The organism is Mucilaginibacter sp. RCC_168 (assembly GCF_041355315.1).
GTDB lineage: Bacteria > Bacteroidota > Bacteroidia > Sphingobacteriales > Sphingobacteriaceae > Mucilaginibacter.
Window position 1 is genome coordinate 1 of sequence record NZ_JBFUPN010000004.1, and the last position, 115,343, is coordinate 115,343.

The window sequence follows — 115,343 nt, forward strand, 5'->3', positions numbered from 1 at the left end:
ATAGCCCAATGCATGACTATGCTCTGCATCAACTACTAAACTACTATGCAACATAAAGCCCAGAATATCATCCCTTGAAGTAGTTCCTAATCCACTTTTAGGTTTAATTCGTCCCCGCTTGGATGAAAAGTTAAACTCTGTGGTATCTTGTATACACAATAAATGGCGGCCCGAACTTAATGTCCGGCAACGATCAACTATACTTTTTTCTATAGCGCTTTCGCTGAAACTTTCGTTGTTAAACAAACGATAGAAGCTTTTTTGTTCTGCATCTGTTTCTGTGATCTGTCGTAAACTACTATTACGGCCCGTGGTTAGCTTCCTTAATGCATCAGTCGCACGCCTTTCTATCCGTTTATCGCCAAATGCTCCCTTAAAATCAGGGTTCGAATTTATAGGTTCATCCATTTCGCAAAAATCGAACTTTTATAGCATACTTGTGTCCACACAGTAGCCCGTGGGGAGGGAACTGAAAAAACAAGAATGGCTACTCAAACAGTCACTCGGCTCCAGCCCACCGGTGTTGGGAAGACAAAAAACAAAGACCCAAAACGGAGTTAGGCTAAAGCCAGTAACTGTTTGTTTGTAATCCGTTGGTTAAAACCCACGGCAATGAAAGATAAATCAACTGCTTTTTATTCATTGCCGTCCCATTTATGGGGCGGATAGTAGTAGTATTTCCTGGTTTTAGCCTAAATAACGATCTTCCCAACACCGGTGGGCTGAAGCCGAGTGATTGCATGAAGGGTGATGAGCTTCACTATACCTTAATCAGCTTACCCCGTGTAATGATCTTCCCTTTGAGCATGATCACATAAATGTATATCCCCGGATTGAGGTTGATTTGAAAAGTATTTTGCAATTGGGTAATGCTCCTTTCCAGGCTTATATGTCCAACGGCATCATATAGTTTAAAATCATACGTATTGTTGATATCACCGCTCAGAATATTGAGCTGCGAACTTACCGGGTTGGGATAAAGCGTAAACTGGCTGGCTTGTAAAAACGTGGCATTAGCGAGATCGGAATAGGTGACCTTGCCGTCGTTAGTATGCAGTTCTACCCGGTAATATTGAATCCCTTTTTTAGGATTAGCATCCGTAAACTGATACCCTAAAGCAGAGCTCACCGTAGTTGTGCCCAGGTTGGTATAAGCATTTGCACCGGTTTGTTTTTGCCAGGTGATGGATTTGAGATTAACCACACTACCTATTTGCAGGTTAAGCACAATAGTATTATCAACAACATTGGCCAGCAGGGTTTTCACATAACAGCCTACCCCCTGGTTCTTGGCATCAATGGTCAAACTTTTTAGGCCTTCAAAGCCATCGCCCTGCGCGCTTACCGCAAAGTAGGATGATGTTTGCTGCTGGGTGGGTATCAAAATGGTGGTATCGGTAGCAGCAGTTAACTTTTGCAGTAAATTATCTTTAATGGTATAAATAACATAGCCTTTGCTGCCTGGCTGCGCCTTCCAGTGCAAAAGAGTACCATCGGTACAGTTATAGCCCACTTCCAGGTTAAGGGGTTGGGAAAGTACAAATTCTTTACTGATGAACGACTGGCCGCTAATGTCCATTTTAAGCATGGCCGTGGTAAAAACATCGGGCGCTGTCCAGTCGTAATATCTGTTTTTGAGGGTAACGTTGCTGATGGCTTTCCAGGTAGTACCATGGTCATAACTTACGCTCAGCTGGCCGGTTGCGGCACTGAACGAACTTTGCCAGCGCAGGTAATTTTCGCCGGCCGCAAAAAGATGGTTATTCCCCGAGGGATAGGTCCACTCAAAACGATTGGCGGCCGTAGCTCCATGCGCTATATAAAAAGTTTGCGCGCCGGAACTTACTCTATTTCCTTTTACATGAATGATGTAATTACCGGCAACAGGATTTTGCAGGCTAACCTGTTCGGTATTATTCAGGGTATCCCTGCGGCGAACGGCCGGTTTGGTTAAGGAATCTGTGGAGGGATAAGTACTCAGGCTCCATGGCAGCAAGGTTTGACCATCGGGTGTGGTAACAGACAGGTCAAGGTCATTAATAAGGGCCTTGGGGGCATTCAGCGCCGCCGGTGGATCGTTCCATGCTAATGACACTTTAAACAGGCTGCTGCCCGCCGGAACGTTGATGGTATAATCTACCTGTTGCTGGTTACTTACGGCTCCTTTTTTAAAGCGGTTATCGGTAAGGGTTCGTAAAGCTTCCAGGGCGTTAAGCTGGCCGTAACCTGTTTTATGATCTACATTGGGCAAACCGATATCATCTGCCGAATTGATGAGCACACTTTTGATAAGCGCGGCAGAGGGTAACTGGTTAAATTGCTTTTTGTAGGCTTGCTGCAACAGGGCCACCGTTCCCGAAACCAGGGCGGCGGCGCCTGATGTACCATCTTCGCCGTTGGATACCAGCTCGGGCTTTATCCGCCCGTCATAAGCCGGACCGGCCGAGCTCAGATCTGCCGGCACACCGGTTTGATCGGTACCGCCAATAACCAATACATTTTTGGCCTGTTTAAAAGTTCCCGAAAGGTTAGCTACATTCGGGATGCCGTTATATAAACCTGTAGTAGGTGTCGTAGTACCGATATTACCCGAAGAGAACACATGGATGATGGAATCATTCGCCATCACCTGCTGATCATAGGCAACCGCCTCAACGCCGTAATAATTTTCGACGCCGGTACCGTAGGAATGATTCTCAACACCTATATCAAAGGTTTTAAAAAGTGCGGTGCTATCGGGCAGCAAACGGGCAAAATCAGACGAAGTGAACCTTACTTTAGGCGCGGAGCCCAATCCCCTGATAAATGAATTGCCATTACCCCCTATCAAAGTGGCCATAATAGTAGCGTGCCCCGAGGTGATAGCTGCGGCCGGGAACGAGGTAAAGCTGCGGCCCAACAGATCGATGTCATCATCATAGCGCTCTTCTTTTATGGCTACATTGATGCCGCTGCCATCTATGCCTGAAAAATTATCAGCGATGGCCGAGATCTGATTGATGCCCAGGTCAATATCATTGATCACCAATTCGGCGTGGGCTTTCCGGGTAACATTGGCAAAGGTAACGTAAGGCTGCTGCAACAGATCGGTAAGGCGCTGCAATGAAATATTCAGGGTGATGGTGTTTTGAGTTTGAGCGGTTATTTCACCGTATTTTTTGATATCGCTGATCACCGAGTCGCTCTGAGAAGTGACTGACAGATCGATCGATTGTTTTGCAGATGGATGTTTTTGCAAAAGTTGTATTAAATTATCTGTGGCTTTCCATAAGGAATTTGCGGGTGTAGCCTCCTGTATATTGGCATCGGTTGCTATATCAGCTGTGGTAGCCACCACATAAAAATTATAAGATACCCGTTTTACCGGGCGAAGTTTTTTAATATCGGCCTTATCCGGTTCTTTATATTTAACCAGGTAATATTTAACCGTGTTATTTCCCAGCAAAGGCCGGGCAGCGGGCGCTGCCTTATAAAGCGCGGTCATGCTTTTATCGTTCGCTGGTTTTTGCGCCCAGGAGCATTTAAAACATAAAAATATCAGTATAAAACAGAGTAATTTTTTAACCATACTGTGTATTAAAAAAAATAAAGGGGAGTTTTGCTCCCCTTTATTTGTAAAACTACTTGATTGATCAATAAGAAGCAATACGATAAGGTTTTTTAGTACAAATAGTTCAACGCTATTTTATCATTAGCGTTAAAGGTACGGTCGGTCCCACTTGAGCAGGCTAACATCCATGAGCCGGCATCAAATGTTTTGGTTGGTGTACCCGGAATGTGGATTGCTCCAACACCTGAAGAACCTTCATTACCGCCACCGCCTGTTCCGCAGCTCAGGTTACGGTTAAAGTAGTCGGTATGACGCATACCTATACAGTGGCCCATTTCGTGCTGGATAACGGAAGTCAAATATCCCAGATCAGGATTGGTTCCGTAAGCGGCAGGATTGGTGTTCATCTGGATCTGGTTGTAAGGGTTACCTGATGATGTTGGGAAACCTGAAGAACCTAAGGTGATAAAACCACCGCTTGGACCTTCGTTAAAACCAATGATCTGGATAGCACCACCGCTGCTTACCACCTGGAATTTAAGGGTAAGGTTTAACGCGTTATAACGTGCCACGGCTTGAGCTGTAGCAGTAGCGTAAACGGTTGGCAAATTTGAAACCGATACGGTAATGGTTCTTGGTAAGTTTTTTACCAGGTTGGTTGTCCGGTATTGCTCAACTTCAGCAATTCTCAGGGTTGGACTGGTGCTGGTTTCAGAAAGGTTAGCCGGGGTTAACAGGATATCACCTTCTACCAGGTAATTATCACCTATCTTACGCATATTATCGGTACTGAAACCCAGGGCGGTGATCTTACTGCTAACATCAGCAGAAATTTGTGGAGTTTGATCGGCCTTTTTGTCGGCACCTTGATTGTTTTTAGTACAAGCAGTTAATAAGGCAGATGCACATACGATGCATAATCCCATTTTTAGCAAGAGTTGTTTTTTCATTTTGTCGGTACTCTAATTTTTTTAATAGTTTAGTTAAGACTCAAATAATATGCAGGAGAACTAAGCCTCCTGCCTATTATCAGTAACAATTACTTCATTGATCAATAAGGAGTAATACAATATAGTTTTAGTACAGGTAGTTCAATGCTATTTTATCATTCGCGTTAAAGGTACGGTCGGTACCGCTTGAGCAGGCCAGCATCCATGAGCCGGCATCAAATGTAGTGGTAGGTGTGCCCGGGATGTGGATAGCACCAGGATAATCCTGCGGGTCGCTGCTGCTGTAAGTGCTGCCTTCATTACCGCCGCCACCTGTACCGCAGCTCAGGTTCCGGTTAAAATAGTCGGTATGGCGCATGCCTATACAATGACCCATTTCATGCTGTATAACAGACGTAAGGTATCCTACATCAGGATTACTTCCGTATGCATCAGCATTGGTGTTCATCCCGATGGCGTTATAAGGGTTACCAGCCGCGGTTGGAAAACCCGAGTATCCTAAAGTAATAAAACCATCAGAATCAACGCCTTCATTAAAACCGGTAATAACCATATTACCACCGCTGCTTACTACCTGAAATTTAAGTGTAAGGTTTAACGCGTTGTAACGTGCTACCGCGTTAGCTGTAGCTGTGGCATAAACTGTGGGTAAATTTGAAACCGATACGGTAATGGTTCTGGGCAGGTTTTTTACCAGGTTATGTGTCTGGTACTGTTCTGTTTCGGCTATTCTAAGAACAGGACTGGCAGTGCTGGCTTCATTTAAATTGGCCGGGGTTAACATGATATCGCCTTCTACAATGTAATTGCCACCCATTTTACGTACATTATCTGCACTAAAACCCAGGTTTTTAATTTTTTGGGCTACATCGGCAGAGATGGCGGTTTTAGGATTGGCCTTGGTGTCGGCGCCCTGGTTGTTTTTGGTACAAGCAGTTAGTAAGGAAGATGCACATGCAAGGCATACCCCCATCTTAAACAAGAGTTGTTTTTTCATTTGTCGGTACTCTAATTTTGTTAATAGTTAAAAATACTTATAAACAATCATTGTGATAGCCGGCCAGCTGTTTGTTTACGATTATAAATATATTAAAATACAACGACATTTATTTTTTATTTGATAAATAAAAAGACCATTATTATCCTTAAAATTAAGAAATAGTAAAAATTACACCCCGTATAATAACTACCAAAAATTGACGTTATAGTTGATTTAAATTATTCCAAGACACTTTTCAGGGAAAAACAGGCCGGCCGCCGAACCCGTGTAAACACCTACTGCCTAACCGGGTAAAATACGGGTAAAATAAAAATGGACAAGCTCCGGAATTTATCTGGGTTTGTCCATTTTAAGTTTTCCTACAAGGGCTCGAACCTCAATCTTCAGAGCCAGAATCTGACGTGTTACCATTACACCATAGGAAAATATTGATACAAATATATCAGCTACGATTTTATGGTGCAAAAAAATGTAAGATGACAAAGGATCGCTATTCGAAAATTTACAATTCGCAGGCTTTTCAGATATATCATCCAGAGACACATTCCCTGCACAACGCATAAAAAACACAATATCAACGATTTTTATTACTATCAATTAAATTAATGCCCATTAATTCAATTGGTTTTCATTTTATTTTATTAAATTTTATAAAAATGTTATAAAACATGATATTTATCATACCATAAACAAGCATAGTTTATGGAAATTATTAATTAGACTTGCAATAATGCAGTTTATATAAAAATAAAAGGTGTAAATGAAAAAAATTCAAAATATTTGCGATGTGGAGAGCTGTTTTTTATGTAAAAATAGCTTAACTGAGTGGCGACCGGCAATATCGGCACACAAAACAACCTACAAAGTAAAAAAAGGTGAAGTTATTTTTAAAGAGGGTGATCCGGTAACAGGTATTTATTTTGTTAACTCGGGAAGTGTAAAGGTTTATAAAAAATGGGACAAGGATAAAGAACTGATTGTTCGCTTTGCTCGTGAAGGTTCGCTTTTTGGCCACAGAGGTTTAGGCAAGGGTGGTTTTTATCCCATATCTGCGGCAGCGCTACAGCCAACGGTTGTTTGCTATGTGGATATAGCCTTTTTTGAAGCAACCATGAAAGTAAACCCCAGCTTTACTTATCAATTATTGATGTTTTTGACAGAGGAATTAAAGCAGTCTGAAAGAAAAATGCGCAACCTGGCGCACATGTCCGTTAAGGGCCGCGTGGCTGAAGCATTAATCTCTCTGCAAAACCAGTTTGGCACCACCGCTGAGGGTTTTATCAATAGCGACCTGAGCCGGCAGGACCTGGCCTCGTACGCGGGAGCCACCTACGAAACCGTGTTCCGGATGATGAACGAATTGGTAAATGAAAAGCTCATCAGCCTATCGGGCAAAAGCATCCGCCTTACTAATCATCAGGAGCTATTGAAACTGGCGCAGGATATTGTTTTTATTTAAGTTCCCGTTAACCATATAAAATTTCACATTATTATATGTCATCTATCAATTATGAATTAAAATAGATATAATTGATGAATTTCTACATCAGCGCATGTCACACAACACCCCAATTCCCGAGTTATTTGTACTGGGCGCCGGTCCCGGCGATCCGGAGCTGATCACCGTTAAGGGATATAAAATTTTACAACAGGCCAATGTGATATTATATGACAACCTGGCCAACAAAGCATTATTAGATATAGCCAAACCCGGTTGTGAAAAAATTTATGTAGGCAAACACCCTTATGGCAGCTACACCCCACAGGAAACCATCCTGGAGATGATCAAACACTATGCTTTTACCAAGGGAAGCGTTGTGAGATTAAAAGGCGGCGACCCATTTATATTTGGCCGTGGATTTGAAGAGATAGCGTATGCCCGGGAACAAGGCATCAAAACGCATTACATTCCGGGTATTACCAGCATACAGGCTTCCGGCTTTTTAGATATACCGTTAACCCACCGGGCCATGAGCGAAGGGGTATGGATCATTACCGGCACTAAAAAAGATGGCTCTTTATCTGCCGACCTGAAACTGGCTATGCAAAGTAACGCCACCGTGGCCATTTATATGGGCATGAAACAAATTGATGCTATTGCCCAAACCTATATATCCGAAGGCAGGGGTGATACACCCGCGGCCATTATACAGCATGCATCATTACCACAACAAAAAGTAGCCCGGGGCCTGGTTAAGGATCTGCGCCAAATGACAGACTCGCACCAGTTAACTCATCCGGCAATCATTATTATAGGCGAGGTTGCGGGCTTAAGTGCTTAAGACCGATAGTTTTAAAAACCTTACGAAACTGTCGGCGTTTGATGTTTTACCGGTGCAATGATCTTTTACGCAGATAATTCAAAAGCTCTTTGGGGCGGTCTGTTTGTATGATGGTTGCTCCATGAGCAATCAGCCAGTCCCAGCTGTGTTTGCGTAAACAATAGGGCAAGTAAGGCAATAAGGCTCCTTCCAGAACTTGTCATATATACTCTTTCGTTAACCAATTTTTCTTCCGGCATCTTCCGCAGGGGTTGGCAACCCAATAGGGGTTAAAGCTTTGTAGAAAAATTCAGCTCCCATTCAGTGCCATGGGTACTGTACTCAGGTTGCATATCTACGGCATGCTAAATGATGGTTGTTTGTTTTCTACAAAGCTTTTTACTCCTACGGAGTATCCTTAAATAATGACATTGATCGTAGGGTCTTTCCCAGAGGATCATCAGGTATAAAGTTAGGAATAAACAACCTCAGGGTCCCTTTCAGGAGTCCATGAGGGGACTGTGAAATTCATATTAAAAAAGACAGGTCGAATATTGATTAACTCTTCAGCTTAATACTGGTATCATAAAACTCTTTTTTTTATTATATTTATACAGTATGAATAATTACTGGCGATTCCTGAAAAGCCTTTAGAGTAAGGATTAACCCAAAACCTTTAAAAATGAGCAAAAGATCACTAATTCTCAGTACAGTTTTTATGCTTTTTGTAACAATCAGTTACGCCCAAAAAGCAACCGGTGGCGACCGCGACAAACATGGCTGCATTGGATCCGCCGGGTATACCTATTCCATTATAAAAAAAGATTGCATACAAACCTTCGCGCAAAAAATTAAGCTAAAGGAAGTCGATCCAAAGAGAAGCTTTTCCACTATTGCAGCCGTTATTTTTAGTGACGATAACAAAAAAGCAGAGATATTTCTGTCTGATTACAAAGAGAGCCAGATCCTAATCAGAACCGGTAAAAAAGGAAACTACGTTTGGAAGAAAGGCGATTTGAAGCTGACTGATAAAGATGGATATCAGCTTAAAAAAGGAAAAAAACTCATTTATAGCCTGTAACGAAATGTTGTAAGCGCTGTTCAATATTTTCTGGATATATGAACTTTTACAAAATAAGGGCTAACAATTAAATCGTTGGCCCTTATTTTGTTTAACCAGCTCTGGAGTCGAACCGGCAAATTACTTTTAAGTTTTCCCAAGTGGGCTCGAACCACGATCGTCCGAACCAGAATCAGAAGTGCTACCATTACACAACCGGAAAATATAATACCAATATATTACTTGCCATTTCATTAGTCAAAAAGCACTTCAGTTTATAAGTTTATCCATTCATCACTTCACCTCTATTATATAGATCGCTGACCGCAATAAATGAAGTGCTTTCCGATACCTGGACCGGGTTTCGGTTTTTAAGGTTGCCCTGCCTTCTTATAAGAGTAATAGCCCATGAAAAGACTGCGTTGAAACCCACAAGGTTAAAAATAAACCGCAGAGCCGACTCATCGGTCTACGCTACGCTGGACCACCCTCTCTACGGCTTTTGCCGCAAAGAGGGTAAAGAAAGCCCCCTCTATGCGCGAAGCGGAGAGCGGGGTGACGAGCGCAGCGATGTCGGGGTGAGTCGATAGGTGCCTAATTTTCGCCTTATGCCTTTTAATGGGCTATTACTCTTATAACTCCCCTTTCTTCAATATCAAATAAAACAAAACAATTTTTACTATTAGTTTATTTTATTTCTATACAAATCATATAAAATATTAAACCATGGAAACTACACCAGCAAACACAAAGGATACCCAAAAGGGTAAATTACCCAACGTACAAAAGGAACCCGATGAACCACGCGTAAAAACAGTAACCCCCGATAATGATAGTGGCAACCCGGGCGCACCTGTTCAAAAAGATAACCCCAATGCTCAAAAAGATAGCTCCAATGTAGATAAAGGCCCTAAAGGCGAAAACCTTTAAAAGATACACTATGAAAAAGAAAATTTCGGTTATGCTGTTGGCTTGCACTGTTGCTGCATTTTTTGCTTGCAACGGCGATCACTCCGACAGGACTGTTCGGGATACTGCTAAAAACACACATGACAGCGTTCCCTCTAACATCGATACCTCCAAAACCACCACAACTACGGGCGATGCCAGCAATTTGGATAACAGCGCATCGGGCGGCACCCGGATAGCAAAAGACAGCGCCCAATTGGCAAAGCCAGACAGTAGTAAGAAGTAAGTAACATCATTAATTGATCATGAAAACAAAAACAGCGAAACGAAGAAAATGGTCGGCCAGAGTAACCAATACCAGCAATTCGCTCGACCTGAAGAACGGCGTATTCAAATTAAAGGATCCCGAAAAAATAGCTGAGTCATTGAAAAAGTCGGCCGAAGAAAGTCACCGCCGCAAGGCCTCGCCATTTCAAAGCGCCATGTCGATGCTGAATTTTTATGAGAACCGGGCGGGTAAAAACTTAAGTAAAAAGCAAAAAGCACCTCTTGAAAAAGCCAAGAATAAGCTGCGCAAGTTATTTGGCAAGCCAGAACAATAGGCTATTTATTTGCGATAGCCAGTTGCACTAACCATTGCACCAGGTCGTTGGCGGCTTTGTCATTCTCAAAACCGGCCGAGAGCCGGCCATTAACGTATTCGTTATATAACCAGGGATCACCAACGGCAACCACTGTTCCCTTGCCATATTTGGCGCTGGCTATAATGGTAGCGCCGTTGCTGTTCTTCAAAACCGATTTTGCCGGGCCATTAAGACCAATGGAGCATACATCCTTCATGAATATTTTGTTGGCAGAAGGAAACACCGGATTACCCGTGGTTTTTACAGCGCCATCTTCAAAATGAGCGTCATCAATTACGTGATTTTGCAGATCATCGTTGAAATGCATTCCAAATTTGGCAGCCAGGGTATTAAAATGAGGCAACTCTACATTAGCGCTATCATTGGCCATCATTAAAAGTACACCACCTTTTTTTACCCATTTGGCAATTTCCTCCACATCCTTTGGCTGAATGTAATTGGGATTAGGGTTTTCCTTTTTGGTATCCGGATCAACAATAATATAGATAGCCGTATTTTTGAGATTATCTGCTGTAGGTGCCTGATCAAGAGAATCCAACCTGGCACCGGCGGTTGCAAAAGTGGCACCTAAAATTGAAAAGCCAGAATTCTGCTTTTCGCCCCACAGGTAATGAAAACGCTCCTGCTGTCCTGCTTTATTTTTATGCACTTCATGGTTAAAATAATAATCGAGCATAACAGTTTGCGCGCTGGCGGCTGCGCTGGCACCCATTAACAAGGTTATTATGGCTAATTTCAGTTTCATAAAAATGGGTTTGTTGTTAATAACAATTGTAACAGACAATTTGTGTTGCTCCATAGGAGCTATCTATTTGTAACACTGCAAATAATGGTACCTTTTGCCTAATAGAGCAATGTCATTAAGTTAAGAGATCCCGAATGCGCCGTAGGTGCACAATGTCGGTAGAAAATTTATTTTTTAACATTTTAGCGTGCCATCGGTACGCAACTCGCCAAGTTCCGTACCGATGGCACGGTATTTTTACATGCTATTTTCTACCGACATTTGACCCCTCTGGGGCCGATCCTTAAATAAGGACATTGCCTCATAGAGGCTACCCTTATTGAGGGCTGCACCTACGGAGCAAAATCTTATCACTTTATTTTATTTACTATTACAAATAGGTAGCTCCTAACGGAGCATTATATTATAACAGGCCTTTTAGTCTGACAAATATTTATACCCCGCCAAATATTGAGAACCCGCCATCAACGCAAATCATGGATCCGGTTACAAATGCCGAAGCATCACTCAGTAACCAGGTCAATGCGCCCTTCAGCTCATCGGCATGACCGAAACGTTTAAATGGCGTTTGTTTGATCACCAGCTCGCCGCGTTGGGTATAACCACCTTCGGGCCTGGTTAGCAGGTTACGGTTTTGTTCGGTGAGGAAAAATCCTGGTGCCAAAGCGTTCATCCTGATCTTATCGCCGTAACGGTTGGCCAGCTCTACCGCAAACCATTGGTTATAGCAATCAACCGCCGCCTTGCCAATATTATAACCCAATACCTTGGTGATAGCACGTTTGGAGTTCATGGATGATATATTCACGATACTGCCTTTACCCGCAGTGGTAGCAATGGCTTCGCCGAATATCTGTGTAGGGATGATAGTTCCCCAGGTATTCAGGTCCATTACCTTTTTCATGCCGGCAATGTTCATTTTAAAAATATCTTCTTCGGGGGCTAAAACACCTTCGGGCATGTTACCACCCGCGCCATTCACCAGGCCATCCACCCGACCAAAAGCGGCTACAATTTTATCTTTGGCGGCTATCAGCTCTTCTTCGTTCAACACATCGGCCACTAATGCTACGGCTTTACCGCCATTTTTATTGATGGTTTCGGCACGCTCTTCGGCCACTTCTTTTTTACGGCCCAGGATGCCTACCGCGCCTCCGGCTTCCACAATAGCATTTACAAAGGCGTCGCCTAATATTCCGGTACCGCCGGTTACTACAATAACTTTACCGGCTAATGAAAATGAATTTTCCAATGTCTTTTATATTTTGTTAATCAATTGATCTTTATCTGATATCAGGTATGGCTATAGCGTCCATATCGGTATAGTCGAGGTTTTCGCCGGCCATGCCCCATATAAAACTATAGCTGGCTGTACCACTGCCCGAGTGGATACTCCATGGCGGTGAAACTACGGCATCATAATTATCCATCAGGATATGACGGGTTTCCTGCCCCTCGCCCATATAATGGAATACTCTTTGTCCCGCGGGTACGTCAAAATAAAAGTAAGCCTCCATCCGGCGATCATGCACATGTGCGGGCATGGTGTTCCACACGCTGCCGCCATGCAGTATGGTAAGGCCCATCACCAGCTGGCAGCTTTTGATACCCTCCAGGTGAATGTATTTATTAATGGTACGTTTGTTAGCGGTTTCGATAGAGCCGGTGTGCACTTTGGCTGCATCCTCATTAGTCATTAACGTAGTTGGATATACCGCGTGTGCCGGTGCCGAAAGCAGATAGAATACTGCGGGTTGCGCACTGTTTTTACTGGCAAACTTTACACTTTTAACACCTTTGCCTATATAAAGGCAATCCAGTTTGTTGACCTTAAAAGTTTGGCCATCAGCGGTAACTTCACCATCGCCGGCCACGTTGATGATGCCTATTTCACGTCGCTCCAAAAAATAATCAGCCCGCAGATCAGGGTAGTTCTCCAGCTCTACCGGTTTAGTCACCGGGTGCGCCGCCCCTATTATCATACGGTCATAATGGGTATAAGTACAGTTCAGCTTATCGGCCTGTACCAATTGGTCAATTAAAAAACGTTCTCTTATTTGTGCGGTTTGATAACTTTTAAAATCTTCGGGGTGTACGCTATGTATTACTTTCAAGGCTTTATGTTTTGGTAAGGCAATTCTACAACGTATCTTTTTTAAATCAAAAGTATTCGCCGGTTTATTCTACTCAAACGTTTGCGCTGAGAGGCCTTATTAACGTAAACGCAACAAAAAAGCCACTGACATAAATATCAGCGGCTTTATAAAATGATACTTGACCGGTGTTCGTTAGTCTTCGTTCACAAACGAACGCAGCATCCAGGTATTTTTTTCGTTAAATTGCATAAAGCGGTTTACCATATCGTTGGAGCCATCATCACCAGCCTCGGCGGTAATGTCAAGAATCTCTCTTTCCTTGGCAATTAAAACAGCCAGGTCATCAATAACAGCCTTTACCATTTTGGTATCTTTTAAGCCAATGGTTTGGATCTCTTTAATAGCCGATTTTTCGATGTAATCATTAAATGTGCTGTATGGCGATTTGCCCAGGGTCAGTATCCTTTCGGCAAGTTCATCAATAGTGGTTAACGCGGCTGTATACAGTTCCTCGAACTTTAAGTGCAGGGTAAAAAAGTTTTGCCCTTTGATGTTCCAGTGGCAGCCACGTACTTTTTGGTAGTAGATATGATAGTTGGCCAAAAGGTCATTTAAGTGGTCAACAACGGGTTTTACTTTACCTTCTTCCAGACTAATTTCTTTAGCGTTCATATATAAATAGTGATTTTTATGTTTAACATTTGCTTGGCAGCAATGTTTGGTAAATATAAGCAGATTTGAATTTATTACCCATATTTACACACTTTATGACACAGATGCTACCTTTTATCAACGAGCAATTTAACTGGCCCATATGGCGCATGGAAATTGATGATATGAGCGCCACTTTGTTTGTTGAATTACGTAACAGCGAAGATAAGAAAGTAGCTTTTGGTGCGATAAGCCTGCTCAATGGCCAGGTTTATTTTAAGGATATAACCACGCCCGAACGATGGCTCACGGGCATTGAAGCGGCTTATGATGGTACGCTCCTCGTGCACAATTATCAATCAGAGAACGGGCCTGTACATAAAGGCCTGATAGCGATAGATGGCACAAGCGGACAAACCCTGTGGAGCAATTATACTTTGGCCTTTGATCATTTGTGTATAAACGGCCCCACAGTTTATAACGCCCAGGTGCAACCTCCGAAATTATTTTTGGCCGATATTAAAACAGGCGGCCTTTTACAGGCCTATCAACCGGTAATTGACACTCCTTTGAATAATCATATAGTTGTGCCACAGATGCTCCCTGCAGATCTTTTAAAAGAATTGACCTTACCTGCCGAACCTTATGCAAATACCCTGCATTATTTGGAACACAATAGCTACAGAATTGTATCTTTGCACACGTTTTTTCAGGAAAAATTAAAACAGCATTTATATATTATTAACAGCGAAGGTGTAATTGTTTACCATGATTTGTTAAACAGCAACATACAAAAATTGCAGCCCGAGGCGTTTGTAGTACATAAGAATAACCTGATCTATATAAAAGAACGGTCAGCATTAATAGTTTTAAACTTATAAGCTAAGTATTTTAATTCATTATGAAAGTAAAGATTTTATTAGTCATCGCTCCCCTGCTTACCCTGTCCATATCCATTTTTGCAAGCCCGGTTGTTGACTCTGTTGGAGTTGAAAACCAGAACGGAAAAAAAGTTGTACTGCACAAACTTGATCCTAAAGATAATTACTACTCCATCGGCCGCCGGTATAATGTAAGCCCAAAGGCTATTATGCAATTCAATAATAATGCCCCGCTTAAAATTGGTGGTATTGTTAAAGTACCTACCGAACAATCGTTTACACAAACTACAGCTGCAGCCCCCGCCCCTGTTCAGCAAACTAAGCCACAAGCGCAGCAGCCGGTTCAACAGCCAAAGCCACAAGCACAACAGCCTGCAGCACAACAACCAAAACCGCAAACACAGCAACCGGTAGTTCAGCAGCAAGCTCCGGCCGCAACAGTAGCTACAACAACGCCGCCCCCAGCCGATACCACACCCGCCAAACCGGTTAATATGGATAATGTGCAGCAGTACAAAGTATCCGCAGGCGAAACACTTTACTCTATAGCCAAACGGTTTGGTACTTCTGTTGAGGACATCACCAAGCTCAACGGCTTAACATCCGACACCCTTACTCCAAACCAGGTCATCAAAGTACGCTCAGGCATGCCCCCCGCCGAAAGGCCGGTTGCTAAACAGGATGCAGTGCTAACCCAAGATTCAACCGTTGCCGCTATTGACAGCGCAGGCAATAAACTAAAAGCTAACCGTTTTGGTCTGTACGAAAAAAATGAGACAGGTGTAGCTACCTGGATAGATGATACCAGCCTTGACCCTAAAAAGGAACTGGTATTGCACCGTACCGCTCCTATCGGTACCGTGATCAAGATCACCAATCCTATGAACAACCATACCACCTATGCTAAAGTTGTAGGCAGATTTACCGACAGCGAGGCTACTAAGGACGTACTTATTGTAATGACCAAGAACACTGCCGACGCATTAGGTGCTTTAGATAAACGCATTCACGTAAACATCAGCTACGGCAGTCCGAACCCGAATGAATAAACCTTATATTATTGGAATTGCCGGTGGTAGTGGATCAGGCAAAACCTTTTTCCTGAAAAGTTTCCTGGAGCATTTTACTGCAGACGAGGTATGCCTGGTATCGCAGGATGACTATTATTTTCGCGTGGCTCATAAGATGACGCCCGAAGAAAATAAGGTGTATAATTTTGATCTGCCGTCCACCATTGACCATGAGCATTTTCAGCAGGATATCAGCAGGCTTTTTAATAATGAAACCGTTATTAAGCCCGAATATACCTTTAACAACCCCAATGCGGTACCTAAGATGCTGGAAATAAAACCAGCGCCTATTTTAATTGTGGAGGGTTTGTTTATCCTGCATTTCAGGGATATTGCCAATATGCTCGACATGAAAATTTTTATTGAAGCCGATGAAGAAGTTGCCATGAACCGTCGCCTGAAGCGCGACCTGATAGAGCGCGGTTATTCGAACGATGATGCCATGTACAAATGGGTAAACCATGTGGTACCGGCTTATAAAGAGTTTTTATTGCCTTATAAAGACGAATGTGACCGGGTGATCACCAACAACAGTCATGTTGCCGATGATATAATCAAGGTAACCGAAGAAATATCGGCGGATCTAAGGAAGAAATTATTTTAATGGTTGATGGTTCATAGATCATAGTTGATAGTTCATGGTATTAATCGCTACGAATTATCAACTATAATCTATTGACCACTTATGATTCATGAACCATTAACTATGATCCATGAACTACGGATCAAATAACAATCTCCGGAATATCGCCTTCAACAATCAATTTACCGGCTGTAGCATTTTTAATATCCTCTACACTTACCCCCGGCGCACGTTCCAATAGTTTAAAGCCGCCTTCGGGTAATACATCAAATACACCCAGTTCGGTTACTATTTTTTTCACGCAGTGCACACCGGTGAGTGGCAGGGTACATTTGGGCAATAGTTTTGATTCGCCTGCTTTGTTTACGTGCTGCATGGCCACAATGATGTTTTCAGCAGATGCCACCAGGTCCATCGCGCCGCCCATGCCTTTTACCATTTTACCGGGGATCTTCCAGTTGGCTATATCGCCGTTTTCGGATACTTCCATAGCACCCAGTATGGTAAGGTTTACCTTTTTGGCGCGGATCATCCCAAAACTCATGGCTGAATCAAATATAGCCGAACCCGGCAGCATGGTAATGGTTTGCTTCCCCGCGTTGATCACATCCGGATCTTCCTCGCCCTCAAAAGGAAAAGGCCCCATCCCCAGCAATCCATTTTCTGACTGCAGCACCACATCCATCGTTTCGGGGATGTAATTGGCTACTAATGTAGGGATACCAATACCCAGGTTAACGTAGTAACCGTCTTTTATTTCTTTAGCTATTCGCTTTGCTATTCCTGTTTTATCAAGCATGTTTTCTTATTTATTTCCCCCACGCGTCATTGCGAGGAGGAACGACGTGGCAATCCCCGATAAGCAGAGCCCTCTGTACAGTTTGGGATTGCTTCGCTCCTCGCAATGACGCGCGGTTTTAGTTCAGGTTCTTATATTCTTATTCTTGCTCCTTCGTCCTTACTCCCTCTATCCTTGCTCCCTCTATCCTTGCTCCTTCTATCCTTATTCCTTCACCCTCACTGTCCTCTGCTCTATCCTTTTCTCATAATCTTTCCCTTGGAAAATACGGTGTACATATATTCCAGGAGTATGGATATGATCAGGATCAAGCTCGCCGGGTTGAACCAGTTCCTCTACCTCGGCTATGGTTATTTTACCGGCCATGGCCATTACCGGGTTAAAATTACGCGCGGTCGACCGGTACACGAGGTTGCCCATGGTATCGCCCTTCCAGGCTTTTACAATGGCAAAATCGGCATCAAAGGCCATTTCCATCAGGTAATCCTTACCATTAAAATTGCGTGTTTCTTTGCCTTCGGCTACTTCGGTACCCACACCAGCAGGGGTAAATATAGCGGGCATGCCATAGCCGGCGGCCATACAGCGGGTAGCCAATGTGCCCTGGGGCAGCAGCTCTACTTCCAACTCACCGCTGAGCAGCTGGCGTTCAAATTCGGCGTTTTCACCAACATACGAGGAGATCATTTTTTTTACCTGGCGTTGTTTCAGCATCAGGCCGATACCAAAATCGTCAACCCCGGCATTGTTGGAGATACAGGTTAATTGCTTACGCCCCTGCTTCACCAGCGCGGCTATACAGTTTTCGGGCAGCCCGCAAAGGCCAAAGCCACCCAGCATTAAAGTCATGCCATCCTGAATATCGCGGATGGCCTCATCGGCACCACTAACTACTTTATTCATGTTCAATAATTGGTTGCTCAAATTTAGATATAAGAATCAAGAGTCAAGAATCAAGACATAAGAAATAGCCATATAATAAAGCTTTTTCTTTCTTGATTCCTGACTCTAATTTCTTGACTCTACTGGTATTTTACCACTTCACCCGCTTATCAATAAAGCTGATCAGATCATCGGCCATGGCCTGCTGCTCTTTGGCGCTGGGATGCCCAGGGGTATTTTTGAAAGGGAAAAAGTGAGTATAAATGGTTTTATCGTTGAGGCTGGCTACAGCCTTTTCAATATAACCCGGCCATGGCGAACCTTCTTTGGTGGCATCCATACTGCCCAGCGCGCAAATGATCTGTGCTTTGGGGTATTTTTTGCGGATATTTTTTACAAACTCCCGGTAGGCTTTAATGATCTGGTCGGGCTCGGGAGCTTTGGCACCAAACCGCTCTTTAAACTGCTCATTATTCGGTTGCTGAACTATCCAGGAGTCGTTCTGAAACAGGTTGATGACCACCAACTCAGGCGTATACTTCGAAAAATCCCACAAACTGGTCGGATCCGTGGGATCAAGCCGGTTATACATTTCGGGCATAATGAGCGGAAACCAGCTTACCAGCACACCGATGCCGCTTTTGGATGTACATATATAATCGGCATCAAAATGGCGGGCGGTAATGGCGGCATAGCTGATATAGCCATTTTCATAAGGAGCGGTACCCCTATCCTGCCCTGTGGTATCCTCCACAGCGTATCCGCAGGTGATGGAATTACCAAAAAACTCTATGCGGTGTTTTTTAGCGGGTGGCGCGGGTAAAGCCGTGGCATCCCTGGCCAGTATAAACTGGTAAAAAATAGTTTTACCCTTATCCCATTCTGTACGCTTAAATAACTCCAGGCTGTGCACACCAGCGGGTAACCCTTCGGCAAGGGTATAAACTTTTCTGGTATTATCCAGGTGGATGGTGCCCGTCACCTTACCGTCAACAATTATAGTAAAATAGTTTTCGCCGCGCTCATCCTGCAACATGGCCGAGGCTCCGGTACCGTTAAAGTTAATTTTCGCTGACGAACCCGTCCAGTAAAGCTCTGCGGCTTCATCCGTCATGTTGATACGGCCGGTATAGCGAATATGCGAGTCTTTACTTTTAAGTACCGCGATTTGAGCATTGGAGCAGCCTAAGCCGGCAGCAAAAATGAGGAACAGAACTACAGAGCAGATTTTGCGCATTGTTAATAGTTGTGATTAAAAGATGGGTTTACACATTGATACGACGTTAGTCTAACGGCATACCAAACTGTAATATATAGGCATTATTATCAAAAACCGCGAACTCCCGCATGCCATAATTAAAATCTTCAATGGGATAGCAGATCACGGCTTTCTCTTTCATTTCATTCCAGATCTCATCCACATTATTGGTGCGGATATAAAACGAACCCGTGAACTTGGGCACCGTAAACGTTTCGTGCTCGTTGGGGAGCGCCAGCATAATTTCGATATCATCCCTGCTTACGGTTGCCCAGCCCCAGTCTTCATCAAAACCAATACAGGTGAAACCCAGATTACTAACATAAAAATCAACGCTTTCCTTAACACGAAGCGTATACAACATAGGAGTGATACTTTTTAATGCCATCTTTTCGGAACAAGGACTTTTGGAACAAGGAACAAGGACGGGGAAAGTAAAGATTTTGGGAACAAAGAACAAGGACATCTACTGTCATTTTTACTCTTTAGTCCAAAAATCCTTATTCCTTACTCCCTAAATCCTTGCTCCTACAAAAGGCTAATTTACTTTAAATATGCATATGTTATACCATCTCCACCGCGGTCCGCGTGTTCATCTTCCAAACGGTCAACCTGGTCGTACTTTTTAAGGTACTGCCTGATCATTTTTCGCAGGATGCCGTCGCCTTTGCCATGAATGATCTTGAGATTGTTAAAACCCATCATCAGGGCACGGTCGAACAGTTTTTCAATAGCATGCAGAGCGTCTTCGGTACGCATCCCACGCACATCTATCTCCGGACTAAAACTGGCCAGATCATTGGTATGCGAATTAAAATTCCTGCGGATATCCTTTGGTACCGATGATTTCGAAACCTTGACAACCCGTTTCCTTTTGGCCACGGTACGCAAATCGCCAATGGCAATTACTACGTTGTCCTTGATCAGCTCGATCACCTGTCCGGTAGTTTCCGAGTCAGTTAATTTCACCCAATCGCCTGGTTTTAATTCTTCATCAACCGCTGGGTTGGGTTTTACGGGTTCAACCTTAACGGTATTTTTTTTAAGCTCCGTATTCAGGTTCTCGCGCAGGGCACGGGTCACTTCCTTATCGGCATTGCTGCTTTTTATTTCAGATATGGTATTCTCTACCAGCTTATTCGCATTCAGGATAATGTTTTTCGCCTGATCCTTAGCCTCTTTGATCAGCACCTTTTTATTTTCATCCAGGTAGCTTTTCAGCTTTTCATTTTCGGTTTGCAGTTCGTTTACCCGGCGCTGCTGTTTATCCAGTTTTTGTTTGGTTTCAAATATCTCGCGTTTCTCGCGTTCCAGGTCAACCAGTAAAGTATCTACCTTTTTCTGGCCTTCGCTTATCTTGTTTTTAGCGAGATTAAGCACGTTGGCGGGCAAGCCTATTTTTTGAGCTATCTCAAACGCGTATGAACTGCCGGGCTTACCAATTTCCAACTGATAAAGCGGTTTCATCTCCACGTTATTGAACAACATGGAAGCATTTTCGATACCCTCAGTATTGCTGGCGAATATTTTGAGGTTGGAGTAGTGGGTAGTTACCATCCCCCTTACCTTTTTCTGGTTCAATGATTCCAGCACAGCCTCGGCAATAGGTCCGCCAAACTGCGGATCGGTACCGGTACCAAACTCATCTATCAGGATCAATGTTTTACCATTAGCGTCCTCCACAAAGGTTTTCATTTTGCTCAGGTGGGCGCTATAGGTACTCAGATCGCTCTCTATCGACTGATCATCACCAATATCAACAAACAGTTGCTTAAACACACCAACTACACTGGCTTCGGCAGCAGGAATCAGCAAACCGGCCTGTACCATCATTTGCAGCAGGCCAACGGTTTTCATACAAACCGACTTACCACCGGCGTTCGGTCCCGATACCACAATAATGCGGGTACCCTCGTCAATATGCACATTAAGCGGAACCACCGTTTTTTGTTCGGCCTTAAAATTCAGGAACAACAATGGGTGGCGCGCATTGTATAGTTTCAATCGGGCTTCGTTAACTACCTGCGGCATTTCTGCCTCTATATCAATAGCAAACAAAGCCTTGGCGCGCACAAAATCAAGCTTGGTTAACAGGCCATGGTAGGATAGTAAAAGCGGTGTATAAGGCCGTAGTTCATCTGTTAAAGCGGTTAGTATTTTAACTATCTCGCGGCGGCGCTCAAATTCCAGATCGCGCACACGGTTGTTGAGTGTAAATACTTCTTCGGGCTCCATATAAACCGTTTGGCCCGATGCGGATTCATCATGGATAAAACCTTTAAGCTTCCGCTTATTTTCGGCCAGCAGCGGGATACATAAACGACCATCGCGCACCGTAAGTGAACCATCGGCCGTCCAGCCACTGCCGGATGCTGCTTTAAATATCTGGTCAATCTTTTTGCGGGCCTCTTGTTCGGCTTTGGCAATGCCCAGGGTAATTTCATTCAGTTCGCGTGAAGCATTGGGCCGTATCTTACCTTTGGCATCAATTACGGCATCTATCTTTTTAAGGATGGCCTTTTCAATGGGCAAATGCTCAAATAAAGCTTCAAGGTTAGGGTACAGTCCTTCCCGTTCGCTAAAGTAAGCGATCACCGCGAATACGGTTTGCAGGGAGGTTTGCACCTGGTAAAATTCTTCCTCCGACAAAAATACGCCCTCAATACGGGCTTTATTGGCTAAGGTTTTTATATCGAAAAAGTGATGAATGGGTAAGGCAGCATCATTAACCAGGATATTCTTAAACTCGTTGGCCTGGTTCAGGAACTTATATATCAGATCGTAATTGCTCATTACCTGTATCTTGTCAACCATTTGTTGACCCATTTCGCTCAGGCAATGTGCTTTTATTAATTCTTTTACCTCGGTAAACCCCAGCTTATCAACACTATTTTTTGGGTAAAGCATCAGGATGTTTTTGTTTTAATTTTTTTAGAGAATCGGCCTTGCTCACAGCCTTCACGGGCTTTTGCGCGGCTTTTTTGATAGAATCGGCTTTGTGGGCCATTTTAATGGAATCGGCTTTTAAATCGGCCTGGCGTTTTTGGGCCGCTATCTTGTTAACCGAATCAGACAGGGCTTTGATCCGCTCATCAACCTTATCATATATCGCCATAAGTTTATCCGGATATGTGGCATAATAATTCAGGCTTTTTTTAAAAGTTCCCGAATCGGTATGGAACCGCTCAAAAGCAGCCAGGTAATTACCCATACCATATTTGTACAAGGTATCCGGGGTTTGCAAACCGGTATATAAACGCCCATCAATAAGGTGGATTTCGGTTAATAAGCCGGCCATGGCATCAGGTTTTATTAAGCCTTTTGGCGGACTATCGTTTTTACAGGCACTTAAAAATAGTGATACTGAAAAAAACAAGGTTAAATATTTATGCATTCTGTAATTTAGCGGCTAATTAATTTGATTTGAAAATTTGAAGATGCGTTAATTTGAAAATGCCTAAATGATCCGAACATTTTCAAATCTTCAAATTACCAAATTTTCAAATTAAAAAAAACAAATTTACGGATAAATGAGCATTGCAGATAATATCAAAAGCTTAAAAAAAGAAACGGGCCCGGGGGTAACTTTATTGGCGGTGTCGAAAACTAAACCTGCTGCCGACCTGCAGGAGGCCTATGATGCAGGCCAGCGCCTGTTTGGCGAAAACACCGTGCAGGAAATGGTGGAGAAATATGAACAACTGCCTAAAGACATTCAATGGCATCTGATAGGGCATTTACAAACCAACAAGGTTAAATATATCGCGCCTTTTGTGAGCATGATTCAATCTGTCGATAGCCTGAAACTGCTGCATGAGATCAACAAACATGCTGAAAAGGCGGGCCGCATTATAGATTGCCTGCTACAGATATATATTGCTGATGAAGAAACCAAATACGGCTTAGGTTTTGACGAAGCCATTGAACTGTTACGGTCTGATGAGTTTGTAACTTTCAATAACGTACACATCCGCGGACTGATGGGTATTGCCACCAATACCGATAACGAAAAGCAGATCAAAGAAGAATATTACGAGCTGAAGACATTTTTTGACGGCATTAAGCAAAGCTATTTTCGCAAGATAGATACTTTTGATACCCTGTCGATGGGTATGTCATCCGATTATAAACTGGCCATTGAGCAGGGCAGCAATATGGTACGCGTAGGCAGCACCATTTTTGGCAGCCGGGTTATTAAGCACTGGAAAAATAATTAATGTCTGAATCAGAATTCTCAGGATTAAAGAATTAACAGAATAAGGTTTATTGGTGTGCACCCAATGAACTAATGAACAACTGAACCAATGAACATAAATATAAGAATTGCTAAAAAAGAAGACTGCCCGCGTTTAATGGAACTGGTACACGAGCTTGCCCTTTTTGAAAAAGCGCCCGAGGAAGTAACCGTAAGCCTGCAGGAGTTTGAAGATGCAGGCTTTGGCCCCAAACCCGTATGGAAGGCATTTGTTGCCGAAGCGGAAGGGCAAATCATTGGCTTTGCGGTTTATTACATACGCTACTCCACCTGGAAAGGCTGCCGCCTGTACCTGGAAGATCTCATCATTACCGAACAATACCGCGGCAAAGGTGTTGGTAAATTGTTGTTCAACGTACTGATTGCCGAAGCCAAAGAATTAGGCTTTAGCGGCATGGTATGGCAGGTGCTCGATTGGAATGAGCCCGCCATTAATTTTTATAAAAAATACGAGGCTAATATTGAAGCCGGATGGCTTAATGCCTCCCTGTCAAAAGAACAGCTTTTAAACTATTAAGCTATGAAAACCAGCTACAAATCAGATTCTTCCAAGGTTGATCCCGTTGCTGTAACAGCATACCGCAGACGACTTACCCCGTCCACGCTTCGCGGGGCGACCTTCTCTTCCGCTTTGCGGCAAAGCGGGTGGAAAAGTTTCTTTTGTCTGGAAAACAAGAAATCCAAAAGTCCTTTGTCTTTTTATCTTTTATTCATCTTTATTAGTTTCGCTTTCGCGTCGTGCCAGTGGGGTGTTCCGTCAAAGCAAAAGGATACCAGTGTAGACACGCTTTCTTACACTTACAAAAACATACATGAGCGGGCGGCTGATTGCGGCGCCAAGCCAGACAGCGCGTGTACAGTGGTAAAAGTTAAATATCCGGTTTTCGCAGGGCAAAAAAAGCTGAACGATTCGGTGATCCGGAAGCTCACCAGTCTGTTTGCAATGGATGGTAAACCGGATAGCAGCATTACCCTGATGACCAAAAACTTTTTGAAAGCTTATGCCGATTTCAAAAAAACGGATCCGCGTACGGAGATGTTTTTTGAGTTGAACAGTTATGCCAAAGTATTGCTGCAAGATTCCAGCTTTACGGCCATTGAAGTTGGCGGTTATACTTACCAGGGCGGCGCTCATGGCGGTTCGGCCACCTTTTTCATCAACTGGGATACCAAAGCTAATAAGAACCTGGTACGGGATGATATTTTTAATGCCGGCTATCAGGACAAGCTGAAAAAAATAGGCGAAGCTATTTTCAGGAAAGACGAAAAGCTGAGCGATACCGCCTCACTGGCCAATAATTATTTTTTCAAGGATGATAAATTCGCCCTTAATGATAATTTTCTGATCACTCCTTTTGGTCTTAAATTCTTTTATAACCAGTACGAGATCAAGCCTTATGCGGCCGGCACTACTACCCTGGTTATCCCCTATTCACAAATAAAATCATTACTACGGCCAAATACGGTTGTGACCAAATACATCAAATAAATGCTTGTTTTTAAATTCGGAGGTGCATCTGTTAAAGATGCCGGTGGCATTATTAACCTGGCCAGCGTTGTTAAAAAATATACGGGGGATCAATTACTCATTGTGGTATCTGCCATGGGCAAAACCACCAACGCGCTGGAAAGCCTTACCCGGGCTTATGTAGATCAATCGGACAATATGCACCTCATATACGAGGGTATTAAACAATACCACTTTGATATCCTGCATGAACTATTTGAGCCTAAGCATCCCGTGTTTGATGAAATAGCCAACACTTTTGTGGAAATTGACTGGATGATCGAAGACGAACCACAGGACGACTATGATTTTATTTACGACCAGATCGTATCCATCGGTGAACTGGTATCGACCCGTATCATCAGCGCATATCTGAACAAGGAAGGCCTCAAAAACCAATGGCTGGATGTACGCGGCTATATCCATACCGATAACACTTACCGCGAAGGCATTGTGCAATGGGATAAAACCCGCGAAAGTATTACCAGGGATATCCCGGCTTTACTGAATAAGGGCATTGTAGTAACCCAGGGCTTTTTGGGCGGCACATCCGAGAATTTTACCACCACGCTGGGGCGTGAGGGATCCGACTATACGGCATCTATTTTCGCGGCCTGTCTCAATGCACAATCGGTAACTACCTGGAAAGATGTACCGGGCATCCTGAACGCCGACCCTAAATTTTTTAAGGATACCGTAAAATTTGATGAGCTTTCCTATTCAGAAGCTATCGAGATGACCTATTACGGAGCAAGCGTTATTCACCCAAAAACCATCAAACCGTTACAAAACGCCCATATCCCCCTGCTGGTTAAACCGTTTACCGATCCTGCAGCTTCGGGTACTGTCATTAAAGAAGATGGTATAAACACCTTTATAAAGCCGGTTATTATTCTGAAACAAAACCAGGTATTGCTTTCGATATCGTCCAAAGACTACTCTTTTATTACAGAAGATCACCTGAGTGATATTTTCGGTTTGTTTGCGCAGAACCAGGTAAAAGTAAATGTAATGCAAACATCAGCCCTGAGTTTTTCGGTTTGTTTTGACTTTTACGAAGAGCGTTTTGACAAGCTGCTCAACAGTTTGCAGCAGGATTTCAAGGTAAAATATAATACCGGCCTAACGCTCATTACTATCAGGCACCATGCCGAGGGTGCCCTCAAAGAGCTCACCGAAGGTAAAACCGTGTTGCTGGAGCAGATAAGCAGGAATACGGCGCAGGTGGTAGTGAAATAGTTAAAATCCACAAAAGCGTCATTGCGAGGCACGAAGCAATCTCTACAAAAGCAGGGCAACTATGCTTGTTTGCTCAGTATAGCATAGAGATTGCTTCGTGCCTCGCAATAACGCTTTTAGCTTTTTAATAGCAAACAAACAACACAAATATGCCTCCTTTTAGCCTCAAACGGCTATATTTGGGCATGGACGCTATGAAGACAGTAAAGGATGCAATAACTATAGGGCTTGGGATATTATCTGCCGGATTTGGGTTAAAGGGCTTTTTATTATCGAGCCATTTTATTGATGGAGGAGCTACCGGTATAGCCATGTTGATATCTGATATTACTCACGCGCCCATCTCTATCCTTATTTTTATTATCAATGTACCGTTCCTTTGGCTGGGTTATAAAAAACTGGGGTTACAATTTGCTATCAAAAGCACCCTGGCCATTGGTTTGCTTGCTATAGTCCTGGCTACTGTTCAATTCCCGGATGTTACGCATGATAAGTTACTTACCGCCGTATTTGGTGGTGTGTTTATAGGTACAGGCAGTGGTTTAGCTATGCGGGGCGGAGCGGTGCTTGATGGTACCGAGATTGCTGCCGTACTGGTGAGTAAAAAAACACAACTGCTTAAAGTAAGCGATTTCATTTTGCTGCTCAACGTACTCATATTTAGCCTGGCCGCATTTCTATTAGGTGTGGAACCCGCCATGTACTCCATACTCACCTACATGGCTGCCGCCAAAATGATCGACTTTATTTTGAATGGTATTGAGCAATACTCAGGTATTACCGTAATATCAACCCATAGCGAAGCCATCCGCAAAGCCATTACCGAAACGCTTGGTCGTGGTGTTACCATTTACCAGGGTAAAAGCGGTTATGGCAAGGATGGGCATATCAACGATCCCCGTGATATTGTTTTTACCGTGGCCACCCGCCTCGAGATCCCATCGCTTAAACAAACCATCCTGGGTATCGATCCCAAAGCCTTTATCGTACAGCAAAGTATTGATGATACTACCGGCGGTCTGCTTAAACGAAAAGGACTGCATTAAAATCTGGAAGCTTAAAGCTGTTTGGATTTGGTTTGAGGTTAAATTGGTGGCATAAATATTTTTTTGTGGATCGCTGTATACCATAAAAATGTGCTTATTTTGCCGGCTTAACCTTATACACAAACATGAAAAAAATCTTTACTACAATTATTATTATCCTTGCTGCTTTTACAACAACTACTTTTGCCCAACAGAAAAAAGGCGACGTTGAATTTGGCGTTCATATCGGCTACAGCGCTTCTGGCGTTAGTAACTCCGACCTGGTTAATTCCAGTATTAGCTCGGCATTTAACGCGGGCATAGCTACCGACTTTTATTTCTCCAGCCGCTGGAGCTTAAAAACCAAACTAATTTTTGACCAAAAAGGCTGGGGCAGTGGCTTTTTTTCTAATGTCGACAACAAAAAATTCATTACTGATTTTCGTTTAAACTACATTACCTTACCCATAATGGCCAACTGGCATTTTGGTAAAAAACGTAACTGGTATCTGAATTTCGGCCCCTACGCCGGGTATCTGGCCGGAGCCAAAGCAACAGATATAAGCGTAGATGTGAAAGACTTTTTTCATAACGTTGACTTTGGATTGGCAGCCGGTATCGGTACCAAAATCCCGTTATCAGATAATGTTAAACTATTATTCGAGTACGACAATCAGGCTGGTTTAACCGATATTTTTAAAGAAAACCCCGGTTCAGCCATCAGAAACAGTCGCGGAAGCCTGAACGTAGGGTTTAGTTTTATACTCAAGTAGGCTAAAATAAGAAGCCCCGGTATACCGGGGCTTCTTATTTTATAGAACGCGTCATTGCGAGGTACGAAGCAATGACGCCTCAGTGTTTAAAGAACGCTTATCTTATGCTTATGCTCGTCGATAGCTACAAAGGTAAATGTACCGGTTATGGCCTTTTCGCGTTCAAAAGAGTACATTTCTTCAATGTAGATCTCTACCTGTACCTTCAGACTGGTATTGCCGATATGTGAAACCGTGCCGATCAGCTCAATGATAGTACCGGCAGGTATGGGTCGGCTAAAATCTATCCGGTCTGATGATACGGTTACCATTCGTTTGCGGGTAAAACGAGTCGCGGTAATAAAAGCTACCTCATCCATCATGTGCATGGCAGTACCGCCAAAAAGCGTATCGTAATGATTGGTTGTATTTGGAAATACAGCTTTAAATATGCGTGTTTCGGATGCTTTGATCCTTTCGTCTGTTGTCATGATTTTTTGTTGTTGAAGTACTTTGCACACATAAAAACGCGTCATTGCAAAAGCCCCCTCTAAATCTCCCCCAAAGGGGGAGACTTCAAAAAAAGCATTTTAAAGCCCTCTCCTTTGGAGAGGGTGGGGTGAGGCTTATACTGCGTTCCTCGCAATGACATGTTTACGTTATTGCGCTTAGTAATTAAAAGGAGAAAATGTGCTTTACGCAGTTCTCAGCTTACCCCATTTCAGCAGGGTGGCGCCCCATGAAAAACCGGCCCCAAAGGCGGTTAGTATCATGTTGTCGTTATGTTTAAAATCGTCTTTAAAATCCCAAAGACAAAGTGGTATGGTGGCAGCGGTTGTATTTCCGTATCGTTCGATATTTACTTTTACACGCTCGGCAGGTAAACCTAAATGATCACCAACGGCATGTATTATCCGGTAATTGGCCTGGTGAGGTATCAGCCAGTTGATATCATCAATGGTCATATCGTTACGTTCCAGTACAGCTTTACAGGTATCTGTCATACCGTTAATGGCGGCTTTAAAAACAACCCGGCCATCCTGGTGTATAAAATGCTTGTTGGCAGCAACACTTTCGGCCGTTGCCGGAACTTTTGAGCCCCCGCCCGGAACCAGTAAATGCTCCCGGCCTTTGCCCTCGGTTTTAAAAACACTGTCAATTAAGCCGGTACCATCTGTAGCAGGTTCAATTAAAACCGCTCCTGCCCCATCACCAAAAAGTATACAGGTGTTCCTGTCCTTATAATTAATAATAGCGCTGTTCTGGTCGGCGCCCACTACGATCACTTTTTTATAACGACCACCTTCAACCAAACTGGATCCTAAGGTATAAGCGTACAGAAACCCACTACATGCCGCGTTAACATCCGTTGCCCAGGCGTTGGGCATGCCCACCTTATCACAAACAATGCTTGCGGTTGATAGCAGCAAATGATCGGGAGTTGATGTAGCGATGATCACACAATCAATTTCCTCTGGAGAAACTTTAGTACTATCAAGTAAATTTTTTATAGCCCAGGTGGCCATATCAGAAGTAGCGAGCGTTTTATCGGTTAAAATTCTGCGTTCCTTTATCCCGGTTCTTGATACTATCCATTCGCTGTTAGTATCAACCATTTTTTCTAAATCGCTATTACTCAGGATACTATCTGGAACATAACCACCAATACCCGTTATAACTGCGCTGCTCTTTAACTTCATAAATACTAAAATTCTTCAAAAAACAGGCAATTATACGGAAATTGCCTGTTTTTGACGTCAGGAAACTGTTGTTTCTACAACTAACTGACGAAGTTGTTTTGCAGCCTGTACCATATTCACCAGCGCGGTTTGTGTTTCGGGCCATTTACGGGTCTTTAAACCACAATCGGGGTTAACCCATAAATTGCCCGCTGGTAACAATGCCGAGGCTTTTTCGAGCAGCGCAGCCATCTCATCAACCGTGGGTACGCGTGGTGAATGAATATCATAAACACCGGGACCAATTTCATTGGGATATTTAAAATCGGCAAAGGCGTTAAGCAGTTCCATTTGCGAGCGTGAAGTCTCTATAGTGATCACATCGGCGTCCATATCGGCGATGTTTCCAATAATGTCATTAAACTCGCTATAACACATGTGGGTATGGATCTGTGTTTCGTCCCTTACGCCGCTGGCCGATATACGGAATGCCCGTACCGCCCAGTTCAGGTAGTTTTCCCAATCTTTTTTGCGCAGCGGCAAACCTTCGCGTATGGCGGGCTCATCTATCTGGATCACCTTAATGCCGGCTTGCTCCAGGGCTACCACTTCATCGCGGATAGCCAGGGCTATCTGGTAAGTGGTTTCGGAACGGGGTTGATCATCACGCACAAACGACCATTGCAGTATCGTAACCGGACCGGTAAGCATACCCTTCATCAGCCTTTCGGTATTGGCCTGTGCAAAGCTGCTCCAACGCACCGTCATATCTGCCGGGCGACTAACATCGCCATAAATAACCGGCGGCTTAACACAGCGGCTTCCATAGCTTTGTACCCAGCCGTTTTTGGTGAACAGGAACCCCTCTAAACGCTCGCCAAAGTATTCTACCATGTCGTTACGTTCAAATTCACCGTGAACCAATACATCAAGGTCAATCTCTTCCTGCCAGCGAATGGCTTCTATGGTGGCCTTTTCTATTTGCTCGTCGTACTCGGCTTCGGTTAGCTCGCCTTTTTTGAGGCGTGCACGCAGCGTGCGGATATCGTTAGTTTGCGGAAACGAGCCTATGGTAGTTGTAGGGTACAGGGGTAGTTTAAAACGCTGCTGTTGTATTTTTTGGCGAACACTGAACTCACTGTCCCGGCGCGCGTCGGCATCAGTGATAGCGGCTGTACGTTGTTTAACCTCCTGCTTATGGATCAGTTTTGACAGGTTACGACTGCTGATAGCCTGAATATTGGCCTGCAGCAAATCGTTATTACCTTCGATGATCTGAGCCAACTCGTTCACCTCGTTCAGCTTCTGTTTGGCAAAGGCCATCCAATTTTTGATCTCGGTGTTGATAGTGGTTTCCAGGTCGAGGTCAAACGGGGTATGCAGCAGGGAGCAGCTTGGCGCTACCATCACCCTGTCCTTACCCAATACCGCAATGGCTTTTTTGATGTGCGATATGGATTTGATGTAATCGTTTTTCCAGATATTGCGGCCATCAATCACACCTAATGACAGGCTCAGTTTTTCGGGAAGCAGGGTAAGTACCTCGTCCAGCTGCTGCGGCGCACGCACCAGGTCGATGTGCAACGCACTTACCGGCAGGTTTACCGCCAGCTGAGTATTATCCTTCAGGCTTTCAAAATAAGTGGTAAGCAATATTTTGATACCGGGAGTATTTTTGCTGATCTCGGCATAGGCATACGCAAAAGCTTCTTTTTCCTGCTGAGTCAAATCAAGGGCAAGGAAAGGCTCATCCAGCTGTACCCAAACCGCGCCGTATTCTTTCAGGCGTTTCAATACTTCGATATAAACTGGTACCAGTTTTTTGATCAGGTCGATCTTGTTAAAACCCGCCTGTTTCTCTTTACCCAATAACAGGTAACTTACCGGACCTATCAGCACCGGCTTGGGTGTGCTGCCAGTATGTTGTTTGGCAAGCGTAAATTCATCAAATACCTTTTCAGAAAACAGCCTGAACTGTTGATTTTGTACAAACTCGGGTACAATGTAGTGATAGTTGGTATCAAACCATTTGGTCATTTCCATGGCGGTTACATCCAGGCCATCTTTTTGATAACCGCGGGCCATGGCAAAATACAGGTCGATCTCGGTATTGGCCTTGTTCTGGGTTAAAACCGGGGTATAACGCTCTGGGATAATACCCAGCATGAGCGAAGTATCCAATACCTGGTCATAAAAGCTAAAATCGTTACAGGGAATAAGGTCGATACCGGCATCAACCTGGGTTTGCCAATGACTGATACGTAGTTTACGGGCAACGGCAAACAGCTCATCACGGGTGGATTGACCGGCCCAGTATACTTCACTGGCCTTTTTGAGTTCACGGAGGGCACCTACACGAGGATACCCGAGATTGTTTTTGAGCATACGCATAAAACTTTTTTGGTTAAACATTAAATGGAATTAATGCTCCTTACGGTTTTCGGTATGCTTTCGGGAAATGGTAATAAAAGGCAAAAGCACAGCCTACAGGCGATGATTGCCCACAGTGCTATTCTTTTTCTTTGACTACTGCTTCAAAACGCGAAAGCATTGTCTTTTATACAGTGGGGCAAGTATCCTGGCTTGTAACATTGCTGCCATCCTTCTCAACCGCCGGCTGGCGGTCAATGGACCTGATAAAGGGCATCAATTTTTTATGGTTACTTACAGTTGCGCGACAGCCCGTGATTTGCACACGGTTCCTTATTAATCCCTGCCCGGTAAAGGCAGGAAACCACACTGCTGAAAAAAAGTAAAGAACTTTATTACAACAAATATAGTTTTTAATGCAACATGATAGTAAAAGTGCACAGGAAATTGCCATAGGATAAGATCGTACGGACAAAGGAAACCTACTTTTCGCTATTCATCTCCTGACTTACTTCCTCCAGACGAAAGTTATCCAGTTTGATCTTATTTTTCACCTTGTCAAACATGGGGTTTGGATATCTTGTAAGTGCAATAATTAAATATTCGCCCAAAGTCTGATACCTGAATTTATCATCAGTTCGCGCTGTTCTTTCAAATAAGGCTAAAGTTTGAGGTGTTGGATATTTAGCCAGTGCCTGATATAGTATGCGCCAAAGTGGATAATCATATGCTTTCAACGCCCATTCCCGTTCAAATATTTGAACCAACCGGGGATAAAATTTAGCGTCTGGAAATTCCCGTACAGCATATACCGCATCGTGCTGCGTTTCTTTTTTCTCTAAATAATCGTTAATGATATTTAAATCATTCGGGTTTTTATACCTGGCTAACGCCACTACGGCAATTGAATTATTCTCGGTAACAGCAATCTCCCCGACACGATCATAGTTTTTTGCCTTAGGTTTTAGATTAGCCAGCAACTCGTTCTTTGCTTGTAAAACCACCTGTTTATCATACAGTAAAATACTATCTAACTTTTCTTTTTGAAGCGTATTCAACTTATACGTTTTTAGGTCGACCTCTGTAGTAGTGACCACATCAATAAAATAATCTCCCGCTTTTTCTGCCCAACCCAAATCAAATGATATACCTTCTACCAGAGCGGTATCCCGTAAATGCGATAATAGGATCGGGAAAACAGCTGTATCTTTTCTTAATGCTAAACCATGAAATGCGTAACATCTGACCACCACATTATTATACTGGGTGAGCGCCCTGAGTTCGACACTCTCAGCAATTTGGTTTAATTTTTCAAAGCGGCTCCATTGTTTTGATTTTTCACCGGCATAGCCGATAAGCTTATCCTCAAACCTTCCAACTTTCGAGATGTCATTAACTATTTTCATCACCACAGGCCGTACAGAGACGGTGTTGGTATAAGGCTGGCCTATAACCTGATCAGCACCAAGCAAAGCCACCAATAAAAAAACAATAGTTACTATTGATATTCGTTTGCTTGCTGATTTTTCAGGTTTCATCTATCGTGACAATTACCTACTAAAATAGTTAAAATACTTTTTATATTGACTGATCTTTATCTGTACAATGCCATCATCAAACGAAAACACTATCCAATTCAAAGTAGCCTACCAGGGTCACATTACCGAGGTACAGACCTACCCTAACCAGTACTATAGCTTGATGACGCTGATCTCTGACCAGCTGGCCATCCCTGGTTTTGGTTTGTGCTGTGGCATGGGGAGCTGTGGCACCTGCCTGGTACAGATCAGCAACGGCTATCATCAGGGCGTTAAAAACGTATTGGCCTGCGCCGTCAGCGTTAATGATGAACTGGCCAACGCGCTTGTTACCATAGCAGGTGTGTTTTAAAGAATTTATCTAAGCTATAAAGAAGTTTGTCGTCCTGAGTATAAGAAAACAAAAAAGCAAGCCATCCTGGCCTGCCTTTCTTTCTTCGTGTCTCATCGGGATAACTCTTACGCCGTCCGCTTAAAACTTTTGATGATTTCGTATAGATATAACGGCACGGCCCATCCCATCCAAAACAGGGAAGGAGAAATTTCTTCAAAACTGCCCAATTGTTTGATCATGGGTAGTTTCAATGTAAGACCTGAGATAACAAAGGCCAGGGTTACAATATAGCTTCTGACCATCCACTCTTGATGGAGCTTAAATTTCTTGATGATCGCGGCATAATAAGCGATCGTGGTTGCGCTGATCCACACGCTTACCCATACTTGTAAAGAAAAAGCATAGGCCCAGTTTATTTGATACGCCGTAGTAAAAGCCAAAATCACCGCACAAATGCTGCTTACCAAAACCGCCAATAAATATAATGTGCCAATTATCCGGTGCAATTGCCAGCTATATGTGCGCAAGTTGGGCCAGAACTGCAGAAAGCCCAGTATAAGCGATCCGCCGCCGGCTGTAATGTGAGCTATCAACACCCATTTTATTTTAAAATATTTACCCAGTGCCTCTGGTGTTAATTGCAAAAAATGATCTGCGCCGTGCATAAACAACCACGTTAGCAATATGATAGTTACCCATACAAGTAGCGGGATGATATCGCGCGGGCTTAGCCTGAAATTGGTAGTTTTTTTTATAATGGTTCTCATTGTTTGTTTACGATTCTTGCGCTTCCTGTTTTTCTACAAAATTCCGGTAAACGAAACAGGCAGACAATAACCGATAAAAGATTCGGTATCCATCAATTTTAATCCGCTTGCTGAATTAATTAACTTTATAAATTAAAAGCAGAAACGATGTACACTAAAAAAATAGAGGAGGATCTGGATTGCGGGCTCCGCATTGGTTTTAAAATATTTGGTGGAAAGTGGAAAATGTGTATTCTTGATGCCATTAACAACGGCTTTACCCGACCCGCGGAAATTTACAGAAGTATGCCCGACGCCACATTAAGGGTTATTGAAATGCAGCTGGCAGAATTGCTGTCCTTTGGTGTTGTTGATAAATATTCCGAAGATGTGTATCCAAAGAAAACCGAATACCGGCTTACCAATCTTGGTAAAAGTATACTCCCCATTTTATCCCAAATTGATAAATGGGGAACAGAACACTCAGCATTCGTAAAAGAAAAGCTTCAGGAATTAGATGAGGTGCAATAATGATTATACTAAGAAACCAGCATCCGCATAACCCGAACAGGCGAATTTATGGCCTGCCGTAATAATAAATTACCGGCAAACATGGTTAACGCGCTGAAACAAGTACATGCCCGTTTGTTATAATACCGGGAACGGTTCTCAAAAGGTTGGAAATTGGTTATTACCTTATGAACGATCATAGGTAAGTAGGTGTTTAGCAAGGCACTATCCTCATAGATTTTACCTATTGATTATAGAATTAATCGATTGTGATTGTTGACTTCAATATCCTAATTTTATCATCGTCAGGAATACCTCTTGAAATTAAATCCGATACCATAAACTTATAAAAATGGAAAACGAATCAAATGACATCAGTAAATGCCCCTTTCATAATGGCAGCATGAAGAATAATGTTGGTGGCGGCGGCACCAGGAACCATAATTGGTGGCCCAATCAGTTAAAACTGAATATCCTCCGTCAGCACTCTTCGTTATCAAACCCCATGGGTGAAGACTTTAATTATGCCGAAGCCTTTAAAAGCCTCGACCTGGAAGCAGTGAAAAAAGACCTTCATGCCCTGATGACCGACTCTCAGGATTGGTGGCCGGCAGATTTTGGTCATTACGGTGGTTTGTTTATCCGTATGGCATGGCACAGTGCCGGAACCTATCGCGTAGGCGACGGGCGCGGAGGCGCGGGCGCTGGTCTGCAGCGTTTTGCACCATTGAACAGCTGGCCCGATAATGTGAGCCTGGATAAAGCCCGCAGGTTGCTTTGGCCTATCAAACAAAAATATGGCCGCAAAATTTCATGGGCCGATCTGTTGATCCTGACTGGCAATATAGCGCTGGAATCAATGGGTTTTAAAACTTTTGGCTTTGCCGGTGGCCGTGAAGACGCCTGGGAGGCTGATGAATCAGTATACTGGGGTGCCGAAACTACCTGGCTGGGTGGCGATCTGCGCTATGCACATGGTTCTCCTGGCGTACAGGAAGGGCATGGCGTATTGGTGACAGACGAGGATGCCGATGGCAATGTCCACTCCCGCAACCTCGAAAAGCCGCTTGCAGCCGTACAGATGGGATTGATCTATGTAAATCCGGAAGGTCCCGATGGTAATCCCGACCCCGTTGCTGCCGCCAAAGACATCCGCGATACCTTTGGTCGCATGGCCATGAATGATGAGGAAACGGTTGCACTGATAGCCGGTGGCCACAGCTTTGGCAAAACCCATGGTGCCGCCTCTGCCGACAATGTAGGCAAAGAGCCGGAAGCCGCAGGCATCGAACAGCAGGGCTTTGGCTGGAGCAATAGCTATGGCTCTGGTAAAGGCGCCGACACCATTACCAGCGGACTGGAAGTAATATGGACCAAAACGCCAACCAAATGGAGCAATGACTTTTTTGAGAACCTGTTTGGCTTTGAATGGCAACTAACAAAAAGCCCAGCCGGCGCGCACCAATGGATAGCTAAAGACGCAGAAGATATTATTCCTGATGCTTATGATAGCACCAAAAAGCACAAACCCGCCATGTTGACTACCGATCTTGCCTTAAGGTTTGATCCCGCTTACGAAAAAATATCAAGGCGTTTTCTGGAAAATCCGGATCAATTTGCCGATGCTTTCGCGCGTGCATGGTACAAGTTAACACATCGTGATATGGGTCCCCGCGAACGTTACCTGGGTCCGGATGTACCACAGGAAGAACTGCTTTGGCAGGATCCTATCCCAGCGGTTGATCACCCATTGGTAACTGATAGTGATGTTACCGTCTTGAAAGCACAGATATTGGCATCGGGCTTAAATATCTCCGAACTGGTTTCTACCGCATGGGCTTCAGCCTCTACTTTCCGTGGTTCTGATAAGCGCGGTGGCGCCAACGGTGCCCGCATCCGCCTGGCTCCGCAAAAATACTGGCAGGTGAACAACCCGGCGCAATTGCAAAATGTATTAGGCGTGCTGGAAGGTATTCAAAAGGAATTTAACGCGGGCGGTAAAAAAGTTTCGCTGGCCGACTTAATCGTACTGGCCGGTAATGCGGGGATTGAAAAAGCAGCTAAAGATGGTGGTCATACCATCACCGTTCCTTTTAAACCGGGCCGTATGGATGCTTCGCAGGAACAAACCGATGTAGAATCGTTCGGTTACCTGGAGCCTGCTGCCGATGGTTTCCGCAATTATCGTAAAACCAAAGCCCCGGTATCAACCGAAGAATTACTGATAGATAAAGCGCACCTGCTTACGCTTACCGCACCCGAGTTAACCGTATTATTAGGTGGCTTGCGTGTATTGAATATTAACTTTGATGGCTCTAAACATGGCGTTTTTACCTCACGTGCAGGGCAGCTTACCAATGATTTCTTTGTAAACCTGCTGGATATGGGCACCGTATGGAAGGCTGCATCTGCAGATAAGGAAATTTATGAAGGCAGCAACCGCGCCACCGGCGAAGTAAAATGGACTGCCACCCGTGCCGACCTGGTATTTGGCTCCAACTCAGAACTGAGAGCCGTTGCCGAGTTATATGCCAGCTCCGACGCTCAGGATAAATTTATAAATGACTTTGTAGCCGCCTGGGATAAAGTAATGAATTTAGACAGGTTTTAACCTGATCACTTCTTAGAGATGGCTTTATGGGCATTGCTTACAACTGAATAAAGTTGTGGGCGGTGCCCTTTGTTGTAAATAGAGGTCTGTAGGTATAAGATACAGCAGAAAGAGCAACAGTAAGAATCAGAGAATAAACTTTTGTGCCCATGTACATGCTATTTACGCATATACATGGGCAGGTTTTAAATTAGCCCTTTTTAAAATATCTGCTTTTAATAAAGGACGTGAACAGGATACCTGCCACACTACAGGTAACCAGAAGATAAACGATCAGGATGTGTTTCGGCATTTGGGTTTATAATTTTCATAAATGTAACGGGTATAATACAATAGATGCAAGTGTTTTGAAAAATAATCTTTTAACCCGATGGGATAAAAAGTCAGCTAAATGTCATTTGCCAGTCTGTTTAATGTCATTATTGTCGATCATTACTACCGCTATTCGTTGTATTTATACATGTTTCATTTTATAATTGTAAAATTATAAGCTATCATGAAAAATTACATCGTATTGTTCAGGGAACCGGATGGCCGTGTTGATGAACATCCGGCCGAAGCCATTAAACAACACCAGGAAAACTGGGCTGCCTGGTTCAAACAATGGGGTGCGGCGGGCAAACTGGCCGGCGGCAGCGGGTTAACCCTGGAAGGCCGCATCATTAAAGAAAATGGCAGCATTGTAACAGATATTCACCGGGTGGGTACCGAAATAATAGGCGGCTACCTGCTGCTCAAAGCAGACAATATAGATGAGGCTACGCAGATAGCCGCCTCCTGCCCTATTTATGAGTTTGGCGGCTATGCCGAAGTACGGGAATTGCAAAATCAATCGTAACGTAAAGTCATGCCACAGAGCCGACTCACCGATCTGCGCTTCGCTGGACCACCCTCTCTGCGGCTTTGCCGCAAAGAGGGTAAAGAAAAAAAGAATTAAAACCCCCTCTATGCGCGAAGCGGAGAGAGGGGTGACGAGCGCAGCGATGTCGGGGTGAGTCGACATGGCCTTTCATGGGGCATTACCCGCTATTGAGCGTTGCCCCGTTTCTTTTCTTTGAAATGTTTAACTTTGGATATGCCAACGTCTGAGTTAACCCAAAACAATTTTTATAATCACGACACCATCACCAGCGAAGCTGTTCAGTTTAGGGTTGCAGAAATTTGCCAATCCAGCTGCGATCTGAGCGCCTATAACCGTCGCGATTTTTACAAGATTACCCTGTGGCTGGGCGGCAGCAGTCAATTGAACTATGCCAACAGAGCTATCGTCATCGATAAACCCGTCCTGGTGTTTACCAATCCGCTGGTACCTTATGCCTGGGACTGCGACCATGCACACAGTACCGGATATTTCTGTCTTTTTACGGATGAGTTTTTACAAACCGGCAATCGCACAGAAAGCCTGGAAGAATCAACCCTGTTTAAACCCGGTGGCGACCCGGTATATTTCCTTGATGAAACCCAGGTACAGTACCTCCAAAGTATCTTTCAACGCATGCTGCAGGAATTTGACAGTGAGTATACTTACCGGTATGAGCTGCTGCGCAATCACCTCAACCTCATTATTCACGAAGCGATTAAAATGCAGCCGGCCATAGCCTATTTTACACCACAAAACGCCGCGTCGCGCATAGCCAACCTGTTTTTGGGTTTGCTCGAAAAACAATTCCCGGTGGAGTCGCCCAGGTATATGCTGGCGTTAAAAAAAGCAGGGGACTATGCCGATAAGCTATCTGTACATGTAAACCATTTAAATGCAGCAGTACGGGAAATAACCGGCCGGTCGACCACCGCGCATATTAACGACAGGATTTTGAACGAGGCCAAATCATTATTAACGCATACCGACTGGAGCGTTGCCGACATCGCGCGCAGCCTGGGATTTGATTACGCATCTTATTTTAATAATTTTTTTAAAAAACATACCGGACTCACGCCTATGGCTTTGCGCAAAACTCTTTGAAAAGTATAATTATTACTTTGAAACCTTTAACAAGCGTTCAGGGCTTCCGTTTTAACTTTGTTTAACGAAAACATAAAAGCAACATATTATGATACAAGCAAAAGCGTATGCCGCTCAAACGCCGGAAACTGACCTGGCGCCATGGGATTTTGAACGCCGTGAAGTAGGGCCGCATGATGTACAGATAGAAATACAATATTGCGGTGTATGTCACTCCGATCTGCACCAGATCAAAAACGATTGGTTTCCGGGGATATTCCCGATGGTGCCGGGCCACGAAATTGTGGGCAAAGTGGTTAAAGTAGGCGATCACGTTAAAAAATTCAAAGTAGATGATCTTGCCGGTGTTGGCTGTATGGTTGACTCCTGCCAGGTTTGCGAAAATTGTAAAGACGGCTTGGAACAATATTGTTTAGAAGGCAATACCCAAACCTATAACAACAAAGACCGCAGCGGCATACCTACCTATGGCGGTTACTCCAACACCATTGTGGTTCGGGAAGAATTTGTACTGCACATTTCTGATAAATTACCGCTGGCAGCAACTGCGCCCCTGCTTTGCGCCGGTATTACTACTTACTCGCCATTACGCCACTGGAAAGTGGGCAAAGGTCATAAATTAGCCGTTTTAGGTTTAGGGGGCCTGGGCCACATGGGCGTTAAATTTGGCGCGGCTTTTGGTGCCGAAGTAACCGTACTGAGCACATCACCATCAAAAGAAGCAGAAGCTAAAGCGTTGGGCGCACACCATTTTGTGGTTACTTCTAATCCTGAGCAATTAAAAGCAGTAAAAGGATCTTTTGATTTTATCCTGGATACCGTTTCGGCAGAGCATGATATGAACCTGTACCTGTCGTTATTAAGAACAAACGGCACATTGATTGGCGTAGGTGTACCATCGCAACCTTACTCCATTCACCCATTCTCATTACTGGCTGGTCGTAAAAGCATGGCAGGTTCCGGTATCGGCGGTATCCCCGAAACTCAGGAAATGCTTGATTTCTGCGCCGAACATAATATCGTTTCTGACATTGAACTGATCGATATCAAAGACATCACCGCGTCATACGAGCGCATGCTGAAAGGCGACGTACGTTACCGCTTTGTGATTGATATGGCAACCTTGTAATTAGTGAATTATTGATTTAGTGAATTATTGAATTTCTTTCAACGTCGGCAGGTAAACATTTTAATTATTGATTCATTGATTAAAACATAGGGTAACACCGTAATTGATTAACTATTAACTAAACTAAAACAAAAAGCGCCTTTCTGGTTTTCCAGGGGCGCTTTTTTAATTAGTGAATTACTGATTTAGTGAATTAGTGATTAAACAATACGTTCTTCTTCTCCGTCAGCAGATAAGCTTCGGGTGAAAGCGGGCAGAACGATGATGGGTGGTGCGGCAGGGAAGGGCATAGCAAGTTTTGCAGAAGAGGCGGAATTGAGGGTGCGAAGCAGGGCAAATAATTGCAGCCCGTGGTTCTGTCCGGTTTGCAGGGTAAAGGCCTTGTGCGGCAACGAAGCATTTCTGGTGACAAGCCCTTTGGTTACTTTGTGGCTACAAAGTAACTGGCCCCCCGCGGCCAAGAGCGGGTATTCGCAAGGTAAAGCGACTCTGTGCTATCATCTCCCACAAAAAGAAAATTTTCGCATAAATATCTGATAAAGAATATATTTATATTTGCATATCACCTGCTTGAAACCATAATGAACTACCGTCAGTTATCACCGCCTGACTATCTAAAAAATCACATCCGCTTTTTCTGGACACTGGAAAGCGATGATTCCGCTGTGTTTACACGTTCCTTCAGAACCATGGCCGAAGGCTGTCCGGGCCTGATCTTTCAGTCGCCGGATAAAGGACCTATGTACCAGTTTGATAAAAAGCTGCCCCATATTTTCATCTACGGGCAATCAACCCGCCACGCCGACATTCAGTTTGGCACCGTTTTCAGTACCATTGGCGTTTGTTTTTTTCCCAACGCGCTCAAAGCCATATTCGGGTTTGATGCCAATGAACTCACCGACGATTGTACCTGCCTTGACCTGATAGCCCGCTCTGACGGCGTTTTACTATCGGAGCAGCTACTGGAGACTGATTCGCTGGCCGATCGTATAGAAGTATTGTGCGCCTATCTGTTTTTTAAGCTGCAAAGAAATACCCGGTATGAAGATGAGGCCATGCAATTTGCCATAACACGTATTGTACAATCAAAAGGAAATATCTCCCTCAAAGAGTTGCAGGATTATTTGCAGCTTTCGGAACGGAGTTTTGAACGCAGGTTTAAGCAATATGTAGGTATCTCACCTAAATTGTATTCCCGGATCTCCCGGTTCCAGGCTGTGCTCAACCAGATCCGCCTTGGCCAGCATAACCGCCTTACCGACCTGGCTTATGAGAACGACTATGCCGATCAATCGCACTTTATACGCTCATTTAAAGAATTTGCCGGCTGTTCGCCCCTGCAATACCAAAAGCAATCCATGCGGCAGGTGGAGAATTTTTATGAGAAAGTAGTGTAAAAATGCTGCTATTTTTTGCGCGCGTCTCATGCAAACCAATCTTTATTGAAACGAGATTTTACGGATCATGTTATTTCCGCTATCTGCCACATAAATATTCCCGTCTTTATCTGTAACAATTGCTGTTGGAATATTAAAATTTGCTATTGCGGCCGGACCGTCACTTGCACCGGGAGCTTCATTACCGGCAAAGTCAGTAACAACGCCAGTAGGGTCAATTTTCCTGATCATGTTGGCATCTATAACATATTTGCTATCATTTAAGTCAACCGCTATTTCGCGAGGTAATATAAAACTCGCTTTACTCCCCAATCCGTTCACATGCGAAGAAACTCCGTTTCCGGCAATGGTACTCACCACTGCTGATGGAGTGATCATCTTGATCTCGTAATCTGATTGGATGATGGTAACATATAAATTATAATTCTTATCAAAGTCCAGCGCGGTTACAAAATGAACATTTGGCGTGGTAGCTATTATTGAAAATGTACTTACAATACCACCTGGCGTTATTTTTCTCACCGCATAGTTAGCCAAATCAGCAACATATATATTCCCTTTGTCATCAACAGCAACATCACTTACCCCATCAAAGGTCGCCTTGGCAACCGGCCCATTAATAAATCCGTTAGTTCTAACAATACCAGCCAATGTAGTTACGTTATTTGCAGGGTCAATTTTACGGACGATGTTGTTCCCATAATCGCCAATATACAGGTTACCAGTATTATCAACCGCTACGCTGCCAGGATTAAAAAAACTGGCAACATTTCCTTTTCCATCAGCAGAGCCACTTATTCCGGTACCGGCAATAGTAGTTACTTTTCCATCCGGGGTAATTTTTCTAATAGCCTGATTAAACTCGTCGGCTACAAACAAAGTCCCGCTTGCATCCACAGCTATACCGGTTGGCGCATTAAAACTGGCGGCCGCGCCTATACCATCTTTAAACCCTTTTACAGTACTACCGGCAACGGTGCTAACAATCCACGAAGCCTGGTAGGTAAATACCGGACCTTTTATTTCAGTTCCGTTATTCACTTTTAAGCTCACACTTCCGGTACCGGCAGCCAATGGAACAGCAACCGTTAATTGTGTAGCCGTGGCCGAATTGATAACAGCCAATTTCCCATTAAAAAACACCTGATCGTTCGCCGCTGTAGTACTAAACCCGGTACCCATTATAATTACTGTAGTATTGTAAATACCTGTATTTACACTCAATGAAGTGATGGTTACCTTTGGGGTATCGGAAGGTGTTGGTTTGGAGTTGTTATCTTTTTTTGAACAAGCGACTATAACACAAAGCATTAAAGCCAAAGCTGCAACAACAGCCGAAAATCTTTTAGGAAAAGTTTTCATTAACGATAAGGTTTATCTGAAAATTGATTAACTAAAGTTATATAATATTTTCTGATTTTATACCTATTGATTTTCTGCAGAAAGCATGTGCGAGAAGTCTGGCAATAATCTGTTTTTTTGAACCTCTATATTACTTCGCCTGCCCATAATAAGCTTTTACCAGTGTAGCTTTACCATAGCTGTCCAAAACGGCTACATCGGCTACCATAGCTCCTGTTTCCCGTTTGTAAATAATGGTGATGCCATCCGTTCCGCTCAATACGTCAATAAGCTCAAAATACAGGTTTGGGGCCAGTTCCAGGCCTTTTAAAAAATGTGCTCTTAGATTTTCTTTCCCGCTAATCTTTCCATCAGCAATGCCCCAGCGTTTGGTAACGGTGAGTGAATAAAATACAATATCATTGGTGTAGTGCGTCATGATCCGGTCAATGTCCCGTTTATTCCAGGCATCTATCCAATCCAGCGCTATGGCTTGCGTATCCATTTGGTTTATTTATGATATATAAATATACGGTTTTAGTTATTCAAAGAATACTTTCCTCAACCTCCTTTGGCGACTGGTTGGTCTTAATCCTGCCGTCGTTTATTTTAAAGATCAAGCCGGCAAATAAAATACATACCCCTATGATACCCAATGCCACCGGCAGGGTAAGCAGTTGTGCTATAAAACCGATGAGTGCCGGGCCGGCCAGTATACCCGCATAAGCCATAGAAGTAACCACCGGCAATGCATAAGCCGGTGAAAGCCCAGGCATATTACCTGCCGTTGAAAATAGAATGGGGATGATGTTGGCACAACCCAGGCCTACCATCAGGAAACCCACCAGGGCCAAACTCACATACGGAAAACAAACAGCGATGATCAATCCCGCCGAAGCGATGATGCTGCCCCATATCACCACCTTCAATCGCCCTACGGCGGCGATAACACTGTCGCCTGTTAAACGCATAATGGCCATGGCTACCGAGAACATGGCATAACCTACGCCCGCAAATTCGATACTTAAATGCCGGTTTGCGGTCAAAAAAACGGCGCTCCAATCGAGCATAGCTCCTTCGGCCAGGGCCGATATAAAGCAGATAGCACCCAGGATCAGTAAAGCGGCCGATGGCAGCGTAAAACCTTTGCGGGCTTTCTCCGGTGTTTTTGCCGGATCATCACTCATTAAGCTGGAGAACTGTGAATAAGTAATGAGCACCAGCAAAATAGATATAAAGATGATGGTGGTCATGGCATCCAGGCCCGCTTTAAGCAGTAAGCCAAAACCCAGCGAGCCAACCAAACCACCTATACTATATAAACCATGAAATGACGACATGATATGTTTTCCGTATGATTGCTGCACTTTGATGGCTTGCGTGTTCATGGCCACGTTAATACCCCCGGTTGATGCCCCGAAGATGAGCAGGCATATACTCATTTGATAGGTATGATCCAGGATCAACAACAAAGGCAATATGGCCGCGATCAAAGTGCCCGAAACCACGATAACCCGTTTACTCCCGAAGAGGGTAACCAGTTTGCCAGTAAGCGGCATGGTGATCATGGCGCCTACGCCAAAAAACAAGAGTAAAAGCCCCAGGCTACCATTATCCAGCCCGAGTCTGGTTTTAGCTAATGGTACCAGCGGCGCCCAGCTGGCTACACCTAAACCGCAAACTAAAAACATTAACGAATTAGCTATTCTGGCTTTTCTAAGATTGCTCATCATTCAAATTTTTAAAGGTGATTGATTTAACACTGCAATATTATGCAATTAAAAGCAAATAATTGCATTTAATGTGCAATATTTTGCAATTATTTTAAAAAAGCAACTTAGTTACTACAAGCCCGTTCAAACCGGAGAATGACTAATCCGGCTTTCTCATTGTCCATTTGCCCTATTTAATGGTTAAATGGAGACCCTACTAAGCACACCTTTGTATCAATAAACAAAAACTCAAATCATGGAAACGAAAAAAGACATCTTTGCCGGTATCATTATTATAGTTGCACTGGCTTTATTAACTATCTCAACCTCCGCCTCGGCACAGCAGCAAGGCGTTAAGCGTAACGATTTGCAGCGTCATGATCTCAGCATTCCGGGACACGAGACCGTACAGGCACGCATCGACTTTGAACCGGGAGCCCTGGCCGTTAAACACAAACACCCCGGCGAAGAGATCATTTATGTACTGGAAGGTTTACTGGAATACCAGGTAGCTGATAAACCATCCGTAACCCTTAAAGCCGGCGATGTATTGTTTATCCCTGCCGGTACAGTCCATTCAGCCAAAAACGTGGGCACCGGTAACGCGAAAGAATTGGCTACCTACGTGGTTGAAAAAGGGAAACCGCTTGTGGAGCCGGTTAACTAAGAACATGCTTTTTTAATCTCTCCCGCTCCTGTAAGTTTCTAATTTACAGGAGCTGGAATTTCGTATTTATGAATGAGTTTAACGTGAGAATCTCTCAAACTTAAAACATAATATTGCCTAAATTGGTCTACATATAAATAAACGAATGATCATCTGTTTCTTCAATCTGTAAGCCCATGAAAAAAGCAGCGCACAACCCGATCTTTAAAACCGTAAAATTCAGCCTGATCAAATTATTTATGGTAAGCTTTTTATGCCTGCCTTTAGTTTTTGCTGCGACAGGATGTGCCGCGCAATCTACCCCGGCTCGTTCCCTGTTGGCACTTTCCAAAAGTGATCATATTCTGGCCATTATTGATCCGGTTAACCTCAAAGTGCTCGCACGCATCCCGGTGGGATCTGATCCGCATGAGGTTATCGCTTCGGCGGATGGAAAAACAGCTTATGTTTCCATCTACGGTGGCGGGAGCCTTCATGAGCTCAGTGTGATAGATCTGATGACGCAAAAGCCCCTGCCCTCCCTGGATACCAGGCCGCTCATGGGGCCGCATGGCTTAGCTTTTGCCAATGGTAAAGTATGGTTCTCGGCAGAGGGCTCTAAAGCGGTTGGAAGCTACGATCCGGTGAGCGCCAAATTCGATTGGGCCATGGGAACCGGTCAGGACAGAACGCATATGATCTATGTAAACCGCGATGGAAAAAAGGTTTATACCACCAACGTTAACGCGGCAACGGTGAGCATTTTGGAGGACAACGCTACAGCCCCGGCGTATCATGAATGGGTACAAACCGTTATCCCGGTGGCCAAAGGCTCTGAGGGTTTTGATGTATCGCCCGATGGTCGTGAATTGTGGACCGCTGGTGCCGCCGACGGAGCTATTTCCATCATCGACTTGACTACCAAAAAGTTAACCCGCACAATCGACGCGAAGGCTGTAGGGGCCAACCGGCTCCAGTTTACGCCCGATGGCAAGCGGGTGCTGGTAAGCAGTCTCAGAACCGGCGATGTGTTCGTTTATGATGCCGCATCGCATAAAGAGTTAAAGCGCATCAATACCGGTCATGGCGCCGCTGGCATCCTGATAGACGACGACGGATCACGGGCCTTTATTGGCTGCACCGGCGATAACTATGTGGCAGTAATTGATCTCAAAACGTTAACTGTAACCGGACATATTGATATACGCGGGGCCGATGGCCTGGCCTGGGCGGTTAGGCCATAAGTTCGTACTTGCGCCAATTACTCAACTATTTTTATCCAATTTTTCGAGCAAAGCAAGAATTTTGTCGAGCTTATCTGCTTCTATGGCATTCAGGCGCAGCTGTAATTCCTCAATTTCCTTTTTGGCTTCTACATTGGTACGGAAATCTTCATTGGCCTGGACGCGGTCGCGTTCATTCTGACGGTTTTGGGCCATCATAATGATCGGCGCGGCATAGGCTGCCTGGGTAGAAAATAACAGGTTTAATAAAATATAAGGATATGGATCCCAATGACCGACAAGAGCCACAACGTTTAGCAACATCCACACGGCCACAATAATGGTTTGAATGATGATAAATCGCCATGAACCCATGCCACTTGCCACAGAATCAGCCAGGCGTTGCCCGAAGGCAAGCGATTCTGTATGCCTTTGATACCAATTTTTTTTACCGTTTGCCATTTTTAAGGGGTTAAGCTTTGAATGATAAATATAAAAAATTAATTGGCTGGGGCTCCTTGCCTTATAGCTCACGCAAGTGCTTATATTTCTACTACTATTTTCCCCTTAGCCTGGTTACTTTCCATATAAGTATGTGCCGCTACGATCTCATCCAGTTTAAATACTTTATCAATGTTTAAATTGATATCGCCTTTGGCCACTGTATTGATAAAATCCTGCAGCAGATCCTGATTTAAATTGCCCGCATCGCCACCATAAATCGTTAACCTGCCCAAAGAAGGAATATCCGCCATTGGTGTAAACTCCTTCATCGTCCACTCGTTACCTAATATCCCGGTCATACAAACCGTACCTTTTTCCCGGATACATTTCAGTGAATCTTTGAGTGTTACGGTACCAATGAGCTCGAGCACCTTATCAACACCCTGCGGAAACAAGCTTTTTAGTTTGCCGTTAATCCCACCGTTGTCAATTAAAACATAGTCGGCGCCATTTGCTTTCAGATGCTGTTCTTTATCAGGGTTTCGGGTGGTGGCAATCACTGTTAATCCATAGTGTTTGGCTAACTGGCAGGCCAGCATCCCGATAGATGACGTTCCGCCACGAATTAATAGTGTTTCGCCTTTTTGAACTTCCAAAGCCTGGGTAAGCGATCCGGATACCGTCTGGAACATCTCAGGTATAGCCCCCAATACATTCCAGGGCAGATCGCTTTCAAAAGGAAAAGTAATTTCCAAAGGAACCGCGGCATATTCGGCATAGCCTCCGTCAAAATCACGACCCATACCGCCCATCAACGCGGCTACTTTCTGTCCTTTTTTATAGGTTCCGGAAGCATCTTCTTCCACTTCACCTACACATTCGATGCCCTGTATCCTGGGGAACTTTACATTTGGCGAATGTCCCTGTCTTGTAAATATCTCCGACCGGTTAATGCCAAACGCTTTTATCCTGATCAGGATCCAGCCTGGTTTCACTTCGGGTTTTGGTTTCTCCTGTATTTCAATTACGTCGGGGTTACCCGCTTTGGGGGTTACTGCTGCTTTCATGGTGCTGATTATTTTCAACTGCTTATTAGTTTAATAACAGTGCAAAAATGAGGCAATAAGAAAGAAGTCACCTACAAACAAGTTTAAGAAATACCCTTAATGTAGATTAAGGGTTGGTTACTTTTTGGCGATATTATTACGGATCTTACTTAAAAATTCGGGCGTTATACCCAGATAGGAGGCAATTTGTGTATTGGGGATCCGGTTTGCAAGCTGAGGGTATTGTTCTAAAAAGCTTTGATATCTTTCTTCTGCTGTGGAACTGATGTTTTGCAATATCCTGTTCTCCAGATCAATCACCTTATTCTCCATGATCACCCGGAAGTTACGGTCGAACTTGGGGAAGTTGCTGTACAGATGAAACAAATTCAATCTTTCTATCTGCAAAATCACCGAAGGCTCCATAGCCTCAATATAAAGCCGACTGGGTTTATTGGAATAAAAGCTGCCTATCTCCGCGATCCACTCATTTTCTGATGCAAACTGAATAATATGATCGGTTCCGTTTTTATCAACCCCATACATCTTAAAACAGCCGGAAATTACAAAGGTGAAATACTTGCAAACATCCCCTTCCTGCAAAATAAATTGCCGGCGCTTAATGTTTCGTTCCACTGCACGATGGCTCAATTCCTTTTTTTCTACCTCATCAAGCGGAAGATAATTTTCAAAATGAGTAAAAAGTTGATTTAATGACTGCATGCTTATTCTTCGATAGAACCCGTTAAGGTAAAAACGGAAGCTAAATCTATAAATAAACTTCAATAAAAAGACTGCGCCAACGCAAGTGTCCTGTGATTATAATGCAGGACACTTGTTGTAGCAGGGTAAACAACTACGGTTTGGATGGCGCTGCCAGAAACACCCTTTCTCCATTTTTAAACGACGAAACAGCATCAAAGTTTATGGGTCCCGAAACCAGGTCCTTATCATAAGCAACCCTGCCCTGCCCTTCGTTGATGAATACGCCAGTTCCGTTTTTGTTGTCGATATTGATGATGCCGTAAGTAACGTTTTTTAAATCTGTACCATCTTTTGTTCCGGACAGTAGTATCCCGAAATAAGCAAATTTACTTTTATCAGCAGAAACAGACTTTACCTTTCCATAAACGGTGAAATTATTGCCGCTACCGGAGATAGCTGTAGTGATACTGGTATCCGCAGCATTAAGGAAAAACTTTCCGACTAATTTTATCCCAAAGTCCTTGGTGCTTTGTTCAAAGAATTTTACGCTGGCATCATGAAAGCTTTTACCAGGATAATCGGTTTTGATATTACTGTTTTTCAATATTAATGGCGCGATACTAAAAGCGCCCTCCACATTGGGCGGCGTTGTACCCTGATTTACCGTCAGGCCCAATTTTGCCAGGGTATCAATGTATTGCTGAGGCAGGATGTCAGAGATTTTCTTATTTAAAATATCTTGTGGGCTTGGGTTTACTTTATCACTTTTTGAACAGGAAACTATCATCATAGCAGATAGTAAACACAACAGAACTAATAAATTTTTCATAGGTAAATGAGTTATGATATTAATGTACTTCCAGGGGAGTTCAAAAGTATATAGCTTCCAACTATGTATCTATACCTACATTTTGGTATTTATTTGTACCGGCTTTTAAGTGATGAGGATGGTAGAAAATGATGAATAACTTCTCTCTCCGCTGCCGCAAGCGTCCCGCTTGTGGTAGCGAAGGAAATTCATTGCTGCACAACTGGCTTGTTTAAATTGTTCGCTTCAATATGATGGCTAATAAGCGCCTGAATATCATATTCATACTCTCCTGAATAATTTGATAGATATTCCTTACGGCACATTGGACAATGATAATAACCATCACCCCAGCTTTTAGAAGTTTTAATATTACAAACATCACAAACTGGGGATAGATTTTCAATTATAAAAGTATTGTTATAGCTGTTAACGTGATATTTCCAATCCCGCTGTCCGAAGTCTCTGACTTCGGACGATTATGCCGGTAGTTTTCAACTACCGGTACCTGAAGCAAACGTTGTTGCCGTTTTACTGTAGTCGCAGAAACAAACATAATCAATCGGACAGCGCAGAATCGGGACAGCGCAAGAACTGTTCAAAAGACGACCGAAAATTTGTTACCGTAGGCATAATATATTATTGAAATTTCATTATAAATTTATATCACCTAAGCGGTTGTTTTGCCACTCAAAATGGGATAACCTCAAAGAGCCGATGCAGCGATTCCCTGCATAAAAACAACCATTTCACAATGAAAAAACTATTTTACCTGTTATTGTTCTCAATGCTCATAGGCTGTAACAACAAGCAAAAGCCTGTTGAAAAAAAATCCAGTTCACATGTTCCTGCCATTTCAAAACCAACGAGTAATACACCCCCTAAAAAAATCCAATACAGCGACCAGCAACTCGAACAATTTTTAGATAGTGTAGGTCACCTGCCAACACAGCCGCTTGCAGCTAAAACAGCTTTTTGGGCCGATTCAATTTTTAAAAATCAGGCACAACTTGATAGCGTAATCTCATTGAGTGATTTTAAAAAACTCAAACAAGCAACCCATACCGGAGCAATAGATATTCTTACAGCAAGACGGATTTTTGGAAATAAGAAAATTGACAGTGCCTGCAACGAAGAGAGTGTGCTTTTAACTTATAAAGAAGGACTTATCCCTGTGGTTTATTACCCTTTTGATAAACATAAAGCAGATTTTAATGAATATGCTATTTGTATTGGAGCTCCAACCCACTGTGAAAACGCTTATTTATATTTTTTTAAAGGGAACAAAATCATTGCCAGGCATAACGGGTCCAGTCGTTATGGGCTCAATCTGGAACATTATAAAGACACGGATGGAAAAACCGTAATTTACTATAAAGAGGAATTTGATGACGGCTCAGGCATTTGGTGGAATAACTATTTCTTCTATAAATATGATGGCGATAAATTAATTCCTGTTTTAAACGAACTCCAAAATGGAAATTTGACAATATCAGTAGGTCGGGCTTTCTGGCTCGAATCATTTGTTCAAAAAACTAATCCTTTAACTATTAAAATGGTTTATTATGATCAATTTCCAGTCTCCTCTGATACCACTGATTTCGGGCCCGATATTATCAATGACTCCACTATAGTTAAATATAACTGGAATGAACAATTAAAAATCTTTCAAGGTGATTACAAAAACTCAAAGATCAGTAAACCGCAAGTTCTATCTTATTATTTAACAGGTGATGATGATATTATATTTATCAATGCTTACTATAAAACATTAAGAGCCGCATTGCTTGATAAAGTGAAGAAAAAACGCACGCTGTATTATCTTAACGAGGTGAAGAACTATCAACGCAAGCATTAGAAATCATACCGTTTATGGTAACGGAGAAATCTCCCGCTGTCCGAGGTCTCCGACTTCGGACCATTATGCCGGTAGTTTTCAACTACCGATACCTGAAACCAGATTAAGCGTTGTTTCTCGTTTTACTGTAGTCAGAGACTACAAACATAGCCAATCCGAAGTCGGAGACTTCGGACAGCGCAGGACCCTTATCTAATTTTATTCAGTCGTGATACTTGATACCCGCTACTTGATACTAAACTGCTAAACTATGCAAGCGTATTAATAGGCTGCTGTTCCAGCGTATGCACGGTATCTTTGTGGAGTTGTGTTTTGCGCAGGAAACGAAAATGCAGTATACCGATGATGAGGGCTACTATACCCTCCAGCATCACCGTATCGGCCGTACCTATCCATTGCGACACCGCCCCTACCAGCAAACCACCCAGTGGTTGCATGCCAAAAAATGCCATGGCGTAAAAGCTGATCACCCGGCCGCGCATATCCGGCGCCACCGTAGTTTGGATCAACGTGTTGCTGATGGTGATCTGCGACATCATCCCGAAACCGGTTACCGCCGCAAACAACAGGGCCAGCGGATAACTGGGCATGTGCGAAAAGATGACCAGTCCGCCGCCAAATATCAGCGTGTTAACAGCCAGGATCTTTTTGAGGTTATGGCCGGGCTTAAGCGAGGCCAGGTAAATAGCGCCCGAAAACGCGCCCAAACCTATCAAACTATCCAAAACACCAAATGTGGATGCCGTGCCTTTAAAAATATCCTTGGCATACACCGGTATCAGCGTACTAAAGGGTAGTACCAGTAAACTGATAGCCGCCAGCATAATAAGTATGGATTTGATGGACGGCGTATTACTGATGTAAACAAAGCCTTCCTTCAGTTCGGAGAAAATATTTTTATCGTGTTTTTTGGTCGCCATTTTGGGTAAGCGCATCATCAGTAAGGAACCGATTACAGCTATAAAGCTGAAGGCATTTGCGCCAAAACATATGGTATCGCCAAATTTCTCCAGCACCAGTCCGGCTATGCCTGGGCCGATAAGTCTGGAAAGGTTAACCATGGATGAATTGAGGGCGAGGGCATTAGGCAGATCGGCTTTGTTATCCACCATCTCATACACCAATGATTGCCGGGCTGGCACGTCGAACGCGTTGATAAAACCCAGCACTGCGCTCAGCGCGATGATCTCCCACACCACATAATGCCCCCAGAATATCAGCGCGGTAAGCAGCAGCGCCTGTATCATGGATGCTGCTTGTGTGACCAGCAGCAAACGGTAACGGTTATAACGATCGGCCACTACACCACCCAGGAACGAGAATAAAAACGAGGGGAACAAACTGGCAAACAGGGTAAGCCCCAGCATAAACTCCGAGTGGGTAAGCGAGTAGATAACCCAGCTTACCGCGGTTTTCTGCATCCAGGTACCAACTAACGATATGGACTGCCCGGCAAAATACAACCGGTAATTGCGGCTCTTAAAGGCATTAAATGTACTTATGTTCATCCTTTGCAATGATTGAATTAGTGAATTAGTGATTTAGTGATTTAGTGATTTTTTTCAGCTTTGATCTTTCATCAATCAAAATCGACCAATTTGGTTAGGGGGCCAATGGCTTGTTTCAGTAATGCTTTTTCCTCTGTTGTGCAGGTGGCATCTAAGGCTTTGTTAAGCCATTCGTTGCGCTCGCTTCGTACCTGGTACAGCAGGGTACGACCAAGATCGGATAAGGAGATGATGGCCTTGCGTTTATCCGTTTCAGAAATACGCCTCTTGATCAGGTCCATCTGCTGCAGCTTGCTCAATATTTGCGACATGCTTTGCGTGGTGATCTTCTCCATCGCGGCCAGTTCATTGGGCAGCAGTTCCACATGTTTATCCAAAAGGGCGATGATCGACCGCTCGGTGAGCGATAGTTTATCGGCTGTGGATGATTGTTTACGCAGTTTTTTGATCAGCCGTGTTACCACGGTACGCAGCTCAGAAGCCAGCAGGATATCTTTTTGCTCTGTCATAATTCATCAAGTAAACTTGTAAGTTTACCTTACAAATATAAATATTGTTTTATCTGGCTAAAGTCATAAAGAAAAAAGGGCTGGCTTACCCAACTCATACTATTAATACACCCGTCATTGCGCAGCGTGGCAATCCCCGATATATAGGTTCGCTCTGTAATTGAGGGATTGCCACGTCGTTCCTCCTCGCAATGACGAATTAAGAAAAGACTCTTAAATAATTTGACCAAAAAAATGCAACCTTTTTTATTCCTTTTGCGTCTTGCATACAAAACTATTATCTCAACATGCGTCAACACCTGAAACCCATCATCCTTACAGCCTTACTGCTCAATTTTTACATCCATGGCTTCGCGCAAAACGGTTTTTCCAATTTGCCCGACAGCGCGCGCTTTGTGACCGGCGATATTGATAATTTCTGGAAAGCTTTTGACCATTTTAAAAAGGATACTTCCCAAAACACCTTTGGCAAAGAATACATCGACATTGGCAGCGAGGGCGTAAAAGGCTTTACCCCTTACCGTATCCGCAGTGCCGATAACTTATACAAAATGGTAAAGAAGCGGCAGGCCGATTATGAAAAAGTAAGGGCAAACACTTTACGCATAAAAGAAAAGGAAAAACAATGCCGGAGCACTTTTTATGCTTTAAAATATTTATATCCGCAGGCCAAATTCCCACCGGTTTACTTTGTGATCGGTGCGTATAATTCGGGCGGGACTTCCGGCGATCAAGGATTATTTATTGGTGCCGAAATGCAAAACAATATTGATGGCTTACCGGGCATTGTAGCGCATGAACTCATCCATTTTCAACAGAACCTAACCAGCGAAAACCCGACCTTACTACAACAAAGCATAATAGAGGGCAGTGCCGACTTTATAGGTGAACTGATATCCGGAACTCGTGGCGATGATGCCGCGAATAACTATGGTAATGCGAATACCGCCCGGCTTTGCAAAGAGTTTATTTCCCTCATGAACGGCACCGAGCGTAACGACTGGCTTTACGGAACTTCTAAAAAAGATGATCGTCCGAACGACCTGGGCTATTGGATAGGCTACCAGATCTGCGCCCACTATTACGCTAAAGCAACAGATAAAAAACAGGCCATCTATGAAATCCTGAATATTAAAGACTATCCAGATTTTCTGAAAAAAAGCGGTTACTTGGATAAGTATCTTAATTATTGAATTAGTGATTTAGTGAATTATTGATTAAGAACAACCATTTTTTCCTTCCCAGTCAGCAGAACAGCTTCAGGCGAAAACGGGCAGAACAATGGTGGTCATGTGCGGTTGCAGGGGCATTGCAAGTTTTTGCTGAAGCCCGGGATTGTGCGAACGAAGTAGGGCAAAATAATTGCAGCCCGTGGTTCTGGTTGATTTGCAGGGCAATGGCCAGGAGCGCAAAGAAGCATTTCTGGTGACAAGCCCTTTGGTTACTTTGTGGCTACAAAGTAACAGCTCAGCGGCAATTGAGCGCTCTGCGACATGCATTTTTCGCTCAGTATGCGGGGGATTATTAATGATGTATTTGGTTTTATTGATATCAATAAGCTCCCTTTGGTCGGTTGTCTTCGTACAGCAGTGACGCATGTGTTTTGTCTTGATTCTCGATTCTTGACTCTTATATCTTGACTCTCTCCCCTACTTCCCCCAAAAAGCTTATTCTTTAAATTATTTGTATCGCGTTTGTTACATTTAGGGAGCATTATACGTATTTGAGAAAGTGGTACAGGCTCGGGGTGGAGTGACATTCATTGAATATATTTTGTTCAAACAAAACATAAACTGCTATGAGCAAATTTCAAACTCTTTTTCGCGTCGCTATGATGCGGCGCAACAATCTGCTATTCACAAACTCCTAAAATATCAACAATGAAAAGCACAACAACATTTAAGGTATCTGTACCTCAATCCGTGTTAGATGATCTGGAAAACCGTTTAAAAAACACCCGTTGGCCCGGTGAAGCAGAGGACTCCGGCTGGAACTTCGGCACCAGCGAAACTTATCTGAAAGAACTGGTAAATTACTGGATCAATCATTACGATTGGCGCAAACAAGAAGCAGAGTTGAACAAGTATCCTCAATACACAGCTGATGTAAATGGTGTAAAAATTCATTTTCAATACATTAAGGGCGAAGGCAAAAACTCCAGGCCGCTTTTGTTAACCCATGGCTGGCCAGATAGCTATTATCGTTTCCACAAAATCATCCCCTTATTAACCCAGGGCGATCAAAGTTTCGATCTGGTTATTCCATCTATCCCGGGCTTCGGCTTCTCCGAAAAAACGGCTATCACCAGCGAAGCAGTTGCCGATCTGTGGAAGGTACTGATGACCGAAAACCTGGGCTATACCCAATTTTATGCAGCCGGTGGCGATGTAGGCATGGGCGTTACCAAGGCCCTTGCATCAAAATATCCTGATGCGGTGGGAGGCGTGCATTTTACAGATGTTGGTTACCCAATGGGCCAGGAAGACCCCAACACCATGACCGAAGCCGAAAAGCAATTTGCACAGTTTGTGCAGCAATGGTGGTATAGCGAAGGTGCGTATGCCATGGTGCAAGCCACAAAACCACAATCGCTGGCTTACGGCCTGAATGACTCACCCGCAGCGCTAGCTGCCTGGATGCTGAGTTTCGGCAATGCGGGGGCCTCTCCTGAGATCCTGGAAAAAGCATTTGGCGGCAGGGATGAATTGCTAACCAATATCATGATCTACTGGACTACACAAACCATAGCCACCTCCGTTAAAATGTACAAGGTGGATGCAATAGCACAATGGGGTAGTGCAAAACCTCTGCAAAAAAGCAATGTACCCGCGGGTGTATCGGTATTCCCGAGGGAAGCACAATTTCCCAAAGAATGGGCAGAACGCTTTGTGCATGTGACCAGCTATAAAAAAATGAACGAAGGAGGGCATTTTGCCGCCCTGGAAGTACCGGATGTTTTTGCTGATGAATTAAGAAGCTTCTTTTACAGTATCAATTAGTGGTAATAGATCTGCCATTTGTAATTCCACCCCAATTTTCGTATATCGTATAAAACCGCGGCCCGGTGCTCCTTCATCAAGGGCACCGGGCTGTTTTGTTAAGGATAAAACAAGACCAAAAATCGATCGTTTGATAAAAAATAAGGTTACCACTTTTTAAAGTTTTCAAAACCGATCAAAACCGCATTAAAATTTGTTAAAAAGTGTTAAAATCGATGGTTTTGGATCAATTTTTAAGCGTTTTTAGTCCGCTTTTGAGCGGAAAAGTGTTAAAATTTAAGGTTTAAAAAGTTTTGGACAGCATTATCAGAAAAAAACCGAGGCGTCAAAAATTACTTCATCATTAAATATTTGTCGCCTCAAAACACCACTTTTGTACCGAGTAATTATGGAACCCAAACACGACATAGCCACATTGGATGATATCAAACTACTGGTAGATACTTTTTATACCCACGTAGCTGCTGATCCTTTACTCGCCCCTATATTTACCGAACGTCTCGGCGGGCACTGGCTGCCTCATCTCGAAAAAATGTATACTTTTTGGCAAACCGTACTACTGGAGCAATATACCTATAACGGCGCGCCTTTTCCGCCCCATGCCCGTTTATCGGTAGATGAGCAGCATTTTGAAGCCTGGCTTAACTTATTCTCGGCCACGGTAGATAGCTTGTTCCAGGGCGAAAAAGCGGATGAGGCCAAATGGCGGGCAGGTAAAATGGCCCAGATGTTCCAGCTTAAAATAGCGCACGTTAAAAACAACCCTCGCAATATATTATAGCGAATTGAGCATGGCATACCGGCATTTTTGTAAATTTGTGCCGTGCCACCTACCGAAAAAAAAGTTACCGAAATTCCCAACCCCTTTGTCCCGGTGAAAAAGAAAGCTCCTGCTAAAAGAAAAACCGTGGCCCAAAAGAAAAAGGATCAAAAAACCACCATATACTGGCGAATAGCTATAGTCGGACTGTTACTCATCCTGCTTTCGCCTTTTTATTATGGCTATGTTTTGCGGAGTTTTAGCGCTACCTGGCGCTGGGTATTGGATATAGGGCATGATACTCGCTATCGTACCTATAAAAGCTTTAATGTGCGTATTCCGGCGGGGTTTACAGTTCACGGCATCGATGTGTCATCGTACCAGGGCAAAATAAACTGGCAAAAGGTAAAAGCCATGAATGATGACGATGTGCATATCACTTTTGCCTTTATCAAAGCCACAGAGGGGGTTTTAAGTGTAGATCCCTACTTTCAGCGTAACTGGCGCGAAGCGCCTAAAGCGGGGATCATATGCGGGGCGTATCATTACTTTCTGCCGCAGAAAAGCGGCATATGGCAGGCCAGGTTCTTTCTGCAAACCGTAAAGATGGAAAAGGGCGATCTGCCTATGGTGGTTGATGTAGAGCAGCTTTACAGAACCCCGCCGACTAAAATGCGTGAGCAGCTGATGTCGTTTGTAAATCAGATTGAAAATAAAACGGGCGTAAAACCCATTATTTATACCAACATCAGCTTTTACCAGGATTACCTGCAGGGCTATTTTGACGATTACACACTTTGGATAGCGCATTATTACCAGCCTGTGTTAAATATCAGCAACAAAACCAACTGGCAATTTTGGCAACACTCTGATAAAGCGCGCATTAACGGCATCAATCAAAAAGTTGATTTTAATATATTCAGGGGCGATAGCACGGCTTTCCGGAAACTGCTCATCAATCCATGATTTTTTGTAACGGGTAAACAGTTACAAACGTCAATAAAATAAAAAACATGAAAATACGTATATACCGTCTCCTGATAGCCATCACTTTTTTGCTATCCTGCACATTTTGGCGCAATAATGTACAAGCTCAAGCCACCCAAAAACATATAGACCCAAAGCTGTATAATACTATTTTGCATATGGACAGCGTTTGTTTCGACGCTTATAATACCAGGGATCTGGAAACGCTAAAAAAGGTATTTTCCCCAAGCTTAGAGTTTTACCATGACCTGGGAGGCCTAACCAATTATGAGCAAAATATACAGGCTTTTGAAAAAAACTTTGCCAACAATAACAATTCGGGCTTAAAAAGAGAGCTGGTAAAAGGCAGCCTGGAAGTTTATCCCATTAAAGATTATGGCGCTATTGAGGTAGGCATGCACAGATTCACTCATATGGAAAACGGCAAGGAAGTAGTTGGCCTGATGAAATTTTTACATGTATGGCAATACAAAAACAATGAATGGAAAATTACACGGATAATCAGTTATGACCATTAAAACGGTAATTTTCCCTAAATCTTTTCAATTCTTTTAATGCCATTTTCAGGTAGCCCGGTTTTAAGTAGCGGGCAAAAAGAAAAATGGTGCGGGCCATCTGCGGAAACAGTATAATCTCTTTATTTTGAGCTACACCCTTTAAAATATGATGAGCCGCCTCTTCTGCCGGCATTCCGGGTTCAAATTGTTTTATCGAGTCCCGGTTCCAGCTCGGATCGGCGTTAACTGCAGGCAAGCTGCCGATGATGGGCGTGTCGATCAGTCCGGGGCAAACGATGCTTGCTTTAATATTAAACAGCTTTGCTTCCTGCCGCAGGCAACGGGTATAGTTTACAACAGCGTGTTTGGATACGCTATAAGGCGTAATCAAAGGGATATACCCCACCACACCAGCCAGGGAGGATGTATTAACAATATGACCGCTACCCTGCTTTATCATGTATTGATAAGCTGTTTGTGAGCCATAGAGCACACCATAAAAATTGATATCAAGCACCTTTTTCCATTGGTCAATACTGATATCGCGCAATTCGCCGGTTATGGCTATTCCCGCGTTGTTAAATATCATATCCATGCGGCCATGTTCTTTTACAACATCGGCTATTACCGCTTCAAAATCGGATAATTGAGCAACATCCAGTTTGCGGGCGACAGCGTTTTTCCCGCTTTGTGTTATCAAGCTTACGGTTTCATCGGCATTTTGAGTATTGATGTCGGTACAAATCACTGTAGCGCCAACTTTGGCAAGCTTTTCACATAGCGCCCGGCCCATGCCCGAGCCTCCACCGGTTACTAAAATAACTTTATGCAGGTAGTAATTGTTGTACATAGTGAGTGAGGTTGTTAGGTTTATTGAGCTGACAATTGTCCACCTAATATACTAATATATAACATCTTAAATCCTAATAAACCTAAACTAATCAACTATAATTCAATATAAAAGTGTCCATCACCGATATATTACCTGGTGAGGATATTATCTTTATAGTACAATTAAATTATCACAACCCTCTAAATACCTGCAATCATGAACAATTTTTTAAAATTTGCTCTTTCGCTACTCAGCTTAGGAGTTATTACAGCCAATATAGCGTTGGCGCAGCCAGGTACCAATGGCCACAAAAAGCAGCAGCACATTAAAAAGGCTGTCTGGCTATTGGGTGACTGGCAAAACAAAACAGCAAAGGGCATAAGCACCGAAAGTTGGAAAAAGCTGAACGATTCCACCTTCCTTGGTAAAAGCTATGTATTAAGAGGCGCGGATACGGTATCTGCCGAACACATTCGACTGGAAGAGCGTCATGGTAACCTGCTTTATACTCCTACCGTCAAAAATCAGAATGAGGGAAAACCGGTAATTTTTACCATGACCACGGCATCGGCAGAGGGCTTTGTTTTCGAGAACCCGGAACATGATTTTCCGCAGAAGATCAGCTATAACCTCATCGGCAAAGACAGCCTGATGGCCGAAATTTCGGGGACATACAAAGGGAAGCAACGCGCCATAAAATTCCCAATGGGTAGGGTCAAATAAATTGTATCTCAGAACCGCGCTGTAATTTTCGGTATTGCATCGGCATAATTTATTTTTTTTATTTTTTTGAAAAGATGTCCAATTAGTGAAAGTCCGCTTGATATGGTGGTATAATTCATTGATCAGACAACTTTTAAAAATTAAAAAAATGAAAGAGTACGCATTAATTTTCAGACATGAAGACGGCCAAAAAGTGGCCTCACCAGAGCAAATACAAATCTGGATGAAACAAACCATGGACTGGATAGCCACCATTGCCGCCAAAAATAAATTTGTAAGCGGCACCGGCCTGCCCTTTAATGATGCACGGGTTGTGCACGCTGACAAAACGGTTACCAATGACCCATTTGGTGAAATTAAAGAAACCTTAGGTGGCTACATTATTGTAAAAGCAGATAATGTTGATGAGGCCGTCGAATTTGCAAAAGGCTGCCCAGTATTACAGGGAGAAGGAAATACGGTTGAGGTAAGAACAATTGCCCATCACTGATAATGTAGTTAATTTGATAGGCATCAAAACAGAAAAACCGCTGACACATTGCCAACGGTTTTTCTGTTGCTATAAATTAAGGGAGATTAGTTCACTTTATTGACCCTCCCCGAGCCGGTGTACCTGGTTTCGGCAATGGTAGCGTTGCCGGAGTAAGTTACTCCTCCAGAGCCGGTAATACGTGCGGATACGGTTTTATTAGCTACCACTGATATACCGCCTGAACCGCTAATGGTAGCAGTAAGCATTTCGGTAGTTAAACCTTTACCATTGATCTCGCCCGAACCACTGATACGAAATTTCGCAGCATCAGTGCTACCTTTAAGGTTAATACCACCTGAACCACTAATGCGCGATTCCAGTGTAGATGCTTTTACGGCGGCACGCATATTGCCCGATCCGCTTAAGATAACTGATACATTTTGCCCTGTTAAAACTCCATCAAGGTCGAGATTTCCTGAACCACTATTAGCCAGGGCACTGAGTGATTTGGCGGTAACATAAATGTCGCCACGTTTAATGTTATGGTTGCGTAACGAAAAATTATGGCGGAAACCTATTTTTAAAACACCGCCTTCAACCTCGGTTTTAACATCATTTACCACATCGTCATCAATGTCCAGACGAACACTTTCGGTGCCGGTAATTTTAACGTGTACATTAAAGGGGCCTCCTGATTCAATACTGTTAAAGCCAGAAACAGACCTGGTTTGCCCACTTTGGGCGAAGGTATTTAACGAGAGCATGGTGATAGCCAATGCAAACAGGATAAAGATTTTTCTTTTCATAATTCGATTGTTTTTTAGGAGACGCTATATCTTGGTAAATAGTTGCAACAAATAATAAGGGATAAGTATTTTCTTTCCGGAACGGGTTTATTTGTATTATTTTGGATGAAGTTAATATATAAAGTTCATATTTTAAATGCCTGATCAGCTTGTTCGCTTTCATAAAACCCGCATAGCTCCTACTCCAAGTGGTTTTTTACATTTGGGTAACGTACTGTCGTTTACCCTTACAGCTGCACTGGCGAAGCTGCATGGAGCTAAAGTATTTTTAAGGATTGATGATATGGACCAGGCCCGTGCAGAACAAGCGTATATACAGGACATTTTTGACACGCTGAACTTTTTAGAGATACCCTGGGACGAAGGCCCCCGTAACGCCGAAGAATTTAAGGACGTTTACTCGCAAATGCACCGGCTGGAACTTTACTCGGAGGTTATTAAGCAACTAAGAAATAATGGATCGCTATTTGCCTGCACCTGTTCGCGCAAACAGCTCGAAAAGGAAACCTGTATCTGTTTTGACCGTAAAATTCCCATGGATACAAAAGATACTGCATGGCGCCTGCATACTCATAACACCCGCGGACTAACCATTCAGGGTTATAACAACCAAACCGTTAACACCATTTTACCGGCAGATATGCAAAATTTTGTGATCAGGAAAAAGGATGGGTATCCTGCCTATCAGCTTACTTCGGTAGTAGATGACATGCATTATGGGGTCCATCTGATCATTCGCGGGCAGGATCTTTGGCCATCAACCCTGGCTCAACATGAACTGGCACTGGCTCTTGGCAAAAAAGAATTTCAGAACATTACTTTTTACCATCATCCATTACTTACAGATGAGCTGAACCAAAAACTTTCCAAGTCGGCAGGAGCAACTTCGGTACGTTACCTACGGCAAAACGGTAAAACCCCAACTCAAATTTATACTATGATTGCGAATATGCTGGGAATGGATACAACCATCAGCAAATGGGAACAACTGGCCGAAGGGGCCTTAGCTTTATTTTAGTTATTATTTTCTGTATCTAAATAATTACAAAACAGTTGATAGTTAAAACTGTATTTTTACAGCAGTTAAAGTTATGTTGTGAAAACGCGGAAACAAATCATAAGGCAATGTATTGTAATATCACTCTTAGTGATATTACAGGCTGTATCTTTGATCCACATCGCGTCTATGCCTAAGTTCTATACCCCGATCAACAAACCCCAATCGTCTTCAAGTATAGATCTTCTCCATAAAAATCACAGCGCGGGTAATGTAAGAACACCTTTTCAGCGCGGCATCGAAAACCACCGCAGAGCTTTAATAACTCCTCCGAATAAGGCTTTTTCCCTTATTTTTTCATTCTTTTTAGTTAGCCTTATCTCATTGGCTATAATTAAAAAGCGTAACACTCATTTAAGTCAGCCGGGCATTCTATTACAGAGTTCATATCTGAGATTGTGCACGCTTAGAATCTGACCATCTCCTGCTATTTCCTGCTATATTGATTGAAGCTTCTAAATTGATAGAAGTTCCGGTCCATGATATGTCTGTTTTCTCACTTTTCGCAGAGCAATGCGGCATATCCGGTTCGTTCATATAGTTCAAAAATTTGTTACTCAAAAACAAACAGGAAAAAATTATCGATCGAACCCTCTTCCTGATAAAACTAAATACGGATGTGCCAGAAAGCACAAACAATATGTTTTGAAATGAATAAAATACATTTTAATATCAAGCACAACCTTTTCGTTGTATTCTCGGGTTTGCTGTTTTTATCATTGAGTGCACAGGCGCAAAATGGTAAACCTAAATCCAAATCGTTCCCCGTTCCGGAAAATATCCCTGACACTAATAAAGTTGGCTTTCCTGTTATGCCTAATGCAACAAATTCAGGCAATGGCACTGATCAGTATATGACACTAAAACAGTGCATTAATTATGCTATGATCCATCAACCTGCATTAAACAAATCGCTGATCAATGTCGATATTGCCAAAACAACCAACGCTATTAATTTATCGGCATGGTTGCCCCAGGCCAATGCCAATGGTAACCTGATCCATTATATACAGCAATCCAACGCCAATATTTCAACAGGCGTAGGTACTGGTGGTACCACTACCGGCAGTACCGGTACGGGTACCGGCTCAACCACTAATGTGCGGTCGAGCTATTCCAATACATTTATTCCCGAACTGGCGGTTACACAAGCCATAGTGAGCCCTAATTTATTATATGCCGCTAAAACTGCCCCTCTGTTGGTTAAACAAGCCCAGCAAGTAACTGATAGCACCAAAATATACCTAGTATCGGCAGTAAGTAAATCATTTTATAATGTATTGCTTACGCTGCAGCAGATCAATGTTTTAAAGGAAGATACCACCCGCCTGGGTAAAAACCTTCGCGATACTTACCACCAATATAAAGGTGGCATTGTTGACGAAACAGATTACCTGCAAGCTACCATTACTCTCAACAACTCCAGGGCTCAGCTTAAGCAGGCTAATGAAAATGTAGTGCCTCAGTATGCTGCCTTAAAACAGCTGATGGGCTATGAGCCTGATAAGGATTTCAATGTAAGTATTGATACGGCGCAAATGATGAGCGATATACAGATTGATACCACAAAGCAATTACAATATGAAAAACGGATAGAGTATCAGCAGATAGAAACCCGGAAAGATCTGCAAACCAAATTAAGCAGCTATTACAAGTATCAGTTTTTACCTACGGTATCTGGATTCTTTAATTACAGTGCGCAGTTCGCTAACAATAATTTTCCGAGTCTTTTATCCAAAGCTTATCCAAGTTCGTTGGTGGGACTGTCAGTTAGCATACCCATATTTACCGGTTTTGCCCGTTTGCATAATCTGCACAAATCGCATTTGCAGGAACAGCTGATCGGTTGGGACGAAGCTGATCTGAAGCTGCAATTACATAAAGAGTACGCCACAGGGTTAGCCGATTACCGGAGCAACCTTTACAACTTTAATGTTCAGCAGAAAAATGTGGCCATGGCCAAACGGGTATACTTTGTGGTCGACCTTCAATACAAACAAGGCATTGTGGCTTACCTGAATGTTATAACCGCCGAATCGAACTTAATTACAGCAGAAATCAACTACACCAACGCCCTGTTCCAGCTGCTTTCGAGCAAAATTGACCTGGAAAAAGCAATGGGAGATATCACTTATTAATATAAAAAACCAACTCCATGAAAAGAGTATTTTTAAATGCCATTTTTATAAGCCTTATTATTCTGGCAGCGTGCAATAAAAAACAACCACCTGTTAATTCTGAAGTTCCTGTTAACTTATTTAAGGTTAAGGAAAAACGGGTATTATATTACGATCAGTACCCTTCTACCACAGCCGCGCTTAGCCAGGTTACGCTGCTTCCGCAGGTTCAGGGAGCGGTAACAGGTATATTTTTTACAGAAGGAACTCATGTAAAAAAAGGCCAGAAATTATACGAAATTGACAAGCGCATATACCAGGACAGCTATGATGCCGCGGTAGCAAACCGTAAGGTAACCGAAGGAACTTTGGTACAGTCGCAACAGGATGCCGACCGTTATGAGTATTTAAATAAGTATAATGCTGTTGCCAAACAACTTTATGACCATGCGGTAATTACACTGCAAAACGCGCAGAGCCAGGTTAAATCGGCAGATCAGGCGGTAAAAACAGCCCGTACAAATTTAAATTATGCTACCGTGTACGCCCCTTTTGATGGCACCATAGGTTTTAGCCAGGTAAAACTGGGTAATGTGGTTACAAGCGGATCTACTGTGCTGAACACGATATCCACAGACGACCCGATGGCCGTTGATTTTGTGATCAACGAAAAGCAGCTGCCCCGCTTTGAGCTGTTACAGCAAAACAAACACCAGACTGCCGATTCACTTTTCACCATTTTATTAGCCGATAACTCACTTTATCCCATAAACGGAAAAATTTCGGTGATAGATCGCGCGGTTAACTCGCAAACAGGCTCTATTACTATCAGGCTCGTGTTTCCAAATCCCAAGGGTATGTTAAGGGTTGGTATGAGCTGCGTGGTACGGGTACACAATCAGGAGAAAGGTCCGCAGTTGGTGGTTCCAGGCAAAGCCGTGGTTGAGCAAATGGGCGAATACTTTGTATATACAGCAAAAGATAGCCTGATGAATAACCCCAAAGCCGGTGCCGACTCCGCTATAAAAAAGGTAAAGAAACTGATAGCCGTACAGAAAAAAGTTCAGGTTGGTCAAACTATAGGACCTAACATGATCATTAAAAGCGGTATTAACAGTGGCGAACGGGTTGTGGTTGACGGTGTGCAGCTATTACATGATGGCTCGCGGATCACAACTGCTAATAAGATTGCACCATCAGCAGGTGGTAAAGGCGGACGCTAATAGCATCGCTAAAAAACACAATCTAAAATTTTTAGACAAAGTATTGTATGATTGCTAATACCTTCATTAAAAGACCTGTAACTGCTATAGTTATATCTATTGTACTGATTATTACCGGTACAGTAAGTATACTGCTTTTACCGATAGATCAGTATCCGGATATTACGCCGCCTATTGTACAGGTGAACGGTCAGTTTACCGGTGCCGATGCGCAAACCGTTGAACAAACCGTGGCCACCCCTATTGAAGAACAGGTAAACGGAACTCCAGGCATGGAATATATGCAAAGTAATAACACCAATAACGGGCAAATGAGCATGAATGTAACTTTTAAAATGGGGACAGACATTGACGTTGCCGCGCTTGATGTTCAAAACAGGGTGAGTATTGCTACTCCCTTGTTACCAGCCGTAGTAAGCCGGCTCGGCCTTACCGTTCGCGCGGTTAACCCCAGTATGCTGATGATGGTAGCTATTTATGCACCGAAAGGAACGCATAACATCACCTTTCTGGATAACTACACCAACATTTTTATTCAGGATGCCTTATTGCGCGTACCTGGTGTAGGCAGTATCAACCGGTTTACGGATGATTTCAGTATGCGGATCTGGATGAACCCGGATAAAATGGCCGCTTACAGCTTAACCCCGCAGGATGTGATCAACGCCCTTAACGCGCAAAACGTGCAGGTAGCAGCCGGTACGGCAGGTGTGCCGCCGCAAGCGTCGAGTCAGACTTATGAGTTAGGTATCCTGGTTAACGGTCGCTTGAGCAAAGTATCGGAATTTGAAAAAGTTATTGTAAAAACTGTACCGGCAACGGGTCAATTGGTATATCTGAAAGACGTTGCCCGGGTTGAACTGGGCAAATTCACTTTTTCAAGTAACTCCTTTGTCGATGGGCATAAAGCATCCTATCTGCAAATTTACCAGGCACCGGGCAGCAATGCGTTGGAAACCGCCAATGGTGTGTATGCCGCGCTGGCCAAATTGAAAACTAATTTCCCTTCGGATGTAGAATACAAAGTTCCTTTTGAATCGGTTACCGTGGTTAAGGTATCTATGGAAGATGTGGTGGGTACGTTATTAAAAACCCTGGCATTGGTTGCCGTTGTGGTATTCCTTTTCCTGCAAAACTGGCGATCAACACTAATCCCGGTATTGGCTATCCCGGTATCTATTTTTGGTACATTCTGCTTTTTTATTCCCTTAGGCTTTACCATCAATACCCTAACCATGTTCGGTTTTGTACTGGCGATTGGTATTGTGGTGGATGATGCCATTATCGTGGTAGAAGCTGTACAACACTACATTGATCATGATGGCATGTCAGCCAAAGAGGCTACCTACCAGGCCATGAAGGATATCTCGGCACCGGTAATTGCCATCGCGATGATATTAGCGGCGGTATTTGTCCCGGTTGGGTTTATCCCGGGTATTGTGGGCCGTTTATACCAGCAATTCGCTATTACCATCGCCATATCGGTGATCATATCGGCATTTATAGCGCTTTCGTTAACGCCGGCACTGTGTACCCTATTACTGAAACCATCACATATTGATAAAGAAGCAAAAGGTATCAATAAATGGTTCTTTAAATTTAACAGTTGGTTTGACCGGGTAACGGCCAGTTATACCGAGGGTGTGCGAAAGAGCATCAAAGCATCGCGTTTTGTAGTGATCATTTTGGCGTGTATTTGTGTTGGGACTTATTTTATGTTTCAGCATAAACCTTCGGGCTTTATTCCGTCTGAAGATGATGGCAACCTGTATGTGACCTTTCAACTGCCACCGGCATCTTCTACCGCTGCATCCGTTGATGTGATGTCGAAACTCATGAAAGTTATCGGGTCGACACCGGGTGTAGCCCACTATGCGGCCCTATCCGGTCTTAACGTGGTAACCAATGCCAGTAACTCTAACAACGGTACCATTTATTGCCAGCTTGCCCCTTGGGACGAGCGCAGTAAATCCACCGAACAAGTGCCCGGAATTATCGGCGAGTTGCAAAAACGTATTGCCGATGCCGGTATAAGAGATCCCAACGTGGAAGTGATTCAGCCATCTCCCCTTCCGGGTATTGGTACAACTGTAGGCTTCAGTTTGCAGATAGAGCAGCGTAATACTAGCGATAATCTACAGGATTTTGAAAAGGTAGTGAAAAACTTTGTGGCCGAGGCCAATAAAAACCCGGTCATCAGCAAAGCATTCAGCTTTTATACAGCCCATACGCCTAATTACAGCTTAACGGTAGACAGGGAGAAATGCGAAAAATTGGGTGTAAATGTTGCTGATGTGTTTACCACTATCCAGGCCTACATGGGCAGCCTTTATATCAATGATTTTACCACCTACAACCGCACATTCCACGTAGTGGTACAAGCCGATACAGCCTTTAGAAAGGTAGTTGGAAACATGGATAAATACTATGTGCGTAACCAGGCTGGTGATATGGTACCGCTGGGTACGCTCATCAGTTACAAACCGGTTGACGCGCCACCGCTGATCTCGCACTTCAACATTTTCCGTACTGCCGAAGTCGATGGCTCTGCAGCACCTGGTCATAGCAGCGGCGAAGCCATTGCAGCCATGCAGGAACTGGCTAAAAGAGTTTTACCGCAGGGTTACGAATATGAGTTTTCGGGCTTGAGTTATGAGGAGATCAAGGCGGGTTCAACCACCATTTATATATTCCTCTTTTCTATCACTTTCGTATTCCTCTTCCTGGCGGCATTGTATGAAAGCTGGTCGGTTCCTTTTTCCGTACTGCTGGCCGTACCTGTGGGTGCTATGGGTGCAATTCTTGCCCTAATCCTGGTGCCGAGTTTAACTAATAATGTATATGCCCAAATTGGTCTCATCACATTGATCGGTCTCGCGGCCAAAAACGCGATCTTGATTGTGGAGTTTGCCAAAGTAAGGGTGGATATGGGCGAAGAGTTGATCAAATCAACACTGGAAGCTGTGAGCCTTCGTTTACGCCCCATCATCATGACCTCACTTGCCTTTGTTTTAGGTGTATTACCATTGGTACTGGCCACAGGCGCGGGTGCGGTAGCACGAAGGACTATCGGTTTTACCGTTTTAGGCGGTATGATCGCGGCTTCAACGCTGGCGATATTTATTGTACCTGTTCTTTTTGTATTGATAACCCGTTTTTCTTATGGTAAAGAAAAGCTCGAATACCTGCAAACACATAAAGAAAACCTGCGGGAAAAAGCAAGAAAAGTTGAAGCTCAAAATATTGATCCGGAACTGGAATATGAGATTGAAAAATCCCGTGAATTACATAAAAGCTAACAAGGATGGTTTCAAATACATTTATAAAAAGGCCGGTAACCGCAATTGTTATTTCATTAGTTTTAATGATAGCGGGATTGATCTGCCTGTTCAACCTCGCGGTTGATCAATATCCCAATATATCGCCGCCAAGCGTATCGGTAAACGGATCGTATACCGGTGCCGATGCTCAAACAGTTGAGCAAAATTTAGCTACACCTATCGAAGAACAGGTAAACGGCACGCCCGGTATGGAATACATGACCAGCACCAATACCAACAGCGGCAGCATGGGTATAAGGGTTACCTTTAAAATAGGCACAAACGTACATATCGCAGCGTTGAACGTGCAAAACAGGGTTGGTATTGCCGCACCCTTATTACCTTCGGTTGTAAGTAAACTGGGCCTGACTGTACGTGCCAGTAACCCCGACCAATTGATGTTGGTCGCAATTTACTCACCTAAAAAAACTCACAACATTACCTTCCTGGATAATTATACCAATACGTTTATCCAGGATGCTATACTCCGTGTTCCTGGTGTGGGAGATGTTAGTGCACGTACTGATAATTTCAGTATGCGGATCTGGATGAATCCGGATAAAATGGCATCTTATAGTTTAACTCCGGCCGATGTTACAGCAGCGCTGAACGCCCAGAATGTTTATGTTGCCGCAGGTTCAGTCGGCGCTCCGCCACAACAATCGTCGCAAACTTTTGAAACAGGCATTTTGGTTAACGGAATGCTGAATAAAGTTTCGGACTATGAAAAAATTGTGGTAAAAAGCATACCTGGAACCGGTCAGTTAGTTTACCTCAAAGATGTGGCCAGGGTTGAACTGGGCAAGTTCACTTTTTCCAGCAACGCGTTTGTGGATGGAAACCGGGCATCAACTATACAGGTATATCAATCGCCAGGAAGTAATGCACTGCAAACCGCCGAGAATGTTTACGCGGCGCTTGCCAAACTAAAAAAATCCTTCCCAAAAGATGTGGATTATGTGGTGCCTTTCGAATCGATAACCATTATTAAGGTATCGATGCAGGAAGTAATAGGCACCCTGGTTAAAGCATTGGCTTTGGTGGCTATTGTGGTATTCTTATTTCTTCAAAACTGGCGTTCAACGCTGATACCTTTACTGGCCATTCCGGTATCAATCCTGGCAACCTTTATATTTTTTATACCGCTGGGGTTCACTATCAACACATTAACCATGTTTGGCTTTGTACTGGCCATTGGTATTGTGGTAGATGATGCCATTATTGTGGTAGAGGCGGTACAGCATTATATAGACGAAAAGGGCTTGTCGCCAAAGGAAGCTACCTATCAGGCTATGAAGGAGATCGCGGCACCCGTAATTGCGATAGCATTGATCCTGGCATCGGTATTTGTACCTGTAGGCTTTATTCCGGGTATTGTAGGTCGTTTGTATCAGCAATTCGCCATCACTATCGCCATATCTGTTATTCTTTCGGCTTTTGTTGCATTATCATTAACACCGGCGCTTTGTACCTTGCTTTTAAGGCCAACTCCTCCGGTAACAGCAAAGTCAAACTGGCTTACCAAGTTCTTTGATCGCTTTAACCATGTATTTGAAAAAGCAACGCTTAAATATACTAACGGTGTTCACCGTAGCATTAAAGGGGCAAGGTATATTGTGATCATACTGGTGTGTATTTGCGCGGGCACTTATATCATGTTCAGACTTAAACCATCAGGGTTTGTACCCGCAGAGGATGGCGGACGTTTATATGTGACCTATCAACTGCCCGAGGCATCATCAACTATTCAATCCGTTAATGTGATGGAGAAGTTGATGAAAATAGTAGCTTCAACGCCTGGTATATTGCATTATACAGCCATATCTGGTTTTAACATATTGAATGGTGGGGCCAACTCCAACAACGGATCCATGTTCTGTATGCTTACCCCATGGGATGATCGTACCACCCCGAATACCAGGGTACCCGGACTCATGAATGTGATCAAACAAAAGATCGCTAAAGCGGGTATCAAGAACGCCAACGTAGTGGTGGCTCAACCTCCGCCCATCAGGGGTATTGGTCAGGCGGCCGGCTTTAGTATGCAGATTGAGCAGGGAAATACCACCGACGATATTTATGCTTTTGAAAAAGTGGTTAAAAAGTTTGTAGCAGCGGCAAAGACCAATCCGGCCACTGCAGGGGCCTATAGCTATTTTTCGGCACATACGCCAAGCTATGAGCTTAATGTCGATCGTGAAAAGTGCGAAAAGCTGGGCATTAATATTTCGGATGTTTTTTCAACCATGCAGGCTTATATGGGTAGTTTATTCGTCAATAACTTTACCTTATATAACCGTACCTACCACGTAGTTGTACAGGCGGATACCGCTTACCGCGCGCTTATATCCAATATGAACAAGTATTATGTGCATAATTCTGCCGGACAAATGTTGCCTTTAAGTACCGTGATCAGTTACAAACCCATCGTAGCGGCACCGTTGATAACGCACTTTAATATCTTCCGTTCGGCTGAAGTTGATGGTTCTATACCTACAGGCTACAGCAGTGGTCAGGCTATAGAGGCGTTAAAAGAATTAGCTGCGAAAACATTACCGCGTGGTTACACCTATGAATTTTCGGGCTTAAGTTATGAGGAGATCAAAGCGGGCTCAACCACGGTGTATATCTTCCTCTTTTCCATCGTTTTTGTATTTCTGTTCCTGGCCGCATTGTACGAAAGCTGGTCGGTTCCTTTTTCGGTGATGCTTGCGGTTCCTATCAGTGCCTTTGGCGCTATCCTGGCGCTTACCATAGTGCCTACCATCACCAATAACGTATATGCCCAAATAGGATTGATCACTTTGATTGGTCTTTCGGCAAAAAACGCGATCCTCATTGTTGAATTTGCCAAGATAAGGGTTGACCGTGGAGAGGAACTAATCAAATCGACACTCGAAGCTGTACGCCTGCGTTTACGTCCCATCATCATGACCTCTCTGGCATTTATTTTAGGTGTACTACCGCTTGTATTGGCAACTGGTGCAGGTGCCGAATCAAGAAATACCATAGGAGTTACTGTTTTGGGTGGGATGATCGCGTCATCAACCATTTCCATATTTATTGTGCCGGTTCTCTTTGTTTTATTTACCCGTTTTTCCTACGGCAAAAAACAACTGGCTTATTTACAAGAGCATCATGAAGAATTAATGGAAAAAGCCCGGAAAGTAGAGGCTCAGAACATCGATCCCGAATTGGAATACGATATAGCCGAAGCTAACGCCAAACATAATGCAGACAAACAAACAGGAAAGGAAAATAACCATTAGTGTAGCAACCCATGAAAAACACCCAGCTGATATCAGAAAATTTAAGACTGATCAATAATTTATATAACAAGAACCTTGCTAAAGAGTTATCACCAATTAAAGTAAATCATCACTTTGAGGTATTATTGATCCTTGCTAAACAGAAGGGACCTATCACACAAAATAAACTGGCAGAACTGCTGCATGTAGATAAATCGAGAGTAGTCAATATTGTTTTTTCATTGGAGCAAAGAAAAATGCTGATCGTGAAAACGAATCCGGCCGACAGGCGTCAGCACTATATTTCTTTGTCCCCTCATGCCTTAGTTTCAATTCCTTTTATCGAAACAAAAATAAAACAGGTAAATGAATTGGCTAACACAGGTATCAGCGAAGAAAAACTGGATACTTTTTTCGAAGTAGCTGAAGCGATAATGCAAAACCTGACAAAAAACAAGCACTGAAACATTTTCCAGATGACAGTCAAAATTATCTGCTGTTAAATGTGTCGTGGTTTAAAATATCCACCATGAATATTTAACAGCAGATTTAAAATTCAACAAAAAGCCATACTTCTATCCTTAATAAATGTCCTCCTGTTTATTGGACATGCGCAAGTATGTGTGCAATCCGGCGACGCTTTTAAGATTGAGCTAAAAGCTCTTTGAAAAGCTTAATTTTTTATTTGAATATCATTATCAGAAAAACATAAATCAATCGATATTTATATTGGAATTTTTAGGCTAAATTTACTTAACTAACCATTTGCTTATGATCAATATTACAGTTAATGGTCAACACCACGATGTAGATGCTGACCCAAACATGCCGCTCCTTTGGGTAATTCGGGATATTCTTGGTTTAACCGGTACAAAATATGGATGCGGGGCCGCACAATGCGGGGCCTGCACGGTACACCTGAACGGGGAAGCTGTACGCTCCTGCGTCACCAAAGTAAACCGGGCAGCAGGGCAAAATATTGTGACTATTGAGGGGCTTTCAGCGAATAATAATCATCCATTACAACTGGCCTGGAATGAGATGAACGTTCCGCAGTGCGGATATTGCCAATCCGGGCAAATCATGTCAGCAGCGGTGTTGCTCCGTGAAAAACCCGACCCAACCGATCAGGATATTGATGATGCCATGTCGGGAAATATCTGCCGTTGCGGAACTTATCAGCGTATCCGTGCTGCTATACATAAAGCTGCGGCAATGCAAACAGAAGGAGCCCGGCTATGAAAAAACTCATCTTTTTAGGTATGGTACTGGCTATTGCAGCTATTGCGGAGTTATCATTCAAAACAGAAGCGGTAAAAACTAACACATATCCTGCTTTACCCAAAGACAGTATTGGCTCGGTAAAAGCGTTTATGTCTGTTTATAGAGTTTTGAAAAGTGCGCGCTGCATGAATTGTCACCCAGCTGGTGATGCACCTTTACAAGGTGACGATAGCCACATCCATACAATGAATGTTAAGCGGGGGGCTGATGGAAAAGGTCTTTATTCTGTACGTTGCAGCAATTGCCACCAGGCAGAAAATACGGCAGGGCTGCACATGCCTCCTGGAAATCCTAAATGGGGGCTGCCGCCTGCTAATATGCGTATGGTATTCCAGGGGCGTACACCGCGTCAGTTAGCATTACAGCTTCTTGACCCCAAACAGAATGGCGGACGCAGCAAAACACAGCTAATTGACCATATGGCCAATGATGATCTGGTTGGTTGGGCCTGGCATCCGGGCGATGGCCGTACTCTACCGCCAATGAGCAGGCCGGCTTTTGCCGCGCAGGTACGTTTATGGATAGCTAAGGGCGCTTATGCCCCACCGGCTAAAGCAAAATAAAAGGATTCAAACAAAACACAGTAGCCATTATGGAAACTAAGGCAATATCAAGAAGAAATTTCCTAAGAGTATCCGGTTTTGCCGGAACCGCGCTTTGCTTAGGTTTTTATTTTCCAGCGAATGCAAAAAAGGAACAGTTAATATCGGCAGCAGACCAGTCAGCGTTTGAATTCAATGCCTGGATGCGTATCGACACGAATGGTAAGGTTACCCTGACGGACCATCGTGCAGAAATGGGACAAGGTTCCTATCAGTCTGTGCCGCAAATTATTGCAGAAGAACTGGAAGTTGACCTTAAAGATATCGATGTTATATTTGCCATAGGCGATCCTACTAAATATGGAAGTCAGATCACCGGCGGCAGTTCTACTATTAGAGGTTCCTATAAAAAGCTATTAAAACTAAGTGCAACCGCTCGTGAAATGCTCATCACTGCAGCAGCAAATAAATGGAACGTTCCTGCGAGTGAGTGCTATGCCGAATCAGGGCATGTGATCCATAAGCCTTCGGGCAAAAAATTCAATTATGGTGAACTGGTAGCTGATGCATCAAAGCTTTCACCGCCAAAAGAGGTGAAACTCAAAAATATTTCGGAATATAAACTGATCCGCAAACCGCTTCAAAGGCTCGATACGCCTATGAAAACCAATGGCGGCGCTATCTTCGGTTTAGATAAAAAACTACCCGGAATGTTATATGCATCGGTTGAACGTAATCCCAGGCTGCGCGGAAAGGTAAAAAGCTTTGATGATTCAGCTGCGTTAAAAGTTCCGGGCGTTAAACGGGTATTTAAAATACAAATGATGGTTTTTAACACTACCCGTGATGGCGTGGTGGTAATTGCCGATTCAACATGGGCAGCTATGCAGGGCAGAAAAGCATTACATGTTGAATGGGACGACACTGGCTTTGAGCATGTAAATACCAGTGATATTTATAAAGCCCACGAGGAATTGCTTAAAAAAGAAGAGGGGCTTTTTTTAAAAAAGCAGGGCGATCCGGATAGCATCTTAACGCAGGCTACAAAAAAGATAGATGTGATCTATCAAACCCCATATCAGTCGCATGCCGCCATGGAACCATTAAATTGCGTGGCCCATTACCAACCCGATAAAATTGAGATATGGGGACCGATACAGGCCCCCGATTGGGTACTGGGTAATATTACCAGCAAATTCAATATGCCAAAGGAAAAAGTGATCGTTAATATGACTTTTTTGGGCGGTGGATTTGGACGAAAAGCTTTCCTGGACTACCCCTACGAGGCTGTCTTGATATCAAAAGAAATTGGCGCACCCGTTCAGGTTGTCTGGAGCAGAGAAGATGATATAAAACAGGGCCCTTATCGTGCAGGTATCTCCTACAGGGGCCAGGGAGCCATTGAAAATGGCGACATCACTGCCTTAAAATTTAAAATGGCAGGGCAAAATATCGATCATTGGAATGGGCCTGCAAGAGGTAAAGCGAATGGAAGTACATCGGAAGGCTTTTTAAAGCCTTATTATGATAGCATTAAAAATATCAGTTTTGCCGATGTGCCTTATGAAATGCCCCTACCCAATATGTGGTGGCGTTCGGTTTATGCATCGACCAATGGCTTTGCTTATGAAAGTTTCATGAATGAGGTGGCGGTTTTAGCAGGACAGGATCAGCTTGATTTTCGCAGAAAATATTTGAAAGATGAGCGTTGCCAAAAACTTATTGACAGAATAGAGGAAGTGTCGGGTTGGAAATCAAGGCAAAAGAACCAGGGATACGGCGTAGCGATTACCGAATGTTTTGAAACTACCGTTGGGCATGTGGTAAAGGTATCAAGAAATCCGGAAGGAAAAATTAAGATCGACAAAGTTTGGGCGGTGATGGATTGCGGTTGGTACGTTAATCCGGATATCATCAAAGCACAGGTAGAAGGTTCCATCGTGATGGCTCTTGGCGCAGCAACCATACATGAGATCACTTTTAAAAACGGATTAGTTGAGCAAAATAATTTTTACGACTACCTGATGCCGCGCATGAGTGATATGCCACCTGTGGAAGTACACATTATGGATAATACTGCGGACGCAGGTGGTGTAGGCGAACCAGGCCTGCCGCCATTTGCGCCAGCACTTACAGATGCCATTTATGATTTAACCGGCAAAAGAATAAGGAAGCTGCCATTTAATTTAAACGCTGTTTAAAATAATCGATAGGTCGGCCGGTTTAAGAATGAAAGAAATTATAGACATTGTAGCGGCTTATGAAATCGCTGTAAAAGAGGGAAAGAAAACCGCGTTAGCCACTGTTGTGCTTGTGGAAGGATCTGCCTATCGCAGAGCCGGGGCCAGGATGCTGATCACAGAAGACGGACAATTAACAGGTGCTATTAGCGGTGGATGCCTGGAAGGCGATGCTTTGCGCAAAGCCAGAATGGTGATCATGCAGCAGGAGCCTTTGTTGGTTACTTATGATACAATGGACGATGATGACGCCAAACTGGGTGTTGGCCTGGGCTGTAATGGCATTATACATATCCTCATCGAGCCTGTTAATGATCATAAGATAAACCCGATCATCCTGTTAAAAGCCGCGATTACCGCGAGGGATAACGCCGTTCTGGTTACTTTATTTTCTCTTGAAGATCGGAAAGCACCACAGCCAGGCTCTTGTTTATACCTCACAAATGATCAAATTCTGCCAAATGGCTTAGCGATTTTGCCCTATAAAAATGAATTACTGGAAGACGCCAAAAACGCATTGAACAGCCGGCGCTCTGTTATTACGGCTTACCAAGGTTATACAGCATTTGTAGAGTGTATTAAACCTTTGATCTCACTGGTAATACTTGGGGCCGGGAATGATGCTATTCCCTTAACCCGGATGGCGGCCATATTGGGCTGGAATATCACAGTTGTTGACGGCAGGCCCAATTATGCATCCGTTGAACGCTTCCCATCAGCCAAAAAACTGGTGATTGCCAAACCGGAAAAAGTTTTGGAGAGCCTGGAAATAAACGAGTGGACGGCTTTTGTACTGATGACTCACAACTATAACTATGAGATTGCGTTTATGAAAGACCTTTTACCTGTAAACCCTTCCTATATTGGAATTTTGGGTCCCAGGAAAAAACTGGAACGCATGTTGGATGAACTGGAGGAGAATGGGGCTGTCATAACAGAACGCAATCTGGAAACTATCCACGGCCCTGTAGGTCTGGATATAGGATCTGAAACTGCCGAAGAGATCGCGCTATCCATTATCGCGGAAATCAAAGCCGTATTCACCAAGCGGAATGGCAGATCATTAAAATATAAAACCACCCTTATTCATAGCATTTAAATGGCATTACCTAACGCCTATACTTCCAGCAGAAATAAATTAACCCGGGTCTGCTGAGTTCGATGAAAATTTTCTTTTAGTTGAGAACAACGATATGAATATTCATACAAGGGTTATGCAGTGAAGAAATAACAATCAGCTCATTTTTTTGTATTATATTAAAAATGGCTAACTGCTCAAGGCATGGAAAACCGAGCACCTTCCTACTGGCTTACCCGTTTTATGATACTCCGCTTACTGGGGCTGGTTTATGCGGTAGCGTTCCTGATCGCCATTAATCAGCTCGTTCCGTTAATAGGGTCTAAGGGCTTGCTTCCAGCGGATCTCTATCTGAAGCAAGTAAGTACAGCACTTGGTTCAATAGGCGCTGGTTTTATACGCTTGCCCTCCTTGTTTTGGTTCTGGCATTCAGATACGGCCCTGCTAATGGCGGCCTGGACGGGTTTTATCCTCTCCGTCATTGTGGTGTCAGGCTATGCCAATGCGCCTTTGCTGGGTATTTTGTGGTTCATTTACCTGAGCATCGTTCACATAGGGCAAGACTGGTATGGCTATGGTTGGGAAATTCAGCTAACGGAGACCGGTTTTCTGGCAATCTTTCTTTCCCCGCTATGGGATTTGCGGCCATTCCCTAACCGGCCACCTCCTGTACTCATTATTATTTTATTCCGGTGGCTTATCTTCCGCATCATGTTTGGTGCCGGGCTGATCAAGTTTCGCGGTGATGCGACCTGGCGTAATGCAACCGCGCTTTATTACTATTTTGAAACACAACCCATTCCCGGTCCGCTGACCCGGTGGTTCCATTTTTTACCTCATGCGTTATTGAGAATCGGCGTCTGGTTTAACTGGCTGGCCGAGCTGGTGGCCCCCTGGTTTATCTGGTGGCCACGGCTATCGCGACATATTGCCGGATCAATAATTGTATTGTTTCAGTTCGCTATTATTCTAAGCGGTAATCTTTCGTTTTTAAACTGGCTGACGATTATACCGGCTTTAGCCTGTTTTGATGATAGCTTTTGGTCGAAATTTCTGCCAGGCAAGCTCGTCCGTAAAAGCGAGGCTGCCGCGAGCAAGGCCGAAGAATCCAAACACATGCAGGTCACTGTCTGGGTTGTTACCAGTTTGGTAGTGTTACTCAGCCTACAGCCGGCACTTAACATGTTATCACCAAACCAGGTCATGAACACATCGTTTGACCCGCTTGATCTGGTAAATACTTATGGCGCGTTTGGCAGCGTGGGACAGGAACGGCTGAACGTGGTATTTGAAGGAACGATGGAGGATACCCTTAACAATAAAGCACACTGGAAATCCTATATTTATAAGGGTTTGCCGGTATTGCTGAATAAGCGGCCGCCCCAGATCGCACCTTACCAATTACGATTGGACTGGCAAATGTGGTTTGCTTCGATGTCCACAGCCGAACAGTATCCCTGGACCTATAACCTGGTATGGAAGCTGCTGCACAATGACCCGGAGGCGGTTGATTTGTTTGCCAACAATCCTTTTCCAAAAAAGCCGCCCCGCTACATCCGCGCAGTATTGTACCGTTACCGGTTTGCAGGGAATGGCAATCCACAGGGGCAATACTGGACCCGGGAACGCATTGGCGATTGGATGCCGGTTTTAACCGCGGACAATAAACAACTGGTCGCTTTTCTGAGAGGACAGCGTTGGCTTCCCTGAATTTGGGGAATCCTCAACTCTTTCTTATTCAAAATATCTCTGGCTACAGAAATTTACTGCGCCTTGTGGTTACTGTTAAACAAATCTCTGAATATCTTCCAGCCCATCTTGGTTCTTCTCCACAGTTTTAAGTATTTACCATCGTCCAGAAGTTTTCCCTGCAGATCAAAAACCTGCCAGGTACCTTCCTCGGTCACATATTCTTTGCCGTCGCCATAAACATTACTGATTTGAAACTTCACACCTTTAACCTTTCCTGCTGCAAACGTGTCTTCAAAATCTTTTTCAAGCGCTTTTCTTCCAGTTATAGGAGGCGTGTTAGGAGCTAACAAACTTGCATCTTCGGTATAAATGTTCACGATGGATTTGTCGTTTTTTTCAAACAGGTTAAAATAAAGCGTGTTGGTGTTTTCAATGGCCTTTTTAACTGCAACTAAACCTGGGCTTGTGGTGATCTGAGCCCGGCAATTGTTATAAACGAAAAAAAGGGCAATACATGCAATAGCTAATATCAGGTTGTTTTGTTTCATGATCTTTCAATTAATTGATTAAATAATTAAAACAAAACTACCACCACAAAAAGAATATAAATTGTAAAAAACGGAACAGTCAATTATGGAGAGTTACAAAAAAATCGCTTGAGCTTTCAGGAGAAAACTGAGAGGGTGTTGAACCCGTAAAAAACTTAAAGTCCTTTATAAAATGCGACTGATCGAAATAGCCACATTGATGCGCGATTGCCGTAAGCGATGAATCTTTGCCAGCAACCAGATGAATACTTTTCTGAAACCGGGCTATCTTACTAAACAGATTTGGGGTAAGACCAGAATAATTTAAAAATATTTTTTGCAGGTAACGCGATGAGATACCATATCTGGACGCCACTGAATTCATATTTTCAAAAAAGTTATCTTGGTTTAAATCATGCATAATACTGTTAACCAGCGCCAATCTGGTGTATTTATTCCGGGAAAGCGAAAGCTTTTGCAGTAAAAACTTTTCTATTAATTCAATTCTCCGATCTATAGACTTAGCTTCCCATAATTTCGAATGCAGCCAAACGGCCTCCTTCCCTGCTATGTCTTTAAAATCAATTACCTGATCATTAAACTCTTCTATCGGTTCATTAAAAAAGCAAGCCGCAGTATGTGGAAAGAACCGAACGCCAAACATAGTATGCTTTCCGAAAGAGGTAAAAGTAAATGGCTGGATAGTTTGCCCCCACAGCTGGACATCGGGCTGAGTTATTAGATCACCGTTAATGAGTTGTTGCGGACTATCCGTTCCCAAATTAAACATGATCTCGATGAAACCTGTCGCGAAAACTTTATCCTGGGTAAGTACAGCAGTATCTGTTTCACATACAAAGTAACATTGTACGTAATTTTTTAAAAAGCTATTCGGACTAAATTCTCTGTAGCGCATATATAACTAATAGCTATACCTAAGTTAATATAAAACAGAGGCATTTTAAATAAAGTTAGATATTTTGGAGCTCGCATTAGTCCTCTCAGAGTTCTCTGCGAGAGACCCTAAGGTTACAAATTTACACAGGTCGAAATACTTAAACAATAACGATACACCTATAACGGCGTAACTGCAATGCACGATAAATAGCCACTTTTTCCAATCGGGGCTGAAAGATATATCGGTATGCTGTTTTTCCATACCGTTGGCACCGACTTCTTTTGATAAGTAGATTGCCCGGCGATATAAACATCATTATTAATTACTGCAATCCCGTATACATCTGCAGCAGATCCGGAAAGGAAGTTTAATTTATCATTCTTAAAATAGCCGCCACCTTTTTCTGTGAAACAAGCTACATATACATCCTGTCCGCTTACTGCCAGTTTGGTGGCTAATATGGCTATCGTCCCGTCACCTAATGTAACAGGTATGCTGTTTTTCCAATAAGTAACATAAGCTTTGTTCAAATTTGGGTACGAGGCCGCTACGTATACATCACCGTTTTGCACCGCAATATTGCCCGCATAGCCAGGGTGGCTATTGGTGAGTGCTGCGGGTACAAAATTTTTCCAAAAAGTTGGTCGCCCCCCGGTATTTCCTGAAATATAAATGTCGGATCCCTGTATCACCATGCCTTCTGTCGAGCCGCCTCCCCCATTAACACCCTGTAGGACGAACATTTGCCCATTTTTCCAGTAAACAGCGCTAAACTCAAAAAATCCGGTCACATAAACATCGTTTCCCTGTACAGCAATACCTGACGTTGAAGCACTTGTAGTATTGTCCGTTAAATTTACCTGTACCCCATTTTTCCAATAGGCTGCAATGTAGTTACCATTTTCGTCCTGTACATAACCAGCCGCATAAACATCGTTGCCTTGCACAGTAATAGCGTTTACCGACGCTGTTTTTTTTATGTGTGTAAGAACTACCGGAACCTGATTTTTCCAGTATACAGCCTGGTATGCATTAGCCAATGAATCGAAAACTGTGCCACCTACATAAACATTCGCGGTATATTTGGGGATTGTATCTTTGGGGATTGTGTCTTTAGGAATTGTATCCCTGGGAACTGTTTTTGTAGTATCTTTTGGAGTGATCTTAGCTAACAGACTTTTGAAGTCATTTTTCTTACATGCAGCAAATAGCAACGTTAAGATAAGTGCAAGGCACGCGACAATTTTATTATTTACCATGATAAGTGTTTAGTAGGCTTAAATATAGGCTTTTTAAGCAATTTATTATTAATCAAAAAAACTCGCACTTTCGTGGGAGGCTTTTGGGTGGATAATGGTAAAAATCCAAACAGTAACGGGTACCGAAGCGTAAATTCACATTTTCAATCAGGGCTAAGGGTTCCGGCTATATTAAATGGGAGGATTTATATACAATTCGCAATGCAGGGGTATCTTTTGAACCCACTTTTTTCAATAAGGCTTCCCTAAGCGTATTTGAAACAGGGTAATCAGACATCAACCTCCAGCTGTAACTACTCTTTATCGCCCAGTATCTGCGATTGTTAACCAACAGTTTGACAAGTTTATAACCATTTATAAAATCAACTTCTCTGATAACAATCTTATACCATTCGCCATCGCATTTCAAAGTGGTGTTTCGCACTCCTTTTACTTTCATAAGATAAGACATTGGTGCATTACAAAAGTATATTTTGTGATAAATCCCCTCAAGGTATTAATACCACGTGGCAGCGTGGTAAATACGTAAAAATCGCAATGGTGCTGAAATGCTAAATGATCTTGAACCTTATTATCGAAGGTTGAAAAAATTAAAAAAGGAGCAACGTAATTTAATTATAAATTAAATAATTTAATATTTTAAAAACCACTTTAAATCAACAGTGTTCTTATTACAGTTGTGATTATATACAGTATTTGATATAAAAAATTGTAGTTATGAATAGATATAAACAAATCATCTGGGTGGCTGCTATTGCATTGCTTTCAGCTTGCCATGGCGCAAATAAAGATAGCACCGAAAAAGCGGATAGTGTAAATAATAAATTTGATTCATTGAATAATAAAAATGGCGGGACCGGCGACAAGGAACTCAGTGGGGCTGACGCAAAGTTTGCTGTAGAAGCGGCCAACGGCGGCATGGCCGAAGTTGAACTCGGTAAACTGGCACAGGAGAAAGCGCTTGATCCCCAGGTTAAAAGCTTTGGGGCTATGATGGTCAAAGATCATTCAATGGCTAACATGGAAATGAAAGAATTAGCTTCAAGTAAAAGGATAACCCTGCCCGATTCTATCAACTCCGAAGAGCAGAAGCTTAAAACACAATTGTCAGCCAAATCAGGGTCCGATTTTGATAAGGCTTATGTGGATGCTATGGTTAAGGATCATCAGAAAGATATAGCTGCTTTTGAGGAAGCGCGGGGAAAGGTGAAATATCCAGAAATGACGGTATTCATTGATAAATCGCTCCCTATGCTTAAAAAGCATCTGCAGGCTATAGAAAGCATCAGCAAAAAAATGAACAAAAGGTAGGCTATTGAATAGTTACCGTCTATACGGTTTTAGAACTGGATGTACATTTAATTTGTTTAACCAATGAGGTTATACCGGGTTACCATTATTTCGGTACTATATCTTTTAACCCCGTCTATTCCAACATTTCTTTTCGTTTGAAGTTTGCCCTCGATCCATATCAGTTGATCTTCTCCGAAAAGGCCCTTTTCATCAAATAACAGATGCGTTGGGATTTGAATTATATGATATTCCTCATGGGATTCATCCCCTGATTTTTTTGATATTTTTTCAAGCGTTTTAAATTGAAACCGGAAAAGTTTACTATTATCATTTTGATACCCTGATTGTGCCCTGTCATGAACATATCCTACTAAAATTACCTTATTGATTCCCATACTTATCAAAATGCAAACTTTAATTCCGGAATGGTACAAGAAGATCTTTTATACTGGATACCAACTCATCGAGGTCAAAAGGTTTGGCGATAAATTTATCACAACCATAGGTTCCAAGTGACAGGATCACTTTAGGATAGGCAGAGATTATAATCACGGGCAAGTCACTCGTAGTGGGATTAACTTTCATTTGATGGCAGATCTCGCCGCCATTGATTCCTTCCAATAAATAGTCTATCAGAATCACATCGGGCTTCTCCTGTTCAACTATAGAAAGTATATTATTGGTATGCTCGTAAGCGGTTACAGTAAAACCCTCATAAACAAGCGCTTCCTGCATTATATCAAGTACATCAAGATCATTATCAATAATCATTACTTTTTTCAGTTCTTCCATAACTTATTGTTGAATTTTCGTAGACGCCCTTTAAAAACAGTAAATTATTTCATGCGGGCAACTCTGATTATTCAAAAATAGCGAGCGGTATTTTTAACCACTAAGTATTAATACTTATAATAGAGAGGAATAAGTACTATTTTTCCGAAAAAATATAAACGATATGATAAATATTAATTGATAATGCCGTTTACCAACGCAAAGCGGATCAATGCGGCCGTATTACGGGCACCGGTTTTATCAATAAGCGCCTGGCGGTGCCCTTCCACGGTTCGTTTACTGGTAAATATTTTATCTGCAATTTCCTGGTTGGTGTAACCTTCTGCTACGAGGCCCAATATTTCTATTTCCCGGCTTGAAAACTCTATCCCATCAGAAAATTCGGTAAGCGCCACATCTGGAATGGATAATAACCGGTTTAAAAAACGTGAGGTAAGTTCTGAACAAATGTATTGGGAACCGGCATATATATGTCTGATGGCAAAAATCAACTCGTCTGGACTTGCACTTTTCAGCAGGTAACCGCTTGTGCCGGTATGAAAGGCCTGCACTACATATTTTTCATGATCAAGCGCACTCAAAACAATAACCTTGCAAAAAGCCCCTTGATCTTTCAGCTTTGAAATTAGCTCTATGCCAGACAGTTCAGGCATATTCATATCAGCCAATACAATGTCGGCAGGGATTCCCTTTTCAAGTAATTCTAAAACCTCCCTCCCATTAACGGCCTCGCCGGTTACCTCAAAGTCATTCTCTTTCTCTAAAAGCGACCGGATGCCATTCCTTACGATATTGTGGTCTTCTGCCAGGATAATCTGAATCATGTTGCTGTTATCTATGTCTTATTCATTTGACCTTAAAACGAATACTTTAGACTATTAAAGATAGCCTTCATCTAATGGCCCGGTTTTGCTGATAGCCACCAGTAAAGTTTTTAAACGTTCGATATGCACTGATAATTGTTCTGCTTTTTGCCGATAGGTAGATGAGAGCTCACCTGCATGCAACCCCTTCTCCCGGCCGCCAATATTCAGAAACAGGTTTCGACGCTCTTCCAATATTCGCACAGATACCCATAGTGATTCTTCCAGTGCTTCATTCTGTTTTTCAACCAATGCATTTTCGGTATATACATGCCCGGTGTGACAACGGTACCTTGCCAGATCCTCATTTTTTATTTTCCAAAGCCCACCACCACAATCGGGGCAGGTGAAGTTGCTGTGGGTGCCTATTTTTTCCATCTCCTGAATACTGCTAATCATTCTCTCGGTGATTTCGGCTTCAATTTTCACATCCTCCGGTATCGGTAACATCCCGGTTGGGGGTTTGGAAATTATCTCATTGATAATATAACCCATATCGTTGATCAATACCCGGTAATCTACATCTACGTTATTGAGCACACTTCTTGGCATATCATCAAACTCGGCTTCATCAGGTTCCTGCACAATACACACTCCACCGCTCCTTTTTATGGCCGACATACCAGAGGTTCCATCATCCAGCAGACCGCTTAGTATAATCCCTATTACTTTTGAATCATATGCTGCCGCCGCCGATCTGAATAAAACATCGATAGAAGGCCGCCAGCGGTTTTCGTGGGGACCGTGGGTTAAGCGGACGATGTCCCGCTTTATGAACAAATGCCTGTCGGCCGGTGCAAGGTAAACTTTACCAACTGTTATTGGTTGGCCATCTGCCGCAATAAGGCATTCATACGATGTTTTCCGTTGAAATTGCCTGCACAAAACTTCAGCCTGTGATTTTATGGACATGTGAATGACGATAAATATGGCTACTGGCAGATCCGGTGATAGTTTGCCGATCAGTTGGTCTACCGCTTTGATACCTCCTGCCGATGATCCAATAACAATGATCTGTTTTAATTCCATATTTACCGCTTTTCTACCTTCACCTACCTACGTATTGTATTGTATTGTATTGTATTGTATTGTAAGCTAATCATAACTGCTGTTCCCATTCCGGGTTCAGATAACATCTTCATTTGACCATTGTAAAGGCTTAACCTGTTCCTTATGCTGCTTAAACCAGCACCTGCCGGAGAACGTTCCTGTTCAGCAACATCAAAACCTTTGCCATTATCCCTTACTTCTATGTATATATCTTTACCTTTTTTTATTTCCAGTTTTACCAAACTCGCTTCGGCATGTTTCATACAATTATTGATGAGCTCCTGTATAATCCGGAAAATACTTGTTTCTAAAAGCAGGTCCATGCGTTCATTAAAACCCGATGCTTTGGCTTTAATAACCATGTTTTTCCCTGAAAGCCGCTTGGCCAATTCATCTATCGTAGCCGGAAGGCCGAAATCAATTAAAATGGACGGTGCAAGCTCAAAGGATATATTTCGCGTTTCGCGGATGGCCATAGCAAGCAATTCATTAATCTCATGAATTGGTTTCATAGCAGCGCTTTGATCAAGCATGCCCAATTTAATTTTAATCCCATAAAGTAACTGGCTAACGCTGTCATGTAACGCGTCGCTGATACGCCGGCGCTCACTTTCTCCGGCGGCCAAGGTGGCCAGTGTGATGGCTCTTTGCTGATTTTGCTCCAACTTTGAAGCAGCGTCCTCCAGCCTTTTTTTCTCCGTGATATCCATCATGATACCAACCAAACGTTTTTGTGGGCCAGGCTCATCAATTACATGCCCTCTTATAGCCGCATAACAGGTTTCCCCCTTGCTGTTGATCATCCTGCATACCAGGTCTATTTCTTTTTCCTGGTTAATAGAGTTGCGAAATTGCTGATCGGCCATCTCCCTGTCATCCGGATGGATCAGGTTGATGAAGGTTTGGTACTGGCCGTCAAATTTACCACCAGGTATCGCGCAAATGCGGTAATTGAATTCATCAAGGTAAAACTTCATGGTTTCCAGATCAAGCTCCCATGTGCCAGCGGATGAAGCCTCCAACGAAAGCTCCAATCTTTCCTTAACTTCTGCCAGGTCCTTTTCAGTCTTGATTCGTTCAGTGATATCTATTACCGCAATATAATATTGTTGGGAATGCTCTGCGTATCTCTTAGTAAGGATGCCTTCCAGTTGCGCATAAAACGGCTTCGCCATTTTGGTGATCATTTTTAACTGGCAGCGCTGGCGTTCGCCGGATTGCAGAGCTTTATAAAAGTTCCGGAAAATTTCCTGTTGGTCGGCACTTATAAAAATATTAAGGGGTTTTCCGATCAGACTAAACCGTCCTGCTTCCAGCAATACAGTACCTGCATAATTGACTTCCTCAATAACACAGGCATGTGTGAGTATAAAGTAACCGAGCGGAGCTAGGTCATAAATATCAGCGAAGCGGGCTTGCTGGCGTTCAAGCGCTTCATTTGCAAGATTCAATTCATCGTTTTGCATTTCCAGCTCAATCTGGTGCACCTGCAGCTCCTGAAAAAGCACCTGCATATCCGTTTCATTCAACGTGGTTGCACCATCGCCCACCTTTTGCAGTACTTTTTCTGCCTGGTTACGCAAATTGCTGAATGAAACTTTATCTTTCATCTGTATTAACTGGATTTTATTAAGGTGACCACAAATTGTTTTGAATCACTTCTGTCAGGACCTTTCAATTGACTCACAGTAAGCCGATAAAGCCCATTGTCAAATTCCAACTCTACAATTTCCTGGTCATCTGTTTCTACTATAGAGTTGAACAACCCAATCTGTTTTTCGTTTTTGAAATAATTATTTAACAATCCTATAACCGGTTTTTGCATAACTTCTTCGGCGCGCAGCTTAGTAAGCTGTAAAAACGCGGCATTTGCATGCGTTATCTTTAACATTTGATCTGTAACGGCAATTGGAACTTCCAAAATATCTACGAAATTGTCCGCGTATTTCCGGAGTAACTGAAGGTTTTGTTCTAATTCCTTGTATTGGGTAATCAGTGTGAAGGTAATAACGGCCCCCGATATAAAGTTATCAAGTGTGCGGTACGGCATAATACGTACGCGGTACCATTCATCGTTTTTTGTTTTTACCTCCAGCTCCTTAACTACTAACTTTTCAATTACTTCATTAATGTCGTCTTCGATATTGGAGTTATCAAAATTGGATACTACATGCAATATCGGCCGGCCAATATCTGTAGGAATCAGGTTAAATAGCTTCCGGACCTGGGGTGTATAACGCAGGATATCGAGGTTATTATCCAGGAATATGGTGCCGATCTCTGTAGAATCCAACAGGTTTTTCATGTCATTGTTGATCCTTGTCAGTTCATCTGTTTTGGCCTGATACTGCATATTAATGGTCATCAGCTCCTCATTCAGCGATTGCATTTCTTCCTTGGTAGTCAATGATTCTTCATTGGTACTCTGTAGCTCCTCGTTAGTGCTTTGTAATTCCTCGTTGGTTGATTTCAGTTCTTCAACGGAGGTTTCCATTTGCTCAATGGTACTGTTAAGCTGTTGTTTGGTATATACCAGTTCTTTCTCCAACTCCTCTACCGCCACATCTTTTTGCTCGACACCTGCACGGGCTTTCTTCTTTCTTTTTAGCAAGCCTTTATCATCAAAAACAAGCAACACCAACCCTTGCAGCCCGGTATCTTCCAGCACACTTGCTTTCAAGGATACCAACCTGATCTGTCTTTCTTCTTTCAATTTGATATCATCAACAACAACAGGCTCTTTTTGGCCCCGCGCCCGGTGTATTACGTTACCAATAACATAACGCAGCTCCTCGCGCGCCATACGGTGTATATTCATTATTGCTTCACCATGCGGCAATTCCAGGAATCTCCCTGTTTTACCGTTGCTGTATAAGATATCCCCCCGGTCATTCACCAAAACGGCCGCAGGCGTGTGATGTTCCAAAAGGATCTTATTAAAAGTATCTGCTACAGATCTTTTGATTATTATTTTATCCATGTCATCTGCTTTTACAGCCTGGGCAGGTAGCTGCCTGGCTACGTTAAACGGAAAATCGATCATTTTGCCAGCTGAAACATTACTACCCTTCCGCTCGTAAATTTTCCATTTGGGATCAACCGAGGTAAACATATCTGTAAAGCCGCCAATGGTTTCGGCCGGCCCCATGAACATCAGGCCTTTGGGGTTAATAGCATAATGAAATACCGGGATGATTTTTCGTTGAAGTTCGGTAGTCAGGTAGATCATCACGTTGCGGCAGCAAAGCAGATCAAGACGGGTAAAGGGTGCATCCTTAATGAGGTTATGCTGCGCGAATACGATCATTTCCCGCAGTTCTTTTCTTACCTGGTAAGTGTGTTCATTTTTAATAAAGTATTTCCCAAGGCGTTCCGGTGAAACATCAGCCGCAATATTATCATAATAATAACCTGCGCGGGCATGGTCAATAGCCTCCGCGTCAAGATCGGTGGCAAAGATCTGTAGTTTTGGCCAGTCATTTTTTTCAATTTCGTCCAGACTTTCCATCAGGAGTATGGCGATAGAATAAGCCTCTTCGCCGGTGGAACATCCCGCCACCCAGATCCTTACAGGCTCATTGCTCTTTTTATCCTTCATCAGCAGGTTCAACCGTTTTTTAAGGGAATCAAAGGCTGCAGAGTCGCGAAAAAATTTGGTAACACCTATCAGTAATTCGTTGAATAACACGTCCGTTTCCTGGGGGTTTTCTCTTAAAAACGTCACGTACGTTGCGTAATCAGCAATTTGGTGATAAGCGATTCTGCGGTCGATCCTACGGGTGATGGTACTTTTTTTATAAAGGGAAAAATCATGCCCGGTATGCGAACGCAGCAGCATCAGGATCTTTTGAATAGCATTGGAGTTTTGGATGGCCTGCCGAACATGTTCAGAGGCTTCTTCTGCTAAAACCGGGTGGTTCATATACTGGATCAGCTTAACCGGCATTTCTTCGGGCGATAATACGTAATCCACAAGGTTGGTGCTGATCGCCGCCAGCGGCATGCTGTTATACTGAGCGGTTTGCGGATCCTGCACCATCACCATTCCCAGCTTTTCTTTGATCATGCGTACACCCGTCTCACCGTCTGATCCCATTCCCGAAAATATGATGCCTACCGCTCTGTTCCACTGGTCATCGGCAAGACTTTGTAAAAAATAATCTATGGGCTGCCGGTAACCGTTGGGCATAGTTGGGTTAAGCAGCAGCAGCCGGCGGTTGTGCAGTCCCATGTCCTTATTAGCAGGTATCACATAAACCTTGTTTTCTTCCAACTGCATACCATCAGCTGCTTCAATGACAGGCATAACGGTAAAAGTTTTTATTAAATCGGCAACGTGGCCCTTATGGTTAGGATCGAGATGAATGATGATGACAAATGCCATCCCGCTTTCGGCAGACATGTGGGTGAAGAAAAGCTTAAAGGAGGCGAATGCTCCGGCAGAACCTCCAATCGCAACTACAGGAAATGATCTGCCTTTATTTTTAACGACGTTATCATCAACGGCAATAACAGCTGGCTTAGTTTTTTTTAAAGGCTTAACAGGTTTTTCTGGCATGACAGATCAAATAAAAATAACGGGTAGATTTTCAAAAATAGTTATAAATGGGAAAGAGCAATTAAAATATTAAAAAGGGCGAACGCATGGTTCGCCCCGGAAGAACTTTGATGTATCGGCTTATATAATAAAGCAAGGGCTGGTCTCCCTGTTGCCGTTATTAAACGGTATGTAAATATAATAATGTTAACCGCGTTAACAACATCCCTATTTTAACTAAGCCAGCGCTGTATAAAACTTCATGATGAGTTGCAAAATGTTTTACGCATTTTTTTCTTTATCCTCAATTTGTGCAGTGCGTACGGCCAGGCGGCTGTGTATTTTGCTCCCTTAGCTTTTGCATAAAAGCTCTGGTGAGCGTTCTGTCATAATCCGTTGCCAGTACATGGTAGCGCATAATTTGTCTTTATTAAATTAACCCGGAACTGCTGCGGTTATTTAAGTGGAATAAAATTGGATGAGTAATAATATAAACTTTTTGAGTTTAATAGGGTTTTGTTAAAGTAGCCGATCGATATGATGAAATTACAGCCGTCAAAATCGTTAACCAAAGATCAAACCGAATCCGGACTGAAATTGGTGATCGCTGACGGTATGACCGCCGAAGCTATGGTGGTTTTTACCAGCGGTACTTTTCTTACGGCCATGGCTATCAGTTTAGGTGCAACAAATTTCCAGTTAGGTCTTTTTGCCGCATTGCCTACTTTTACCACCATTTTTCAGCTGGTGGCCATCTGGCTGGTTCAACGGTTCAACAACCGCAGGGTTATCACATCCATATTTAATCTGCTGGCCCGACTGCCCATTATAGCCATTGGCCTGATGCCTTTTTTGTTTACCCGCGGTACCAGCGTACAGGTATTACTTCTCCTGCTGTTCTTTCAGCATATTTTTGGAGATATTGCCGGAGCCAGCTGGAATTCGTGGGTCAAAGACCTGGTGCCCGAAAAACAACTGGGCGTATTTTTTTCCCGGCGAAGCCGGATGGCCCAAACCCTGAACGTTACCCTAAGCCTGGCAACCGCTTTTGGTATAGACTATATCAAAGCACATTATCCTTCCCAGGAGATCATCACCTATAATATTTTATTTCTGATTGGCGGCGGGCTTGGTTTATTAAGCGTAGGTTTTTTATTACGTACCCCGGAACCACGGGCAAAAAAAATAAACCGCAAACTGCTCACCTTATTTACATTGCCTTTAAGAAACCGGAATTTTAAAAACCTATTGGCATTTAACTCAGTTTGGGCATTTGCTTTAAATTTAGCTACGCCATTTTTTTCGGTTTACCTGCTCAAAACCCTGGGGATGCCGTTGTCATATGTGATATCTCTGGGTATTTTGAGTCAACTCAGCGGCATCCTATCCTTTAAATTATGGGGACAATATACCGACCGTTTTAGTAATAAGACCATCCTCAGCATTTGTGCCCCTTTATATGCCTTTTGTATCCTGTTTTTCGCTTTTACGGCCATGCCAACCACCTGGTTAGGCCGGCTCGGTTTATTGGTACTCATCTACCTGGTAAGCGGTTGGTCTGTCGCAGGGATAAATCTCGCTTTAAGTAATATCGGATTGAAATTGGCCTCAAAGAATGAAGCTATTGCCTACCTGTCTGTAAAAAATATGTTTGCGGCTTTTTTTTCAACTATAGCACCGCTTGTTGGCGGTTTGCTGGCCGACTTTTTTTCCAGCCATCAATTTAATTGGAATATGCAGTTTATCAGTACCACCTCCGTTACAAATTTCACCTTGGTGAATCTCCGGGGATGGAACTACTTTTTTATTTTCGGCGGGCTGTTGGCCTTGCTTTCGCTGAGGTTGCTTAAGTTGGTTAGGGAACCAGGAGAAGTTGATAAGATGCGAGCAATCATCCATCTGCGGGCCGATTTCAGAAAAACATTGCGAAACCGTTTTGGCCGCCAGGTGGCCGACCATGTATACCTACCAGCTATTATTGCCAGACGTAGAAGTAAAAAACTACTCAAACAAAAACGGTACTCCGCTTTTCCTGTTTTACCAGACAAAAATCTAACTTAATTTCTTTTAAAGAAATAAATTATCATAAAAGTGCATTTTACTATACACCTTGTAGAGGTATGTAAACACTCCTGCAATGTTGTCAGCAGTGTTTCAAAAGATTAAAACGCTTCTGACATTTTGGTTTTATTTTTGAAACGTTTGGGTCATAAACATCTATTTATGAAACAAAGGCCTAAAATATTTACGTGGCATATCCACGGGAGCTATCTTTTCTACTTATCGCAGGGTGATTATGATATTTATATTCCGACCAGGGCAGGCAAGCCTGAGGGGTACTATGGCCGTGGGGAAACGTTCCCTTTCGGTCCAAACGTTATCGAAGTTCCCGCAGAACTGGTAAAATATCAACAATTTGACTGTATTCTTTTTCAAACCAATCAGAATTATCTGGTTGACCAGTTCGAAATTCTATCGGAGGAACAAAGAAATTTACCAAAGATCTATCTGGAACACGACCCGCCGCGTGGGCATCCGACGGATACCAGGCATATTGTGCAGGATCCAACGATTACCCTGGTTCATGTAACTCATTTCAATAAGCTGATGTGGGATAATAATGAAGTACCTGCTACAGTTATTGAACACGGTGTTATACAACCAGAAACTACCTATACCGGAAAACTAAATAAAGGTATTGTGGTGATCAATAACCTGCCCTCACGCGGCCGTTTGCTTGGCCTTGATGTTTTTCTTGAAGTGCGCAAACATATTCCGCTTGATCTGGTAGGCATGGGAACAGGTGAGCTTGGCCTTGGCGAAGTTTTGCATCCTCAACTACCGGAATTTATCAGTCAGTACCGATTTTTCTTTAATCCAATCCGCTACACCAGTTTAGGGCTGGCCGTATGTGAGGCTATGATGATGGGAATCCCGGTAGTAGGTCTGGCTACCACAGAGCTGGCTACCGTTATCGAAAACGGTCACTCCGGATATATTCATACCGATATCAATTATCTGATCGCTCAAATGAAGTTACTGCTTAGGGATGTAGAACATGCCAGGCAACTGGGCGAAAAAGGCAGGGAAACAGCCAGCCAAAAATTCAATATCAGCCGATTCACCCAGCAATGGGAACAACTCTTTTTAGCCGTAATCAATAAACAACAATCTTTATTAATTACTGAAAAATAAACCATTATGAATAAATCCATGCATCACGTTGCTTTCATTAGCGAACATGCCTCTCCGTTAGCTGATCTGGGAGGCGTAGATACCGGCGGGCAAAATGTTTATGTGGCACAACTGGCTAAATGCCTGGCCAATGAAAATTATCAGATCGATATTTACACCAGGCTGGAAGACGCAGGGCAGCAACAAATCGTAAACTGGCTGCCGGGAATCCGGGTGATCCATGTCAAAGCCGGTCCTGCACGGGTTTTGCCCAAAGAAGAAATATTACCCTTTATGCCAGAGTTCAGGGATAATATGTTAGCATTTATTGCTGAACAAGGAATCGAATACCAACTGATACATGCCAACTTTTTCATGTCGGGCTGGGTAGCAGCGGAAGTTAAATCTATATTGGATATCCCTTACACCATAACTTTTCATGCATTAGGTTATATCCGCCAATTGCATCAGGGCAATAACGACAAATTTCCGCCGGAACGTTTAAGGATCGAAAAACACGTAGCAGAGTCAGCCGATTGGGTGATAGCTGAATGTCCGCAGGACAAGGAGGATTTGATCAATTACTATGAGGTGCCTGCGAATAAGATCACTATAATTCCCTGCGGTTTTAGTCAGGACGAATTTTACCCGATTAAAAAGAAAGAAGCCCGTAAAAAATTGCAGCTGCATCCAAATGAGCCCATATTACTGCAATTAGGGCGCATGGTGCCGCGTAAGGGTGTGGATAATGTTGTTAAAGCCTTGGGACAATTAAAGAAAAAAGGCAAACAGGTTCGTCTGCTGGTTGTTGGCGGAGAAAATGAACGTGCTGATCTTAAACAATGTCCGGAACTCAACAGGCTTTACCAGATTGCTTGCGAAAGTGATGTAGCTGAGCAGATCCATTTTGCGGGGCGTAAACAACGGGAAGCGCTTAAATATTATTATGCCGCTGCTGATATTTTTGTAACCACCCCATGGTATGAACCTTTTGGGATAACTCCGTTAGAAGCCATGGCCTGTGGTACGCCTGTGATAGGAGCTAATGTAGGTGGAATTAAATATTCTGTACTGGATGGTCAAACCGGAGCACTGGTATCGCCGGATAACCCTGCTGAACTGGCGCAAAAGGTAGACGAATTAATTTTTGATCAAACCAAGATAGCTGAGTTAAGTTTAAACGCTATAAACCGGGTCAATGCTTACTTTACATGGGCCAGCGTAGCCCGCAGGGTAAGCAGTCTTTATCAGAAGATCATAGAAACAGCAACTGAAAAAAAACTAAGGAAAGCTGGTTAATCGCGATAAGAATGAACAAGAATAAAGCGGTATTTTTGGATAAGGATGGTACTTTGATCGTCGACGTCCCCTACAATGTAAATCCGGGGCTGATTGTATTGAGCGACCATTGTCTGACCGGCTTACATCGCTTACAGGCTGAAGGCTATTTATTGGTCGTTATATCCAACCAGGCTGGTGTGGCCCGTGGCTACTTCAATGAAAAAGCACTCACGGTGGTCGAAAATGAACTCAGGTCGATGCTGGCCCAGGCAAACATCCAGTTAAGTGGTTTTTATTATTGTCCTCATCATCCTGACGGGATCGTTAAAACATGGGCCGTTGACTGCGACTGCCGCAAGCCAGCGCCGGGTATGCTGTATCGTGCGGCAGCGGAATTGGCTATCGATTTAAATTCCTCCTGGATGATTGGCGACATTTTGAATGACATTGAAGCCGGTAACCGGGCGGGTTGTAAAAGTATCCTGATCGATAATGGCAATGAAACAGAATGGCACCTGAACGAAATACGTGAACCGGAAATAAAGGTCAACAACATCAACGAAGCGGCAGCGCATATACTCACACATGTTCAACAACTGGCAGGATTGTAAACATATTTTATGCATCCGCCCGGATAATATGGGCGACCTACTCATGACCGGCCCGGCATTACGTGCGTTAAAAACATCTTTTGGAGCAAAGATCACTGTATTAACTTCTTCTATGGCAGCCGGCATTGCCCGTTTTATGCCTGAAATTGATGAAGTTATCACCTGTGATCTCCCCTGGGTTAAAACTGAATCGCCAGTTGACGTATCGATATTTGAACAAACTGTTGCATTGCTTAAACAAAAACAATTTGATGCCGCGGTTATCTTTACCGTTTACAGTCAAAACCCTTTGCCAACCGTTATACTGGCTTACCTGGCCGGTATTCCCAGGCGTTTGGCTTATTGCCGTGAAAATCCATACCTGCTGTTAACCGAATGGGTGCCGGATAAAGAGCCCTATTCAATAATTAAGCACCAGGTAAGGCGGGATCTTGATCTTGTCGGAAGTGTTGGTGCCAGCACAGAGGATGAAAGCTTAAACTTAAAAATTGCGACGGATGCAAAAGAAAGAGTTATAAGTAAACTCCAACAAAAGAGTATCAACACCGATAAACCCTGGCTTATATTGCATCCCGGCGTTAGTGAAGTTAAACGTCAGTACCCTAAAAAAAACTGGGTAGATACGGGACACAGCCTTGTGAATGAACTGGGATACCAACTTCTTATTACGGGCTCAACAGGTGAAAAGCAACTCACTGAAGATTTGCAAAAAGCAATCGGCAAAGGCAGCTATGCAATGGGCGGCTTATTTACTTTAGAAGAGTTCATTGCTTTAATAGAAATGGCCGTCGCGGTGGTCTCTGTTAATACGGGCACTGTTCATATTGCTGCTGCATCCGGAACACCCTGCGTGGTCCTTTATGCTCAAACTAATCCCCAGCATACCCCCTGGAAAGCACCAAACTGCGTATTACCTTTTAGCGTTCCACAGAACTTGCAAAGCAACAACGAGGTGATCAGGTTTGTTCACGAACAGTTATATAAGGAATTTGTACCTATTCCCGACAGCGAGCAGGTCCTGAAGGCGGTGAAAACGCTTTTACAAACTAACCTGGCTTACCGATAGCAGGTCGATAGCTTGTTTCTTGACCGCATCAAAATCATCACTTTCGAGCCAGTTTATAGTGCGATGGAGCTTCTTATTCAGCGGTCCCCACCTTTGCGGTTCGCCATCCATACTGATCACAATGCTGGGGGTTTGAAATGCAGCCGCCATATGAGATACACCTGTACAATTGGAGATGAGTGCATAAGCATTTTTTATCAGGATACCCATAGCACCCAAATTGGTAAGGCCGGCGAGGTTAATGGCTGGTTCACGCATTTGACCGATAACCGCCGCTACAATATCAGCCTCCTCCCTGGTACCGGTAATAGCCGCTTTAAAACCGCATTCTACTGCATAATCAGCCAGGGCGGCAAAATGTTCTACGGGCCACTGCCGCCAGGCACCACGAGATCCGGGATGGATACATACATACTGTTTGGGTGCAAGCGCTAATTGTAATGTCTCATAATCGTATTGATCCTGGGCAGTTATTGGAAATTCGAGTTGGGTTCCCTGTGATGGAATACCCAGGTAGTCCATTAACAGCAAATGTCTTTCAATCTCTGATCCATGATCAGGATAAGCCAAAAAATATTCCAGATTAGGCGCATAATCATCCGGAAGAAAAAATCCTGCAGTATAATGCGCTTCAAAAAGCGCTATCATGGCGTTCACAATAGTGCCATTACCCTGCATCTGCAAAGCCAAATCAAAATGCCGGTTTTGCACTTTATTTAAAAAGGAAGCAAAGAGCACCGGGTCAACAGGCTGCTCCGGTAAACCCGGAAATCCTGGAAACCAAATAAAATCGTCGAAATAATTATTAAAACGTTCTGTGAATGATTTAGCCCAGGGCAAACCTGCCAGGGTAATACTGGCATTGGGATAAGCATGACGCAAGGCACGCATCGCCGGAATATGACAAAGCATATCGCCAAGTTGCAAAGCCCGAAACACAATGATCTTTTTAATATCTGTTGGTAATTTCATAGCAAAAAAACGCGGTATTTGATGGCGCCGTACCATTGCCAGTAGAGTGATAAAAAGGGAATACACAGTGACGTCACCATCATTTCCAACACGTGCCGGGGCTGCAACGTAGTAGCCCGAAGCCGTTGAAAGACGAACCACAATGATAAAGCTGTCCAGAAAAGCAATCCTCCATACAGCATCGTACTCTGATGAAAAGCCAATCCGACAATCATGATCAGAAAAGAAACTACAACCGTATAATAGTGAACCGGTGGAACTGGCTGAATTTTTTGCCGGTAGAGTGCGGGATATTTTTTATACAATAATGCATTATATAGTGTTTTCCGCTGTTCTTTAATACTAATGCCCCAGGGGGCTTCCCTTACCGGATGGGTAACTATTGCGCCGTTAACCTTAACTATGGGTATATTGGCCTGGATCATCTTAAATTCCAGATCGCTGTCTTCGCGCCATGCCATAGTAAATTGTTCATCAAAACCGCCTGCAAGCGCAAGAGCTTTTTTTGTACAACAGCAGTTGGCTGTTATAAAATCGGCGCTTTGTAAACCGGCGATGTTCAATTCGTAATCGGTAGGTTTTTCGGGTAACGGCACTATGGTTCTCCCGCTAAAAGCTACTATATGCTCCTGTTGATAGTGGCTATAAAAAGCCTGCAGCCAGTTTTCATCGGGTAAGCAGTCATCATCGGTAAAAGCAACCAATTTAGCTCTGGCATTTAACCAACCGTAATTACGGGCAGCTGCAGGCCCTTTCTTTTCATCGGTATGAAAATATCTTACCAGTGGGTAATTCAACTTGCTCCAATTAGTCAACATTGTTTCTGTAAGCTTATCGGGCCCATCGCTAACTACAATGATCTCAAAAGCACCAGGATCAAAATTCTGTGTGGTTAAAGCATTCAAACAATTAAGCAGTAATTTCGGACGCCTGTAGGTAGGAATCACGACTGACAGTTTTATCTCCATTTTTTTCAATTAAAAAAGATCCGATTACCAAAGCATCAAATGGCGAAGTCCAGAAACACTCGATCGCATCACGCGGTGAGCAAACTATCGGCTTGCTTAAAGTGTTAAAGGAAGTGTTCACCAGTACGGGTACCCCAGTTTTACGTTGAAAGGCTTTTAACAATTCGTAATAATTTTTATGCTGGTGTTCATTAATGGTTTGTATCCGTGCAGTGCCATCTGTGTGCCTTACAGCCGGTATCTGGTCTGCCTTTTCCGGTCTTACGTTATAAATAAATAACATAAAAGGTGAATAGCCTGCATTTTCAAACCAGTTAGCGGCTTCTTCCTCCAGTACTACCGGGGCCACCGGCCTGAAATCTTCCCGGTCTTTTACTTCGTTTAACCGTGCCTGCATGGTTGGGTTGATAGGCGAAGCCAAAATTGACCTGCTTCCTAAAGCACGCGGACCAAATTCCATCCGTCCCTGATACCACCCAATGATCTTGTCCTGCGCCAGGATCTCAGCGGTTTCTTCGGCAATATTATTCAGTTTTTTATAAGGTACTTTAGCCCAAATCATAAATTTCTCAATTTCTTCATCACTATATTCAGGACCCCAATAGGCATGATCCATAACAAAGTCTTTATTGTAGTTCTGTCTTTGCTGCGCATCAACCCATAAAGCGGCACCCAGCGCGGTGCCATCATCACCGGAGGCAGGCTGAACCCAGATATTTTCAAATAGCCCCTGATCGCGAATGCGGGCGTTCAACACGCAGTTAAGGGCCACGCCGCCAGCCATGCATAGGTTTTTTTCACCCGTTTTATGGTATAGCCAATCTGTTATTTTCAGAACCGTTTCTTCCAGTACCACTTGCAGAGAATGGGCAATATTAAAATGATGACTGGTGAATTCCTCGTGCCGTAACCGCTTTGGCCCAAAGCGCTGTTCCAGGTTTTGATCTGTTATGGTATAATGACCGTTTTTATCTAACCGGATCATCTCCCGAAAGTCATTCACAAATTCAGGTTTACCGTATGAAGCCAGCGCCATCACTTTATATTCATCCGAAGAATGCAGAAATCCAAGGTGGGTTGTTACCTGCTCATAAAGCAGCCCCAAGGAATTGGGCAGATATACCTGATCTATCAAGGTTAAGTCTTTACCATTTCCCGTAAAATAAGATGTAGTTGCTTTTTCTCCCCTGCCATCCATGGTCATCACCGCTGCGCTGTTATAGGGCGAACAATGAAAAGCGCTTGCCGCATGAGCAATGTGATGTTCAACAAAATGCCATTCAAAATCGTTAACAGAAGCGCCGATAAACCGTTGCTGCAGATGGTGTGGATATCCATCCACCAACTGGCGGGGCGCGTTCAAAATAGCACTTAAAAATAATGGATCCCATGGATTATCCCATTCCTTTGACAATTGATCACCAGTATCCTCTAAAGGTATGGCTATGGTTGACATGCCTGCGTGCTCGTCACCCAAAAGTAAATACGGATCAAATGAATACGCAACATGATCTACGTCCCTTAAATGGATACCAGCCACTTTTAAACAGTAATCAATAGCATGGAAAGGTAGTTCCCAGGTAGAGAAAGGAACCGGACGTTTTCCGTGCTTGAAATGAGTGAAACGCTCCTCTTCAGTAGCTGCTAACAGCTTACCATCTTTTAATATACATGCAGCCGAGTCGTGAAAAGCTGCGTTTATGCCTAATGTGTAGATCATCCTGTTCTGATTTAACTGCCCGTTGTTATAGTTTTTCTTAGTTTCAACAGAGGAAATAAATTATAGTTTTATGAAAATAAAATCTATTTTTTTTCATATTTAAAACACTGTCAGCTATTTTAAGTTATAAAATACAACAATATTTACTTTTAAGAAATTAATTATCAAATTTCATGTATTGTATTGATTCCTAAAAGGTAAAAATCAAGTCGGAAATTTTATAAACCAAAGCAGGCGGTTAAAAGCCGGCTGTTTATGATGATAAACCTATGAAAAATCAAATGAGCATCTCTTACCTCGGCTTTTCAATGGCGTTCATAGTAATGCTTGCGGCCTGTAACCCAACCGATAGTCATAAAAAGGTCGGCAACAGTCAGGATACCAGTAGTGTAAACAAAGGGGGTGGCCCTTCTATTCAGGATACTGCAACCATCAACAAAGACCGCCGCGATTCGACTAACCGGCCGGCGAGCGACTCGATGAGCAAAGGAAACGTCGATCCTTCTGGACATACATCCGGAAATTCACCCAAAAAATAGATTACGAATCCTTACATTATCAGGTTTAAAGCCGGCTGCTTTCAGTCCCCTTACTAATGAATGACGGGTAAGTAGGATGACTTATAAACTCAAAGTGATATCATATTAACTTGATCTGCAAGTTCCTTGAATACGATATCTAACCTACTTAGTGCATTATGTTTTTATCAGCTACGTATTTCACGGCGCATAAAAAAATAATAAGCAAGAGCAAAACATCCTACCGTTGATGCCATCAAACCACTTACTTGCGGCCAAACGAGCATTACACTCTCTTTAAAAGGCAATGGAGCTGGTATTGCACCCGCCATTTGTTCCATGGTTACAGGGCCAAGGCTGCGGATGGAAGGCATCAGCAAGGTGGTGACTGTGTCTGAGTAAAGCTGGTTTGGCGCTATACGTTGCAGATTCAAAATCAGATCGTTATAACTGATAATTTCGGCTGGGGTTAGATAAGCCGGATCAGGTAAGAAAGATTTAATAACGAGGTTTATTATGATCTGATAAAATATCGTAAAGAATAGCCAAATCCCAATTGCCGTAAGCGCGGAGGTTGCCGCTTGCTTAAACAAAATGGACAGCATGATGGATAAGCTTAACCAAAAAGCCACATAAGCGATCGTGATCACAATGAACCCCAATATCCTGAGCAATTCCTGGGGTTCCATGCGCACTCCTGTCAGGATCAGTCCGCTTCCTATCATTAACAAAGCCAATGCTAAAAACAAACTGCTCACCATAACCAGGGCGCTTACAAATTTAGCCAGCAACAAATTGTCCCGGTAGATCGGTTGTGCCATCAGGCGGGCTAATGTGCCGCTATTTTGCTCTGAATTGATCGCGTCAAATCCTAAACTGATGCCCAGCAAAGGGGCCAGAAAACTCAGAAATACATGAAACGGCGGAATAGAATTGTCGGTTGTTGTTAGTAGCTTCAGGTATAAAAACAGATGGTCTGGATCCTTTGCATTTCCAATGGCTGATTTGATGTTCGTCAGCGATACGTACATGGCGGCAATAAAGGTAAGAACGATAAGCGCAATCAATATTGCAAAGCGCCAGCTGCGTATGTGATCCGTTATTTCTTTGTGAACGATGACACCAAAAGGCCCCGTTGCAACAGATTTACTTTTCATAGCTTGTATTTTCAGTGCTGTTGGATTCAAAATATTTTTGATAGATATCATCCAGTCCATAATTTTTTTGATTTACGCCGATAACGTCATAGCCTTTTTCAACCAGAAATCGAACCAGGGAGGCCGTCACATCATGGTTGCAGGTAAATTCCAGCTCATTTTTATTGATGGTGATCTGGTTGATCGCTTCCCATGCCTGAAGTGTAGGTTCGAGTAACCAAGGCCTCTGTATGGGTTGTGCTATCCTGATAGTAGTGACATAACTATCGGTGTCGAATACCTGACTGGACAGCGCGCCGACATTTCCCTGTGCCAACAATTTGCCGTTAACAAAAATCCCTACGCGGTCGCACACTTGCTGCACGTGGTGCAAATGATGCGATGAAAGTAAAACAGTAAGTCCTTGTTGCCTGCTTAACTGCCTGATCAGCGCTAAAAATTCTCTAACTCCTGTGGGGTCGATGCCCAGTGTCGGCTCATCAAGGATAATAACATCGGGGTTCTTGATCAACACATCGGCCAGGCCCAACCGCTGTTTCATCCCCCGGGAAAAGGCAGCCGTCTTTTTGTCGCTGTCTGCGGTAAGCCCTACTATTTCCAGTACCTCTGCCGATCGTGTTTTAAGCTCATTTTCAGGCAATCCATTTAACCTGCCAATATATACCAGGTTTTCTAACGCTGTCATATTATCATAAAAACCAACGCTGTCGGGCATATAGCCTACTTTTTTCTTAACCTTAATAGGGCTGCTGGTAGCGTTATACCCGCAAACAAAAGCTGTTCCGCTTGTTGGGTCAGTAAGCCCCAGCATCATTAATATAGTGGTGGTTTTGCCTGCGCCGTTAGGTCCCAGCAATCCAAAGATCTCGCCTTTATAAACATCAAGGGTCAGATCATCAACTGCTTTACGGGAACCATAGTTTTTGGTTAAACCATTTAATTGTATGATAGAATCTTTCATTTGTAATAACTGGAATGAATATGTTACCTTCTGCCATATTTACGAATGAGGTAATATACCACACCAATAGCCGCCAGAATGACCAAAAAACCTACCCAGCCCGAGAGCAGGGATGTTTTTACCAGCAACCGGAAAGCGATTTGTGAATTGGTGTTGCTGTTTGTTGCCGTAAAATTGGCGGCATAATCACCGGCGATGGTCTTGTCAGGTACTTTTACAGTTACTTTAATATCCATTGATTTCCCTGCTTCCAATTGTTTAATGCTGGCCGGTTCAAAAGTAGATTCCCAGCCGGTAGGCAGCTGAGCGGTGACTTGCAGGTCGTTCAATGACAGGGTACCACTGTTCCTGACAGTCAATTGCAGTTCTTTTTGACTGCCGGAGGTTACCTCGTCGCTTACTCTTCCGGTTGGTGTACTCAGCGTCAGACCATAAGAACCTTTGACTACAGCCTCCAGGTTTAGCGACAAGGTATCAGAACCAGCTATGGCTTTGACCGGGATCGTGTATTTTTTTGGAGAGGCCATGGCTGTGGCATTGATCTCGATGGCAATGTCCTGTATTTTCCCCGCATCTACGTTGATCGAAGTAACCTGGCTGCCGTCCACTTTATAAGCGATCATCCAGCCAACCGGAAGATCGGCTTTGAGTTCGTATATCCTGGCACTGGCCGAACCGTTATGCAGCGTTGTACTGTAACGGAAGGTTTCATTGGTGGCAGCCTCGATGTTCATCAGTTTAGCGGTAAAGCCTGATTTGCCAACCGGCCAGGTGACTGGCTGCTGCTGTGCCTGTGATGCGAATGTCAGAAATAATAAAAGAAATGTAAAGCTGCGCGCTGCGCTGAAGCGGGTGATAGTGAATTGGGGTAACATGATCTAACAACTAAAATAATTAATGATAGCTTTCAAAAAATGCTTTTTCGATAATTGTTTAATGTTTAAAAATTGATGGTTCAAATAAAAAAAGCAAAATGAAATTTTCAAATGCCTTTAACATTTTTTAACAATTGGGACATGAAATTGTGTTAGCCCAACTATTCCGAATTATATCAGCCGGCTGATGATGTTATAAAAATCCACAGAGATGCAGACATTTGAACTGATACCTTCTCCATCAAGTTGGGCAGTTGTTCGTGTAAAGCGGCTGACTGATTTTCATAAAAAATCAAGGAATATGACGAACTCCCAATAGGCAATAATTCAGATTTTTTACATAATTTGGAACATCATTAAATCACAAAAATTGATATCTATAATAGAGCGTTTTAATATCTCCTAACATGGAGGTTTTATACCTTATGTCTCTCCTGCGATGTAAAGCAAGATATTATGTAAATACTGAATTGAAATTTAAAAGATTTACTTAATCTTAGACATGTTAACCATTTATTTCCTGCAATGATTTTTGAATTTACCACAGCCCCTGGTTTTGACTTTATAACACTGTTTTCAAAGCAGATCAATGCGCCAATAAGGGATAATGTATTGGAAATACCCAAGGCACTTGGAGAAGGTTATGTACGTAAAATTGGGTTTGGAGATGATTTCAAATTGACGATCCACCGTTATAGATTGAAAGAAGACCTGATTGTTAAACGCAATCCGGCTGCAATAGCTAATGATGTCCGTACCATTTTCTTTTATAACGATAGGGAAGATCTTGAAGTTAAATATCATAATGAAGCAAACATACCAGGCTCACAAAAAAATGATTCTTCTATACTCCTGTCATCAAATGATTTGCGCACGGAGATCCGTTTCCCTGCCGGCAGCAATATTCAATATGTAGTAGTTGGAATTACCGCTAACCGATTGCGCTCAGTTCTATCTATTGAAAAGCCTAACGGTACCTTAAAAACCATTACAGCAGAAAACACTTCCTTTCTATTTTTCGAGAGTTTGGATGCGGAAATGCAATTGCTGCTTAAAAATATTGTATCCGTTGATATGAATAACTCCTTGAATAATTTCTATGTACAAATTAAGGTACAGGAATTGATGTACCTGCTTTTTAGTAAGCTGTCGCTCAGGGAGCATATCACTTTTAAGAATATAAATAGTAACGACGCGGAAAAACTTTTAGTCATTCGCAACGAAATATTGAATGACCTGAGTACTCCGCCGGTTTTAAGCGAACTAGCCATTATCGCTTCCATGAGCGAGACGAAACTGAAGCAACTGTTTAAGCAAACGTTTGGAGATACCATCTATAATTATTTTCAGAAGGTAAGAATGGAAGAGGCCGCTTTTCTGTTAAAACAGGCCAAACATTCCGTTTCTGCGGTTGGTTATGAGTTAGGATTTTCAAACCTCAGCCACTTCAGCAGATTATTCGCCAAGCAGTATGGCATTACCCCAAAGAAGTTCTCTTACACTTCATAAAGCCTCTTTTCTTTCATATTAAATGCCAATTGCCGGATAGAGCTATTCTTGTGTCTTTTTCGGCTATTTTACCCATTTATCAACCTCTACATTTGTCATATAATTAAATATGACAAAATAAAAAATAATGAAAGCAATACAATATAAGGCGTTTGGTAATTCCGATGTGATAGAGGTGACAGAAACCCTTCAGCCTGAAATCAGCAATGAAAACCAGATTTTAATTCAAGTTAAGGCAGCCAGCGTAAATCCTTTGGATATCAAATTACGCAGCGGCATTATGCAACAGATCCGTCCTGTCAGTCTGCCTTTTATACCAGGTGCAGATGTATCGGGGATTGTTGTTGCCACCGGAGAAAAGGTAACCCAATTTAAAGCGGGCGATGAGGTGATCGGTGTAACTTCGGCAGGCGGGTATGCAGAGTACGTGTTGGTAAATGAGAGCCATGTTGCCATAAAACCCGTCAATACCTCATTCGAAGAAGCAACCTCATTGGTTGTCAATATCGGAACTGCCCAGTCTGTATTATTCAATGAAGGGAAATTAGAGAGAGGCCAGAAAGTTTTAATTCAGGGAGCGGCCGGCGCAACAGGGGCCACCATGGTACAAATGGCAAAAAGTGCTGGAGCCTATGTTATAGGTACAGCATCCGGCCAAGGAATAGCCCTGGTAAAAAGCCTCGGTGCAGATGAAGTAATAGATTATAAACTGCAGGGTGTTACGGCGCTGGTTAAAGATGTTGACCTGGTGGCGGATTGCGCCGGCGGTGAATCTCAAAATAAGCTTTTTGAAGTAGTAAAGCCCGGAGGTAAATTATTCAGCATAGCAGCCTCACCGTCTACAGAATTCGCAGAAAAACATAAAGTTGATGCACGATTTATCCGTTCCAATATATCAGCGGATAGTTTGACCACTGGCTTGGCTTTGGTCAATGAAGGAAAACTACGCCCCATTGTTGCAAAAACTTTCCCATTAGAGGAAGCCGCGCAAGCTCAAGACTTTTTGTCGGCTGGTGGGGCCAACGGTAAAGTTGTTCTTGTGGTCGCTCAATAACAGAATCGATCAGCAGTTCATTTAAAGAAACCAAACAATACAGTTTACAACTACCAAAAAAACAATAAAAAAAATATCATGAAATTATTAGAAAATATAATATTAGGAAAAGAAACATTGAAGAACGCCATCGCGATGGCGCCAATGACACGTAGCAGGGCTAACGCCGAAGGCGTGGTAACCGACCTGACCGTATTATACTATACACAGCGTGCAAGTGCAGGGCTGATCATTACCGAGGCCATAAACATTTCTGAGCAGGCGCTGGGTAGCCCTTATACACCGGGCCTATACAGCAGGGAGCAAATTGATGCCTGGAAGAAAGTAACCAGGTCGGTTCATGATAAGGGAGGTGTGATTTATGCCCAGCTTTGGCATACCGGCCGCGTTGGGCATTCGGTAGATAGAAAAGGAAATGTCCCTGTAGCGCCATCGGCAATTGGGATAAAAGGGCAGCAGCATTATACCTCCCAGGGATTGAAAGATTACGAAACACCCCAGGAATTAACTACCCAAGAGATCAAACAAATAGTAAAGGATTACGGCCAGGCTGCAAGCAATGCTATAGAGGCCGGTTTTGATGGCGTTGAACTACATGCGGCATTTGGGTATTTGCCAAACCAATTTTTATCAGAAAGTGCAAACCTCCGAACTGACGAATATGGCGGCAGCATTGAAAATAGGAACCGCTTTGTGTTAGAAGTAATGCAGGAACTGGTTAATGCGTTAGGCAACGATAAGGTCGGCATTAAACTATCGCCAACTATCTATTACAACAATATCGAAAACAGAGATCCGGTGGCACAATTCATACCTCTGATCGAAGCATTGAACGATATGCCATTGGCCTTTATCCACCTGATGAATGGAACTTTACCTTTGGATAATTACCCAAGCTATCCTAAAAATGCAATCGAAACATTTGGCAGCATAAGTAAGCACCTGATCATGGCCAATGCCGGGTTCAATAAAGAAAGCGGGGAAGCCGAATTGAAAAAGGGGATCGCCAAAATGGTTTCTTACGGTTTATTATTTTTGGCCAATCCAGATTTGCCTAAACGGTTTGAATTAAATGCTGAGTTGAATGTACCGGACGGAGCAACTATGTATGGTGGAGGAGAAAAAGGATATACCGATTATCCATTCTTAACAGAAATACAATAAAATTACATTGCCTGAATAATGGTAATCTTAGCAAATTAAATGACAAGGATTGTTACGATACCTTGTCATTGCTTTTTATCAGCTGAGCTAAAACTACGGTTTACATAAAAAAGCCTCTCATTTTCATGAGAGGCTTTCGGGTAAATGATGGGGCTCGAACCCACGACCCTCGGTACCACAAACCGATGCTCTAACCAACTGAGCTACATCTACCGTTTGGAGAGTGCAAAAATAGAAATCTTACGGCTATTTGCAAACTCTTTTTAAAATTACATTTGGCTTACCTGTTTAGTTTAGAACGATTTTAATTAATTATTAGATTTGTATTTATGACTGAGCAATTAATTGAATTGAATGTGACAGGGATGCATTGTAATAATTGCGCTTTATCTGTACATAAACTACTTGAAAAAAGGGGCTTACACAACATACTGGTCGACTTTGCCAGCGAAGAGGTAAAATTTTCAACCAGCGACACAACCAAACTCCCCGAAATAAAAAAAGGAATAGAAAGCTTAGGTTTTAGAGTGATTGACGATATTTCGCAACATCAGCCTTCATTTTATAATAAAGTAGAGAACAAATTTATCTTTTGTGCGCTGTTTACCGCACCTCTTTTGCTCGGCATGTGGTTGCCCTGGCATGTATTACATCAACCTATTGTACAACTATTATTATGCTTGCCAGTATTTATTGTGGGCTGCCTGCATTTTGGTAAAAGTGCCTGGAGTTCGGTAAAAGGAGGTGTACCCAATATGGATGTGCTCATATTTATCGGTTCAACATCGGCATTTGTATATAGCCTCACAGGTACGCTGCAGCATTTAGGTCCCAAATATCAGTTTTACGAAACCTGTGCTACTATTATAACCCTGGTATTATTGGGCAATGTGTTCGAAAAACGTTCCGTAACCCAAACTACATCCGCAGTAAAAGATCTGATCAGGTTTCAGCAGGTAAACGCCAACCGTGTTGTTAACGGCGGCGTAGAAGTGATCAGCGCCAAAGAAGTACGTCCGGGTGATACCTTATTAGTAAACCAGGGCGATAAAATACCCGTTGATGGCGAGATTCTATCCGGCAGCGCCTCCGTTGATGAGGCCATGCTTACCGGCGAAAGTTTACCAGTTGAAAAGAAAAAATACGATAGAGTGATAGGCGGCACTATATTAGTAAACGGCAATGTACATATGCTGGCTACCAAGGTTGGTTCCAATACTATACTATCGCAGATCATCGAACTGATGAAGAAAGCCCAGGCTGCAAAGCCTCCTATTCAAAAACTGGGTGATAAGGTTGCTTCTATATTTGTACCGACAGTGCTGGGTATCTCTCTGCTTACTTTTGCACTTACTTTTTACGTAGGCCAGGCAGGCTTACAGCACTCCTTGCTGAATGCTATTGCCGTACTGGTGATATCGTGCCCTTGTGCCATGGGTTTGGCTACCCCTACCGCTGTGATGGTAGGACTGGGCCGTGCGGCTAAGAACGGCATCCTCATCAAAGGAGGTGATACCATTGAAGCCGTAGCTCATACCAAATATATAGTATTCGACAAAACAGGCACCTTAACCACTGGCAAGTTCAGCATCAATGAGATCAAGACCGAACCAGGTATCGATATCGAATTGATTCGCGGCATCATTATCGCCATTGAAGAGCGCTCAAATCATCCGATAGCCCGATCGTTAGTAAGCGGACTAAAAAATCTACCCCGGCAAAAGGTGATACTTAAAGTAGCCAAGGAAGAAAAAGGCCTGGGTATGCGCGCAGAAGACGTGGAAGGCAACAACTATTTTCTCGGTACGGCTAAACTAAATAAGGACGATCATTTTAATCTATCACTGTATAAAAATCAACAGTTGCTGGCCCAGATAGCCCTCGACGATGAAATAAAACCCGAAACAGCCACGCTGATAACTCAGCTCAAAAAAATGGGCATTAAACCTATATTGCTGAGTGGCGACAAAAAAGACCGCTGTTTAAAAGTAGCGGCTGCCATTGGTATTAAAGAGGTACATGCCGAAAAACTACCCGACGAAAAGCTCAACGTAATTGATAGGTACAAGCAGAAGGGTAAAACTATCATGATAGGCGACGGTATAAATGATGCACCCGCATTAACCAAAGCCGATGTAGGCGTATCCATGAACGATGCCAGCCAGGTAGCCATACAATCAGCCAGCGTGGTACTGTTGAATACCGATCTGCACTCGGTTATTAAGTTTTTACAGATTAGTAAGCATACCCTGCTCACCATTAAACAAAACCTGTTCTGGGCATTTGCCTACAATATCATCGCCATTCCCCTTGCTGCTTTAGGCTTTCTAAACCCGATGATCGGCGCATTTACTATGGCCTTTTCTGATGTTATAGTAATTGGGAACTCACTGAGGTTGAAAATTAAAAAGGTTGATTAACCCCCAGCCCCCGAAGGGAGAGCTTTTGATAAATGTGACGGTAACGATCTCATCATTTCATTTTTTTCGTTAATATAGCCCTATATTGATATTCGGCTATTATGAAATTTATTGAGCGTTATTTAGGCGGCGAAGATAGTACTGCTGTATATGATGACATTTATGGTTTAGGGAAAAAAGCCTTTGGCATTGAACATTTTGATGATGTACAGGCAGTACTTATTGAGACCTTTAACAGAGTAGCTTTTAATCTTCAGGTAATTTATCACGAATTGAATAAAATCAATTATGTATTCAAAACTACTTTTACAAATAATTCCGACAAACCGTTAGTAGCTCCTTTACCCAACTCTGATAATTTAATTTCAGATCTTGAAAATGCAGTTGCCGATTTCGGAAAAATCCCACTTTCGTTAAAGTTATTTTATAAAATTGTGGGCACATGTAACTTTGCATGGGATTACGAAAGCCAACCTGATTTGCTATGGGAAGGCGCAGACCCGATACAAATTGATAGTCTCGATGATCTTGTAGTTTATGTGACTACTGATGACTGGAAAGAATACATAAGGGAATCCCTTGAATATGACGAAGATGAAGTACCTACTTTAGAATTGGCAGCTGATTACTTACATAAAGACAATATTAGTGGAGGTCCGGCTTATTCCTTGCAGATCACTCGCAATGAGAGCATAGACAGTTTATTTTTAAACGAGCCCAACGAAACAACCTTTATTGACTATCTGAGGATATGTATGGAAAACTGTGGCTTTCCTGGCGACTCTGCTTTCCGGCAACATCAGAGTTATAAGGACTTCTACGCCAAAGTAAAACCACAATTAAAATCCATTTAGTTCTATTAAATATATCCCCCTACCTCCCTGAAGGGGGAATTTTTGAAAATCTTATCGGCAATTAATGTAACTTATGCTACTTTTGTCCCCCCTTTAGGGGGTTAGGGGGCTTATGATAGAAATTTACACAGACGGGGCATCAAGCGGAAATCCAGGTCCGGGAGGTTACGGGGTAATTCTGCGTTCGGGTAAGCATTATAAAGAGCTTTCCGAGGGCTTTCGCAAAACCACTAATAACCGCATGGAACTATTGGCTGTAATAAAGGGGCTGGAAGCGCTGAAGACCCCCAATCAGCAGGTCATGATCTTTTCCGACTCTAAATATGTGATCGATGCCATCGAGAAACGCTGGGTAAATGGCTGGCTGCAAAAAGGCTTCGCCGGTAAAAAGAACAAGGATCTGTGGCTGCGTTATCTCGATATCAGCAAACACCACCAGATCAAATTCACCTGGGTACGGGGCCACAACGGTCACCCCGAAAACGAACGCTGTGATGAGCTGGCTGTAGCAGCCGGTAAACAGAAACCGCTGCTGATTGATTCTGTTTTTGAAGTGGAGAATGCGAAGGGGGTTTAATGTCTAAATTTTAAAAACTAAATTTTAAATTGACTGGGCTTATTCAGTAATTCACTAAATCAATAATTAAAACCTTCCCGCCAGTTCTATAATCTGCAGATCTTGAATTTTATCTTCATCGATATTAAAACGCATGAGGGTGCGTACTTTATGCCAGCCCTGCTGCCCTGCCGCACCTGGATTAAGATGCAGGCAGCCTATCGTTTTATCGGGCATTACTTTCAGGATATGCGAATGCCCTGAGATAAACAGTTTAGGCGGATTTAAGTAAATTTCCTTTTTTACCGCCGGGCTATATTTGCCCGGATAGCCTCCAATATGGGTCATCCATACATCAACATCTTCGCAGTTAAAACGCAGATTTTCCGGGTATACCAATCGCACATCCTTGCCGTCGATATTGCCGTAAACGCCCTTTAATGGCTTAAAAGCGGCTAACTTATCGGCCAGTTCCAGGGTGCCGAAATCGCCAGCATGCCAGATCTCGTCGCAATTTTCAAAATGCTTAAAAACGGCATCGTCGAGGTAGCTGTGGGTATCGGATATTAAGCCTATGCGGGTCATGCTGTAAAGATAGATACAAGAGGCAAGAGTCAAGAACCAGGAGTTAAGAAATCTGTCATTGCGCGTAAAAAAACCTGCGTAAAGTTTAAAAAGTGGGTTTACATGGTTTACACTTTTTATGGTTAACATCGATTTAAATAATTGAAAATAAATGATTTAAATATAAATAAGCCTTATTTTGTGTTAACCGACTTTGGGAGGAAAATAAACCTATGTCATTGCGAGCCTAGCGTGGCAATCCTCTACTTACAGGGACTCTCTGCTTATCGGGGATTGCCACGTCGTTTCTCGCAATGACGTGGGGGCTTAAAATATCGTCAAAAAGCCTTTCAATACTTCCTGGTATGGTCTGCTGTAAACTTTAGGCTCATCATAGATCACCAACCTCTCTTCTTCCGATTGGCTTGTGTCAAAACCCAGAGCCAGTATTTCCCGGTGTGGTTCATCATTTTCAAACGAATGCACATTAATTACTTTTTGTAAACGGAGTTGATATTGCGTAGCCAAAGTTTTCACCAACTCAGCCGTCTCCAGTGGTAAAACGAGCCAACAAGTTCCGTTCTCCGTTAAATGGCTTGCAACAGCTTTTATCAACCCTTCAAAAAAACCATCCTCAGCATGTTTGGCCAAATTTTTCTTTACGCCCGGCGATTGCAGCGAATTGATATAGAATGGCGGATTGGATACGATCAGATCATATTTTCTATCCGGATGACCAGCGAAAAAATCTTCAAAGCCAACCGAAAACAATGTAAGACGATCAGCAAAAGGCGAATTCTTAAAATTGCTCCCGGCAGTTATAGCCGCGCTTTCATCAATCTCAACAGCGTCAATCCGGGCATAGGTAAAACGCTGGGCCAGCATCAGGGCAATTACGCCGGTACCAGTGCCTATATCTAAAATGGTGGAATATTCGGCGGTACCGGCCAGCGCACCCAATAAAACACCATCCGTATTAATCTTCATGGCGCAACCTGTTTGATCAACGCTAAATTGTTTGAACTGGAACATTTATTCAGATATGAGATATGAGATATGAGACCTGAGACTTGAACTACTGGAAGTAAAGTTAAAAATCTTCACCTCAGACTAACGACTCTAAACTTCGGACTAAAGACCTACTTTTCGTAAAGTTCCAACGGCAAGCCATCCGGATCGCCAAAAAAAGTGAAACGCTTACCGGTAAATTCATCTACCCGAATAGGCTCTGTAATTACACCATTGACTCGCAAGGAATTAACTGCCTCATCAATATCATCAACCTCAAAAGCTAAATGACGTAAACCTACAGCTTCGGGGTGTGATGGCCGGACTGGTGGCTCCGGAAAAGAGAAAAGCTCGATCTGGTACTGGTTGCCCACTTCCAGATCGAGCTTATAGGATTGCCGCTCTTCGCGGTATACTTCCAATAATATTTTGAAACCCAGTATCTCGCTATAAAAATGCTTCGACTTTTGGTAATCGGAACAAATAATAGCGATATGATGTACCCGGTTCAGCTTCAGCATTATTCGCCTAAAATAGAGTGTAATACGTTGCTATGAACCATTTTCAAGTCGGTAACATGGCCAAATGGCACTTCGTCAACATTCAGGAAACCATTATTTACGGTACCCAGTAAGCTGAATTCAACATCGCTGGTAGCCATAAATTCAATAAAGCGCTCCTGCTCTTCTGGAGCTACGGTTACCACTACCCTGCCTTGCGCTTCACCAAAAAGGAAGGCATCTTTACGGATATCGTCATCTGTTTCAATGTCAAAACCAAGTCCATTCGGCATAGATGACTCCAGCAGCGCGATATATAAACCGCCATCGGCCACATCATGTGCCGACTCGATCACCCGGTGTTTGATCAGGCCTTTGATAGCTTGCTGTACCTCGTATTCCTGGTCGATATCAAAATGCGGAGCAGGCGCTTTTAAAATTTTGTGCCATGAAGCCAGGTATTGTGACGAAGCGATATCATTAACTGATTCACCAATCAGGTAGATCAGGTCGCCGGGTTGTTTAAAATCAGCGGTCATGATGTTTTCTACATCGTCCATTACGCCCAGCATACCGATAGTAGGCGTTGGGAATACCGAACCACCATCTGCCGATTGGTTGTAAAAGCTCACATTACCACCCGTAACCGGGGTTTCAAACTTGCGGCAGGCGTCGCCCATACCCTTTATAGCGCTTACAAACTGCCAGTAAACTTCTGGATTATAAGGGTTACCAAAATTTAAGCAGTTGGTGATAGCCACTGGCTCGCCGCCGGCGCAGGTAATATTACGTGCAGCTTCGGCAACGGCTATAGCAGTACCTTTATAAGGATCAGCATATACGTAGCGCGAGTTGCAATCTGTTGTTAATACAATGGCTTTATCAGTATCTTTAACTGCCACAACAGCTGCATCGCAGGCCAGGTTGGCGGTCATGGTTTGTACACCTACCATGCTATCGTATTGGTCGGTTACCCAACGTTTAGAAGCCAGGTTAGGGTGTGCAGCCAGATGCTCGGCCACTTCAACCAGGTTTTCAGGCTCTTTTACATCATCGATGTTGAACTTTTGATTTTCGGCAAAGTAAGCAGGCTCGCGGTATTCGCGCTGGTAAACCGGTGC

The 115,343-nt window shown here is 43.2% G+C and carries 107 protein-coding genes, 1 tRNA gene and 1 riboswitch (1 of these 109 running past the window's edge); of the genes, 56 read left to right on the forward strand and 52 right to left on the reverse strand.

All coding sequences use genetic code 11. From position 1 onward, the window contains the following. The 4 genes from AB6735_RS04135 to AB6735_RS04150 form a co-directional block, all read right to left on the reverse strand. Positions 1 to 408 (reverse strand): transposase DNA-binding-containing protein (locus AB6735_RS04135; protein WP_370994576.1); only part of this gene is annotated, 408 nt, incomplete at its 3' end. A gap of 352 nt (positions 409 to 760) precedes the next feature. After that, positions 761 to 3,568 carry a S8 family peptidase gene (locus tag AB6735_RS04140; protein WP_370994577.1) on the reverse strand — a complete coding sequence of 936 codons (2,808 nt, stop codon included), beginning with the start codon at positions 3,566 to 3,568 and terminating at the stop codon, positions 761 to 763. A 92-nt stretch (positions 3,569 to 3,660) separates the two neighbouring features. Next, entirely contained in the window at positions 3,661 to 4,500 is an 840-nt protein-coding gene (locus AB6735_RS04145; RefSeq protein WP_370994578.1) for a M57 family metalloprotease, read from the reverse strand. Between the two features lie 127 nt (positions 4,501 to 4,627). Next, entirely contained in the window at positions 4,628 to 5,497 is an 870-nt protein-coding gene (locus AB6735_RS04150) for a M57 family metalloprotease (protein ID WP_370994579.1), read from the reverse strand. Between the two features lie 763 nt (positions 5,498 to 6,260). Between AB6735_RS04150 and AB6735_RS04155 the strand changes: the two genes are divergently transcribed. After that, on the forward strand, positions 6,261 to 6,959 hold the full coding sequence (locus AB6735_RS04155; RefSeq protein WP_370994580.1) for a Crp/Fnr family transcriptional regulator: 699 nt from the start codon (positions 6,261 to 6,263) through the stop codon (positions 6,957 to 6,959). Between the two features lie 94 nt (positions 6,960 to 7,053). Next, positions 7,054 to 7,782: a uroporphyrinogen-III C-methyltransferase gene (gene cobA / locus AB6735_RS04160; protein ID WP_370994581.1), complete on the forward strand. Its 729-nt coding sequence runs from the start codon at positions 7,054 to 7,056 to the stop codon at positions 7,780 to 7,782. 46 nt (positions 7,783 to 7,828) lie between these two features. On the opposite strand, the gene AB6735_RS04165 is transcribed toward cobA, so the two are convergent. After that, positions 7,829 to 7,960: a hypothetical protein gene (locus AB6735_RS04165; protein WP_370994582.1), complete on the reverse strand. Its 132-nt coding sequence runs from the start codon at positions 7,958 to 7,960 to the stop codon at positions 7,829 to 7,831. 519 nt (positions 7,961 to 8,479) lie between these two features. Between AB6735_RS04165 and AB6735_RS04170 the strand changes: the two genes are divergently transcribed. The 4 genes from AB6735_RS04170 (at position 8,480) to AB6735_RS04185 (ending at position 10,332) form a co-directional block, all read left to right on the forward strand. Continuing rightward, on the forward strand, positions 8,480 to 8,842 hold the full coding sequence (locus AB6735_RS04170; protein ID WP_370994583.1) for a hypothetical protein: 363 nt from the start codon (positions 8,480 to 8,482) through the stop codon (positions 8,840 to 8,842). A gap of 705 nt (positions 8,843 to 9,547) precedes the next feature. Further along, complete coding sequence (locus AB6735_RS04175; protein WP_370994584.1) at positions 9,548 to 9,751, forward strand: hypothetical protein; 204 nt, start codon at positions 9,548 to 9,550, stop codon at positions 9,749 to 9,751. A 10-nt stretch (positions 9,752 to 9,761) separates the two neighbouring features. Then, positions 9,762 to 10,016 carry a hypothetical protein gene (locus AB6735_RS04180; RefSeq protein WP_370994585.1) on the forward strand — a complete coding sequence of 85 codons (255 nt, stop codon included), beginning with the start codon at positions 9,762 to 9,764 and terminating at the stop codon, positions 10,014 to 10,016. 19 nt (positions 10,017 to 10,035) lie between these two features. Further along, the gene (locus tag AB6735_RS04185) at positions 10,036 to 10,332 is read left to right on the forward strand and encodes a DUF3175 domain-containing protein (protein ID WP_370994586.1); all 297 of its coding nucleotides are present in this window, start codon (positions 10,036 to 10,038) and stop codon (positions 10,330 to 10,332) included. Position 10,333: 1 nt separating this feature from the next. Here the strand turns inward: AB6735_RS04185 and AB6735_RS04190 are convergent, their stop codons facing one another. The 4 genes from AB6735_RS04190 to AB6735_RS04205 form a co-directional block, all read right to left on the reverse strand. Further along, entirely contained in the window at positions 10,334 to 11,119 is a 786-nt protein-coding gene (locus AB6735_RS04190) for a DUF4350 domain-containing protein (RefSeq protein WP_370994587.1), read from the reverse strand. A gap of 433 nt (positions 11,120 to 11,552) precedes the next feature. Then, the gene (locus AB6735_RS04195; RefSeq protein WP_370994588.1) at positions 11,553 to 12,371 is read right to left on the reverse strand and encodes an SDR family oxidoreductase; all 819 of its coding nucleotides are present in this window, start codon (positions 12,369 to 12,371) and stop codon (positions 11,553 to 11,555) included. 31 nt (positions 12,372 to 12,402) lie between these two features. Beyond that, positions 12,403 to 13,233: a 5-dehydro-4-deoxy-D-glucuronate isomerase gene (gene kduI / locus AB6735_RS04200; protein ID WP_370994589.1), complete on the reverse strand. Its 831-nt coding sequence runs from the start codon at positions 13,231 to 13,233 to the stop codon at positions 12,403 to 12,405. A 174-nt stretch (positions 13,234 to 13,407) separates the two neighbouring features. Then, on the reverse strand, positions 13,408 to 13,887 hold the full coding sequence (locus tag AB6735_RS04205; protein ID WP_370994590.1) for a Dps family protein: 480 nt from the start codon (positions 13,885 to 13,887) through the stop codon (positions 13,408 to 13,410). A 95-nt stretch (positions 13,888 to 13,982) separates the two neighbouring features. Here AB6735_RS04205 and AB6735_RS04210 point away from each other — a divergent pair, with 95 nt between their 5' ends. The 3 genes from AB6735_RS04210 to AB6735_RS04220 are packed head-to-tail and all read left to right on the forward strand — an operon-like array spanning position 13,983 to position 16,421. Beyond that, positions 13,983 to 14,747, forward strand: a complete 765-nt coding sequence (locus AB6735_RS04210) for a DUF4905 domain-containing protein (RefSeq protein ID WP_370994591.1) — start codon at positions 13,983 to 13,985, stop codon at positions 14,745 to 14,747. A gap of 20 nt (positions 14,748 to 14,767) precedes the next feature. Beyond that, on the forward strand, positions 14,768 to 15,796 hold the full coding sequence (locus tag AB6735_RS04215) for a LysM peptidoglycan-binding domain-containing protein (RefSeq protein ID WP_370994592.1): 1,029 nt from the start codon (positions 14,768 to 14,770) through the stop codon (positions 15,794 to 15,796). Next, on the forward strand, positions 15,789 to 16,421 hold the full coding sequence (locus AB6735_RS04220) for a uridine kinase (RefSeq protein WP_370994594.1): 633 nt from the start codon (positions 15,789 to 15,791) through the stop codon (positions 16,419 to 16,421). Before AB6735_RS04215 ends, AB6735_RS04220 begins: the two co-directional genes overlap by 8 nt. Before the next feature lie 121 nt (positions 16,422 to 16,542). Here the strand turns inward: AB6735_RS04220 and AB6735_RS04225 are convergent, their stop codons facing one another. From AB6735_RS04225 to AB6735_RS04250, 6 genes are all read right to left on the reverse strand, one after another. Beyond that, positions 16,543 to 17,199 (reverse strand): 3-oxoacid CoA-transferase subunit B, encoded by a 657-nt coding sequence (locus AB6735_RS04225; protein ID WP_370994595.1) that lies wholly within the window; start codon positions 17,197 to 17,199, stop codon positions 16,543 to 16,545. 204 nt (positions 17,200 to 17,403) lie between these two features. After that, positions 17,404 to 18,102, reverse strand: coding sequence for a CoA transferase subunit A (locus tag AB6735_RS04230; RefSeq protein ID WP_370994596.1), 699 nt, complete (start codon positions 18,100 to 18,102; stop codon positions 17,404 to 17,406). Between the two features lie 130 nt (positions 18,103 to 18,232). Continuing rightward, positions 18,233 to 19,318, reverse strand: a complete 1,086-nt coding sequence (locus AB6735_RS04235) for an SGNH/GDSL hydrolase family protein (RefSeq protein WP_370994597.1) — start codon at positions 19,316 to 19,318, stop codon at positions 18,233 to 18,235. 46 nt (positions 19,319 to 19,364) lie between these two features. Beyond that, positions 19,365 to 19,703, reverse strand: a complete 339-nt coding sequence (locus AB6735_RS04240) for a VOC family protein (RefSeq protein WP_370994598.1) — start codon at positions 19,701 to 19,703, stop codon at positions 19,365 to 19,367. 179 nt (positions 19,704 to 19,882) lie between these two features. Further along, the gene (locus tag AB6735_RS04245; RefSeq protein WP_370994599.1) at positions 19,883 to 22,246 is read right to left on the reverse strand and encodes an endonuclease MutS2; all 2,364 of its coding nucleotides are present in this window, start codon (positions 22,244 to 22,246) and stop codon (positions 19,883 to 19,885) included. Beyond that, positions 22,227 to 22,733, reverse strand: a complete 507-nt coding sequence (locus AB6735_RS04250) for a DUF4296 domain-containing protein (protein WP_370994600.1) — start codon at positions 22,731 to 22,733, stop codon at positions 22,227 to 22,229. Before AB6735_RS04250 ends, AB6735_RS04245 begins: the two co-directional genes overlap by 20 nt. A gap of 136 nt (positions 22,734 to 22,869) precedes the next feature. Between AB6735_RS04250 and AB6735_RS04255 the strand changes: the two genes are divergently transcribed. The 6 genes from AB6735_RS04255 (at position 22,870) to AB6735_RS04280 (ending at position 28,138) form a co-directional block, all read left to right on the forward strand. Beyond that, positions 22,870 to 23,556, forward strand: coding sequence for a YggS family pyridoxal phosphate-dependent enzyme (locus tag AB6735_RS04255; protein WP_370994601.1), 687 nt, complete (start codon positions 22,870 to 22,872; stop codon positions 23,554 to 23,556). Between the two features lie 87 nt (positions 23,557 to 23,643). Continuing rightward, on the forward strand, positions 23,644 to 24,111 hold the full coding sequence (locus tag AB6735_RS04260) for an N-acetyltransferase family protein (protein ID WP_370994602.1): 468 nt from the start codon (positions 23,644 to 23,646) through the stop codon (positions 24,109 to 24,111). Between the two features lie 3 nt (positions 24,112 to 24,114). After that, on the forward strand, positions 24,115 to 25,083 hold the full coding sequence (locus AB6735_RS04265; protein WP_370994603.1) for a DUF3298 domain-containing protein: 969 nt from the start codon (positions 24,115 to 24,117) through the stop codon (positions 25,081 to 25,083). After that, positions 25,084 to 26,340, forward strand: coding sequence for an aspartate kinase (locus AB6735_RS04270; protein ID WP_370994604.1), 1,257 nt, complete (start codon positions 25,084 to 25,086; stop codon positions 26,338 to 26,340). It abuts the gene before it with no gap. Between the two features lie 149 nt (positions 26,341 to 26,489). Further along, positions 26,490 to 27,386: a YitT family protein gene (locus AB6735_RS04275; RefSeq protein ID WP_370994605.1), complete on the forward strand. Its 897-nt coding sequence runs from the start codon at positions 26,490 to 26,492 to the stop codon at positions 27,384 to 27,386. A gap of 125 nt (positions 27,387 to 27,511) precedes the next feature. Beyond that, positions 27,512 to 28,138, forward strand: coding sequence for a porin family protein (locus AB6735_RS04280; RefSeq protein WP_370994606.1), 627 nt, complete (start codon positions 27,512 to 27,514; stop codon positions 28,136 to 28,138). An 86-nt stretch (positions 28,139 to 28,224) separates the two neighbouring features. Here AB6735_RS04280 and AB6735_RS04285 read toward each other — a convergent pair whose 3' ends face one another. From AB6735_RS04285 to AB6735_RS04300, 4 genes are all read right to left on the reverse strand, one after another. After that, entirely contained in the window at positions 28,225 to 28,608 is a 384-nt protein-coding gene (locus tag AB6735_RS04285; protein WP_370994607.1) for an acyl-CoA thioesterase, read from the reverse strand. Between the two features lie 204 nt (positions 28,609 to 28,812). Beyond that, positions 28,813 to 29,817, reverse strand: a complete 1,005-nt coding sequence (locus AB6735_RS04290) for a beta-ketoacyl-ACP synthase III (protein WP_370994608.1) — start codon at positions 29,815 to 29,817, stop codon at positions 28,813 to 28,815. Between the two features lie 57 nt (positions 29,818 to 29,874). Further along, positions 29,875 to 32,181 carry a 5-methyltetrahydropteroyltriglutamate--homocysteine S-methyltransferase gene (gene metE, locus AB6735_RS04295; protein ID WP_370994813.1) on the reverse strand — a complete coding sequence of 769 codons (2,307 nt, stop codon included), beginning with the start codon at positions 32,179 to 32,181 and terminating at the stop codon, positions 29,875 to 29,877. Between the two features lie 165 nt (positions 32,182 to 32,346). Continuing rightward, a riboswitch (cobalamin riboswitch) is annotated at positions 32,347 to 32,550 on the reverse strand. Between the two features lie 98 nt (positions 32,551 to 32,648). Continuing rightward, complete coding sequence (locus AB6735_RS04300; RefSeq protein WP_370994609.1) at positions 32,649 to 33,704, reverse strand: hypothetical protein; 1,056 nt, start codon at positions 33,702 to 33,704, stop codon at positions 32,649 to 32,651. A gap of 67 nt (positions 33,705 to 33,771) precedes the next feature. On the opposite strand from AB6735_RS04300, the gene AB6735_RS04305 reads away from it, so the two are divergent. Next, positions 33,772 to 34,056 carry a 2Fe-2S iron-sulfur cluster-binding protein gene (locus AB6735_RS04305; protein WP_370994610.1) on the forward strand — a complete coding sequence of 95 codons (285 nt, stop codon included), beginning with the start codon at positions 33,772 to 33,774 and terminating at the stop codon, positions 34,054 to 34,056. Positions 34,057 to 34,163: 107 nt separating this feature from the next. Here AB6735_RS04305 and AB6735_RS04310 read toward each other — a convergent pair whose 3' ends face one another. Next, positions 34,164 to 34,805 (reverse strand): DUF2306 domain-containing protein, encoded by a 642-nt coding sequence (locus AB6735_RS04310; protein WP_370994611.1) that lies wholly within the window; start codon positions 34,803 to 34,805, stop codon positions 34,164 to 34,166. Between the two features lie 147 nt (positions 34,806 to 34,952). Between AB6735_RS04310 and AB6735_RS04315 the strand changes: the two genes are divergently transcribed. Beyond that, complete coding sequence (locus AB6735_RS04315) at positions 34,953 to 35,315, forward strand: winged helix-turn-helix transcriptional regulator (protein ID WP_370994612.1); 363 nt, start codon at positions 34,953 to 34,955, stop codon at positions 35,313 to 35,315. 8 nt (positions 35,316 to 35,323) lie between these two features. Here the strand turns inward: AB6735_RS04315 and AB6735_RS04320 are convergent, their stop codons facing one another. Then, positions 35,324 to 35,494: a hypothetical protein gene (locus AB6735_RS04320; protein ID WP_370994613.1), complete on the reverse strand. Its 171-nt coding sequence runs from the start codon at positions 35,492 to 35,494 to the stop codon at positions 35,324 to 35,326. A 152-nt stretch (positions 35,495 to 35,646) separates the two neighbouring features. On the opposite strand from AB6735_RS04320, the gene katG reads away from it, so the two are divergent. From katG to AB6735_RS04345, 5 genes are all read left to right on the forward strand, one after another. Then, positions 35,647 to 37,905 (forward strand): catalase/peroxidase HPI, encoded by a 2,259-nt coding sequence (gene katG / locus AB6735_RS04325; protein WP_370994614.1) that lies wholly within the window; start codon positions 35,647 to 35,649, stop codon positions 37,903 to 37,905. Positions 37,906 to 38,401: 496 nt separating this feature from the next. Then, on the forward strand, positions 38,402 to 38,743 hold the full coding sequence (locus AB6735_RS04330) for a YciI family protein (protein ID WP_370994615.1): 342 nt from the start codon (positions 38,402 to 38,404) through the stop codon (positions 38,741 to 38,743). Between the two features lie 237 nt (positions 38,744 to 38,980). Then, the gene (locus AB6735_RS04335; protein ID WP_370994616.1) at positions 38,981 to 39,868 is read left to right on the forward strand and encodes a helix-turn-helix domain-containing protein; all 888 of its coding nucleotides are present in this window, start codon (positions 38,981 to 38,983) and stop codon (positions 39,866 to 39,868) included. Between the two features lie 88 nt (positions 39,869 to 39,956). Beyond that, positions 39,957 to 40,997 (forward strand): NAD(P)-dependent alcohol dehydrogenase, encoded by a 1,041-nt coding sequence (locus AB6735_RS04340; protein ID WP_370994617.1) that lies wholly within the window; start codon positions 39,957 to 39,959, stop codon positions 40,995 to 40,997. A 581-nt stretch (positions 40,998 to 41,578) separates the two neighbouring features. Further along, on the forward strand, positions 41,579 to 42,394 hold the full coding sequence (locus AB6735_RS04345) for a DUF6597 domain-containing transcriptional factor (RefSeq protein ID WP_370994618.1): 816 nt from the start codon (positions 41,579 to 41,581) through the stop codon (positions 42,392 to 42,394). 42 nt (positions 42,395 to 42,436) lie between these two features. Here AB6735_RS04345 and AB6735_RS04350 read toward each other — a convergent pair whose 3' ends face one another. The 3 genes from AB6735_RS04350 to AB6735_RS04360 form a co-directional block, all read right to left on the reverse strand. Beyond that, positions 42,437 to 43,756, reverse strand: coding sequence for an IPT/TIG domain-containing protein (locus tag AB6735_RS04350; RefSeq protein WP_370994619.1), 1,320 nt, complete (start codon positions 43,754 to 43,756; stop codon positions 42,437 to 42,439). 130 nt (positions 43,757 to 43,886) lie between these two features. Next, positions 43,887 to 44,240 (reverse strand): nuclear transport factor 2 family protein, encoded by a 354-nt coding sequence (locus AB6735_RS04355; protein WP_370994620.1) that lies wholly within the window; start codon positions 44,238 to 44,240, stop codon positions 43,887 to 43,889. Between the two features lie 40 nt (positions 44,241 to 44,280). Then, positions 44,281 to 45,465: an MFS transporter gene (locus AB6735_RS04360; protein ID WP_370994621.1), complete on the reverse strand. Its 1,185-nt coding sequence runs from the start codon at positions 45,463 to 45,465 to the stop codon at positions 44,281 to 44,283. Positions 45,466 to 45,703: 238 nt separating this feature from the next. On the opposite strand from AB6735_RS04360, the gene AB6735_RS04365 reads away from it, so the two are divergent. Both AB6735_RS04365 and AB6735_RS04370 read left to right on the forward strand, forming a co-directional pair. Beyond that, entirely contained in the window at positions 45,704 to 46,114 is a 411-nt protein-coding gene (locus AB6735_RS04365; protein WP_370994622.1) for a cupin domain-containing protein, read from the forward strand. Between the two features lie 176 nt (positions 46,115 to 46,290). Continuing rightward, the gene (locus tag AB6735_RS04370) at positions 46,291 to 47,337 is read left to right on the forward strand and encodes a YncE family protein (RefSeq protein ID WP_370994623.1); all 1,047 of its coding nucleotides are present in this window, start codon (positions 46,291 to 46,293) and stop codon (positions 47,335 to 47,337) included. Positions 47,338 to 47,358: 21 nt separating this feature from the next. On the opposite strand, the gene AB6735_RS04375 is transcribed toward AB6735_RS04370, so the two are convergent. The 4 genes from AB6735_RS04375 to AB6735_RS04390 all read right to left on the reverse strand — a co-directional run bounded on the left by AB6735_RS04375 (position 47,359) and on the right by AB6735_RS04390 (position 50,340). Beyond that, complete coding sequence (locus tag AB6735_RS04375; RefSeq protein WP_370994624.1) at positions 47,359 to 47,778, reverse strand: DUF1003 domain-containing protein; 420 nt, start codon at positions 47,776 to 47,778, stop codon at positions 47,359 to 47,361. An 80-nt stretch (positions 47,779 to 47,858) separates the two neighbouring features. Then, the gene (locus tag AB6735_RS04380; protein ID WP_370994625.1) at positions 47,859 to 48,827 is read right to left on the reverse strand and encodes a zinc-binding alcohol dehydrogenase family protein; all 969 of its coding nucleotides are present in this window, start codon (positions 48,825 to 48,827) and stop codon (positions 47,859 to 47,861) included. Between the two features lie 117 nt (positions 48,828 to 48,944). Next, on the reverse strand, positions 48,945 to 49,529 hold the full coding sequence (locus AB6735_RS04385; RefSeq protein ID WP_370994626.1) for a Crp/Fnr family transcriptional regulator: 585 nt from the start codon (positions 49,527 to 49,529) through the stop codon (positions 48,945 to 48,947). Positions 49,530 to 49,662: 133 nt separating this feature from the next. Further along, the gene (locus AB6735_RS04390; protein WP_370994627.1) at positions 49,663 to 50,340 is read right to left on the reverse strand and encodes a hypothetical protein; all 678 of its coding nucleotides are present in this window, start codon (positions 50,338 to 50,340) and stop codon (positions 49,663 to 49,665) included. A 733-nt stretch (positions 50,341 to 51,073) separates the two neighbouring features. On the opposite strand from AB6735_RS04390, the gene AB6735_RS04395 reads away from it, so the two are divergent. Continuing rightward, positions 51,074 to 52,177 carry a hypothetical protein gene (locus tag AB6735_RS04395; protein WP_370994628.1) on the forward strand — a complete coding sequence of 368 codons (1,104 nt, stop codon included), beginning with the start codon at positions 51,074 to 51,076 and terminating at the stop codon, positions 52,175 to 52,177. Between the two features lie 248 nt (positions 52,178 to 52,425). Here AB6735_RS04395 and AB6735_RS04400 read toward each other — a convergent pair whose 3' ends face one another. Together AB6735_RS04400 and AB6735_RS04405 are read right to left on the reverse strand one after the other, a co-directional pair. Then, entirely contained in the window at positions 52,426 to 53,685 is a 1,260-nt protein-coding gene (locus AB6735_RS04400) for an MFS transporter (RefSeq protein WP_370994629.1), read from the reverse strand. A 71-nt stretch (positions 53,686 to 53,756) separates the two neighbouring features. Further along, positions 53,757 to 54,194, reverse strand: coding sequence for a MarR family winged helix-turn-helix transcriptional regulator (locus AB6735_RS04405; protein WP_370994630.1), 438 nt, complete (start codon positions 54,192 to 54,194; stop codon positions 53,757 to 53,759). Between the two features lie 287 nt (positions 54,195 to 54,481). On the opposite strand from AB6735_RS04405, the gene AB6735_RS04410 reads away from it, so the two are divergent. The 5 genes from AB6735_RS04410 to AB6735_RS04430 all read left to right on the forward strand — a co-directional run bounded on the left by AB6735_RS04410 (position 54,482) and on the right by AB6735_RS04430 (position 59,458). Next, positions 54,482 to 55,387, forward strand: coding sequence for a DUF2268 domain-containing putative Zn-dependent protease (locus tag AB6735_RS04410; protein WP_370994631.1), 906 nt, complete (start codon positions 54,482 to 54,484; stop codon positions 55,385 to 55,387). Positions 55,388 to 56,074: 687 nt separating this feature from the next. Then, the gene (locus AB6735_RS04415; protein ID WP_370994632.1) at positions 56,075 to 57,193 is read left to right on the forward strand and encodes an epoxide hydrolase family protein; all 1,119 of its coding nucleotides are present in this window, start codon (positions 56,075 to 56,077) and stop codon (positions 57,191 to 57,193) included. A 388-nt stretch (positions 57,194 to 57,581) separates the two neighbouring features. After that, a complete protein-coding gene (locus AB6735_RS04420; RefSeq protein WP_370994633.1) occupies positions 57,582 to 57,974 on the forward strand; it encodes a group III truncated hemoglobin in 393 nt (130 codons plus the stop codon). Positions 57,975 to 58,016: 42 nt separating this feature from the next. After that, on the forward strand, positions 58,017 to 58,919 hold the full coding sequence (locus AB6735_RS04425; protein ID WP_370994634.1) for a glycoside hydrolase family 25 protein: 903 nt from the start codon (positions 58,017 to 58,019) through the stop codon (positions 58,917 to 58,919). 47 nt (positions 58,920 to 58,966) lie between these two features. Then, a complete protein-coding gene (locus tag AB6735_RS04430) occupies positions 58,967 to 59,458 on the forward strand; it encodes a nuclear transport factor 2 family protein (RefSeq protein WP_370994635.1) in 492 nt (163 codons plus the stop codon). Here the strand turns inward: AB6735_RS04430 and AB6735_RS04435 are convergent. Then, complete coding sequence (locus AB6735_RS04435; protein WP_370994636.1) at positions 59,442 to 60,287, reverse strand: SDR family NAD(P)-dependent oxidoreductase; 846 nt, start codon at positions 60,285 to 60,287, stop codon at positions 59,442 to 59,444. The two genes, AB6735_RS04430 and AB6735_RS04435, sit on opposite strands and share 17 nt — an antisense overlap. 198 nt (positions 60,288 to 60,485) lie before the next feature. Here AB6735_RS04435 and AB6735_RS04440 point away from each other — a divergent pair, with 198 nt between their 5' ends. After that, on the forward strand, positions 60,486 to 60,992 hold the full coding sequence (locus tag AB6735_RS04440; protein ID WP_370994637.1) for a DUF6265 family protein: 507 nt from the start codon (positions 60,486 to 60,488) through the stop codon (positions 60,990 to 60,992). 148 nt (positions 60,993 to 61,140) lie between these two features. Further along, positions 61,141 to 61,482 carry a YciI family protein gene (locus tag AB6735_RS04445; protein ID WP_370994638.1) on the forward strand — a complete coding sequence of 114 codons (342 nt, stop codon included), beginning with the start codon at positions 61,141 to 61,143 and terminating at the stop codon, positions 61,480 to 61,482. An 86-nt stretch (positions 61,483 to 61,568) separates the two neighbouring features. Here AB6735_RS04445 and AB6735_RS04450 read toward each other — a convergent pair whose 3' ends face one another. Continuing rightward, positions 61,569 to 62,270 (reverse strand): head GIN domain-containing protein, encoded by a 702-nt coding sequence (locus AB6735_RS04450; protein ID WP_370994639.1) that lies wholly within the window; start codon positions 62,268 to 62,270, stop codon positions 61,569 to 61,571. A 136-nt stretch (positions 62,271 to 62,406) separates the two neighbouring features. Between AB6735_RS04450 and AB6735_RS04455 the strand changes: the two genes are divergently transcribed. From AB6735_RS04455 to AB6735_RS04505, 11 genes are all read left to right on the forward strand, one after another. Beyond that, entirely contained in the window at positions 62,407 to 63,288 is an 882-nt protein-coding gene (locus AB6735_RS04455) for a glutamate--tRNA ligase family protein (RefSeq protein ID WP_370994640.1), read from the forward strand. A gap of 689 nt (positions 63,289 to 63,977) precedes the next feature. Continuing rightward, positions 63,978 to 65,465, forward strand: coding sequence for a TolC family protein (locus AB6735_RS04460; RefSeq protein ID WP_370994641.1), 1,488 nt, complete (start codon positions 63,978 to 63,980; stop codon positions 65,463 to 65,465). Between the two features lie 17 nt (positions 65,466 to 65,482). After that, the gene (locus AB6735_RS04465) at positions 65,483 to 66,667 is read left to right on the forward strand and encodes an efflux RND transporter periplasmic adaptor subunit (protein ID WP_370994642.1); all 1,185 of its coding nucleotides are present in this window, start codon (positions 65,483 to 65,485) and stop codon (positions 66,665 to 66,667) included. 47 nt (positions 66,668 to 66,714) lie between these two features. Then, entirely contained in the window at positions 66,715 to 69,966 is a 3,252-nt protein-coding gene (locus tag AB6735_RS04470; protein ID WP_370994643.1) for an efflux RND transporter permease subunit, read from the forward strand. 5 nt (positions 69,967 to 69,971) lie between these two features. Beyond that, complete coding sequence (locus AB6735_RS04475; RefSeq protein WP_370994644.1) at positions 69,972 to 73,256, forward strand: efflux RND transporter permease subunit; 3,285 nt, start codon at positions 69,972 to 69,974, stop codon at positions 73,254 to 73,256. Between the two features lie 11 nt (positions 73,257 to 73,267). Next, positions 73,268 to 73,699 carry a MarR family winged helix-turn-helix transcriptional regulator gene (locus AB6735_RS04480; RefSeq protein ID WP_370994645.1) on the forward strand — a complete coding sequence of 144 codons (432 nt, stop codon included), beginning with the start codon at positions 73,268 to 73,270 and terminating at the stop codon, positions 73,697 to 73,699. A 307-nt stretch (positions 73,700 to 74,006) separates the two neighbouring features. Next, positions 74,007 to 74,477: a (2Fe-2S)-binding protein gene (locus AB6735_RS04485; RefSeq protein WP_370994646.1), complete on the forward strand. Its 471-nt coding sequence runs from the start codon at positions 74,007 to 74,009 to the stop codon at positions 74,475 to 74,477. Continuing rightward, the gene (locus AB6735_RS04490; protein ID WP_370994647.1) at positions 74,474 to 75,082 is read left to right on the forward strand and encodes a cytochrome c; all 609 of its coding nucleotides are present in this window, start codon (positions 74,474 to 74,476) and stop codon (positions 75,080 to 75,082) included. Before AB6735_RS04485 ends, AB6735_RS04490 begins: the two co-directional genes overlap by 4 nt. Positions 75,083 to 75,111: 29 nt before the next feature. Then, positions 75,112 to 77,262, forward strand: a complete 2,151-nt coding sequence (locus AB6735_RS04495) for a molybdopterin cofactor-binding domain-containing protein (RefSeq protein WP_370994648.1) — start codon at positions 75,112 to 75,114, stop codon at positions 77,260 to 77,262. A gap of 28 nt (positions 77,263 to 77,290) precedes the next feature. Then, positions 77,291 to 78,400: an XdhC family protein gene (locus AB6735_RS04500; RefSeq protein WP_370994649.1), complete on the forward strand. Its 1,110-nt coding sequence runs from the start codon at positions 77,291 to 77,293 to the stop codon at positions 78,398 to 78,400. Between the two features lie 183 nt (positions 78,401 to 78,583). Continuing rightward, entirely contained in the window at positions 78,584 to 80,089 is a 1,506-nt protein-coding gene (locus AB6735_RS04505) for a lipase maturation factor family protein (protein ID WP_370994650.1), read from the forward strand. Positions 80,090 to 80,142: 53 nt separating this feature from the next. On the opposite strand, the gene AB6735_RS04510 is transcribed toward AB6735_RS04505, so the two are convergent. The 3 genes from AB6735_RS04510 to AB6735_RS04520 form a co-directional block, all read right to left on the reverse strand. Then, complete coding sequence (locus tag AB6735_RS04510) at positions 80,143 to 80,619, reverse strand: ketosteroid isomerase family protein (RefSeq protein WP_370994651.1); 477 nt, start codon at positions 80,617 to 80,619, stop codon at positions 80,143 to 80,145. A 79-nt stretch (positions 80,620 to 80,698) separates the two neighbouring features. Continuing rightward, positions 80,699 to 81,514, reverse strand: coding sequence for a DUF6597 domain-containing transcriptional factor (locus tag AB6735_RS04515; RefSeq protein ID WP_370994652.1), 816 nt, complete (start codon positions 81,512 to 81,514; stop codon positions 80,699 to 80,701). A gap of 158 nt (positions 81,515 to 81,672) precedes the next feature. Then, positions 81,673 to 82,755 carry a hypothetical protein gene (locus AB6735_RS04520; protein ID WP_370994653.1) on the reverse strand — a complete coding sequence of 361 codons (1,083 nt, stop codon included), beginning with the start codon at positions 82,753 to 82,755 and terminating at the stop codon, positions 81,673 to 81,675. 717 nt (positions 82,756 to 83,472) lie between these two features. Here AB6735_RS04520 and AB6735_RS04525 point away from each other — a divergent pair. Beyond that, entirely contained in the window at positions 83,473 to 84,066 is a 594-nt protein-coding gene (locus AB6735_RS04525) for a DUF4142 domain-containing protein (RefSeq protein ID WP_370994655.1), read from the forward strand. Positions 84,067 to 84,122: 56 nt separating this feature from the next. Here the strand turns inward: AB6735_RS04525 and AB6735_RS04530 are convergent, their stop codons facing one another. The 6 genes from AB6735_RS04530 to AB6735_RS04555 form a co-directional block, all read right to left on the reverse strand. Continuing rightward, positions 84,123 to 84,443 carry a single-stranded DNA-binding protein gene (locus AB6735_RS04530; protein WP_370994656.1) on the reverse strand — a complete coding sequence of 107 codons (321 nt, stop codon included), beginning with the start codon at positions 84,441 to 84,443 and terminating at the stop codon, positions 84,123 to 84,125. Positions 84,444 to 84,462: 19 nt separating this feature from the next. After that, positions 84,463 to 84,840: a two-component system response regulator gene (locus AB6735_RS04535; RefSeq protein ID WP_370994657.1), complete on the reverse strand. Its 378-nt coding sequence runs from the start codon at positions 84,838 to 84,840 to the stop codon at positions 84,463 to 84,465. A gap of 173 nt (positions 84,841 to 85,013) precedes the next feature. After that, positions 85,014 to 85,664 carry a response regulator gene (locus tag AB6735_RS04540; protein ID WP_370994658.1) on the reverse strand — a complete coding sequence of 217 codons (651 nt, stop codon included), beginning with the start codon at positions 85,662 to 85,664 and terminating at the stop codon, positions 85,014 to 85,016. A gap of 54 nt (positions 85,665 to 85,718) precedes the next feature. Then, complete coding sequence (locus AB6735_RS04545) at positions 85,719 to 86,732, reverse strand: chemotaxis protein CheB (RefSeq protein WP_370994659.1); 1,014 nt, start codon at positions 86,730 to 86,732, stop codon at positions 85,719 to 85,721. Positions 86,733 to 86,755: 23 nt separating this feature from the next. Beyond that, positions 86,756 to 88,363 carry a PAS domain S-box protein gene (locus tag AB6735_RS04550; protein WP_370994660.1) on the reverse strand — a complete coding sequence of 536 codons (1,608 nt, stop codon included), beginning with the start codon at positions 88,361 to 88,363 and terminating at the stop codon, positions 86,756 to 86,758. A 5-nt stretch (positions 88,364 to 88,368) separates the two neighbouring features. Next, complete coding sequence (locus tag AB6735_RS04555) at positions 88,369 to 91,311, reverse strand: CheR family methyltransferase (RefSeq protein WP_370994661.1); 2,943 nt, start codon at positions 91,309 to 91,311, stop codon at positions 88,369 to 88,371. Between the two features lie 516 nt (positions 91,312 to 91,827). Here AB6735_RS04555 and AB6735_RS04560 point away from each other — a divergent pair. From AB6735_RS04560 to AB6735_RS04580, 5 genes are all read left to right on the forward strand, one after another. Next, positions 91,828 to 93,351 carry an MFS transporter gene (locus AB6735_RS04560; protein ID WP_370994662.1) on the forward strand — a complete coding sequence of 508 codons (1,524 nt, stop codon included), beginning with the start codon at positions 91,828 to 91,830 and terminating at the stop codon, positions 93,349 to 93,351. Between the two features lie 162 nt (positions 93,352 to 93,513). Then, a complete protein-coding gene (locus AB6735_RS04565) occupies positions 93,514 to 94,485 on the forward strand; it encodes a glycosyltransferase family 4 protein (protein WP_370994663.1) in 972 nt (323 codons plus the stop codon). Positions 94,486 to 94,491: 6 nt separating this feature from the next. Continuing rightward, on the forward strand, positions 94,492 to 95,763 hold the full coding sequence (locus AB6735_RS04570) for a glycosyltransferase (protein ID WP_370994664.1): 1,272 nt from the start codon (positions 94,492 to 94,494) through the stop codon (positions 95,761 to 95,763). A gap of 11 nt (positions 95,764 to 95,774) precedes the next feature. Then, positions 95,775 to 96,356, forward strand: a complete 582-nt coding sequence (locus tag AB6735_RS04575) for a D-glycero-alpha-D-manno-heptose-1,7-bisphosphate 7-phosphatase (protein ID WP_370994665.1) — start codon at positions 95,775 to 95,777, stop codon at positions 96,354 to 96,356. Further along, the gene (locus tag AB6735_RS04580) at positions 96,331 to 97,422 is read left to right on the forward strand and encodes a glycosyltransferase family 9 protein (protein ID WP_370994666.1); all 1,092 of its coding nucleotides are present in this window, start codon (positions 96,331 to 96,333) and stop codon (positions 97,420 to 97,422) included. Before AB6735_RS04575 ends, AB6735_RS04580 begins: the two co-directional genes overlap by 26 nt. Here the strand turns inward: AB6735_RS04580 and AB6735_RS04585 are convergent. The 3 genes from AB6735_RS04585 to AB6735_RS04595 are packed head-to-tail and all read right to left on the reverse strand — an operon-like array spanning position 97,396 to position 101,082. Then, on the reverse strand, positions 97,396 to 98,394 hold the full coding sequence (locus AB6735_RS04585) for a glycosyltransferase family 9 protein (protein WP_370994667.1): 999 nt from the start codon (positions 98,392 to 98,394) through the stop codon (positions 97,396 to 97,398). The two genes, AB6735_RS04580 and AB6735_RS04585, sit on opposite strands and share 27 nt — an antisense overlap. Continuing rightward, the gene (locus AB6735_RS04590; RefSeq protein WP_370994668.1) at positions 98,391 to 99,362 is read right to left on the reverse strand and encodes a glycosyltransferase family 2 protein; all 972 of its coding nucleotides are present in this window, start codon (positions 99,360 to 99,362) and stop codon (positions 98,391 to 98,393) included. Before AB6735_RS04590 ends, AB6735_RS04585 begins: the two co-directional genes overlap by 4 nt. Continuing rightward, positions 99,304 to 101,082: a carbamoyltransferase gene (locus tag AB6735_RS04595; RefSeq protein WP_370994669.1), complete on the reverse strand. Its 1,779-nt coding sequence runs from the start codon at positions 101,080 to 101,082 to the stop codon at positions 99,304 to 99,306. Before AB6735_RS04595 ends, AB6735_RS04590 begins: the two co-directional genes overlap by 59 nt. 269 nt (positions 101,083 to 101,351) lie before the next feature. On the opposite strand from AB6735_RS04595, the gene AB6735_RS04600 reads away from it, so the two are divergent. Continuing rightward, positions 101,352 to 101,621, forward strand: coding sequence for a hypothetical protein (locus tag AB6735_RS04600; RefSeq protein WP_370994670.1), 270 nt, complete (start codon positions 101,352 to 101,354; stop codon positions 101,619 to 101,621). A gap of 167 nt (positions 101,622 to 101,788) precedes the next feature. Here AB6735_RS04600 and AB6735_RS04605 read toward each other — a convergent pair whose 3' ends face one another. The 3 genes from AB6735_RS04605 to AB6735_RS04615 are packed head-to-tail and all read right to left on the reverse strand — an operon-like array spanning position 101,789 to position 104,593. Further along, positions 101,789 to 102,757 (reverse strand): ABC transporter permease, encoded by a 969-nt coding sequence (locus tag AB6735_RS04605; RefSeq protein WP_370994671.1) that lies wholly within the window; start codon positions 102,755 to 102,757, stop codon positions 101,789 to 101,791. Then, a complete protein-coding gene (locus tag AB6735_RS04610) occupies positions 102,747 to 103,718 on the reverse strand; it encodes an ABC transporter ATP-binding protein (protein ID WP_370994672.1) in 972 nt (323 codons plus the stop codon). Before AB6735_RS04610 ends, AB6735_RS04605 begins: the two co-directional genes overlap by 11 nt. Positions 103,719 to 103,741: 23 nt before the next feature. Further along, positions 103,742 to 104,593 (reverse strand): NEW3 domain-containing protein, encoded by an 852-nt coding sequence (locus AB6735_RS04615; RefSeq protein ID WP_370994673.1) that lies wholly within the window; start codon positions 104,591 to 104,593, stop codon positions 103,742 to 103,744. 525 nt (positions 104,594 to 105,118) lie between these two features. On the opposite strand from AB6735_RS04615, the gene AB6735_RS04620 reads away from it, so the two are divergent. The 3 genes from AB6735_RS04620 (at position 105,119) to AB6735_RS04630 (ending at position 108,320) form a co-directional block, all read left to right on the forward strand. Next, entirely contained in the window at positions 105,119 to 106,102 is a 984-nt protein-coding gene (locus tag AB6735_RS04620) for a helix-turn-helix domain-containing protein (RefSeq protein WP_370994674.1), read from the forward strand. 127 nt (positions 106,103 to 106,229) lie between these two features. Continuing rightward, positions 106,230 to 107,156: an NADP-dependent oxidoreductase gene (locus AB6735_RS04625; RefSeq protein ID WP_370994675.1), complete on the forward strand. Its 927-nt coding sequence runs from the start codon at positions 106,230 to 106,232 to the stop codon at positions 107,154 to 107,156. Between the two features lie 78 nt (positions 107,157 to 107,234). After that, positions 107,235 to 108,320, forward strand: coding sequence for an alkene reductase (locus tag AB6735_RS04630; RefSeq protein WP_370994676.1), 1,086 nt, complete (start codon positions 107,235 to 107,237; stop codon positions 108,318 to 108,320). Between the two features lie 139 nt (positions 108,321 to 108,459). On the opposite strand, the gene AB6735_RS04635 is transcribed toward AB6735_RS04630, so the two are convergent. Beyond that, positions 108,460 to 108,533, reverse strand: a tRNA-His gene (locus tag AB6735_RS04635). A 116-nt stretch (positions 108,534 to 108,649) separates the two neighbouring features. Between AB6735_RS04635 and AB6735_RS04640 the strand changes: the two genes are divergently transcribed. The 3 genes from AB6735_RS04640 (at position 108,650) to rnhA (ending at position 112,171) form a co-directional block, all read left to right on the forward strand. Beyond that, entirely contained in the window at positions 108,650 to 110,740 is a 2,091-nt protein-coding gene (locus AB6735_RS04640; protein WP_370994677.1) for a heavy metal translocating P-type ATPase, read from the forward strand. A 101-nt stretch (positions 110,741 to 110,841) separates the two neighbouring features. Beyond that, positions 110,842 to 111,594 (forward strand): hypothetical protein, encoded by a 753-nt coding sequence (locus AB6735_RS04645; RefSeq protein ID WP_370994678.1) that lies wholly within the window; start codon positions 110,842 to 110,844, stop codon positions 111,592 to 111,594. A 112-nt stretch (positions 111,595 to 111,706) separates the two neighbouring features. Next, complete coding sequence (gene rnhA / locus AB6735_RS04650; protein WP_370994679.1) at positions 111,707 to 112,171, forward strand: ribonuclease HI; 465 nt, start codon at positions 111,707 to 111,709, stop codon at positions 112,169 to 112,171. 66 nt (positions 112,172 to 112,237) lie between these two features. Here rnhA and AB6735_RS04655 read toward each other — a convergent pair whose 3' ends face one another. From AB6735_RS04655 to purL, 4 genes are all read right to left on the reverse strand, one after another. Beyond that, positions 112,238 to 112,735: a metallophosphoesterase gene (locus tag AB6735_RS04655; RefSeq protein ID WP_370994680.1), complete on the reverse strand. Its 498-nt coding sequence runs from the start codon at positions 112,733 to 112,735 to the stop codon at positions 112,238 to 112,240. A 306-nt stretch (positions 112,736 to 113,041) separates the two neighbouring features. Continuing rightward, entirely contained in the window at positions 113,042 to 113,701 is a 660-nt protein-coding gene (locus tag AB6735_RS04660; protein WP_370994681.1) for a tRNA1(Val) (adenine(37)-N6)-methyltransferase, read from the reverse strand. Positions 113,702 to 113,853: 152 nt separating this feature from the next. After that, positions 113,854 to 114,243 (reverse strand): VOC family protein, encoded by a 390-nt coding sequence (locus tag AB6735_RS04665; protein ID WP_370994682.1) that lies wholly within the window; start codon positions 114,241 to 114,243, stop codon positions 113,854 to 113,856. Next, positions 114,243 to 115,343, reverse strand: partial view of a phosphoribosylformylglycinamidine synthase subunit PurL gene (gene purL / locus AB6735_RS04670; protein WP_370994683.1) — the 3' end only. It continues 1,122 nt past the right edge of the window; 1,101 of the gene's 2,223 nt are visible here — the last part of the coding sequence; its start codon lies off the right edge, out of view — the gene reads right to left on this strand; it ends in the stop codon at positions 114,243 to 114,245. The genes AB6735_RS04665 and purL overlap by 1 nt, the downstream gene beginning before the upstream one ends.

Excerpts from the sequence above, each read along its gene's own strand:
- AB6735_RS04375 (WP_370994624.1), bottom strand. The coding sequence starts at position 47,778 with ATGGCAAACGGTAAAAAAAATTGGTATCAAAGGCATACAGAATCGCTT.
- AB6735_RS04305 (WP_370994610.1), top strand. The coding sequence starts at position 33,772 with ATGCCATCATCAAACGAAAACACTATCCAATTCAAAGTAGCCTACCAG.
- AB6735_RS04620 (WP_370994674.1), top strand. The coding sequence starts at position 105,119 with ATGATTTTTGAATTTACCACAGCCCCTGGTTTTGACTTTATAACACTG.
- AB6735_RS04240 (WP_370994598.1), bottom strand. The coding sequence starts at position 19,703 with ATGTTGTATACGCTTCGTGTTAAGGAAAGCGTTGATTTTTATGTTAGT.
- AB6735_RS04605 (WP_370994671.1), bottom strand. The coding sequence starts at position 102,757 with ATGAAAAGTAAATCTGTTGCAACGGGGCCTTTTGGTGTCATCGTTCAC.
- AB6735_RS04660 (WP_370994681.1), bottom strand. The coding sequence starts at position 113,701 with ATGAAGATTAATACGGATGGTGTTTTATTGGGTGCGCTGGCCGGTACC.
- AB6735_RS04400 (WP_370994629.1), bottom strand. The coding sequence starts at position 53,685 with ATGAACATAAGTACATTTAATGCCTTTAAGAGCCGCAATTACCGGTTG.
- AB6735_RS04460 (WP_370994641.1), top strand. The coding sequence starts at position 63,978 with ATGAATAAAATACATTTTAATATCAAGCACAACCTTTTCGTTGTATTC.
- AB6735_RS04470 (WP_370994643.1), top strand. The coding sequence starts at position 66,715 with ATGATTGCTAATACCTTCATTAAAAGACCTGTAACTGCTATAGTTATA.
- AB6735_RS04475 (WP_370994644.1), top strand. The coding sequence starts at position 69,972 with ATGGTTTCAAATACATTTATAAAAAGGCCGGTAACCGCAATTGTTATT.
- AB6735_RS04455 (WP_370994640.1), top strand. The coding sequence starts at position 62,407 with ATGCCTGATCAGCTTGTTCGCTTTCATAAAACCCGCATAGCTCCTACT.
- AB6735_RS04520 (WP_370994653.1), bottom strand. The coding sequence starts at position 82,755 with ATGGTAAATAATAAAATTGTCGCGTGCCTTGCACTTATCTTAACGTTG.
- AB6735_RS04560 (WP_370994662.1), top strand. The coding sequence starts at position 91,828 with ATGATGAAATTACAGCCGTCAAAATCGTTAACCAAAGATCAAACCGAA.
- AB6735_RS04145 (WP_370994578.1), bottom strand. The coding sequence starts at position 4,500 with ATGAAAAAACAACTCTTGCTAAAAATGGGATTATGCATCGTATGTGCA.
- AB6735_RS04515 (WP_370994652.1), bottom strand. The coding sequence starts at position 81,514 with ATGCGCTACAGAGAATTTAGTCCGAATAGCTTTTTAAAAAATTACGTA.
- cobA (WP_370994581.1), top strand. The coding sequence starts at position 7,054 with ATGTCACACAACACCCCAATTCCCGAGTTATTTGTACTGGGCGCCGGT.
- AB6735_RS04270 (WP_370994604.1), top strand. The coding sequence starts at position 25,084 with ATGCTTGTTTTTAAATTCGGAGGTGCATCTGTTAAAGATGCCGGTGGC.
- AB6735_RS04275 (WP_370994605.1), top strand. The coding sequence starts at position 26,490 with ATGCCTCCTTTTAGCCTCAAACGGCTATATTTGGGCATGGACGCTATG.
- AB6735_RS04610 (WP_370994672.1), bottom strand. The coding sequence starts at position 103,718 with ATGAAAGATTCTATCATACAATTAAATGGTTTAACCAAAAACTATGGT.
- AB6735_RS04155 (WP_370994580.1), top strand. The coding sequence starts at position 6,261 with ATGAAAAAAATTCAAAATATTTGCGATGTGGAGAGCTGTTTTTTATGT.
- AB6735_RS04465 (WP_370994642.1), top strand. The coding sequence starts at position 65,483 with ATGAAAAGAGTATTTTTAAATGCCATTTTTATAAGCCTTATTATTCTG.
- AB6735_RS04170 (WP_370994583.1), top strand. The coding sequence starts at position 8,480 with ATGCTTTTTGTAACAATCAGTTACGCCCAAAAAGCAACCGGTGGCGAC.
- AB6735_RS04315 (WP_370994612.1), top strand. The coding sequence starts at position 34,953 with ATGTACACTAAAAAAATAGAGGAGGATCTGGATTGCGGGCTCCGCATT.
- AB6735_RS04220 (WP_370994594.1), top strand. The coding sequence starts at position 15,789 with ATGAATAAACCTTATATTATTGGAATTGCCGGTGGTAGTGGATCAGGC.
- AB6735_RS04655 (WP_370994680.1), bottom strand. The coding sequence starts at position 112,735 with ATGACCCGCATAGGCTTAATATCCGATACCCACAGCTACCTCGACGAT.
- AB6735_RS04225 (WP_370994595.1), bottom strand. The coding sequence starts at position 17,199 with ATGCTTGATAAAACAGGAATAGCAAAGCGAATAGCTAAAGAAATAAAA.
- AB6735_RS04485 (WP_370994646.1), top strand. The coding sequence starts at position 74,007 with ATGATCAATATTACAGTTAATGGTCAACACCACGATGTAGATGCTGAC.
- AB6735_RS04440 (WP_370994637.1), top strand. The coding sequence starts at position 60,486 with ATGAACAATTTTTTAAAATTTGCTCTTTCGCTACTCAGCTTAGGAGTT.
- katG (WP_370994614.1), top strand. The coding sequence starts at position 35,647 with ATGGAAAACGAATCAAATGACATCAGTAAATGCCCCTTTCATAATGGC.
- AB6735_RS04360 (WP_370994621.1), bottom strand. The coding sequence starts at position 45,465 with ATGAGCAATCTTAGAAAAGCCAGAATAGCTAATTCGTTAATGTTTTTA.
- AB6735_RS04630 (WP_370994676.1), top strand. The coding sequence starts at position 107,235 with ATGAAATTATTAGAAAATATAATATTAGGAAAAGAAACATTGAAGAAC.
- AB6735_RS04185 (WP_370994586.1), top strand. The coding sequence starts at position 10,036 with ATGAAAACAAAAACAGCGAAACGAAGAAAATGGTCGGCCAGAGTAACC.
- AB6735_RS04480 (WP_370994645.1), top strand. The coding sequence starts at position 73,268 with ATGAAAAACACCCAGCTGATATCAGAAAATTTAAGACTGATCAATAAT.
- AB6735_RS04600 (WP_370994670.1), top strand. The coding sequence starts at position 101,352 with ATGAAAAATCAAATGAGCATCTCTTACCTCGGCTTTTCAATGGCGTTC.
- AB6735_RS04290 (WP_370994608.1), bottom strand. The coding sequence starts at position 29,817 with ATGAAGTTAAAGAGCAGCGCAGTTATAACGGGTATTGGTGGTTATGTT.
- AB6735_RS04250 (WP_370994600.1), bottom strand. The coding sequence starts at position 22,733 with ATGCATAAATATTTAACCTTGTTTTTTTCAGTATCACTATTTTTAAGT.
- AB6735_RS04430 (WP_370994635.1), top strand. The coding sequence starts at position 58,967 with ATGAAAATACGTATATACCGTCTCCTGATAGCCATCACTTTTTTGCTA.
- AB6735_RS04545 (WP_370994659.1), bottom strand. The coding sequence starts at position 86,732 with ATGGAATTAAAACAGATCATTGTTATTGGATCATCGGCAGGAGGTATC.
- AB6735_RS04590 (WP_370994668.1), bottom strand. The coding sequence starts at position 99,362 with ATGGAGATAAAACTGTCAGTCGTGATTCCTACCTACAGGCGTCCGAAA.
- AB6735_RS04415 (WP_370994632.1), top strand. The coding sequence starts at position 56,075 with ATGAAAAGCACAACAACATTTAAGGTATCTGTACCTCAATCCGTGTTA.
- AB6735_RS04390 (WP_370994627.1), bottom strand. The coding sequence starts at position 50,340 with ATGAAAAATTTATTAGTTCTGTTGTGTTTACTATCTGCTATGATGATA.
- AB6735_RS04210 (WP_370994591.1), top strand. The coding sequence starts at position 13,983 with ATGACACAGATGCTACCTTTTATCAACGAGCAATTTAACTGGCCCATA.
- AB6735_RS04540 (WP_370994658.1), bottom strand. The coding sequence starts at position 85,664 with ATGATTCAGATTATCCTGGCAGAAGACCACAATATCGTAAGGAATGGC.
- AB6735_RS04405 (WP_370994630.1), bottom strand. The coding sequence starts at position 54,194 with ATGACAGAGCAAAAAGATATCCTGCTGGCTTCTGAGCTGCGTACCGTG.
- AB6735_RS04140 (WP_370994577.1), bottom strand. The coding sequence starts at position 3,568 with ATGGTTAAAAAATTACTCTGTTTTATACTGATATTTTTATGTTTTAAA.
- AB6735_RS04350 (WP_370994619.1), bottom strand. The coding sequence starts at position 43,756 with ATGAAAACTTTTCCTAAAAGATTTTCGGCTGTTGTTGCAGCTTTGGCT.
- AB6735_RS04570 (WP_370994664.1), top strand. The coding sequence starts at position 94,492 with ATGAATAAATCCATGCATCACGTTGCTTTCATTAGCGAACATGCCTCT.
- AB6735_RS04595 (WP_370994669.1), bottom strand. The coding sequence starts at position 101,082 with ATGATCTACACATTAGGCATAAACGCAGCTTTTCACGACTCGGCTGCA.
- AB6735_RS04385 (WP_370994626.1), bottom strand. The coding sequence starts at position 49,529 with ATGCAGTCATTAAATCAACTTTTTACTCATTTTGAAAATTATCTTCCG.
- AB6735_RS04300 (WP_370994609.1), bottom strand. The coding sequence starts at position 33,704 with ATGAAACCTGAAAAATCAGCAAGCAAACGAATATCAATAGTAACTATT.
- AB6735_RS04230 (WP_370994596.1), bottom strand. The coding sequence starts at position 18,102 with ATGAATAAAGTAGTTAGTGGTGCCGATGAGGCCATCCGCGATATTCAG.
- AB6735_RS04495 (WP_370994648.1), top strand. The coding sequence starts at position 75,112 with ATGGAAACTAAGGCAATATCAAGAAGAAATTTCCTAAGAGTATCCGGT.
- AB6735_RS04260 (WP_370994602.1), top strand. The coding sequence starts at position 23,644 with ATGAACATAAATATAAGAATTGCTAAAAAAGAAGACTGCCCGCGTTTA.
- AB6735_RS04410 (WP_370994631.1), top strand. The coding sequence starts at position 54,482 with ATGCGTCAACACCTGAAACCCATCATCCTTACAGCCTTACTGCTCAAT.
- AB6735_RS04150 (WP_370994579.1), bottom strand. The coding sequence starts at position 5,497 with ATGAAAAAACAACTCTTGTTTAAGATGGGGGTATGCCTTGCATGTGCA.
- AB6735_RS04310 (WP_370994611.1), bottom strand. The coding sequence starts at position 34,805 with ATGAGAACCATTATAAAAAAAACTACCAATTTCAGGCTAAGCCCGCGC.
- AB6735_RS04640 (WP_370994677.1), top strand. The coding sequence starts at position 108,650 with ATGACTGAGCAATTAATTGAATTGAATGTGACAGGGATGCATTGTAAT.
- AB6735_RS04215 (WP_370994592.1), top strand. The coding sequence starts at position 14,768 with ATGAAAGTAAAGATTTTATTAGTCATCGCTCCCCTGCTTACCCTGTCC.
- AB6735_RS04335 (WP_370994616.1), top strand. The coding sequence starts at position 38,981 with ATGCCAACGTCTGAGTTAACCCAAAACAATTTTTATAATCACGACACC.
- AB6735_RS04530 (WP_370994656.1), bottom strand. The coding sequence starts at position 84,443 with ATGGGAATCAATAAGGTAATTTTAGTAGGATATGTTCATGACAGGGCA.
- AB6735_RS04395 (WP_370994628.1), top strand. The coding sequence starts at position 51,074 with ATGAAAAAACTATTTTACCTGTTATTGTTCTCAATGCTCATAGGCTGT.
- AB6735_RS04625 (WP_370994675.1), top strand. The coding sequence starts at position 106,230 with ATGAAAGCAATACAATATAAGGCGTTTGGTAATTCCGATGTGATAGAG.
- AB6735_RS04665 (WP_370994682.1), bottom strand. The coding sequence starts at position 114,243 with ATGCTGAAGCTGAACCGGGTACATCATATCGCTATTATTTGTTCCGAT.
- AB6735_RS04550 (WP_370994660.1), bottom strand. The coding sequence starts at position 88,363 with ATGAAAGATAAAGTTTCATTCAGCAATTTGCGTAACCAGGCAGAAAAA.
- AB6735_RS04645 (WP_370994678.1), top strand. The coding sequence starts at position 110,842 with ATGAAATTTATTGAGCGTTATTTAGGCGGCGAAGATAGTACTGCTGTA.
- AB6735_RS04585 (WP_370994667.1), bottom strand. The coding sequence starts at position 98,394 with ATGAAATTACCAACAGATATTAAAAAGATCATTGTGTTTCGGGCTTTG.
- AB6735_RS04505 (WP_370994650.1), top strand. The coding sequence starts at position 78,584 with ATGGAAAACCGAGCACCTTCCTACTGGCTTACCCGTTTTATGATACTC.
- rnhA (WP_370994679.1), top strand. The coding sequence starts at position 111,707 with ATGATAGAAATTTACACAGACGGGGCATCAAGCGGAAATCCAGGTCCG.
- AB6735_RS04175 (WP_370994584.1), top strand. The coding sequence starts at position 9,548 with ATGGAAACTACACCAGCAAACACAAAGGATACCCAAAAGGGTAAATTA.
- AB6735_RS04435 (WP_370994636.1), bottom strand. The coding sequence starts at position 60,287 with ATGTACAACAATTACTACCTGCATAAAGTTATTTTAGTAACCGGTGGA.
- AB6735_RS04320 (WP_370994613.1), bottom strand. The coding sequence starts at position 35,494 with ATGATCGTTCATAAGGTAATAACCAATTTCCAACCTTTTGAGAACCGT.
- AB6735_RS04490 (WP_370994647.1), top strand. The coding sequence starts at position 74,474 with ATGAAAAAACTCATCTTTTTAGGTATGGTACTGGCTATTGCAGCTATT.
- metE (WP_370994813.1), bottom strand. The coding sequence starts at position 32,181 with ATGCTCAAAAACAATCTCGGGTATCCTCGTGTAGGTGCCCTCCGTGAA.
- AB6735_RS04365 (WP_370994622.1), top strand. The coding sequence starts at position 45,704 with ATGGAAACGAAAAAAGACATCTTTGCCGGTATCATTATTATAGTTGCA.
- AB6735_RS04345 (WP_370994618.1), top strand. The coding sequence starts at position 41,579 with ATGAACTACCGTCAGTTATCACCGCCTGACTATCTAAAAAATCACATC.
- AB6735_RS04235 (WP_370994597.1), bottom strand. The coding sequence starts at position 19,318 with ATGCGCAAAATCTGCTCTGTAGTTCTGTTCCTCATTTTTGCTGCCGGC.
- AB6735_RS04380 (WP_370994625.1), bottom strand. The coding sequence starts at position 48,827 with ATGAAAGCAGCAGTAACCCCCAAAGCGGGTAACCCCGACGTAATTGAA.
- AB6735_RS04280 (WP_370994606.1), top strand. The coding sequence starts at position 27,512 with ATGAAAAAAATCTTTACTACAATTATTATTATCCTTGCTGCTTTTACA.
- AB6735_RS04445 (WP_370994638.1), top strand. The coding sequence starts at position 61,141 with ATGAAAGAGTACGCATTAATTTTCAGACATGAAGACGGCCAAAAAGTG.
- AB6735_RS04190 (WP_370994587.1), bottom strand. The coding sequence starts at position 11,119 with ATGAAACTGAAATTAGCCATAATAACCTTGTTAATGGGTGCCAGCGCA.
- AB6735_RS04450 (WP_370994639.1), bottom strand. The coding sequence starts at position 62,270 with ATGAAAAGAAAAATCTTTATCCTGTTTGCATTGGCTATCACCATGCTC.
- AB6735_RS04285 (WP_370994607.1), bottom strand. The coding sequence starts at position 28,608 with ATGACAACAGACGAAAGGATCAAAGCATCCGAAACACGCATATTTAAA.
- AB6735_RS04500 (WP_370994649.1), top strand. The coding sequence starts at position 77,291 with ATGAAAGAAATTATAGACATTGTAGCGGCTTATGAAATCGCTGTAAAA.
- AB6735_RS04510 (WP_370994651.1), bottom strand. The coding sequence starts at position 80,619 with ATGAAACAAAACAACCTGATATTAGCTATTGCATGTATTGCCCTTTTT.
- AB6735_RS04265 (WP_370994603.1), top strand. The coding sequence starts at position 24,115 with ATGAAAACCAGCTACAAATCAGATTCTTCCAAGGTTGATCCCGTTGCT.
- AB6735_RS04255 (WP_370994601.1), top strand. The coding sequence starts at position 22,870 with ATGAGCATTGCAGATAATATCAAAAGCTTAAAAAAAGAAACGGGCCCG.
- AB6735_RS04615 (WP_370994673.1), bottom strand. The coding sequence starts at position 104,593 with ATGTTACCCCAATTCACTATCACCCGCTTCAGCGCAGCGCGCAGCTTT.
- AB6735_RS04340 (WP_370994617.1), top strand. The coding sequence starts at position 39,957 with ATGATACAAGCAAAAGCGTATGCCGCTCAAACGCCGGAAACTGACCTG.
- AB6735_RS04420 (WP_370994633.1), top strand. The coding sequence starts at position 57,582 with ATGGAACCCAAACACGACATAGCCACATTGGATGATATCAAACTACTG.
- AB6735_RS04565 (WP_370994663.1), top strand. The coding sequence starts at position 93,514 with ATGAAACAAAGGCCTAAAATATTTACGTGGCATATCCACGGGAGCTAT.
- AB6735_RS04330 (WP_370994615.1), top strand. The coding sequence starts at position 38,402 with ATGAAAAATTACATCGTATTGTTCAGGGAACCGGATGGCCGTGTTGAT.
- AB6735_RS04575 (WP_370994665.1), top strand. The coding sequence starts at position 95,775 with ATGAACAAGAATAAAGCGGTATTTTTGGATAAGGATGGTACTTTGATC.
- AB6735_RS04535 (WP_370994657.1), bottom strand. The coding sequence starts at position 84,840 with ATGGAAGAACTGAAAAAAGTAATGATTATTGATAATGATCTTGATGTA.
- AB6735_RS04555 (WP_370994661.1), bottom strand. The coding sequence starts at position 91,311 with ATGCCAGAAAAACCTGTTAAGCCTTTAAAAAAAACTAAGCCAGCTGTT.
- AB6735_RS04525 (WP_370994655.1), top strand. The coding sequence starts at position 83,473 with ATGAATAGATATAAACAAATCATCTGGGTGGCTGCTATTGCATTGCTT.
- AB6735_RS04355 (WP_370994620.1), bottom strand. The coding sequence starts at position 44,240 with ATGGATACGCAAGCCATAGCGCTGGATTGGATAGATGCCTGGAATAAA.
- AB6735_RS04370 (WP_370994623.1), top strand. The coding sequence starts at position 46,291 with ATGAAAAAAGCAGCGCACAACCCGATCTTTAAAACCGTAAAATTCAGC.
- AB6735_RS04180 (WP_370994585.1), top strand. The coding sequence starts at position 9,762 with ATGAAAAAGAAAATTTCGGTTATGCTGTTGGCTTGCACTGTTGCTGCA.
- AB6735_RS04205 (WP_370994590.1), bottom strand. The coding sequence starts at position 13,887 with ATGAACGCTAAAGAAATTAGTCTGGAAGAAGGTAAAGTAAAACCCGTT.
- AB6735_RS04580 (WP_370994666.1), top strand. The coding sequence starts at position 96,331 with ATGTTCAACAACTGGCAGGATTGTAAACATATTTTATGCATCCGCCCG.
- AB6735_RS04245 (WP_370994599.1), bottom strand. The coding sequence starts at position 22,246 with ATGCTTTACCCAAAAAATAGTGTTGATAAGCTGGGGTTTACCGAGGTA.